A 115,343-nucleotide genomic window follows, 5' to 3' on the forward strand; every position below is an offset into this window, starting at 1 on the left:
GCTGCCACCGCCGATGTCCCTTCATCCACGCATGACGTGGATCTACTCAACGGCACCGGCTGCGGGCGCTGATCGACGCAGTTGAGCCACGCCACGCGTGGCTGCCACCGCCGATGTCCCTTCATCCACGCAGGGCGTGGATCTACTCGGGCGCATGCCAGATCCGCTGCCACATCGCCGCCAGCCGGCGCCCGGCATCAGCGCGCGCGGCCGGGCTGCTGTAGTCCGCCCGCACCTGCTCGGGCACGATCGCCCGCCATTGCCCGTCCGCCTGCTCGGCGACGACGAAGTTGAAGGTGTAGTCCGGTTCCAGCCCCATGCGCAGATCGCTCAGCACAAGCCTTCCGTCCACGACCTGCGCACGCATGAAGCCACGGTTGAACCATTGCAGCTGCTGCACCGCCGGGATGGCCCGCGCTTCGCGCAAGGCCTGCACGTTGGACGCATGACCTTCGAACCGCATCGGCCCATGGTCGGCCACCAGTGAGCGATCACCCACCACGTAGCCATTGGGCGTCATCGCCACCACCCGCCACAGCAGCGTATTGAACGGCATCGGCACCGAGAAGCGCGGCGCGCCACCCAGGCCCATCGCCGCCAGGCTCTGCTGGGCGGCCCGATCGACCTGCGCCTTGGCGATCAGCCCCCAGCCCAGGTAGCCACTGCTGAACAGCAACGCCGCGCCCAGCACCTTGCCCGCCCAGGGCCGCGCACGACCGAACCAGGCCAGCACGCAGCCCAGCAGCAGCCACACCGTGTAGCCAGGGTCGATGATGAAGACGCTGGAGCCCATGGTTGGGTGTGGCCGCAGCGGCCACCACAACTGGGTACCGTAGACGGTGAACGCATCCAGCACGGGATGGGTAACCAGCGCCAGCTGGATCGCCCAGAACCAGCGCAGCGGTGACTGCGCGACGCGACCATTGCCGAAGCGCTTGAGCAACCACCAGATCAGTGCGGCCACCCAGGGCAGCACCAGCAGCGAATGGCTGAAGCTGCGGTGTTCGGTCATGTTCGCCAACGGGTCGGCCGCAGTGAAGCCAAGCCACAGGGCGTCGAGGTCCGGCAGGGTGCCGAGCGCGGCACCGGCCAGCAGGGCCGCGCGGCGATGGCCGGGCGGAGCGATGGCAGCAGCGACGGCGCCACCGAGCACGATCTGGGTCAATGAATCCATGGGCCGATGCTAGCGGCTTGCGCGCGGTGTATGTAGAGCCGAGCCCATGCTCTGCTGCTCTTCGTTGCGCGTAACGACAGCCGAGCATGGACTCGGCTCTACAGCGGGACACACGCGGGCTATGCCGCCTGCGACAACCGCGCGCCCGGCAGCTCCACCAGCGTCTGGCCGTTGTGGTCCAGCAGGCGCAGCGCGCCGTCGTGGTCTTCGACCAGCGCGGTCAGGCTTTCCACCCAATCCCCATCGTTGGCATAGACCAGGCCATCGCGTTCGACCAGCGCGGCGCGGTGGATATGCCCGCAGACGATACCGTCCAGGCCGCGCCGGCGCACGTCGTCCAGGCCGGCCTGCACGAAGCGCTCGATGTAGCGTTCAGCCGCACCACTGCGCTTCTTCAGGAACTCCGATAGCGACCAGTAGCGCATGCCAAGCTGGCGGCGCACCGCGTTCAATGCCTGGTTGCCGGTGAGGATGCGGTAATACAGCCAGTCACCGAACTTTTCCTGCAGGCCGCCGAAGTGGGTCACGCCGTCGTAGTCGTCGCCGTGCGCGACCAGCAGCCGGCGGCCATCGGCGGTCACGTGGATGGCGCGGCGGCGCACCTGCATCGCCGGCAGCATCAGCCCGCACACCTGGCGCAGCGATGCATCGTGGTTGCCGGGGATGTAGATGATCTCGGTGCCAGCGCGACGCAATGCGTGCAGCGCCTGGATGACCTCGCTGTGCGACTGCCGCCAGTTGGCACGGCGGTGCGCCATCCACCACAGGTCGATGATGTCGCCGACCAGGTACAGCCGTTCACAGCGCAGTTGCGAGAGAAAGCGCGCCAGCTCGGTGGCATGGCAGTGACGTGATCCCAGGTGCACGTCGGAGACGAACACTGCGCGCCGGTGCGGCGACAGGTTCGCCAGCGTGCTCATGCCGGCGTCCCCGCGTCGCGCAGGTAACGTTTGCGCTTGTTCGGCCGGATCGCACACAGGTCCACCTCGATCAGGCCGTCGATCGAATCGCTGAAGTCCGGATCCACCCCGAAGGCGAGGAAGCGCGCGCCGCCCGGTTCGCACAGATCGGTGTACTGGCGATACAGCGTGGGTACGCCGGTACCGAGTGCAGCCAGGTTGGCCTTGAGCACGTCGAACGCGGCGCCTGCATCCAGCTCACCGAAACTGGGCGGTGCGGCAAAGTACTGGAACGGCCGGTTCGATTCGGCCATGCCGGCGGTGCCGCTGTAATAGCGCTGGTAGTACGCCACCAGCTGCTCGCGCGCATCGCGCGGCAGCGCCGCACTGATCGACACCGCGCCGAACAGGTAGCGGATCCCCGGCCGGCACTGCAGGTAGGCACCGATGCCCTGCCACAGGTAATCCAGGCTGCGGCTGCCCCAGTAGTCGGGCACCACGAAGCTGCGGCCCAGTTCCAGGCCTTCGGCGATGTGGCTGATGGCGTCGTCGGAATAGCGGAACAACGACGCACTGTAGAGGCCGGACAGGCCGTGCCGGGCCAACGCGTGGGCACCACGCATGATCCGGTACGCGCCAGCGATGCGCTGCGCGGCGGCGTCCCAGATCACGATGTGCTCGTACTGCGGGTCGTAGTTGTCGAGGTCACGGCTGCGGCCGGTGCCCTCACCCACCTGGCGGAAGGTCAGTTCGCGCAGGCGGCCCAGTTCCAGCAGCAGTGGCGAATCGGCAGTGCAGGTGGCCAGCAGGATCTGCTTGCCGTCGGCGGTCTGGCCCAGCTGGGTGGCGGCAGCGATTCCAGCGGCGACCTGCGAAGGTGGCACCGGGGCGGCCAGCGGCTCAGGGCCTGCGCACGCAGCGGCATTGCCGGCCGCGCCGTTGCGGCCCAGCGCGTACAGCGCGCGGCGTACCGCCAGCAGCTGTGCACCCGGGTCGCCGCCGTCGCCCAGCCGCATCGGCTCGCCGATGCTCAACCGCAGTGGGCGGCCACGACGGGTGAACATCTCGCGCGCCAGCAGCGCGGTACCGGCCGGCTTGAACAGGGTCGAGGCGCCATAGAACAGTGCCGAGTTGCGCGCTTCCACCCGCACCGGCAGCACCGGCGCGCCGGCCGCGCGGGCAAAGCGGACAAATCCCCGCTGCCAGCGGCCATCGCGGATGCCGCGCAGCGACAGGCGCGAGACCTCGCCAGCCGGGAACACGATCACGCACTGCTCGGCGGCCAACGCCTGCTCCACCGCATGCAGGCTGCCGCGCTGCGCCTTGCCGCCCAGGATGCGCACCGGCAACAGCAGATCCTGCAGCGGCGCGATCGCCCCCAGCAGGTCGTTGGCCACGATCCGCACATCGCGGCGGATACGGCCGACCGCGTCCAGCAGGGCCAATGCGTCCAGAGCCCCGGAAGGGTGGTTGGCGACGATCAGCAGGCGGCCGGTGGCCGGAATCTTCGCCAGCGCGGCCGGATCCACCTGGTACTGGCCGCCGATGAACTCCAGGCCGGCGGCGACGAAACCGAAGCCGCGCAGGCCTGAGCTGCGCTGCAGGAAGGCTTCGATCTGGTCCAGGCGCGACCAGCGGCCGACGCTGCGCAGCAACGGCCGCGCCAATTGGCCGCGACGGCCATGGAACCAATCGGGGAAACGTTGCTGGAGACGCTGTTCGAGTTCCTGCATGGCGGATCCACTGATGCCCGGCGGCCGGATTGGCCGACAGCCTGCGCCCGGCAGGCGGCAGCCAGATGGCGGTTTCGGGGCAGAACGATGACGGCCGGCTCCCTTGACGGCCGGGTCGCGGCCTGCGCGGTCGGGGGTTGGGCAGCCCCGTCTGTTGTTGTCACGCTGGTGGAACACTGGGCCTCGAGGCTGGCCCCCAATCCCGTCGTGACGGCCCCTGCCGGGCCTACGCGGGCTTAACCACCGGCAACCGGTACCGGTTCACAATGCACAGGCGGCGCACCCCGTGTATCATGCGCGCCCATCTTTCCATCCGAATCAAGGGATATTACGCCTGATGTCCAGCTATCTCTTCACCTCCGAGTCGGTCTCCGAAGGCCATCCGGACAAGGTTGCCGACCAGATCTCCGATGCGGTGCTGGACGCGATCCTGACCCAGGACCAGCGCGCCCGCGTGGCCTGCGAGACCATGGTCAAGACCGGCGTTGCCATCGTGGCCGGTGAAATCACCACCAGCGCCTGGATCGACCTGGAAGCGCTGACCCGCAAGGTCATCACGGACATCGGCTACGACAGCTCCGACGTCGGCTTCGACGGCGCCACCTGCGGCGTGCTGAACCTGATCGGCAAGCAGTCGCCGCACATCGCCCAGGGCGTGGACCGCAAGAAGCCGGAAGAAATGGGCGCTGGCGACCAGGGCCTGATGTTCGGCTATGCCACCAACGAGACCGACAGCTACATGCCGGCCGCGATCCACCTGTCGCACCGCCTGGTCGAGCAGCAGGCCAAGATCCGCAAGAAGAAGAACTCGCCGCTGTCGTGGCTGCGCCCGGACGCCAAGAGCCAGGTCACCCTGCGCTATGAAAACGGCGTGGTCTCGGCCATCGACGCCGTGGTCCTGTCGACCCAGCACGCCCCGGGCATCAAGCAGAAGGACCTCATCGAGGCCGTCCGCGAAGAGATCATCAAGCCGGTGCTGCCGGCCAAGTGGCTGCACAAGGGCACCAAGTTCCACATCAACCCGACCGGCAAGTTCGAGATCGGCGGCCCGGTGGGCGACTGCGGCCTGACCGGCCGCAAGATCATCGTCGACACCTACGGCGGCTGGGCCCGTCACGGTGGTGGCGCGTTCTCCGGCAAGGACCCGTCCAAGGTCGACCGCTCGGCCGCCTACGCGGCCCGCTACGTCGCCAAGAACGTGGTTGCCGCCGGCCTGGCCGACCGTTGCGAAGTGCAGGTCTCCTACGCCATCGGCGTGGCTGAGCCGACCTCGATCTCGGTCACCACCTTCGGCACCGGCAAGATCAGCGACGACAAGATCGAGAAGCTGATCCGCAAGCACTTCGACCTGCGCCCGTACGGCATCATCAAGATGCTGGACCTGATCCACCCGATGTACCAGCAGACCGCGGCCTATGGCCACTTCGGCCGCAAGCCGAAGGAGTTCAGCTACCTCAACGGCGAAGGCGAGACCGTCAACGCCACGGCCTTCTCCTGGGAGAAGACCGACCGCGCCGCCGCCCTGCGCGCCGATGCGAAGCTGAAGTAAGCAACACGAAGGGCCGCGCAAGCGGCCCTTCTGCTTCTGGTAGAGCCGGCCGCTGGCCGGCTTTTTCATGGCCTCCGGAAACAACCGCGTGGTCGCCGGCCAGCGGCCGGCACTACCGGTTGCCGATACAATCGCCGCATGTCGACCGAACTGAAAACCCACCAGCTGTCCATGACCGTGCTGATGTCGCCGGAAATGGCCAATTTCTCCGGCAAGGTCCATGGTGGCGCCATCCTGCGCCTGCTTGACCAGGTGGCCTACGCCTGCGCCAGCCGCTATGCCGGCAGCTACGTGGTCACCCTGTCGGTGGACCAGGTGATGTTCCGCCAGCCCATCGCGGTGGGCGAGCTGGTCACCTTCCTGGCCTCGGTGAACTACACCGGCACCTCATCGATGGAGATCGGCATCAAGGTGGTGGCCGAGGACATCCTCAAGCGCAGCGTGCGCCACGCCAACAGCTGCTTCTTCACGATGGTCGCAGTGGATGAAGAAGGCCGGCCGACGCCTGTCCCGCCCTTGCAGCCGGCAACGTCCGACGAAAAGCGCCGCCAGGCCGCAGCACAGATCCGCCGCCAGTTGCGCCAGGAAATGGAGCAGCGCCACCTGGAACTGCTGGCGTCGAACCCGCCGTCGCCGGAGGAATGAGGTAGTGCCGGCCGCTGGCCGGCAACCTCGCGCGTGCTGCCAAACATCATGAGGTTGCCGGCCAGCGGCCGGCACTACCCTTTCGAATTCGCCGGACCATGCCCGGTGGATGCGGATCAACCGGTGTTCTGCACACCCTGCGAAACGCCGTTCACGCACGCCACCAGCGCGCGCAGCAGATCGTCATCCTCGCGCCCGCTGGCCCGCCAGCGCTGCAGCAGTTCCACCTGCAGCACGCTGATCGGATCGACGTAGGGATTGCGCAGGCGGATCGACAGCGCCAGCCGCGCGTCGTGGTCCAGCAGCGTCTTCTGGTCCATCAACGCCAGCAGCCAGCGCCGGGTGAGCTCCAGTTCGCGCTGCACCTGCGGGAAGAAGCGCTCATGCAGTTCACCCGACAACAGCGAGAACTGCTCGGCGATGGTGATATCGCCCTTGGACAGCACCATCGCGATGTCATCCAGGAAGGTGCGGAAGAACGGCCAGTCCCGCGCCATATCGCGCAGGGTCTGTTCGTGGCCGGCATCGACCGCGGCCTGCAGGCCACTGCCCACGCCGTACCAGCCGGGAATCACCGCACGCGCCTGGCTCCAGGCGAACACCCAGGGAATCGCACGCAGGTTGCCCAGCGCTGCGTCCTGGCCGAGCCGGCGCGACGGCCGCGAGCCCAGCGTCATCCGCTCGATCACGTCGATCGGCGTGGCGGTACGGAAATAATCCATGAAACCGGCCTGGCCAACGAACCCGCGATACACCTCGCTGCTGGCCGCAGCCACCGCATCCATCACCGGCCGCCACGCATCCTCGCGCGGTTCGGCGGCACGCGGGCGCAGGCTGGCGCGCAGCACTGCACCGGTAGCCTGCTCCAGCGAGCGCAGGGCCAGCGCGCGGATGCCGTACTTGCGATGGATCACCTCGCCCTGCTCGGTCACCCGCAGGCGGCCATCGATGCTGCCGCGTGGCGACGCATCCACGGCGTGGGTGGTCTTGCCACCACCACGGCTGATCGAGCCGCCCCGGCCATGGAAGAAGGTCAGGCGGATGCCGGCCTCGGCCGCCACCTCCAGCAGTTCCACCTGCGCGCGCTGAAGGCCCCAACGCGAAGCAGCAATGCCACCATCCTTGCTGCTGTCCGAATAGCCCAGCATCACCATCTGAACATCATCGCGTGCACGCAGGTGCGCGCGGTACACCGGATCCTCCAGCAGGTCGCGCAGCGTGGCGGTGCCGCGCTTGAGGTCGTCCACAGTTTCAAACAGCGGCGCGATATCGAGCGGCACGCCGCCATCGGCATCGACCAGGCCACCACGCCGCGCCAGCGCCAGCACCGCCAGCACGTCGCTGCGGTCGTGCGCCATCGAAATGATGTAACTGCCCAGTGCATCGCCGCCATGCCGCGCACGGGCATCGGCCAATGCAGCGAACACGGCGTCCAGCCGCCGGTTGCCTTCGTCGTCGCCTTTCGGCAACGGCACCTCGCCACTGGCATGCGGTGCCAGCAGGCGCGCGCGGCCCAAGGCATCCAGGCCCTCCCACGCCGGGTCGCCGCCCAGCACCGCCGCCAGCGCGCGCGCATGCACGCTCGATTCCTGACGCACGTCCAACCGCGCCAGATGGAAGCCGAACGTCTTCACCCGCCACAACAGCCGCTGCACGGCGAAGCCGCCAGCGTGTTCGCCGCGATTGGCGCGCAAACTGTCGAGGATCAGCTGCAGGTCGTCGATCAGTTCATCCGGGCCGGCGTAAGCGCCCTCGCCGTCTTCCAGCGTGGCCTGCAGGCGCGCGCGCATGCGATCGTTGAGCAGGCGGTAGGGCATGTCGGCATGGCGCGGGCGCGACTGTACCTGCGGCAGCAGCTGCTGGTAGTGCGCCACGCGCGCATGCAGCGCATCGCTCACCCCCACCCGCTCGGTGGACTGGCTGAGCAGGCTGGCCAGCTGCAGCAGTTCCTTCTGATAGCGCGCCAGTACCGCCTGCCGCTGCGCATCCAGCGTAGTGCAGATGGTGTGGGCATCCACGTTCGGGTTGCCGTCCATGTCCCCGCCCACCCACGTACCGAAGCGCAGCAGGCGCGGCAGTGGCAGCTCTTCACCATAGGTATCGCGCAGCGCCTGCTGCAGCGATTCGTACAGCACCGGAATCACGCGGTACAGCACCTGCACCAGATAGAAGCCGACGTGCTCGCGCTCGTCATCGACGGTGGGCCGCACCGGCGAGGAATCGGTGGTCTGCCACGACGCGGTCAGCGCCATGCGGAAGCGCGCAGCATCGGCGGCCGCTTCCCCCGGCGTGCGCTGGCCGTCGAGGTTGTCGACCAGGCTGGCCACCATCAGCTGCTCTTTCTCCAGCAGCGCACGGCGCACCGCTTCGGTCGGGTGCGCGGTAAACACCGGTTCGATGTCGATGCGCGGCAGCCACTGCGCCAGCTCGTCCAGGCCCACGCCCTGCGCCTTCAGGTGCTGCAGCGCATCCTGCAGGCCGTCGGGCTGCGCCCCTGCGGTACCGGCACGCTGGTAGTCACGGCGGCGGCGGATGCGATGCACGCGCTCGGCAATGTTGACCACCTGGAAGTAGGTGCTGAAGGCCCGCACCATGGTCTCGGCCTGCTGCGGCGTGCGCCCGGCCAGCCCTTCGGCCAGCTCCGACAGCGGCGCCTGGTTCTCGCGACGGGCGATGGCGCGGGTGCGCACGTCCTCGACCTCGTCGAGGAAGGCCGCCGATACCTGCTCGACCAGCAGGTCACCGACCAGTGCGCCGAGCCGGCGCACGTCATCGCGAAGCGGAAGATCGGGGGAAGCAAACTCGATGCTGCTGCGGTACTCGTTCATCGGCGACGCACAGGCCTCGGTCAACGGATCCAGACCCCAAGCCTAAACCAGAACGGGCAGCGTGCTGCGATGCAAAAATGGTTTCATCTGCACGCATCCCTGGCGGACGCAGCCGAGCATGGGCTCGGCTCTACAAGCGTCGTGGCGCGTGACACCGTGTATCGCCCGAGCCCACGCTCGGGCGGCGGCGCAGCCGCACAGGCGGCCGCTGTTGCAGCGGCCGCCCTCATGCAGGTATCAGCGCTTCTTCTTCGCCTTGCCCTGCTCGGCCGGGCCGATGGTCTGCTCCAGCCAGCGCTCGCTTTCGGCCAGCATGGTCATGATCGATTCGCGTGCCCGGTAGGCATGCGATTCGTTGGGCAGCATCACCAGCCGCGCGGTGCCACCCAGGCCCTTCACCGCGGCGAACATGCGTTCGCTCTGGATCGGGAACGTGCCGGAGTTGTTGTCGTCCACGCCGTGGATGAACAGGATCGGATCCTTGATCCTGTCGGCGTAATTGAACGGCGCCATCTTCTGGTAGACGTCCTGCGCCTGCCAGTAGTTGCGCTCCTCGGCCTGGAAACCGAACGGAGTAAGCGTGCGGTTGTAGGCACCGCTGCGCGCGATGCCGGCCTTGAACAGGCGGGTGTGTGCCAGCAGGTTGGCCGTCATGAACGCACCATAGGAGTGGCCACCGATGGCGATGTGATCGCGATCGGTCACGCCTCGGCGCACCACTTCATCCACCGCCGCCTGCGCATTGGCCACCAGCTGTTCGATGTAGGTGTCGTTCGGCTCCTTGTCACCCTCGCCGATGATCGGCATCGACGGGCTGGCCAGCACCACATAGCCCTTGGCCAGGAACGCCTGCGGGCCCCAGTAGCTGACCGCGTTGAAGCGGTACGGCGAATCGGTCACCTGGCTGGCCGCGGCCGCGCTCTTGAACTCGCCCGGGTAGGCCCACATCAGCAGCGGGCGCGGGCCGTCGCGCTTGGGATCGTAGCCCGGCGGCAGCAGCAGTGTCGCGGTCAGGTCGACGCCATCCTTGCGCTGGTAACGGATCTGCTCCTTCTGCACACCCTTCAGCTGCGGCAGCGGATGGGCGAAACGGGTCAGCGCGCGCGGTGCGGCACCGGCATCGGCCAGCGACTGCACGTAGAAGTTGGCCGGTTCGTCCGGGCTCTCGCGGCTCAGCAGCAGCGAATTGCCCTGGTTGTCCAGCAATGCCACCGGCAGCGAATAGCTCGGCGCCTGCGAATGGAACAGGCGCGTCGCCTTGCCCGTGGCGATGTCGAAGCGGTCCACGAACGGGCGGTCGCCTTCCGGCGAAGCGCCGGCACCGGCCAGGTACAGGCTGCTGCCTTCCGGGCTGGTCTGCAGCAGCGAGCGACCACGTTCATCGCTGGCCAGCAGCGGCCGCCCCGGATCGGCATAACGGTCCTGCGCGTCACGATCCCACAGCAGGCGCGGCTCGGCACCGGCGTTGTCCGGGGCGATCAGCCAGGTCCTGGTCCTGCGGGTCTTCCACCACGACTCGGTCAGCAGGGCCAGGTCGCCACGGCCCCAGTTGATGCCGCTCAGGCGGCTGCCAAGCTGGGCCAGGGTCACCGGCGGCTTGTCGAACGGCGCAGCCTGCATCAGCACCGCATCGCGCACCTTGGCTTCCCGGTTCGGATCACCACCGTCCTGCGCTTCGGCCCAGACCAGGGTGGCATCGGCATCACCGCGCCAGCTGATGTCGCGCACGCCGGTCACTTCGGCATCGTTGCCGGTCGGCAGGCCTTCCACCAGCGGGCGCACCGCCACGGTATGCACCAGCTTGCCGGTGGCACGCTCGATCACTTCAATGCGGCGCGGAAAACTGCTTACCGGCACCACGTAGGAGTACGGACGCTGCACCGGCTGGCGCAGCACGAAGCGGCCGTCAGGCGACACCGAGAAGCCCATGAAGATGCCGGCCGCACCGATCGCGCGGGTACTGCCATCCAGGCCGACTTCCATCGGCTGGGTAGTCGCGTAGTAATCGAACTGGCGGGCGTCGGCTTCGTTCTTCAGCAGGTCCTGGTAGGTACGGATCGACACCACGCCGCCACCCTGGCTGGTCTGCTGCACGGCAGGGCCGGTCGGGACGCCGTCGGCGGCCGGGGCCGGCCCCAGGTTGGCCGGGCGGGTGAACACCACCAGCCCGCGGCTGTCCGGCAGCCACTGGTAGCCGCTGCCGATCACCGTGTTCAAGCCGGCAACCAGGCGGCGGGCGCTGCCACCGGCCACATCCACCAGCCACAGTTCATTGGCGCCGCTGGCGGCGTCGACCTGGTTGAAGGCCAGCCACTTCTGGTCCGGCGACCACATCACACTGGCGATCGACAGCGTGGCCGGCAGGCCACTGATCTGCCGCTCCTTGCCATCGGCCACGTTCATCAGCCACAGCTTCTCACCGAAGCTGAAGCGGCTGTCGGAGAACGTGCGCGGGTTGATGCGCAGGCCGGCCAGCTTCAGTTCCGGCTGCGCCACCACCTGGATCGACGGCAGCGACGGCATCTGCATCATCGCGGCCACGTCGCGGCGCGGCGACAGGAACAGCGACGGCGCGCGCGGGGCGTCGACCACTGCCTGCAGTGCGGCCGATGGCAGTTCGTAGCCGTTGACACCCTGCGCCTGCGCCGGAGCTGGCTGCGAGGCGGCCGCCCAGGCCAGCGGGGCCACCGCCAGCAGCCCCATCGACAGGACCAGGCCGGTCCAGCGCCGTGTGCGGCGCGCGTGCATGCTCATCGTTCCACCTGTGTGATGCGTGAAAACTCCGACCTTAACAGGCCGTGCACGTGGCCCCATCTGCCGATGGTTGGGTCATGCCGATGTCACGCTGGGGCCGCGATATAATGGGGGTTCTCCCCTGCCGAGGGGCGCTGCGACCGGATCCCACGAGGCCCGGCCAGGCTCGGTAAGGTGGCTTTGTAACAACGGCGCCCGGCTAGATGCGAGCATCCGCTCGCCCACAACCGGAGCACACGAATGAACGCTGTTGCCAAGACCTTCTCCACCGAAGGTGATTACAAGATCCGCGATATCACGCTGGCCGACTGGGGCCGCAAGGAACTGGACATCGCCGAGCACGAAATGCCGGGCCTGATGTCGATCCGCCGCAAGTACCAGGCCGAGCTGCCGCTGAAGGGCGTGCGCGTGACCGGCTCGCTGCACATGACCATCCAGACCGCAGTGCTGATCGAGACCCTGAAGGACATCGGCGCCGATGTGCGCTGGGCCTCGTGCAACATCTTCTCGACCCAGGACCACGCGGCTGCCGCCATCGCCGCCACCGGCACCCCGGTGTTCGCCTGGAAGGGCGAGACCCTGGAAGAGTACTGGGACTGCACCCTGGACGCGCTGACCTTCACCCTGGCCGACGGCACCCTGACCGGCCCGGAACTGGTGGTCGACGACGGCGGTGACGTGACCCTGCTGATCCACAAGGGCTACGAGCTGGAAAACGGCAGCGACTGGGTCAACACCGCGTCCGCCTCGCACGAAGAACAGGTCATCAAGAACCTGCTCAAGCGCGTGGCCAAGGAGCGCCCGGGTTACTGGGGCCGCGTGGTCAAGGACTGGAAGGGCGTCTCCGAAGAGACCACCACCGGCGTGCACCGCCTGTACCAGCTGGCCCAGGCCGGCACCCTGCTGATCCCAGCGATCAACGTCAACGACTCGGTCACCAAGAGCAAGTTCGACAACCTGTACGGCTGCCGCGAGTCGCTGGCCGACGGCCTGAAGCGCGCGATGGACGTGATGCTGGCCGGCAAGGTGGCCGTGGTCTGCGGCTACGGCGACGTCGGCAAGGGCTGCGCGGCCTCGCTGCGTGCCTACGGCGCGCGCGTGATCGTCACCGAGATCGACCCGATCTGCGCCCTGCAGGCGGCGATGGAAGGCTATGAAGTCAACACCATCGAATCGACCCTGGGCCGTGCCGACCTGTACGTCACCACCACCGGCAACCGCGACATCATCCGCATCGAGCACCTGAGCGCGATGAAGGACCAGGCCATCGTCTGCAACATCGGCCACTTCGACAACGAGATCCAGGTCGACGCACTGGTGTCCTACCCGGGCATCAAGCACGTCAACATCAAGCCGCAGGTGGACAAGTACATCTTCCCGAACGGCAACGCGATCTTCCTGCTGGCCGAAGGCCGCCTGGTGAACCTGGGCTGCGCCACCGGCCACCCGAGCTTCGTGATGTCCAACAGCTTCGCCAACCAGACCCTGGCACAGATCGACCTGTGGGCGAACAAGGACAGCTACGAGAAGAAGGTCTACCTGCTGCCGAAGAAGCTGGACGAAGAAGTGGCCCGCCTGCACCTGGAGAAGATCGGCGTGAAGCTGACCACCCTGAGCCAGGAACAGGCCGACTACATCGGCGTGCCGGTGGAAGGCCCGTTCAAGCCGGACCACTACCGCTACTGATGCCTGTGGGGTGCCGGCCAGCGGCCGGCACTACCGGCGTACGCCGGGTCGGATCCCTTTCCGCATGAAAGGGCTCTGCCCCCGGCAACGGATGCAGACAGGACGGGCGCCTTCGGGCGCCCGTTCTGCGTTGCGGCACCCGGCAACTGATCCGCGCACCCTGTCACGGAGCACTAAGAAGCTGCTTGCTAGGCTTTACGCCCGCGTGGGCTGCCAACGGCAGGCCATGCGCCGGGACGCAGACACCAAAGGACAGGACATGCCGCGCAACCGTGAACGACTGAACCGGGCCATGAAGCCCCTGATGACCCTGTGCTGGGTGGCCCTGCTGGCCGCCTGCACCCCACCTGCCGGCGACGCCGGCGCTACGGCTCCGGCTGCGGCCAGCGGACAGGCCAGCCCCGCAGGCAAGGCCGCCGACGCGCCCGCCACGGTTGCCGACACGAGCGCTGGTTGCGCCGATGCAGCGTCGCCGGCACAGACCCTGGTCTGCAAGGACCCGACCCTGACCGGCCTGGATGCGGACATGGGCAAGGCGGTCACTGCCGCACAGGCCACGCTCGATGCAGCAGGGCAGAGCAAGCTGCACGCCGAACAGCAGCGCTGGCAGGAGCACACCCGCGACCTGTGCACCGATGCACAGTGCCTGCGTCAGGTGTACGCCGATCGCCTCAAGGTGCTGTCCGCTACGCGTGACGGCCTGGTCGATCAGGATGCATGCGAAGCCCCTGACGGCCAGCAGCAGTGCGTGGACCTGCTGGTGTTGCGCGATCCCAACAGCCAGCTGGCTAACTTCAACACGCTGCTGGGTGAGAACGGCCAGGAAGGCCGCCTGCTGGGCTGCACGGCCGCCACGAACATGGGCGGCGGCGCCAACGCCCTGCTCGCAGCCAACTGCACCCAGGAAACCTCCGCCGGCAGGCGCACCGTACAGCTGTGCAGCAACCAGATGGTTGGCCAGTTCGCCCTCGAACCGGCGCCGGCTGCCTACGGCACCCAGGCTATCCGCCAGCTGCTCGGCTTCACCCAGCAGCACTGCGCCGGCTGACAATCGCCGGGCACGCCCGGCGCTTTTCTCTCATTGAAGGACGATGACCATGGCAACGGATTCCACCCTTACGCGCGAACAGCTGTCCACGCTGTTCCTCAACACCGAGCTGGGCGGCGACACCCGCCACCTGGACCACTTCTCATACGCACAGAAAGGCGCAAGCACCTATTCGTTCGGGCTGGTGCAGTTCGATGTCGGCGGCAATCCGCAGGCCAGGCGCTTCCTGCGCGACAACGGCTTCACCGATGGTGACATCGCACTGTTGTCCCAGCAGGGCGGATTGAGCACCCAGCAGCTGGCGGCGCTCGACGCCAAGTTGCAGGCCATTCCGCAGGCCAGGATGGACGAGCTCACCAACGCCAAGCTGGACAGCGCCATCGAGCGTGTCGATCAGGCCATCGCCAAGGTGCGTGCAACCAATCCGGCCGCGGCCGATGCCATCGCCGCCAACCCGGAGTTGCAGTTGGCCATGGCGGACTATGACAACCAGTTCGGCAGCATGGGCCCGCAGTTCATCAGCTATCTGGCCGGCAATGCGGAAAAGCTGCAGGGCGGCACGGTCCAGGCCGGCAATCCGCCGACGCGCGGCGACGTGCAGAACTTCGTCGATGCCACCAAATACGGCATCCAGTCGCAGGCCGCCGTAGCCAGCCGCGATGAGCGCTTCGACCGGGCCATGGTCCAGATCGGCATCACCCCAACCCATGCTCCCTCGCACGGGTCACCGGGCACGCCTGCGGGCAACGGCGTGCTGGTCAACGGCAGCAAGGGCGATGAGGTGCAGGCCATGCAGCAGAAGCTGTCCGACCTGGGCTATATGGGCAAGGACGGCAAGCCGCTGGTGGCCGATGGCGATTTCGGCCCCGGCACCCTGGAAGCGGTCAAGCAGTTCCAGCGGGATCGCCACCTCACCGTAGACGGCAAGGCTGGCGGCACTACCCTGGCCGCACTGGATGCGGCCACGCAGCAGCGCGCACCGGCTGCCGAACCGACCATGGCCACCCCGGGCCACGCCGACAACCCGCGTTACCAGCAGGTCGTGGAAAAGCTGGAAGCACTGGAAGAACAGCGGCGCCAGGGCGGCCTGTCGCCGCTGTTCAATGACCGCAGCCAGCTCGAGAACGCCGCAGGCCAGGTGGCTTACGAGTCAAAGTTGGCCGGCATGAGCCAGGTCGATACCGTGCTGGCGCGGCCGGACAACCAGGGCGTGTTCGCGGTGCAGGGCCAGCTCGGCGATCCCGCCATGCATCGCACCTACGTGGACCTGTCGCAGGCGGTGAACCACAATCTGCAGGACAGCACGCGGCAGAGCCAGGCCCTGGACAACGAACTGTCGCAGCGGCAGACCCAGGAACAGATGCAGACGCAGCAGTCGATGTCGCGCTGATGCTGGATGCAGCCGATCGCAGCCGGGACGGGCGCCTTCGGGCGCCCGTTCTGCGTTGACGCGCGAGTCTCGGTCAAGGCAACGCCCCTGCCCCGCGCTAGGATGCGTCCATGACCCCGGCCATCAACCTGCTCAAGCGCGAGAAGATCGCCCACACCGTGCGCAGCTATGTGCACGACGCCCACGCCGAATCGTATGGCGGCGAAGCCGTCGACAAGCTCGGCCTCGACCCGGCCCAGGTCTTCAAGACCCTGCTGGCCAGCACTGAAGCACATGAACTGCTGGTGGCGATCGTGCCGGTGGCCGGCCACCTGGACCTGAAGGCGCTGGCCGAAGCGGCCGGCTGCAAGAAGTGCGAGATGGCCGCCGCCGACGCCGCGCAGCGTGCGACCGGCTACCTGGTCGGCGGCATCAGCCCGCTGGGGCAGAAGAAGCGCCTGCGCACGTTCCTGGATGCCAGCGCGCAGGTGTTGCCCACGCTGCACGTCAGCGCCGGCCGCCGTGGCCTGGAAGTGGAACTGGCGCCGGCCGACCTGCTGCGCCTGACCGCCGGCCACTACGCTGCCATCGGCAAGGCACGCTGATGCGCTGGCCGTGGTCTGCGGCACCGCCGCCCAGGCTGGAAGACGCGCAGGCCGATGTGCTGCTGCAGGACCTGCTGTCGCGCGACGCGACGCGCATCACCGACGCCGCCCGCATCGTCGCACGACTGTTCAGTGCACCGTCGCTGGACGCATTGGCCGCGCATGTGGACCTGATTGAACGTAGCTGCCACGGCATCACCCTCGGCGGCATGCTGATCAGCAACCAGGCGCATCTGGAGGCGGCCCTGAAACGGCTGCGTCACTGGCAGGCGCACGCAGGCTGCCTGTGCGCGCTCAATCCCGGCTACCCGTTCTTCGATCCGCGCCTCCTGATCGAACAAGGGCAGATGCAGCTGCTCGCGTTGCAGGAGGCCGAGGATGGTTGGGGCGATTGCCACAACGTTGCCTGCATGCACTGCGGCCAGCATTGGCAGGCCATCGACCGCGAGTACCACTACCCGTGGTGGGAATGGAAAGCTGCCTGAAGGCCAGGCAGCCAAGCATGGCGTGGCTCTACTGCGGTCCGTACACTCACGCGATGCGTGGACGACCAATATCGCTCACGGCCGCCAGTTCGCGTTGCTCTCCCAGAACTCGACAGAACGCCGGTAGGCCTCGCGGTCCAACGGCACGCCGGAACCGCCCTCTTCCACGCCCAGCGCATTGCGCATCATCGTGATCGGCGCCATCGGCACCTCTGCCGGCTCGGCGGTATAGATACAGCCGACGATGCCCCAGTCGGCCTCGATCGGCGAGCCTTCCTTCGCCAGCTGCTCGGCGCTGTACAGGATCACCACCAGATAGTTCGCACGCGGCGACTCCACGCCCTCGAACCAGCGCACCAGCACCGGCAGTTCGTCGCGATTGCGTGCCTCGTAACCACTGCGCAGCAGATGGCGGTTGGCCTCGGTGATCGGCACGGTCAGGCAGCGCGTGCTGGTCCAGTTCTCGTAGACGAACAGTTTGCAGAACGGCGCATAGCCGTCCAGTACCTTCATCGGCGCGTGCGCGTTGAGGTGCGCTTCGAACTGTTCGGCAGTGCAGTCCTGGATCGTGTTGCCACGCGGTACGCGCGGGAACAGGCGGGGACGGGCGAAATCGGTGAGAACGATGGACATGGCGCGGCGTGATCAGGGAATCCGCTGCACAGGGTACCTGCCCACGCGGCATGGAGGGCGGGATGCCGATGGTCACTGGCATCGGCACCCATGTTGGCGCACCCTGCAGGCGACCCCATGCAAGGATTGCCGGTTCATGGATGCACTACCCCGCTCCGCCCGTCGTCGCCGCTGGCCGCGCGTGCTGGCCGTGCTCCTGCTGGTCCCCCCCCCTGTTGTTCACCGCCGCCCTGCTCTGGCCGCTGTCTGCACCACCGCTGCCCCACCCCGGCAACAGTCACGTGATCGTCAACGCACGCGTGGTGGACATCGCCCGCGGCCAGGCCAGCGAACCCACCACGGTGACCGTGCGCAACGGCACCATAACCGCCATCGGTGAAGACCCGCCGGAGACCACGTTGCCGGTTCTCGATGCGGGCGGACGCTGGCTGCTGCCCGGTTTCTGGGACATGCACACCCATGCACTGCAGCTGTCACCGCAACTGCAGTTCCCGTTGATGCTGGCCAACGGCATCACCGGTACCCGCGACATGATGGACTGCCCACAGGCCACCGATCCGCTGATCGCCTGCGTGGCCGACAAGCGCCGCTGGACCGCACAGGCCATTGCCGGGCAGCAGGTTGCACCGCGCTTCGTACAGATCGCCAGCTTCTATTTTGAAGACCCGGCGCTGACGCCGGATGCAGCGGGCGAACGTGCACACGCGTACCGCGCACGCGGCGTCGATGCGTTCAAGGTCTACAACCGCCTTCGCGCCGAGACCTACCAGCGGCTGGCCAGCGAAGCGCGGCAGCTGCATCTGCCCCTGGTCGGACACCTGCCCAGGGCGGTCCCGCTGGAAGCCGCATTGCACGCGGGCCAGCGCAGCTTCGAGCACGGCCATCTGTTCGTGCGCCATTGCGTGGACAGTGCCGCCGCCTGGCGCGAAGGCTCGCTCGATGACAGGAACCCGACCGCGCTCGCCGAAGCCATGGTGGGTGACTACCAGCCCGCCCTCTGCGCCCAGGCGTTCGACCTGATGCAGGCCAGCGGTGCAGCGTTCGTACCGACCCATGTCACCCGCGAAGAGGATGCACGCGCGCGCGATCCGGCGTTCGTCGACGACCCGCGCCTGGCCTACCTGGATCCGCTCTCGCGCTGGGCATGGCGCGACGATCTGAAGGCCACCGTGGCGCGCTATCCCGGCGCGCGCGGCGAACAGGCGCTGAAGGCCTACTTCACCCATGGCCTGGCGCTCACCGGCGCCGCCCATCGGGCTGGCGTGACCGTACTGGTCGGCACCGATACCGGACTGGGTGGACTGCGTTACCACGACGAACTGCAGTGGCTGCGGCAGGCGGGGCTGAGCCAGGCCGACGTGCTGCGTGCGGCCACGCTGCAGGCCGCGCGTCATCTGCAGCTGCAGGCATCGCATGGCAGCGTCGAGGTCGGCCGGGCCGCCGACCTGGTGTTGCTCGATGGCGATCCGCTGCTGGACACCGGCAACACGCGCCGCATCCACGCCGTGCTGTTGGCCGTGCTGTTGGCCGGGCACTTGTACGACCGCCCGCGCCTGGACGCACTGTGGGCGTACGCCCGTGCACAGGCACGCTCGCCGGCGGTGATGGCGCGCCTGCTGTGGGGCTTCATCACCAGCCCGGTCAGCGCTGAGCTGTAGCAGCCTGTCCCGCGCGAGCGCCCGGCAGCGGCCACGCTTCCACATATTCGCGCACATCCATCTTGATGAAGCGATATACTGATCCACACCCGCCGCCGCCGCCCGTGCCATGACTGCCATCAGCTTCGAGTTCTATCCGCCCAAGACCGACGAACAGCGCAGCCAGCTGGATCGCGCCGCAGCCAAGCTGAAGGACTACGGCCCCGAGTACGTGTCCTGTACCTTCGGCGCTGGTGGCTCGACGCTGAGCTATACCTCCGAGACCGTGCGCCATCTCAACCAGCACCATGGCTTCGAGGCCGCACCGCATCTGTCGTGTGTCGGTGGCACCCGCCAGGAAATCCGCGAACTGCTCAAGCTGTACCGCGCCATCGGCTGCCATCGCCTGGTCGCGCTGCGCGGCGACCTGCCCTCCGGCATGGGCTTCCCCGGCGACATGCGCTATGCCGCCGAGCTGATCGAGTTCATCCGCGCCGAACACGGCGATGCGTTCCGCATCGAGGTAGGTGCCTACCCGGAGACCCACCCACAGGCCTCCGATGCATTGGCCGACCTGAAGCACTTCAAGGCCAAGATCGATGCCGGCGCCGACGCGGCGATCACCCAGTATTTCTACAACCCGGATGCGTACTTCCACTTCGTCGATGCCGTGCGCCGGCTCGGCGTACAGGTACCGATCACGCCCGGCATCATGCCGATCGCCAACTTCAGCCAGCTGCGCCGTTTCTCCGAGCAGTGCGGTGCGGAGATCCCGCGCTGGATCAGCCGCAAGATGCAGGCCTATGGCGATGACGCCGAATCGGTGCGGGCGTTCGGTACCGAAGTGGTCGCCAGGCTGTGCCAGCGCCTGGTCGAGGGCGGCGCGCCGGGCCTGCACTTCTACACCCTGAACCTGGCCAAGCCGACCACGTCGGTGCTGAAGCTGCTGCACGGCTGAAAGCACGCCATGCCACCGCGATCGGCGCTACCCTGCGTCGATGAACCGGCTTTCCTTCCTGCTGTTGCTGCTGTCATTGTGCTCGGCATCGAGCGTTGTCCATGCGCAGTCCACGCGCTTGAACCGCTGCACCGATGCGCAGGGCCAGAGCGTGTATACCGACCGGCCCTGCGACAGCGTCGGCGCCCGATCACGATTGCCACCGCCCGCGCCCACCGGCAGCACCCTGCGGCGAGACACCCTGGGGGCGCGCTGCCCACGGCGCCTTAGCGAGCTGGTGGACGCGCTGCGCATCGGCATCCTCAGCAACGATGTGAACCGGTTGTCGTCGCTGTACCTGTGGGGCGCGGTCTCCGATGCCGGTGCGCAGCGCATCCTCGGTCAACTGGAATCGCTGGCGCGGCGGCCGCTGGTAGACGTGGTACCGGTGTATCCCTCGCAGGCGCTGCCGCAATCGCAGGATGAGGATCAGAGCCCTGCGGCGCAGGTATCCGACCCGGAGCCGTCGGCCGTGCGGCATCCGGTCGGCCTGCGCCTGGAACAGACCCTGCCCGGCAGCGTGTCGCGCGCTTCGACGGTGCTGGGGTTGCGGCGTCAATACGGGTGTTTCTGGATCACGTTGTGACCGGGAGGGCTCACGCCGGCCACAACCCGCCAATCGCAGCGATACCCTGCCCACCGTGGCGACGGGCTTCGGCGATATGGCCGGCGACCATCCCACCCAACGCGTAGATCGGCAGCGACACCTGCGCGCGCAGCGCGGCGAAGGCCTCCCAGCCCAGCGGCACTGCCCCGGGGTGGCTGGCCGTGGCCTGCACCGGGCCGAGCACCACGAAGTCGCAGCCCAGCCGCTGCGCCGCCTGCAGCTGCTCCAGGTCGTGGCAGGACGCGGCGACAAGCTGCCCTTCCGGCAAGGGCCGTTCCTGCAGGTCCTGCAGCTGCTCGCTGCCCAGGTGCACACCCACGCCCAGTGCGCGTGCCAGCGCGACATCGCGGTTGACCAGCCATTGCACGCCGCGACGATGCGCGCGCACGGCCTGTTCGATCATTGCCTGCCGTTGCGGGTGTTCCGGTGGCAGGCGCAGCTGGATGCGCTGCTGGCCCGCCGCGACCGCGCGCTGCAGGCAGTCATGCCAGTGCTGCACGCCGCTGGCATCGTCAGCCGGCGCCGGCGTGATCAGGTAGCGGTCCGGTTGGCGCAGTGCGGCCACCACCGGCAGGTCGGCCGGCGGCATCGAATAGCGGCCCAGCTTGTCCTGCGCCACCCAGGTGATCGCCTGGCCTTCGCGGCCGCGCGGGGTGCCCTTCCAGCTGCGCACATGGCGCACTTCCAGGGTCAGGTGCTTGTCCGGATAGCGCTGCGGCACGTCCATCAGCCAGGGCCCGACATCGGCCTCGATGCCCAGCTCTTCGCGCAGTTCACGCGCCAGCGCCTGTTCGGAGGTCTCGCCGGATTCGCGCTTGCCGCCGGGGAACTCCCACAGGCCGGCCATGTCGCGGTTCTCGGTACGGCGGTTGAGCAGCACGCGGCCACGGGCGTCGGTGATGACGGCGGCCACGACGTGGATCGATCGGGTGGGGGAAGGCATGGGGGAAGCATGCCCAGAACAGTGCGGCCGGCGCAATCACGGATCCGGTGCAACTCCCCCGCAACAAACGAAAAGCCCCGCTTTCGCGGGGCTCTTCGGGATCAGCTCAGCTGGCCGTGGCAGTGCTTGTACTTCTTGCCACTGCCGCACGGGCACGGATCGTTGCGGCCGATCTTCGGCTCGTCGCGCTGCATCTGCGCGACGCCCTGCTGCGCAGCCTGCACCTGCGCAGCTTCCTCGTCGGCACTGTAGCCGCCCGCATCCTGGTGCTGGAACTGCGACTGGCTCAGGCGAGCCTGCGCCTGCTGCCGCTCGGCGGCCTCCAGGGCCTGCACTTCCTCGTCGCTGCGGATACGCACGCGGGCCAGCAGGGTCACCACTTCGCGCTTGACGTTCTCCAGCATGTCCGAGAACAGCTCGAAGGCTTCCTTCTTGTATTCCTGCTTGGGCTGCTTCTGCGCGTAACCACGCAGGTAGATGCCCTGGCGCAGGTAATCCATGCGCGCCAGGTGCTCCTTCCAGCTCTGGTCCAGCACGGTCAGCATCACGTGCTTCTCCAGCGCGCGCATGGTCTCTTCGCCCAGGCTGGCTTCCTTCTCGGCGAAGTGCTGGTTGACGCGCTCCTGGACCTTGCTGGCGATGGCCTCGGCGTCCAGTTCCTCATGCTGCTTGACCAGGTCGGTCAGCGACATCTGCAGGCCGAAGTCCGACTCCAGGGTCGCTTCCAGGCCACGCAGGTCCCACTGCTCGTCGATCGAGTTCGGCGGCACGAAGCGCGCAACGATGTCGAAGATCACGTCGTCACGGATGCCGTCGACGTTGTCCTTCACCGATTCGGCGTCCAGCAGCTCGTCGCGCTGGGCGTAGATCACCTTGCGCTGATCGTTGTTGACGTCGTCGAAGTCCAGCAGGTTCTTGCGGATGTCGAAGTTGTGGGCCTCGACCTTGCGCTGCGCCTTTTCGATCTGGCGGCTGACCAGGCGGTCCTCGATGACGTCGTCTTCCTTCATGCCCATCATGCGCATGGCCTTCTGCACCCAGTCGGAGGCGAAGATGCGCATCAGGTTGTCTTCCAGCGACAGGTAGAAACGGGACGAACCCGGGTCACCCTGGCGGCCCGAACGGCCGCGCAGCTGGTTGTCGATACGACGCGACTCGTGGCGCTCGGTGCCGACGATATGCAGGCCGCCAGCGGCCTTCACTGCGTCGTGGCGCTTCTGCCATTCGGCCTTGACCGCCGCCTTCTGCTCGTCGGTTGCGTCCTCGCCCAGAGCGTGGATCTCGGCTTCCAGCGAGCCGCCCAGCACGATGTCGGTACCACGACCGGCCATGTTGGTGGCGATGGTCACCGCCGCCGGGCGGCCCGCGTTGGCGACGATGGTCGCTTCGCGGTCATGCTGCTTGGCGTTGAGCACTTCGTGCTTCACGCCGGCCTTGCTCAGGTGCTCGGACAGCATTTCCGAGGTTTCGATCGAGGTGGTACCCACCAGCACCGGCTGGCCGCGCTTGGCGCACTCTTCGATGTCGGCCAGCACCGCATTGAACTTGCCCTTGCGGTTGAGGAACACCTGGTCCGGGCTGTCCTTGCGGATGGTCGGGCGGTTGGTCGGGATCACCACCACTTCCAGGCCATAGATGCTCTGGAACTCGAACGCTTCGGTATCGGCCGTACCGGTCATGCCGGACAGCTTCTTGTACATGCGGAACAGGTTCTGGAAGGTGATGCTCGCCAGCGTCTGGTTCTCGCGCTGCACCGGCACGCCTTCCTTCGCTTCCACCGCCTGGTGCAGGCCATCGGACCAGCGGCGGCCGGCCAGGGTACGGCCGGTGAATTCGTCGACGATGACCACTTCGCCATCGCGCACGATGTAGTCCACGTCACGCTGGTAGATCGCGTGCGCGCGCAGGGCGGCGTTGAGGTGGTGCACCACGGTCAGGTTCTGCGCCGCGTACAGGCCTTCGGTCTCGCCATCGAGGATGCCGGCCTCGACCAGCAGCTGCTCGGCGTGCTCCATGCCCGCTTCGGACAGGTGCACCTGCTTGCCCTTCTCGTCGACCCAGAAATCGCCTTCGCCGTCTTCCGCTTCCTGCTTGACCAGGTGCGGCACGACACGGTTGACGCGGATGTACAGCTCCGGGGAATCATCGGCCGGACCGGAGATGATCAGCGGGGTGCGCGCTTCGTCGATCAGGATGGAGTCGACTTCGTCGACGATGGCGTAGTGCAGGCCGCGCTGGTAGCGGTCGGCCTTGGACAGCGCCATGTTGTCGCGCAGGTAGTCGAAACCGAATTCGTTGTTGGTGCCGTAGGTGATGTCCGCAGCGTAGGCTTCGCGCTTGTCGCTGTGCGGCATGCCCGGGTACACCACGCCCACGCTCAGGCCCAGCCAGTTGTACAGCTTGCCCATCTGCGCGGCGTCGCGGCGGGCCAGGTAGTCGTTCACGGTGACCACGTGCACGCCCTTGCCTTCCAGCGCGTTGAGGTACACCGGCAGGGTCGCCACCAGGGTCTTGCCTTCACCGGTGCGCATTTCTGCGATCTTGCCCAGGTGAAGCACCATGCCGCCGATCAGCTGCACGTCGTAGTGGCGCATGCCCAGCACGCGGCGACCGGCTTCGCGGCAGACCGCGAACGCTTCCGGCAGCACCTTGTCCAGGGCTTCACCGCCAGCAATGCGCTGCTTGAACTCCGGCGTCTTGGCCTGAAGCTGCTCGTCGGACAGCTTCTCGATCTCCGGCTCCAGCGCATTGATCTTGGCGACGATGCGGTTGAGCTGGCGCAGCTGTCGTTCGTTACGACTGCCAAATACGCGGGTAAGCAGGCTGTTGATCATTGAAGGAACCGGGTTGGATGGACACGACGCCCGGCCTCCCCCTGGGGATCCGTCCGCCGCAAACGAAACAGGGCGCCTGGCGCCCTGTCGATGGCAACACCCATTGTAGCTTGGGACGGCCCCAAGGGGTTTCAACCCTTTGGCGGCAATGGCATCCGAACATTCCCGGTAGTGCCGGCCGCTGGCCGGCAATCTGCGATGCTGCCGAAGATCATGAGGTTGCCGGCCAGCGGCCGGCACTACCAGATCAACCACATCGGGTCAGAGCCCTTCCGCAGCGCGGAAGGGATCCGACCCGGGGATCAACCGCGGCTGACCCGCCCGACCGGCGTGTTGCCGCCGTCGCCGAGGAACTTGCGCGGGTTGACCACGTTGCCGTTCTCCCACACCTCGAAGTGCACGTGGGCACCGGTCGAACGGCCGGTGGAACCGGCCTTGGCCACTTCCTGGCCGGCACGGACCAGGTCGCCGGCCTTCACCACCAGGCGCGAATTGTGCGCGTAGCGGGTGACATAGCCATTGCCATGGTCGACATCGACGACATTTCCGTAGCCGCCCTTCACGCCGGCGAAGCTGACCACGCCCTCGGCCACGGCCATCACCGGGTCACCGACCTTTGCGTGGAAGTCCATGCCCTTGTGGGTGGCGGCGCCGCGGCCGAACGGGTCGGCACGGGTGCCGAAGCCGGAGGTCACGTAGCTGTTGCGGATCGGCATGCGCGACGGCACGGCGTTCTGCTGCAGCTGGTGGTCGAACATCAGCGATTCCATCACCGACAGCTGGCGGCCTGAAGCAGCGAAGCGCTGCTCCAGCACCTGTAAGTCGGCGTTGACGTCCTTGACCGGGATGTCGCTGGTCGGGCCGCCTGCGTCACCGTCACCGAGGCCGGGGGTCTCGTTGAAGTCGAACTCGCCGTCCTCCAGCTTGCCCATCTGGGTCAGCCGTTCGCCGAGGGCGTTGAGGCGGGTCGCCTGGGCCTGCAGCTCGCCGAGGCGGGCCGCCAGCGCATTGACCTGGGTCTGCGCATCGCGCTTGACCTTGGCCAGCTCCGCATCCTGGCGCTCGACCTTGGCCTGTAGCCGGGAATCATTCAGCGCGCTGGCGCCAATGCCGCCAGCAAGGCCGATAATGCAGCCTACCCCGAGCACGCTGCCCAGCAGGGCGCGGGGGCGGTCCTCGAAATAGAACCGCAAACGCGTGATCGGCGACGATTTGGCCTGTCCTTCACGCGTTTTGATTACGATCTTTTTGAATGCCATCAGTGAGTTTTCATGTCTGAGCCGAAATCCAGCGTTCGCCCCGCGTCGGCACCGAAACCGGCGCTGGATGCGGTAATGGCGGACAAAAGCGGGAACCCGCTGCGGCGTGCCCTGTGGCTCGACGCGCTGGACCGTCAGTTGCGCCCCCAGTTGCCGCCACCTCTGCGCAGCCGTTGCCGGCTGGCCAATGTGGACGGGGAACACCTCGTTTTTCTCGTCGAGTCCCCGGTCTGGCATGCCAAGTTGCGGCTTGCCGAAGCCCAGCTGCTCGACGCGGCCCGTTCCATCGGGCTGAAGGCCACCAGGGTGACCATCAAGACTGCGTCTCCCACTCCCACGCGCTCCCCAGCGCTCGACAACCGGAATGGACCCCACGCAGTTTCAGCCGCCACGCACAAAGGGCTACGCGACGCCTTGGCTTGCCTGCAGGACGTTCCCTCGAAGCCGAAGAAACGGTCCTGATGGCAACGGAGCATCCGGCTCCGCTCCCCGTCGCGCGTGTCACCACGGCGTGAAACATTTCGGGGGCCGGGTCGCATCCTAGCGGCCATCCGGGGGCCTGTCGTTAGATTGTTGTTAAAACTGCGTTAAATTCAGGCTTCTGATCCAAGAGGTTCACAAAACCGTGACCTTGAACCAGCCTTGACGTCTTTCAAGCACGCTGAATGCGTCGCCAACGCCGGAAACAAGAACGCCGCCCAGGAAGGCGGCGTTTTTATCTTTAAATTCAACAACCTATGGAATCAGGCGTACGCCGGGGTGGCGTATTCCACCGGATCCGGGGTGGCCGGCGAGTCGAAGCTGACCCATTCCCAGGCACTGGCATCGGCCATCAGGGCCCGCACCAGCTTGTTGTTGAGCGCGTGGCCGGACTTGAAGCCTTCGTAGGCACCCAACACCTGGCCACCGGCCAGATAGAGGTCGCCGATGGCGTCAAGGATCTTGTGGCGCACGAATTCGTCGGCGTAGCGCAAGCCGTCTTCGTTGAGCACGCGGAACTCGTCCAGCACGATGGCGTTGTCCATCGAACCGCCCAGGCCCAGGTTGCGCTCGCGCATGTACTCCAGGTCGCGCATGAAACCAAAGGTGCGCGCGCGGGAGATTTCCTTGGTGTAGGCCAGCGTCGAGAACTCGATTTCCTGGCGCGACTGCTTGGCCGGAATCATCGGGTGGTTGAACTGGATGGTGAAACCCAGCTTGTAACCCTCGTACGGGGTGAAGCGGGCCACCTTGTCGCCCTCGGTCACTTCCACGGTCTTCAGCACGCGGATGAAGCGCTTGGGCGCATCCTGTTCCACGATGCCTGCCGACTGCAGCAGGAACACGAACGGACCGGCCGAACCGTCCATGATCGGCAGCTCGGCCGAGGACAGCTCGACGATGATGTTGTCCACACCCAGGCCGGCCAGCGCCGACATCAGGTGTTCGACGGTCTGGATCTTGGCGTCGTTGCAGGTCAGGCCGGTGCACAGGGTCACTTCGGTGACCAGTTCGGCCTTGGCCGGCACTTCCACCACCGGGTCCAGGTCCACGCGGCGGAACACGATGCCATGGTTGACCGGTGCCGGGCGCAGGGTCATGTAGACCTTGTCACCACTATGCAGGCCAACGCCGGTGGCGCGGATCGTGTTCTTGAGGGTGCGTTGCTGGATCATGGGGATGGACCGGAAGTGACACATTAGATTAACACGCGCACTCCCCTACCCTGGCTGAAACGCCAGTGACAGCCACCGGCAGGACACACCGGCACGCCGCTGGGAAAGCGCGTGAAGCAGGGCGGCCGGGCCCATCCTGGCCCGGCGCCCGCATTTTCAGGACATGGTGGCGCAACCCGGGGAGGACAACCCCGGGCCGCCCCGCTTAGTCCGCCTGGCGGCGCAGGAAGGCCGGGATGTCCAGGTAGTCGTTCGGCAGTTCCGCCGCTGCCGGGGCCGAAGCCGCCGGGGCCGACGGGGCCGACGCCGCCGCGGTATCGCTGCTGGCGCGACGCAGGCCCAGGCCCATGCCGCCCACGGCCTTGGACACGGCGTCGCCGCCGTTGTCGAACTCGCCGAACTCCGGCTGGCCGGTGGTGGCGTTGCGGACCAGCTTGATCGGTGCACGCTCGCCCGGACGCTGGGTCTTGCTGGCCGAGACGCGGTTCAGGCCAGTGGCCACCACGGTCACGCGCACTTCGTCCTGCATGTCCGGGTCCAGCACGGTGCCGACCACGACGGTGGCGTCTTCCGAAGCGAAGCCGTCGATGGTGCGGCCGATCTCGTCGAACTCGGCCATGGTGAAGTCGGCGCCGGCGGTGATGTTGACCAGGATGCCGTTGGCACCGGCCAGGTTCACATCGTCCAGCAGCGGGTTCTGGATCGCCGATTCGGCAGCGGCCTGGGCGCGGTCATCGCCCCGTGCGGTGCCGGTACCCATCATCGCCAGGCCCATTTCGGACATGACGGTGCGCACGTCGGCGAAGTCGACGTTGATCAGGCCCGGACGCACGATCAGGTCGGCGATGCCCTGCACGGCGCCCTGCAGCACGTCGTTGGCGGCGCGGAAGGCCTGGATCATGGTCGCGTTGCGACCCAGCACGGTGATCAGCTTCTCGTTCGGGATCGTGATCAGCGAGTCGCAGTGCTGGCTCAGTTCCTCGATGCCCTTCAGCGCCACCTGCATGCGGCGACGGCCTTCGAACGGGAACGGCTTGGTGACCACGGCCACGGTCAGGATGCCCATTTCCTTGGCCAGCTGCGCCACCACCGGCGCAGCGCCGGTGCCGGTGCCGCCGCCCATGCCGGCGGTGATGAACACCATGTCCGCGCCCTGCAGCGCGTCCATGATGCGCTCACGGTCTTCCAGCGCGGCCTGGCGGCCGACTTCCGGGTTCGCGCCTGCGCCCAGGCCCTTGGTCACGTTGGTACCCAGCTGCAGCTGCAGCTTGGCACCACAATTCTTGATGGCCTGCGAGTCGGTGTTGGCGGTGATGAACTCCACGCCGTCCACCGCCGAGTTGACCATGTGCGCCACGGCATTGCCGCCGCCGCCGCCCACGCCAACCACCTTGATCACCGCATTGGGTGCCATCTTTTCGATCAGTTCAAAATGCGCCATGTCCGTGTCCTCGTTGTATCCGCTTGTCGGTGGCATGGACGGTCGGGCCTCCTGCCTTCGCGTGTCATGTTGCCGTTGCGGCTGTGTGGGTTGTGTAGTGCGTTGTTGCGTTGTGATGCGGGTACTGCGGGTGTTGCGCCGGGCCGGGCCCGGAGTCACGGGTTCCGCGTCAGAACTCGCCGCGGAACCAGGTCTTGAGTTTCTTGAACATGCTTCCAGCGCGCCCGGTCGGCAGCGACGGCCGCCGCGGGTGCTCGATCTGGCTGCCCATCAGCAGCAGGCCCACGCCGGTGGCGTGCACCGGGTTGCCGACCACTTCGCCCAGGCCGGTGACGTGCTGCGGGATGCCCACGCGCACCGGCATCTGCAGCATTTCCTCGGCCAGTTCGACCACGCCCTCCATCTTCGACGCGCCACCGGTCAGCACCATGCCGGCGCGCACCAGTTCCTCGAAGCCGGAGCGGCGCAGTTCGGCCTGCACCATCTCGAAGATCTCCTCGTAACGGCCCTGCACGGCCTGCGCCAGCGAGTGGCGCGGCATGCGGCGCGGCGGCCGGTCGCCGACCGACGGCACCTGGATGCTCTCCTCGGCCGTGGCCAGCTGGGCCAGGGCGCAGGCATAGCGCACCTTGATCTGCTCGGCTTCCGGGGTCGGCGTGCGCAGCATGTGCGCGATGTCGTTGGTCACGTGGTCGCCGGCGATCGGCAGCGAGGCGGTGTGGCAGATCGCGCCCTGCACGAACACCGCGATGTCGGTGGTACCGGCGCCCATGTCGACCAGCACCACGCCCAGCTCGCGCTCGTCGGCGGTCAGCACCGCCACGCTGGAGGCCAGCGAGGACAGCACCAGGTCGTCCACCTGCAGGCCGCAGCGCTGCACGCACTTGCTGATGTTGGCCGCCGCCGACTGCGCGCACACCACCAGGTGCGCATGTACCTCCAGGCGCACGCCGGTCATGCCGACCGGGTTGCGGATGCCCTCCTGCGAATCGTCCAGCACGTACTCGCGCGGAATCGCGTGCAGGATCTTCTGGTCGGCCGGGATCGCCACCGCCTTGGCTGCGTCGAGCACGCGATCCAGGTCGCCCCAGGTCACTTCACCGTCGCGGATCGGCACGATGCCCGGCGAGTTCTTGCACTGCACGTGGTTGCCGGAGATCGAGGCGTACACCGAACGGATCTCGCAGCCGGCCATCAGCTCGGCTTCTTCCACCGCACGTTGGATCGACTGCACGGTCGATTCGATGTCCACCACCACGCCACGCTTCAGCCCGCGCGATTCGTGCGAGCCGATGCCGATCACTTCGATCGGGTTGCCCGGCGAATACTCGCCCACCAGCGCCACCACCTTGGAGGTGCCGATGTCCAGGCCAACGATCAGCGATTTGTCACCCTTGCGATTCATGTCCTTTCCTGCGTGCTTCTGGCCGGGGTCGCCGGCGTTTTCGCCGGCGTGGCCGGGGTACCCCAGCTCAGCGTAAAACCATTGGTGTAACGGAGGTCGGCGCGCTCGATCGGCGCGTCCTGGCGGTTGAGCTGCGGCAGCACCTTGACGAAGCGCTGCATGCGCGAGCGCGCGTCGTCACGGCCGACCACCACTTCGGTGCCGTTGCTCAGCACCAGCGACCAGCTGCCGCGTGCATCCATCGTCACCCGGCGCACGTCGACGCCGGCCGGTGCGAACAAGGCACGCGAGTCGCTGTACAGCTTCATCACTTCCTGGGTCTGGCTGTCCGGGCCATCCAGCTCCGGCAGTTCCAGGTCGGACAGCTTCTTCGGCGTGGGGAACAGCTTGCCCTGCTCGGAGACCAGGCGGTCGTTGCCCCAGCGTGCGAACGGCTTGTGCTCGACCAGGGTCACTTCCAGCACGTCCGGCCACTGCTTGCGTACCTGCGCGCTTTCCACCCACGGCAGCTTTTCCAGCGCGTCCTGCGCATCCTGCAGCTTGACCGCGAAGAACCCGGCGCGCGCGTACGGCAGCAGCACCTGCTGCAGCTGCTCGGCCGGTACCCGCTTGAACTCGCCATGCACGCGCAGCTTCGCCAGCGGCCAGCGCTCGGCGCCGACCCAGCCATTGACCACGGCCACCACCGGCAGTGCAACCACCGACAGTGCCAACAGCCAGACGAAGATGCGCAGCAGCGCGTTCATGCGTGCGTGGCCTCCAGGGTCTGTTCCAGCACGCGCCACACCAGTTCCTCGAAACCGATGCCGGCCTGGCGGGCCGCCTTGGGTACCAGCGAATGGCTGGTCATGCCCGGCGCGGTGTTCACTTCCAGCAGGAAGAAACGGCCGCTGGCGCGGTCACGCATCACGTCCACGCGGCCCCAGCCACGGCAGCCGGCGGCGCGGAATGCGGCCAGCGCGATGCGGCGGATCTCGTCTTCGTCGCTACCGTCCAGGCCCGGGCACAGGTACTGGGTGTCCTCGGCGATGTACTTGGCGTTGTAGTCGTACCACTGGCCCTTGGGCACGATGCGGATCGACGGCAGGGCAACGTCGCCAAGGATGGCCACGGTCAGCTCATCGCCCACCACCATCTGCTCCATCAGCAACTGGCCGTCGTAGCGCGCGGCCAGGGCCACGGCCTCGTCCAGGCCGGCCTCGTCGGTGACCCGGCTGATGCCCACGCTGGAGCCTTCGTTGGCCGGCTTCACCACCACCGGCAGGCCCAGCTCTGCCGCCAGTGCATGCACCGTGGACGCGTCGACCTTCCGGTACTGCGGCGTTGGCAGGCCCAGCGACAGCCACACCTGCTTGGTGCGGATCTTGTCCATGCTCAGCGCCGAACCCAGCACGTCCGAGCCGGTGTACGGCACGCCGAAGGCGTCCATCAGGCCCTGCACGATGCCGTCCTCACCGCCACCGTTGTGGCCATGCAGGATGTTGAACACGCGGTCGATGCCACCGGCGGCGAGCGCGCTGGCCAGCGCCGGAATGCCATCGACGGCGAACGCATCGACGCCGCGCGACTGCAGGGCTTCGAGCACGTTGCGGCCCGAATCCAGCGACACCTCGCGTTCGCTGGAACTGCCGCCGAGCAGCACGGCGACGCGGCCGAACACGGCCGGGTCGGTCACGCGCAGCGGCGGGAAAGTCAGCGCGCTCACGCCTGGCCCTCCCCCTGGAAGCCTTCCACCGCGATATGGGCGGCCACGGCACCGATATCGCCGGCCCCCATCATCAGCAGCAGGTCACCGTCCTGCAGCACGTCCGGCAGCACGCTTGCCAGCTCGGCGGCCTTGCCCACCACCACCGGCTCGCTGCGGCCACGCGCGCGGATGGCGCGGGCCAGCGCATGCGAGTCGGCACCGGCAATGGGTTCCTCACCGGCCGGATAGACCTCGCTCAGCACCAGCGCGTCGACGCTGGACAGCACCGCGGCAAACTTGTCGAACTGGTCACGGGTGCGGCTGTAGCGGTGCGGCTGGAAGGCCACCACCAGGCGCTTGTCAGCCCAGCCGCCGCGGGCGGCGGCGAACACCGCCTCCAGCTCGCTCGGGTGATGGCCGTAGTCGTCGATGATGCGCACCTTGGCACCGCTGGCGGTGGTCACTTCGCCCAGGTCATTGAAGCGGCGGCCGACACCGGCGAAGCCTTCCAGCGCGCGCGCGATGGCGTCCGGTGCCACGCCCAGCTGCCAGCCCACCGCGGCGGCGGCCAGCGCGTTGAGTACGTTGTGCCTGCCCGGCAGCGCCAGCACCACTTCCTGGCTGGTGCCCTGCGGCAGGCGCAGCGTGAAGCGCATGCGCGATCCTTCCTGCACCACGTTCTCGGCGCGCACGTCGGCCTGCGGGCTCATGCCGTAGCTCATCACGTGGCGCGGGGTCCTGGCAGCCAGCGCGGCCACTTCCGGATCGTCGATGCACAGCACCGCCAGGCCGTAGAACGGCAGGCGCTGCAGGAATTCGGCGAACGCCGCCTGCACGCGGGCAAAGTCGTTGCCGTAGTTCTCCAGGTGGTCCGCATCGATGTTGGTGATGATCGACATCAGCGGGTTCAGGCGCAGGAAGCTGCCATCGCTTTCGTCGGCCTCGGCCACCAGCCACTGCCCACCGCCCAGCTTGGCGTTGGCACCGGCAGCCAGCAGCTGGCCACCGATCACGAACGTCGGGTCCAGGCCACCTTCGCTCAGCACCGCTGCGGTCAGGCTGGTGGTGGTGGTCTTGCCATGGGTACCGGCCACGGCGATGCCGCGGCGGAAGCGCATCAGCTCGGCCAGCATCGCCGCGCGCGGCATGATCGGAATGCGCTGGCTTCGCGCTTCCATCAGTTCCGGGTTGTCTTCGCGGATGGCACTGGAGACCACCACGCAGTCGGTGCCCAGCACGTTGGCTGCCGAGTGGCCGCGCATGATGCGCGCTCCCAGGCTGGCCAGGCGGCGGGTTGCCACGTTGTCGGCGTTGTCCGAGCCGGACACTTCGTAGCCCAGCGTCAGCATCACTTCGGCGATGCCACTCATGCCGGTGCCACCGATGCCGACGAAATGCACGCGCGGGAACGCGCGCACCAGGTCGTTGGTGTCGTGCAGGCGACGGATCATGCGCGGCCTCGCGCAGGGCAGGCGCGGTGGCATGCCTTCTTCATACAGCTTCCTCGAGAATGATATCGGCGATGCGCTCGGCGGCATCGACCTTGGCCAGGGCACGCGCGGCTTGCGCCATCTGCATGCGGCGGGCGGGATTTTCGGACAGATCGCGCAGCAGTGCGGCAATGCCGTCGGCCAGCGTTCCGTCCTGCTTCAGCAACACCGCCGCGCCGCGCTCGACCAGGTACTCCGCATTGCGGGTCTGGTGATCGTCGACGGCAGCGGGGAATGGCACCAGCACGCTGCCGACGCCGGCCGCGCACAGCTCGGCCAGGGTCGACGCACCGGAGCGGCACACGACCAGATCGGCCCAGGCGAAGGCCTCGGCCATGTCCGCGATGAACGGGGTGATTTCAGCCTGCACGCCGGCCTTGGCATACGCCTCGACCGCCTCGGCATGCATTTTCTCGCCGCTCTGGTGGCGCACCTGGACCGGCACGCCGGCACCCAGCGCGGCAATCGCCTGCGGCACGCCGGCATTGAGTGCGCGCGCACCCTGGCTGCCGCCCACCACCAGCACGCGCAGCGGGCCGTTGCGGTCGGCGAAGCGCTGTTCCGGCGGAGCGATGGCGGCGATCTCCGCACGCACCGGGTTGCCGACGAACTCCTCGCGCTGGGCGAAGGTGCCCGGGAAGCCGGTCAGCAGCCGGCGCGCATAGCGCGACAGGATGCGGTTGGTCAGGCCCGGTGCACGGTTCTGCTCATGCACGATCAGCGGCAGGCCATGCAGGCGCGTGGCCATGCCACCCGGGCCGGAGGCGAAGCCACCGAAGGCCACCACCGCACGCGGCTGGCGCTTGCGGATGATCATGCCGGCCGCGCGCAGCGCGCGCATCAGCCGCCATGGCGCCGCCAGCAGCGCCAGCTTGCCCTTGCCGCGCAGGCCGGTGATCGCCAGCGTGTCGATGGCGATGTCGTGCTGCGGCACCAGGCGGGTTTCCATCGCGCCTTCGGCGCCCATCCAGGTGACCGGCACGCCACGCTCGCGCAGCACGCGGGCCACGGCCAGGCCGGGGAAGATGTGACCGCCGGTACCACCGGCCAGGATCATCACCGAGCGCACCTTCTCGTTGGCTGCACTCATGACAGCCTCCCGAAGGTCGGTTCGATGCGCGACTGCAGGCGGCTGGTGCCGCGCGCTGCGTTCGCCGCAGCGGCAGCCGTCGGCTCGGCGCTCGCCGGCACGCTGGCGGCCACCGGCGTGGCGGCGGCGTCCATCGGCTCGGCAGCCGTTTCTTCGGCGCCACCGATGCGCACGGCCTGGCGACGCTCGGCGCGCTTGAGCTCATAGGACACGCGCAGCAGCAGGCCCATCGCCACGCAGGTCATCAGCACCGACGAGCCGCCGGAGGAGATCAGCGGCAGAGTCAGGCCCTTGGTCGGCAGGATACCCAGGTTCACGCCGATCGAAACGAAGGTCTGCATGCTGATCCACAGGCCGATGCCGAAGGCGATGTAGCCGGAGAAATGGCGCTTCATTTCCACGCAGCGCATGCCCAGCCAGAAGGTACGGCCGACCAGCAGCGCGTACAGCGCCACGATCACGCAGGTACCCAGGAAACCGAATTCCTCAGCGGTGACCGAGAAGATGAAGTCGGTATGCGCTTCCGGCAGGTAGTAGAGCTTCTGCACCGAATTGCCCAGGCCGACGCCGGTCCACTCGCCACGGCCCACCGCCATCAGCGCGTTGGACAGCTGGTAGCCGTCGCCCTGCTGGTCGGCCCACGGGTCCAGGAACGAGGTGATGCGGCGCATGCGGTACGGCTCGATGATCGCCAGCGCGCTCATGCCGACCAGGCCGATGACCACCGGCATCGACATGCGCGGCATGTTCACCCCGCCCAGCACCAGCATGCCGGCAGTGATCGCCAGCAGCAGGGTCGAAGAACCAAAGTCCGGCTGCAGCAGCAGCAGCACCACCAGCGCACCGGCCACGCCCAGCGGCTTGAGCATCGCCGGCCAGGTCGCATTGACCTCGTCGCGGAAGCGCACCAGGTAGCTGGACAGCCAGACGATGTACAGCACCTTCACCGCCTCGACCGTCTGGAACTTGGAGATGCCCAGGTTGATCCAGCGGCGTGCGCCGTTGACCGTGCTGCCCAGGCCCGGCGCGAACACCGCCAGCAGCAGCACGAAGCAGCCCAGCAGCAGCATCTGGTTGTACTGCTCGATGGACTTCAGCTCGGTGCGGGCGGCGATGACCGCCAGCACGATACCCACCGCCAGGAAGATCAGGTGGCGGTTGAGGTAGTAGAACGGGCTGCTCATCAAGGCGATCGAGCTGGACGCCACCATCACCACGCCCACGCCGGTGAGCGCGATGATCGCGCCCAGCAGCCACTTGTCGTAGCTGCCTTCGATGGCTTCAAGGCGTGTTGCCTGGCGGGACAGGTCGTTCATCTCAGCGCACCTTCAACGTGGCCAGGCCGATCAGCACGAGCACGACGGAGATGATCCAGAAGCGCACGATCACGCGCGGCTCCGGCCAGCCCTTCAGTTCGAAATGGTGGTGGATCGGCGCCATGCGGAACACGCGCTTGCCGGTCAGCTTGAACGAGGCGACCTGGATCATCACCGACAGGGTTTCGATGACGAACACGCCGCCCATGATCACCAGCACCAGTTCCTGGCGGGTGATCACCGCGATGGTGCCCAGCACCGCACCCAGCGCCAGCGCGCCGATGTCACCCATGAAGACCATGGCCGGATAGGTGTTGAACCACAGGAAGCCCAGGCCGGCTCCGGCGATGGCCGCGCAGATGATGACCAGCTCGCCGGCGCCCGGGATCTGCGGGATCTGCAGGTAGTTGGCGAACACCACGTTGCCCGAGGCATAGGCGAACACGCCCAGCGCGCAGGCCACCAGCACGGTCGGCATGATTGCCAGGCCGTCCAGGCCGTCGGTCAGGTTCACCGCGTTGGAGAAGCCGACGATCCAGAAGTAGGCGATGGCCACGAAGCCGATGCCGGCCAGCGGCAGCGCGACCGACTTGAACATCGGGATGTAGAAGGTCAGCGCTGCCGGCACGTCGGCCGTGTAGAACAGGAACAGGCCCGCGGCCAGGCCGAAGATCGACTGCAGCAGGTACTTCCAGCGCGACTTCAGGCCGTTCGGGTCACGGCGGACGATCTTGATCCAATCGTCATACCAGCCGATGGCGCCGAAGCACAGCATCACCGCCAGCACCAGCCACACGTAGCGGTTGCGCAGGTCGGCCCACATCAGCACCGACAGGGTGATGGTGAGCAGGATCAGCGAACCGCCCATGGTCGGCGTGCCGGCCTTGGAGAAATGGGTCTGCGGGCCGTCCTGGCGGATCGGCTGGCCGCCCTTGAACTGGGCGAGCTTGCGGATCATCGCCGGGCCAAGCCACAGCGACAGGAACAGGGCCGTCAGCGCGGCAAGGATGGCGCGGAACGTCTGGTAGTTGAACAGCCCGAACAGGCTCTCCAACTGCTGCAACCATCGAGCCAGTTCATACAACATGCGGGGATTCCTCTCCTTGCGCCAGCAGCGCTTTGACAATCGTGTCCATGGCGCTGCCACGGGAACCCTTGACCAGGCAGCGCACGCCGGCGTGCAGCTCGTCCTTCAGCGCCTGCGACAGCGCGTCGTGGGTGGCGAAATGACGGCCGCCGTCGCCGAAGGCGGTGGCGGCGGCGGCACTGAGCGGGCCCAGCGCGTACAGGCGCTTCAGGCCGGCGGCGCGTGCGCGGATGCCGGCCTGCGCATGCAGCGCCTCGGCGTCCGGGCCCAGCTCGCGCATGTCACCCAGCACCAGCCAGCCCTCTTCCGGGGCAGCGGCCAGGGCATCGATGGCCGCAGCCAGCGAGCCGGGATTGGCGTTGTAGCTGTCGTCCACCAGCACCGCGCCGTTGCGCAGCTGATGGGCAATCTGGCGTCCCGGTACCGGCTGCGCCTCGGCCAGACCGGCCGCAATCAGCGCCAGATCGACACCGGCCGCCAGCGCCAGGCTGGCGGCGGCCAGCGCATTGCTGACGTTGTGGCGACCCGGCAGGCCCAGCACCACGCGGGCTTCGCCGGTCGGGGCGACCAGGGTGAACTGGCTGCCCTGTGCACCGGCGCGGATGTCGCGCGCGGTCACGTCCGCCGAGTGTTCCAGCCCATAGCGCAGCACGCGGCAACGCTGCGGGCGACTGACAAAGTGCTGCTCGAACCAGCGGCCGTAGGCATCGTCGGCGTTGATCACCGCCACGCCATCGGCCGGCAGCGCGGCATAGATCGCGCCCTTGGTCACCGCCACGCCGAGCAGGCTGCCCATGCGTTCCAGGTGTGCCGGGGCAATGTTGTTGACCAGCGCATAGCGCGGGCGGGCGATGTCGGTCAGGTAGGCGATATCGCCAGGCTTGCCAGCGCCCATCTCGTAGACGGCGTAGTCGGCATCTTCCGGCGCGTCGATCACCGCCAGCGGCAGGCCGATCTCGTTGTTGCGGTTACCCGGGTTGGCGTAGACCACCTTGTGTGCGTGCTGGGCCACCTGCTGCAGGATCGACAGCAGCAGGCTCTTCACGCTGGTCTTGCCATTGCTGCCGGTGATCGCGAACACCTCGGTGCCACGGTCACGCTGCATGCCGGTGGCGATCTTCGCCAGTGCCAGCTCGCTGTCGGCCACCAGTACCTGCGGCAGCTCGATCGGCAGCAGCCGCTCGACCAGCAGCGCACTGGCACCGCGCGCCTGCGCGTCGGCAGCGAAGTCATGGCCGTCGAAACGCTCGCCGCGCAGCGCCACATACAGGCTGCCCGGGCCCAGGCTGCGGGTGTCATTGCTGACTGCATCGATGGCCACGTCGTCGCCATGGATCTCGCCGCCGGCCCAGTGTGCGATCAGCGAAAGCAGGGTGCGCTTCATGCGGCGCCCTCCCCGGCCTTTGCCTGCAGAACACCGGCCTTGGCCGCCAGTGCAGCCGCAGCCACTTCGGTGTCGTCGAAGTCATGGCGCACGCCATTCACTTCCTGGTACGGCTCATGGCCCTTGCCGGCAATCAGGATGATGTCGCCGGCACCGGCACGCTTCACCGCCAGGCCGATCGCACGCGCGCGGTTGCGCTGCACGGTCACGGCATCGGCGTGCTGGAAGCCGGCCAGGATGTCGGCCACGATCACGTCGCCATCCTCGCCGCGCGGGTTGTCGTCGGTGACGATGACCTGGTTGGCCAGGCGCTCGGCAATCGCCGCCATCTGTGGACGCTTGCCGGTATCGCGCTCGCCACCGCAGCCGAACACGCAGAACAGCGTGCCCTGCAGATGGCCGTGCAGGCTGTCCAGCGCCTGCTCCAGCGCGTCCGGGGTATGGGCGTAATCGACCACCACGGTCGGCAGACCGTCTTCACCACCCAGGCGGTTCATGCGGCCACGGATCGGCTGCAGCGCCGACAGCACTTCGGCGATGCGCGGCAGCGGCTGGCCCTGCGCATGCAGAGTACCGGCCACGGCCAGCAGGTTGTCCACGTTGAAGCGGCCCAGCAGCGGCGACTGCACCGCAGCACGCTGGCCGTCGATGACCAGCTCGAAGGCAATGCCGCGTCCATCCAGTTGCAGCGCCTCGGCGCGCACGCTGGCGTCAGCGGCAGCGCGCGAGCTCAGGCCGATCGGTTGCACGCCAGCAGGCAGGCCAGCGAACAGCTGGCGACCGAAGGCGTCGTCCAGGTTGACCACCGCCGCCTTCAGGCCCGGGCGATGGAACAGCCGCGCCTTGGCCGCGCCGTAGCTGGCCATGTCGCCGTGGTAGTCCAGATGATCGCGGGTGAGGTTGGTGAACACCGCCACGTCGTAGTGCACGGCATCCACGCGGCCCTGGTCCAGCGCGTGCGAGCTGACTTCCATCGCCACCGCGCGCGCACCGGCGTCGCGCAGCTGTGCCAGCAGCGCATGCATCTGCAGCACCAGCGGCGTGGTGAAACCAGTCGGCTCGACCGCACCATAAAGTCCGGCGCCCAACGTGCCGATACTGCCACTGGGCGTTCCGAGCAGGTGCCAGGCCTGGGCCAGCAGCTGCACGGTGGAGGTTTTGCCGTTGGTACCGGTCACGCCAACCATCGCCATCGCCCGCGACGGCGCGCCATGGAACTGGTCGGCCATCGCCCCCATGCGCGCCCGCAGGCCCGGCACGGCGATCGCATCGGCCGGCGCCGGCAGCTCGGCCGGTGCCGGTGGCTCGAACAGGATGACGCTGGCACCGGCCGCACGGGCCTGCTCGACAAAGCCCAGCCCATGCGCGCCGAAGCCGGCGATCGCGACGAAGGCATTGCCGGGGCGCACGGCGCGGCTGTCCAGCACCAGGCCGGTCAGAACGGGATCATGGCCCGCCAGGGCCACGTCCGGAAGCAACTGCGAAAGCAACATCGAAGGACTCATTGCGTGCCTCCCGTAACGGGCGGCGTCTGGGCTTGCGCGCTCGGCAGCGCAGCATCGAATTCAGCGGCGGCATCGACCGGCAGCGCGGTCTCGGCCGGCGGTGCGGGCAGGATCGAGGCCGAATGGCCGACCTTGCCCGACTGCTGTGCGGCCAGCCACGACTGCAGGTCATCCAGCGGCACGTCCATCAGGCGCAGGGTGCCTTCCATCACGTTGTGATAGACCGGCGCCGACACCAGGCCGCCGTAGAACTTGCCGGCCTGCGGATCGTTGATGACGATGACGGTGGCGAAGCGCGGGTTGGTGGCCGGCACCACGCCGGCGAACAGCGCGTTGTAATGCCCGCGCTCGTAACCGCCCGGGCCAGCCTTGCGTGCAGTGCCGGTCTTGCCGGCCACGCGGTAGCCCAGCACCGCCGCCTGCTTGGCGCCGCCCTGGGTGACCACCGTTTCCATCATCGCCACCACCTGCCTGGCGACGTTCTCGTCGATGATCTGCTGGCCTTCGTTGCGCTGGCCCTTGACGAAGGTCGGCGCGATCAGGCGCCCGCCGTTGGCCAGCGCCGAGTAGGCGGTGGCAATCTGCAGTGGCGTGACCGACAGGCCGTAGCCGTAGGACATGGTGGTCTTGGTGGTCCCCGACCAGCGCGCCGGACGCATCACCACACCAGCCGATTCACCGGGGAAACCGCTGTGCGGCGCCGAGCCATAGCCGAAGCGGCGCACGCCGTCATAGAAGGTCTGGTCCGGCATCTTCGCCGCAACCTTGGCTGCACCCACGTTCGAACTGCGGGTGATCACGCCGGTCACGTTCAGCACGCCGTTGTTGCGTGGCACGTCGCGGATGGTGAAGCGACCCAGCGTCATGTAGCCCGGGTTGGTGTCGATGATGGTGTCCTTGGTCACCGCACCGGCCTGCAGCGCGGTGGCGATGGTCAGCGGCTTCATCGTCGAACCCGGCTCGACCAGGTCGGTCACCGCACGGTTGCGGCGCGTATCAGGGATCGCGCCGGTCAACGAATTCGGGTTGTAGGTCGGCAGGTTGACCATGGCCAGGATCTCGCCGGTGGTCACGTCCATGATCACCATCGAGCCGCCGGCCGCCTTGTTGGCCACCAGCGCGTTGCGCAGTTCCTTGAACGCCAGGTACTGGATGCGGCGGTCGATGCTGAGGGTCAGGTCCTTGCCCGGCTCAGCGGCACGCAGCAGATCGCTTTCGACGGTTTCCCCCTTGCGGTTGCGGATCACCCGCTTCGCACCGGGCTTGCCGCGCAGCCATTCGTCGAAGGCCAGTTCCAGGCCTTCCTGGCCGCGATCATCGATGTTGGTGAAGCCCAGCACGTGCGCCATCGCCTCACCCTGCGGGTAGAAGCGGCGGAACTCGCGCTGAGCCGCCACGCCCGGAATCTTCAGCGCGACCACCTTCTCTGCCTCGTCCGGATTGATCCGGCGACGCAGATACATGAATTCCTTGTCCGACTTCTGCGACAGGCGGCTGCTCAGCTCATCCACCGACATGCCGACCGCCTGGGCCAGCTCGGGGATGCGCTCGGGCGAACGCAGCAGGTCCTGCGGGTTGACCCAGATCGAGGCAACCGGCGTGGACACCGCCAGCGGCTCGCCGTTGCGGTCGGTGATCATGCCGCGCGAAGTCTTGATCGGCAGCTCGCGCAGATAGCGGGCCTCGCCCTGGCGCTGGTAGAAGTCGCTGTTGATGATCTGCACGTAGGCCGCGCGGCCGACCAGCGACACCGAGCACAGGCCGAGCGCCAGCGCGACCCAGCGCAGGCGCTGGCGCAGGTTGAAGGCATTGCGTGGACGGTTGCGACCGGCCTTGCTCATGGGCGCACCACCACGATGTCGGCGGCCTCGGGGAACTTCATGCCGAGCTTTTCGCGGGCGATGCGATCGACACGGTTGGCTTCGGCCAACGTGGCCTGCTCCAGCTGCAGGCGGCCGAATTCCAGGTTGATGTCATCGCGCTTGCGCTCGGCGCGCGACAGCTCGATGAACGTCTGCCGATGACGGTGACGCACGAACACGACGCCGATCGCCGAGGCCACGGTGCAGGCCAACAGGATGATCAGCAGCAACCGGCTCATGCGTCGGCCTCCCGCTTCTGGGCCACGCGCAGCACGGCGCTGCGGGCGCGCGGGTTGGCGGCCAGCTCTTCGTCGGTGGCCTTGATGGCCCCACCGATCAGGTCCAGCGTCGGCACGAACGCAACGGCCTCGGGCAGGCGGCGGTTGGCCGGTGGCGCCTTGGCCAGGCGGTTCATGTACTGCTTGACGATGCGGTCTTCCAGCGAATGGAAGCTGATCACCGCCAGACGGCCACCGGGCTTGAGCCGTTCCACCGCCGCATCGAGCCCCGCTTCCAGGTCTGCCAGCTCGCGGTTGATGTGGATGCGGATGGCCTGGAAGCTGCGCGTGGCGGGATGGATCTTGTCCTTTCCACGCGGCATCACCGAGGCGATCAGCTCGGCCAGTTCGGCGGTGCGGGAGAACGGCTGCTTCTCGCGGCGGGCCACGATGGCGCGGGCGATGCGCCGGCTCTGCCGCTCTTCGCCGTAGGTCCACAGCACATCGGCGATCTCGCGCTCTTCCACGCGGTTGATCCACTGCGCGGCGCTTTCACCGCTGTCCGGGTCCATGCGCATGTCCAGCGGGCCGTCCTTGCCGAAGCTGAAGCCACGTTCGGCCACATCCAGCTGCGGCGACGACACGCCCAGGTCGAACAGCACGCCGTCCAGGCCTTCGGCCGTGGCATCCCACTGCAGCAGCTGGGCGAAGCTGCCACGGAAGATGGACACGCGCGGGTCCGGCGCGAAATCGCGCTCGGCAACGGCGATGGCTTCCGGATCCTTGTCCATGACCAGCAGGCGCCCCTCGGGACCGAGCTGGGTAAGCACGCCACGTGCATGACCGCCACGACCGAACGTGCCATCCAGATAACGTCCGTTTTCGATCACCCTCAGGCCTTCAAGGACCTGGGTGTACAGGACCGGCAGGTGCACCGCCGGCGACTGCGACACCGGAAGGTGACCGGTCTGCGCTTCTGGGCGCATCCGGGCACCCCGGCTCACAACTTCAGGTCGAGCAACCCATCACCCAGATCCTCGTCAGACAACGTCTGCTGGATCAGGGCCCGATGCGCCTGCTCGCTCCACAATTCGAACTTGTCGCCCATGCCGAGCAATACCGCCTTCTTCTCAATGCCCACCGCACCGCGGTGGCTGGCGGGGATGCTGATGCGACCGTTGCCGTCCAGTTCCAGATGGGCGGCCGAGCCGACCAGCTTCTGCTGCAACAGGCGCACGACGCGCTGGGTGTTGGGCTTGGACATCACATCGTCGCGGACCCGCTCCCATTCCGACTCTGCGTACAGCCACAGGCAGCCGGCTTCGAACGGGTTGTAGGTCAGCACGAGACGGTTGTTACTGGCGCGCGCGACGAGGTCGCGGTAAGCGGTGGGAACCGCCATGCGCCCCTTGTCGTCAACTGTGATGGCCGTCTCGCCCTGGAACACGACGCCTGCACCTTGTCCTTCGCCCGGTGAAACATTGAACCACGAAAACCCACAAAACACCCGGATTTCCCTCTGATGCCCACCTTAGCAGCGGGCCGAGGGTTGTCAACAACTTTTCAGCAGGGAAATCGCCAGCCGCATCAATGGCTTGCAACAACCTTTAGAGAATTGTTCAAGGCTTATCCACAAGTTGCTGATCCGTCTCAATTTTTGAGATTGAACGGAAGTTCAGGGGCGTGGACGGGGCGTGAAACATCGGCCGCGCATTCATCCCGGCCTGGCCGGAAACGGCGCCGTAATGCGCAAACGGTGCACAATGAGGCCATGTGCCTGCTTGCTCTTGGCTGGATGCACCACCCGCGCTGGCGGCTGGTGATGACCGGCAACCGTGATGAGTTCCACGCCCGCCCCACCGCGGCGCTGGCCCCCTGGCAGGATGAGACCTCCGTCATCGGGGGACGCGACCTGCGCTCCGGCGGTGGCTGGGCCGGGGTCGGCGCCTCGGGCCGGATGGCGGTGGTCACCAACGTCCGCGACCCGCTGGCGGCCCAGACCGGACCGTCGCGGGGCGCGCTGGTGGCCGACTTCCTGCGCGGCCGCGACCCGGCCGCCGTGCATATCGAGCGGCTGGCAACCGTGGCGGGTGCCTACGCCCCATTCAATCTGTTGCTGGCCGATGGCGACAGCCTGGAGTACCTGGGCAACCATCCCGCCGAACGGCAGACGCTTGGCCCGGGCGTCCACGGCATGTCCAACGGCGCGCTGGACGCGCCCTGGCCGAAGACCCGACGGCTGATGGCCGCGCTGTCGGCATGGCTGGAAGCAGACGGGGTCAGATCCCTTTCGCAGCGCGAAAGGGATCTGACCCCGAACCTGACCCCGCTCTGGAATGCGCTGGCCAACGAACACCGCCCTGCCGACAGCGACCTGCCCGACACCGGCATTGGCCTGGAACGCGAGCGCTGGTTGAGCCCGCCCTTCATCCGCGGCGACGACTACGGCACCCGCGCCAGCACCGTGCTGCTGATCGACGCCGACGGCCACGGCGAGATCCACGAACGCCGCTTCGGCCCGCAGGGTGCACCGAGCGGACAAAGCCACGTCATTTTCTGACCAGGCCGTCCCGGCCACTGGGCGGATTCTCTTGCCAGCGGGGTAGTGCCGGCCGCTGGCCGGCAACCTTTGGATGCTCGGATTCGCCATGAAGCTGCCGGCCAGCGGAGGGCACTACCCGCAGCTTGCTGTCGCGATCCACGTGACAGCCGTCGCCATCGCAGCGGGCCTGAAACGCCATTCAGCTTCCAGCCGCGACCACGATCCGTCCGCACCCCAGGGGTTTCAGCATCGCCGCCACCCGACTGTGCCCTTTTCGCAATCGGCACTGTGTCTATAAATGTCGCCCTCGACCTCCCAGGGTGGTCGCGCCCGGCACCGCGCCGCGCAAATCGACCGCAACCCCAAGGAGGCCCCATGCGCCGCATCCTCATCCTGCTCGCCACCCATCTGCTCACCCTCGGCCTGGGCTTCGGCCTGGGCGTCTATCTGCTGCCGATCCTGATCGCCCCCGATGACCCGCCGGTCGCCCAGGTACAGGCCGCAATGAAAGACGCCACCTACCGCACCACCTTCCGCCGCGACCTCAAAGGCAGCGATGCGGTGCACTGGGCCGAAGGCAAGGTCAGCGTCAGCGCCACCCAGGTCGCCTTCGACGGGAAGATGGGACCGGGCCCGGATTACAAGGTCTATCTGGTTCGCGATTTCGTCGACAACAAGGCCGACTTCCTGAAGATCAAGGCGCAGGCCCAGCGCATCGGCGAGGTAAAGACCTTCAACCGCTTCCTGGTCGAGGTGCCCGCGAACGTGGACGTGGACGACTACACCACGGTGGTGGTGTGGTGCGAGCGCTTCTCGCAGTTCATTTCCGCCGGGCAGTACCGCACGCCGGGCTGAACAACATCCCGAGCGTCTGGACGGAAAGCAGCCGAGCATGGCTCGGCTGTACTGTAGAGCCGAGCCGTGCTCGGCTTACCGGAAAAAGAGGCGGAGCCGGCCGATAAGCCGGGTTCTGTCGTGGACAGTCATTCCTCTAGGCGTTACGTCACCGCAACGCTCAAGCAACCTACCCGGATCCAACGCGGGCCGCGCCAAAGGATCCCTATTTGGTCTTGCTCCAGGTGGGGTTTGCCGTGCCGGTCTGTTGCCAGACTCGCGGTGCGCTCTTACCGCACCATTTCACCCTTACCGGCCTTCCGAAGAAGACGTAGGCGGTATCTTTCTGTTGCACTTTCCGTCGGCTTGCGCCGCCCAGGCGTTACCTGGCACCTTGCCCTATGGAGCCCGGACTTTCCTCGGCACCCCCGAAGGGATGACGCGACTGTCTGGCCGGCTCCGCCAGCGCGTATTCTAGCGTACGCACGCCCTTCCTGCCGTGCCGATCGCGGCGGCCGGTTCATCCACGCGTGGCGTGGCTCTAGCGGCCCTTCGCCCTCGCCATCACCACCGCCCGCGACTCCAGCACCACACCTACGATCAATTCCCGCACCTGCGGTTGCGAACCGTCCCATTCAATGCGGCGAACGCGCACGTCCACGCGATCGCCCGGCGCGTAGGCTTTCAACGCTTGGCCGACACCGAAGACGGTCTTCACTCGGGTACCCGCCACGGCCAGCACCTCATCCCCCTTGCGCAGGCCGGCGCGATGGGCCGGACCCTCGTCAGGCTCGGATTCGATCACGGTCGCGCCCCCCATCTGAACGCCGAGGACCGGGCGCAGCGCATCGCTACGCGAATCCCCTTCCCCGGCCTGCTCGCGCGCCAATTCGGTGGCGCCCAGCAGTGCATCGTCCAACCCCGCATCGAAATAGGGCGCGTTGTCCACGAATGCGGCGCATTGCCACGACGCGCGCTCGGGCACCGGCTCGCGCCTCGCACGCAGGGCCTGCCGCAGGTCGCGCCATTGCGCCGCGCTGACGTACCGCTGCTGGCTGTTCACCAACTGCTGGTAGGCCGCCTCGATCTGTGCGTGGTTGTCGGCCCCCACCTGCAGACATGCCTCGTAGCTCTCCAACGCGTCACGTGCCGCGCGGTAGGTCAGGTAATTGCCGTAATCGCGAACCGACTGCAGCCGATTGAACTCGACCAACCCCGGATCGAACAGCAGGTAGCCGACATAGTCCGGGCCCAGATCGGCTTCGGTAATGGCTGCAGGTGGCGGCGCTTCAGCTGCAGGAGCTGGCACATCGGCCAGTGCGAACAGCAGGAACAGTCCCTTTTCAAACATCTGTCTTTCCTCCCTGAAGGAAATTTGAGAGCTTCGCCCCTTAGCCCCCCGGAGTTCGGCCGCTGCCGTGTTCCAGCGTCCCAGTCTGTGAACGAGCCATGCAGGTCTGCACGCCTTTCAGGACTTTTCGCCCAGCTCCCGGCGAGGATCGTCGACCAACCGCTTTCTACTGCTACGGTCATACTCGGTCGGCGAGAACGGCATCGACGCACGCGCATAGATGGTGCCTTCCTCGCAGGTGCAGGTGGGCTCCGGCACCGCGCGCACTGCAATCAGGCGACTTAGCCATTCTTCTGACACATTGCAGAATGCGGCGAACACATCCTTTGGCAGGAAATGAGCCTGAAGGTAGGCTGTCAATGCCATCTCGAACACTTGCTCCCAAGTGGGGAATGAAGAGGCGTGTGCCGGAGCGTCTTCGCCCAGGACAGGCATTTGAAGACATCCCGAGCACCGGTCCTCACGCGTCAGAGGCCTCGGAAATGGGGTCACACTACGGACACCCTTCCGCATCGGGAGTATCCGCGCGGGCTCGACTGATCTCAATGTCGCCCTGCAGGACGTCCCGCAATACCCAAGGCTGCTGGGTTCGTACGATCATCAGTGGGTCGGTCATTGATGCTCATCACGACATTCCCTAGCCCCGGATTCGTCCCTCAGCCGCGCACGTGAGCACATTCACGCGCCAGAGATCGGCGACCCTCCGGCGGATCCGAACCGTTTTGCATTTCGCGCCGCGCGCTGCCCGGGCATGGCCCGGAGCGAGCGATCAACTGCCGTACAACGCCTTGCGCGGCGCACCGGTCAGTTCCGCGGCCAGCTTGGCGGCGGTCGACGGCGGCAGGTGCTCGCTCAGCTTCGCGTAGACGCGGCGGCCGTGTGCCAGCTGCGCTTCCTCGTCATCGCCGGCGCCCTGCACCATCACCACGAACTCGCCCTTGCGCTGGTTCTCGTCGGCCTCGACCCTGGCCAGCAGGCCGGCCAGGTCACCATCAAGGACGGTCTCGAACAGCTTGGTCAGCTCGCGGGCCAGAACCGCCGGGCGCTCGCCGCCGAAGATCGCCGCCATGTCGGCCAGCGACTCGGCGATACGGTGCGAGGATTCGTAGAACACCATCGTGCGCACTTCGCCGGCCAGCGCCTGCAGGCGGTCGCGGCGACCGCTGGCCTTGGCCGGCAGGAAACCTTCGAAGCTGAATCGATCGCTGGGCAGGCCGGCCACGCTCAGCGCGGCAATGGCGGCGCAGGCGCCGGGCACCGGGCTGACCTTGATGCCCGCCGCGCGCGCGGCACGCACCAGGCGGAAACCGGGGTCACTGACCAGCGGGGTACCGGCATCGCTGACCAGCGCCAGCGACTCGCCGGCCTGCAATCGCGAAACCAGGCGCTGCGCCAGGGCCTCTTCATTGTGTTCGTGCAGGGCCACCAGCGGCTGCTGGATGCCGAAATGGGACAGCAGCTGGCCGCTGCGGCGGGTGTCCTCGGCACAGATGGCCGCCACCGAACGCAGCACCTCCTGCGCGCGCGGGCTCAGATCGGCCAGGTTGCCGATCGGGGTGGCGACGACGTACAGGGTTGGCACACTCATTTCAGCGGTACTCACGGGGCAAGGGTAGAATCGTAGCGTGTACCCGGCCAAGGCCGCTGCCCTCATCGCATGGACCCGATCATGAACAAGCCCGCCGCACGGATCTCCGCCCTGTCGTTGTCGCTGATGCTGCTGGCCGGTTGTGCCACCACCAGCCTGACCAGCACCCCCGATTCGCCGGCCCAGAGCCAGGCGCTGGCGCTGATCGAACAGGGCAAGCCGCGCGATGCCGCGCTGCAGCTGGAAGGCCTGGCCTCCACCCTGCGCGGCGGCGCCCGCAGCAACGCACTGGCCGATGCGGCCTGGGCCTGGCACCTCGCCGGCGACAGTGCCCGCGCGCGCAGCGTGCTCGGCCAGCTCACCGCACGCCAGCTGTCCGGCGCCAGCCTGCAGCGCTACCAGCTGACCAGTGCCGAGCTGGCCCTGGCCGACAAGCAGCCGGCGCAGGCGCTGGCCCTGCTGAAGGACCACGGCGACAACGTGCTGCCGGCCCTGCGCACACGCTGGTACCTGGCCCGTGCCAGTGCCCTGCAGGGCACCGGCGATGCCTTCGGTGCCGCCACCGAACGGGCCCGCGCCCATTCCAGCCTGACCGGCAGCGCGCGCAGCGAGAACCAGGCCGCCATTGCCGGCCTGCTCGGCACCCTCGACAACGCCACCCTGCGCAGCCGTGCCGCCGCCCTGCCGGCCAACGACCCGCTCTACAACTTCGCCGGCCGTGCACTGATCGCGCGCGGCCTGCCGCTGCCGCGCCCGTTCGACCGCGATGGCGCGGCCCAGTTCGACACCAGCAAGCGCCCGCCGGCGATGAGCGACGGTTACCGCCCGCCGGCCAAGCTGGCCGTGCTGCTGCCGCTCAGCGGCCGCCTGGCCACTGCCGCACAGCCGGTGCGCGATGGCCTGTTGAGCGCCTACTACGGTGAAAGCCGGCGCCGCCCGGACATCAACTTCTTCGACACCGCCGGCACCCCGGCCGGTGCCCTGGCCGCCTATGACAAGGCCGTCGCCTCCGGTGCCGACTTCGTGGTCGGCCCGCTGGGCCGCGACGAAGTGGACGCGGTGTACGGCCGCCAGCAGCTGCAGGTGCCGGTGCTGGCCTTGAACCGCGGCAAGGACGCACCGCCGGCTGGCAGTGCCGGCTTCTCGCTGGCACCGGAAGACGATGGCATCGTCGCCGCCGAGTACCTGCGTGGCCGCGAGCGCGGCAAGGCGCTGGTGATCAACAGCGCTGACGACACCGGCCGCCGTGCCGCCGCCGCCTTTGCCCAGCGCTTCGCGCAGCGCGGTGGCCAGGTGGTGGCCACGATCGGCGTCACCGATGCCGTCGGCGATGTCGGCGCGCAGGTGCGCAACGCCGGCCAGGTCGATGCCGTGTTCCTCGCCGTGCGTGCGCCGCAGGCGCGCCTGCTGGCGCCGCAGCTGGCGCTGGCCGGTGCAGGCGGCGCGACCCGCGTCGGCACCTCGCAGCTGACCGTTGGCAGCGGCAAGGTGGAAGAAGACGTGGCGCTGGACGGCATTGTCTACCCGAACGAAGCCTGGAACGTGCGCAGCGTGTCCGGCCTGCCGTCGGCCAGCCAGGTGGCCAGCACCCTGCCGAGCGCACGCGGTGCGGCCGGCCGCCTGTTCGCCTTCGGTGCCGACGCCTGGAAGATCACCGCCTACCTGGACAAGCTGTCCAACGAAGGCGGCCTGGACGGTGCCACCGGCACCCTGTTCCTGGACAGCAACGGCAACATCCTGCGCCAGCCGGCCTGGTCGACCTTCAATGGCGGCCGGCCGATGCCGATCGTCGGTGGTCGCTGAACGCAGCCAACGGGGCTCGGCGGTGGAAGCCGCCGCCGAGCAGCATCTGCAACAGGCCGGACTGCAGCCGCGTGCGCGCAATGTGCGCTATCGCGGCGGTGAACTGGACCTGGTGATGGACGATGCCGGCACCGTGGTGTTCGTGGAAGTGCGTTACCGCGCGCGATCCGATTTCGGTGGCGGCGCCGCGTCAGTGGATGCGCGCAAGTGCCGGCGCCTGGCCCATGCCGCGCAACTGTACCTGCAGGACAACCCGGCGCTGGCCAATGCACCCTGCCGCTTCGATGTGGTGGAAGCCACCGGCGAACCGCCGCAGCTGCACTGGCTGCGGGATGCGTTCCGATTGGATGACTGCTGATGGCTACTCTTTGCCGGCCAGCGGCCGGCACTACCCGTCGGACCTGCAGCCGGCCCTCGGCCGGTACGACCATGGCGCGTGACTGATGCCGTCGATCATCACCCATGCCGCTGTGCCGCTGGCGCTGTGGTGCGCCGCGGATCGTGGCCGCATCCCACCGCGCCTGCTGGCCGCCGGCGTGATCGCCGCCATGCTGCCCGATGCCGATGTACTGGCCTTTGCGCTGCATATTCCCTACGCCGATGCGTTCGGCCATCGTGGCGCCAGTCATTCACTGCTGTTTGCCGGCGTGCTGGCAGCATTGGCTGCGGTGTTGGCGTTCTTTGGTAGTCGCCGACCTTGGTCGGCGGGTGTGTGCCAACCAAGGTTGGCATCTACCGTGCAAGCGGCGGTATTTGTCTTCGTCTGCGCCGCCAGCCATCCGCTGCTGGATGCGATGACCTCCGGTGGCCTGGGCGTTGCGCTGGCCTGGCCGTGGAGCGAACACCGCTTCTTCGCGCCGTGGCGCCCCATCCGCGTGTCACCGTTCGCGCCACAGTTCTTCAGCGCACGCGGCGTGGCTACCCTGCTCTCCGAACTGCGCTGGGTGTGGCTGCCACTGGCCGGCGCCGTTGTCGCCTGGAAACTGATCCAACCCGCTCCTGCTGCCCCACGAGATCCGTCATGAGTCCTGCCCTGCCCACCGCATTGGTTACTGAACTGTCCACCCTGCTGGGCGCGGAGGGCTGGCGCATGGATGACGGCGCGCTGGAGGCCAACGCACAGGACAACTCATGGCGCCATCAGCGGCCGGCTGCAGTGGCGTTTCCGGCGGACATCGAGCAGGTGCAGGCGCTGGTGCGTGCATGCCGCGTGCATGGCGTGGCGCTGGTCGCGCGCGGTGCCGGCACCGGTACCACCGGTGCCGCGGTCCCGCAGCCGGGCAGCATCGTACTCTCGTTCACCCGCATGGACCGCATCGTCGAGATCCGCGCCGGTGATCGCTGCGCGGTCGTGCAGCCGGGCGTGTTGAACGGCACGCTGCAGCAGGCGCTGGCGTCGCACAGCCTGTTCTGGGCGCCGGACCCGTCCAGCGCCGAAATCTGCAGCATCGGCGGCAACCTGGCCTGCAATGCGGGCGGCCCGCGCGCGGTGAAGTACGGCACCAGCCGCGACAACGTGCTGGGCCTGGTGGCGGTGACCGGAACCGGCGACGTGATCCGTTGCGGTGGCGCCTACACCAAGGATGCCACCGGCTACGACCTCACCCACCTGCTGGTAGGCAGCGAAGGCACGCTGGCACTGATCGTGGAAGCCACGCTGAAACTGACCCCGCTGCCGGTCAGCCAGGCCGGCCTGCGCGTGCTGTACCGCGATGCCGATGCTGCTGCGGCCGCCGTGTCGCGGTTGATGTCGCAGCCGGTGGTACCCACCCGCCTGGAATTCATGGATGCGCGCAGCCTGGAACTGCTGCGGCTGAATGGTGCCGATGTGCCGGAAGCAGGGGCGATGCTGCTGGTCGAGGCCGATGGTGACCACGACACCCTGCCCTATCTGTTGCAGGCATTGGCCAGCGCCGCCGAAGGCGACGGCATGATCGAGCTGGACGTGGCGATGGAAGGCCGCGCGCGCGACCAGCTGTGGGCGGCGCGCAAGGCGCTGTCGCCTGCGCTGCGCAGCGTCGCGCCGGGCAAGATCAATGAAGACGTGGTGGTTCCGGTGTCGCGCATTCCGGAACTGGTGGCCGGCGTGCAGGCCCTGGCACGGGACTACGCGCTCACCATCGTCACCTTCGGCCACGCCGGCAACGGCAACCTGCACGTCAACATCCTCTATCACCCGGAGGATGCAGATGAAAACACGCGCGCGCATGCCGCGCTGCCGAAGATCTTCGAGCTGACGCTGGCACTGGGTGGCACGTTGTCGGGCGAACACGGCATCGGCCTGGCCAAGCGCGATTTCATGGCACGGGCGTTCACACCGGCTACGCTGGCGACGATGCGCGCGATCAAAGCCGCGCTTGACCCGGACGGTATCCTCAACCCGGGCAAGGTACTGCCGCCGGCATAGACCGCGCACACTCCTTCGCACTCCTGTAGAGCCGAGCCCATGCTCGGCTGCGCTTCGACCAGATCGCGATGAAGCCCGCACCGCGTGGCAAGCCGAGCGTGAGCTCGGTTCTACACCGGCGTGTCGCCTGCAATATCGATCAGGGTCTGCCGGAAACTGGGCAACAGCACGCGGTTGCCATGCCCGCTCAGGTGGTCGTTGTCGAAGAACAGCGGCTCCCCGTCTTCCACCGCCGAACAGGTTGTTGGCCCGCACAGCAGCGGCAGCGGATCCCACACCGTGAGCGATGGATAGCGCGCTGCCAGCTCGGCCAGCAACGCCATCTGCGGCGCACGCAGCCTCTCCAGATCATCGCGCGGCATGCTCAGGCCACCGGCACAGGCCGGGTTGCGGCGGTTGAACCAGTCCGAACAGCGGTACGCACCGGCCTTGAACAACGGCAGCGGTGCATCCAGAACCACTTGCACGCCCAGCTTCTGCAGACGTCCAAGAACATGATCAGCCTCATCACGCGCGGCCTGCGCATCGGTCGGGGTGCGCTCGGCGAGCAGTTGACGGTAGATTTCCTGCGCATCCTGACGCTGCCAGTCGAATCCACGCAGCTCCGGCATGCGCAAGGCCGCCAGCAGCACGATGTCACCCGGGCGTGCCTCGCGCTCGATGGTCGACAGCGTGTGCTCAATGAAGTCCTGGCAATCGGCTGGACTGGCCCGCAGCAGATTGACGAAGCTGCAGCCGCCGCGATCCTGCTGGCGCACCTCCATGCCGGTCTGGCGCGCGACCATGCTGGTCATGGTGCGATACGCCGCCGCGTGCGAATCGCCGGACACGAACAGGCGCCGCCCTTCAAGCGCCGGCGCACTCACCGGCTCCAATGGGCGCCACGCGGGGTAGCGACGCGCCTGCCATGCATAGCCGTCGCGGGTCACGCTCAGCGAGACCTGCTCGTGGTACTCCACGGTGGCCCACGCACCCGCACCACACAGCGCCACCACCGGCAACGCCATCGCCAGCACCTTGGCCGGTGCCAGGCGCAGCAGCGGCAACGCACTGCGCAGCGGACGCTCGATGAAGTGATACGACACAGCCGATAGCGCCAGCAGCAGTACCAGATACAGCCACAGCGCGGCGCCGTGCAGGCCGTAGGTCCAGCGCAGCAGCACCAGCAGCGGCCAATGCCACAGGTACAGCGAATAGGACAGGCGCCCCAGGTAGGCGAGCGGTGCGCAGCCCAGCGCGCGGGCGAGGCGTGATGTCCCCGGCATCGACACGCTTGCCAACAGCAGCAGGGTACCGGCCACGGTGGCCAGCACGCCGGGAACCGGCATCGCCAGCTGCGGTGCGATCACCACGCCTGCACCCAGCAGTGCCAGACCGACCACTGCAACCGCATCACCGTTCTGGCCCGGCGTGCGCGTGCGCATCCACTGGTACAGCAGCGCGCCCGCAGCCAGCTCCCAGAACCGCGCCGGCAGCAGGTAGAACGCTGCCGCCGGTGCCGTCTGCGCCTGCCAGCCCGCCCACGCCAGCGACAGCACGGTGAGCCCCGGCAACAGCCAACGCGACCACGGCCAGCGCTCACGCCCGCGCAGCCAGACGAAGAACAGCAGCGGGAAGACCAGGTAGAACTGCTCCTCCACCCCCAGCGTCCACGTGTGCAGGAACGGGTTCAGTTCCGCGCCGGGTGAGAAGTAATCGTCCTGCTGGCCAGCCAGCACGATGTTGCTGAAGCCGACCAGCGCGGCCCAGCCGGTCTGGTCGAACTGCTCATTGCGCCACGCGCGGGGAATGAACAGCGCAGACAGTATGAAAGTGGTCACCAGCATCACCAGCAGCGCCGGCAACAGGCGCAGCACACGGCGCCGGTAGAAATCGAGCAGCATCGCGCCCAGCGACGCATGGGCGCGCGAAGCCAACGACTGGCTGATCACGAAGCCGGACACCACGAAGAACAGATCCACACCGGTGAAGCCACCGGGCAACCATGCCGCGTTGGCATGGAACAGGATGACGGCCAGCACCGCCAATGCACGAAGGCCATCAATGGCAGCGTTGTGGGAACGTTCGGGAGACGACATGCAGGTGACCAGCAGCAAGTGATCCGGCAGCATCGCCATCGATGGCGCAGTCATTCAATGGACAGTCGCGACAGCGCAGGCGTGTGTTTAGGCCCGATGCAGCCGATGGCCACTGTAGGGCCGAGCCATGCTCGGCCGCTTTTCGATCAGATTGCGATGATCCGAGCGTGGGCTCTACAGGACTGTCGCGATTGCCATGCCGAGGCGCGCGCCACGCGTCTGCACCTTCTTTGAACTTTCAAATCTTTCTCATTGGCAGTGCTGGCGCTTCCCGCAAATGATGTGGCGCCACCGACAACGGGTGGCACGGGCTTCCAATCCCGTTTGGTTAATGTCGTTTACGCTTGCCTGCCGGCGTCGCCCTTTCCTTGTTGGGTGGCGTCGGCAGGCAATCTGTCCGCGCACCTATGGCGGGCGGTGCGTGGGGGCCTCGTGCCCGCCGGCGTTTGACGACGTTAGCCACCGGTATTGGAACCACGCACCGTCCGCCACCCTGGCTGTTAAGCGGGGTGGCCCCTTGCCGCTTGTAAAAGGACGCCGCCATGACCACTTCCCCCTACCCGCACCTGTCCGCCACCCTGGGCGAGGCCGCCACGCGCCTGCCCGATGACCTGGCCCGCACGCTGGAAGACACCTTCGTTGCGCTGCAGAGCGGCAACAGTGCCGGGGCCATCACCCTGCAAGCCTGCCTGCAGTACATCCGCCAGGGCGATGCCGCCGATGGCCAGCCGTGGCCCGGCAAGAACCGTTCACCCGGCCAGCGCCTGGCGTTGGCGCGCATCGACCGCGCCAATGCGGGGCTGAGTTTCCTGCTGGAGCTGCTGCACGCCACCGAACGCGTCCGCGTGGACGGGGATATTGATCAGCAGATAGGCGATGGCGCGCGCGAGGGCCTGCTGCTGGCCTGCCGTGGACTGGCCGAGTATGTGGATGTGCAGCTGCGGGCGGCTTAGTGGCTTCTGTAGGGCCGAGCCCATGCTCGGCTTGCCTGGAGCCTGATCGAAGAGCAGCCGAGCATAGGCTCGGCTCTACAGAGCCGTACCGGTTTTCAGTCGTAGGCGGCGGTGACCACGATCTCGGTGGAGATATTGCCGGCGTTGATACCACTGGTGTTGGGAATGAAGTAACCCGCGCGCAGTGGATAGGACGCCGTCGCGCCAGAGACAGCCACCGGAATATCAGTGTCGCCCTTCTTCAGGTAGGTATTGCCGGTCGCGCCGGCCAGCAGCGCGACCGTCACACCCGTTGCTGGCGTGGTGGCGGCAGTGTTCTTCCAGCGCTCCGGGTCGCCGTCGGCGGCTGTGCCATCGAAGGACAGGCGCGCGCGGCTGACGCCCACGCAGCCAGTGAAGTTCAGTGCACCGGTCTTCACGCTGCTGGCGGCACCTGGCGTCATTTCATCGGCCTTCACCGGGTCCAGCGCGATCGCCGGGGCCGCCAGCGTGCAGGTACCCGGCAGCACACGGCCGCTGATGGTGAGAGTGGCCTGGGCATGCGCGGCTGAAGCCATCAGGCACAGCATCGGCACTGCAATCAGCTGAAATCGGGTAGGGAACATGGAGTTGCTCCTGCAGGTTGATTTGAGGAAACGAGGGATCACGGTGCGGTGATGTCCATTGGATCGGATCCACGTACTTGCAGACCTTCCGGCGGCAACGGCTGCGGCACACACACGACCTGGCTCCACGACAGCCCGTAGGCGTCCGGCGCATTGGGCATGCGGTAGTCGATGCGGCAGCGCCGCCTGCCATCGGGGTCGACGATCAACGCGCCGCTGTCCTGCGCACCCCGCAGCTGGATCACCCCGCCCTGCCCCACCGCACCGGCCGGCGTGCCGTCTTCGCCCTGCACCACCGCCGCAAACGGCAGCGGCTGGCCCAGCGCGTCGGTGGCGTCGATGAACAGCGTGCGCTCGCGGCGCACCTGGAACGGCACGCGCACGATGCCACCGGCGGTGGGCGCTACACGCTGTGAGGTCTGCAGCAGCTCCACCTCGATCGGCAGGCCGGACGGATCCAGGTCAATGGTGTTCCAGCGATAGGGGCTGATATGCGGCAGCAGCGCGTAGCCATTGCGCGCTACGCGCAGGTCAGTGCTGCTGCCGATGCGTGCGCCCTGCGCACCCGGCGCCTGCACCAGCACGAAGCCGTCGCCCACGGGAGCGCCCAGGTTCAGGCCACCGCTGTGCAGCACCACGCTGCCCGATGCGCCAAGCGACAGGCTGCGGTAGTCGCCACTGCGGCTGTAGCCGGCATTGAGATTGCCACGGCTGCCTTGCCACGCGGCATACGCACTATGGCTGTTCTGTCCATTGCCTTGTGCGCTGGACAGGCTGTAGCTCAGCGCACGTGACTCACCCAGGCTGCCGGTGATGCCCAGCTGCGACTGCCTGCCACTATCGGCGTGGCTGAGCTGGGTGCTGGCACGCGGTGCGTTGGCGCTACGGCCCAGCGGCACGCTGAGGGTGAACGCGTAGCGGGTGTCCTGGCGGCCATCGTCCACGCGGAAGCGCAGCGCGGACACACCGTAGTTGACCCGCCCCAGCGTGCTCTGGAAGCCCACCTGAAAATCGTTGCGGCGTCGGGCGCTGTCCCAGTAAGACACATGGCCGCCGCTGAGATAGAGGTTGCTGCGCTGGCCGACCTTCTGCGAGAAGTTCACCTGGTAGCGCTGGCGGGCGCGCTGGCCGTAACCCCAGTCGTCGCTCTGCGCGCGTGCCACATCGCTGAGGCTGAGGAAGCCGCGCGTACTGTAGCGATACGCAGCCAGGCCGAAGTTGGTACCGGTGCGCGCCACGTAACGTTGGTAATTCACGCGGAAGCTGTTGCCGGTGGCGGTGTCGTTGCCGCGCAGGCGGGCGCGCGAATGGGTGACATCGGCACCGAATGCACCGATGGCCGTGTTGACCGCAGCACCGGCGAGCAGCGCGCGATAATCCTCACCCAGCTGGGCGCCACCCAGCACGGTAAGCCGGTTGCTCAGGCCGCGCGCATAGGTGCCCTCGGTGAAGCGCAGCGCCTGCAGCGTGTTGCCGGTGTCGCGCAGCTCGCCCGCGGTGACCGCAAAGCGCGACGACCCGGCACGCAACGCCTGCGGCACGGCGGAGAAATTGACACTGAAGCGCTGCACGCGGCCATCGGCTTCGGTGACGCTGACGTCCAGATCGCCGCCGAAGTTGGTGGGATACAGATCCTCGATGGTGAATGGACCGGGCGCCACATTGCTTTCGTGGATGATGCTGCCGTTCTGGCGGATGGTGACCACCGCATTGCCTTCGGCAATGCCCTGCACCACCGGTGCATAACCGCGCAGCGAGTCGGGCAGCATGCGCTCGTCGCTGGCCACGCGGATACCTGTGAAAGGCACACTCTCGAACAGCTCGCCACCGGTGTTGCCCTGGCCCAGCAGCAGCTGGCTGTTCCAGCGCGGAATGTCGCGCTGCAGGTGGCTGCTGATGACCTGGTGACGGGTACCCTGGCTGCCATGCGTGAACGACGCGCGGTGGCGCAGGCGCCAAGCACCCAGGTTCAGGCCCGCCTGAAGGCCGAGGTAGCTGCTGTCGCTGCCCTGGCTGCGGTAGTGGTTGGCGCTGTAGTCGATGAAGGCGGCGGTGATGCCGTCGTCGCGCAGTTCCGGTGCCACGAAGCCACGCGCGGCGATGGCTTGGGCCGCTTGCGGAATACTCAGGGACAACTGCAACTCGCCGCTGTCAAAGGTGGTACTGGCGCCCTCCACCAGCGCGGGCAGATCCACACAGGTGCTTTCCTCGGACGGCAGGGCCTCCAGGAACGCAGGCTTCAACGGCAGCCCGCGCACGAGCGCCGGTGTCAGGCATGGCACCGCAATCTGCGGATCGTCTTCGATGACGAAACGGATGTCCTGGCTGCGCAGGAACTGGCCGTTCACATGCACGTCCACCGCGTAGTCGCCAGCCGGCAACGGATTGCCGTTGGCGTATCGCGCCATGTCGATGGCTTCGCCGCCAATCAGGAAGCCTTCGCTGAACTCCACCGGCGCGGCGGCGGCATCGAACCCCAGCCCCGTCGACAACACCGCACCGATGGCGGCGCAGAGCGATCGCGTGACGGCACGGGCGTGGCCAGCAGCAATCATCGGTAGTCGGCGGTCAGCACCGCCTCGCCTTTGACGTCGCCGGGCACCAGCGGGTCGGCCGTACGCAGATAGCGCGCACTGAACGGAATGGCCTGCTGGCCCTTGCTGGACCAGCCATGCGACCACGCCTGGCCGAACTGCACCGGCTGGCCACCGCGCAGCAGCTGCACCTGCACCCCGCCAGCGGTGGCGCCCGGCGCGGGTGCAAGCTGGCCGTTGCTGCTGCCAGGGTCATTGGCGTCGGTGAGCGACAGCTGCACGTCGATGTTGCCCATCGGGCAGTTCATCGCGACGTCAAAGCTGGATTCCTTCGCGTTGCTGCCGCTGGCGGCGAGTTCGTTGGCGACAACGTCGTCGAGGGTGTGGGAAGCGTTGGCGAGGGTGCAGGTAACGGGGGGCATGGAGATCTCCACCGACAGGTGGTGCTGCATCCTCTGGCTCGGATCACCCTCGGGCCAAGATGTAATGGTGCCCAGGTAGCTCATCGGCACCGGCTCCATGGCGCCCCCGCGGAAGAACACAATCACATAGACAGCGACGGTAACCGGTCCAGCAGCTGCAATCGGTATGCCGGGGTGTCGATTGATCGCTCCTACAGCCAAGGCGGGACCACCAAAATTCGAGGGAGCCCCCTCTCTCACACTGTAGCCAAAGCCGATGAGTGGTGAGCGCGAGCTGAAGCTATAGGCCTTGTAGGTGACGCCACCGTAGGTGACATCGCGCTCGTAGGTGAGGCCGGTCAGTGGCGCATCCACGACGAAGGCTGTTTGCCCGGCAGCGCACTCGAACCCCAGGGCGACGGTTCCCGCCGCGCTGGTTCCCAGCCGTTGATCCGGCCGATCCAGATTGGCCCCCCGCAGGGCGAGGCTCAGATCTTGATCTCCCGGACTCAGCCGCGCGCAGCTGGCCCCGGCCTCCAGAATGCACAGGAAAGCGATGACCATCGCACCTACCCGCGCACGCGCCACGCCACGCGGCACATGCGTGCAGACAGGCAGAAGAGCGCGGAACTGCAATGAAAACCGCACGGCGATTCCTCCGGCAACCAATCGAGGCCGCGCAGTCTAGGCAGCGACACTGCCGCTTCCTATCGGATTAATTGCAGTTCGCGAACGTCAACGCGCTTTTACAACTTGTTGCATACCGCAGCCTGACGCGCGCATCGAAACTACCCGGGCTGACTGCCATGGGCGGTCACCGCGTGCCTCCATTCCACTACAGAGAACTGTCATGCCACTCACACTCCGCCTCCTGTCGCTTTCTGCCCTCGCCGTCGTCGCGCCGTCGGTATCTGCCGAAACGCTGGAAATCACGGGCGAACTGATGACCTCCACCTGCTCGGTGGGCTCCACCGGCGGCACCATCACCGTGCCGATGGGCAAGGTCGATCTGGCCTCGGTCAACGCCAGCACCCGTGCCGGCCAGAAGAACTTCACCATCGCGCTGGACTGCTCCGGTTCGGGTGCGTCGCAGGATGTGGGTGTGCGCTTCGGCGGCACGCCCGATGGCAGCACCGGTAACCTGGCACTGACGGCGGCGTCTTCTGCAGCCAATGTTGGCGTGGCCCTGTACGACGCTGCGGGCAACCAGCAGAAGATCGGTGAGGACCCGGCCGTGTGGGTGACCATCGCCGCCGGTGGCAGCGGCCAGCTGGACTACAGCGCGTGGTACGCCTCGCCGGCGCAGAACGCGCAGGCAGGCACCGCTAACGCTTCGGGCGACTTCGTGGTGCTCTACAAGTAATCCGCTTCCGGCAGGCCAGCGCCACGCTGTGCTGGCCTGTCCCCTTGAATGAGGTTGACCATGAAAATCCGCGCCAGGACGTGGATGTACGCACTGCTTGCCGTGTCGGTGGCGCTGCCGGCATCGGCCGCGGTGACACTTCAGGGCACGCGCATCGTGCACGACGCCAGCAAGGGCCGAGACGTAACGGTCAAGGCCAGCAACGTGGGCGAACTGCCGGCGATGACGCAGGTCTGGATCGACGACGGCGACAGCCAGTCGCGTCCGGAGAACGTACGCACGCCGTTCCGGCTGACACCGGCCGAGCCGCGGCTGCTGCAACCCAAGCAGGGCCAGGCATATCGCGTCACCTACGCACCGCGCCCATCGGAGGCGCCGCTGCCGACCGATCGCGAATCGGTGTTCTATTTCAACCTGCTGGATATTCCACCCAAGCCCAGCGATGCCAGCGGCAGGAACCTGCTGCAGTTCGCGGTGCGTACGCGGGTGAAGCTGTTCCATCGCCCCGCCGGGTTGCCGGGCAATGCACGCGACGCCGCAGCCGCACTGCAGTGGACTGCCGATGGCGATGCGCTGCAGGTGCGCAATCCGAGCGCGTACCACGTGACGTTGAGTGCGCTGACCCTTGCCGATGGGCGCAGCGTGGACGTGGACATGATCGCGCCGGGAGCACAGGTGCGTTATGCGCTGCCGGAGGGTGTCACGATGCCAGCGACGGTGGCGTTCAAGTGGCTGGATGATTACGGCACGCCGCGCGAAGCCGAAGCGCGCGTTGCACGGTAGGCGCAAACTGCGCTTACGCACTGCATCGGCGACTGCTTGCATTGAGGGCGGCCCGCGCGGCAGGCTGTAGTCCACACCCGCACGTCGCAGGTTCGCACCATGGCGTCACCCTCGGGCTACGTGCTTGCCACCCTGCAACGATTGCAGCGCCGGCTGCTGTTCGGCGGCGGCGCCATCCTGACCGTGCTGCTGCTGGCTGCCGGCTGCGCGGCGTTGTGGCTGCGGATGGAAACCGTGCATATCAACGAGCGCGAAGCACTACGACGCGGCCAGCAGACGGTGGATCGCTACATTGGCGAGCGCAGGCGGGCCTACGTGGCCAGCTTGAACACCAACGCCATGCTGTGGGCTACCCAGCAAACCGCACTGGTGGCCGGTGGCCTGCCTGTTGCGGCCCGCTTTTCAGCACAGGATGGCCAGGCCGGCGTGGTGGCACCCGGCGCCCTGTCGGTCCCCTGGCTGGCGCTGTCCCCGCGCGAGGGCCGTCTTCCGCCACAGGCGGAGGCGGCGTACCTGGGCATGGTGCAGACCTATTCGGCGTACATGGCCGCCACCGTCGCGGCGCAGGATTCGCCCACTTCCTTGATCTCCTTCGCCTTCGAACCAGAAGGGCGCCTGTTTGCGATCGCCGGGCTGCATGATGAAGCGCAGCTGCTGCAACTCATGAAGGTGCCTACCCGTGAACAGGCACTGGCCGCGCTGGCACAGACCGCCGATGCCGGCTGGCAGTCGGCGGGTGCGGACTCCGAGCTTCAACTGGACAGTGGCCGGCTGCGCGCCTACTTCGGCCGCAATCCGTTCACCGGCGAGGATGCACTGGTCACCCAGATGCGCCTGCGCAGCAATGGCACCCCCTTCATCAACCGGCTGACGTTTGAACCGCTTCAAGGCCTGCGCGAGCGGTTGGAGGAGGCCGGCCCGGGAATGTGGGTGGTGCTGGACCGGCAGGGAAACGATGTTCTGCGCAGTGCTGCGGACGCTGCGATTTCCGGGCCTGCGCTGCGCGCCGCGCCATCGCCCCGGCCTACGCTGTTGGCACTGCCTGCCGGCCGTGCCTTCGTGATGTCCGCACCCTTGCAGGGCATCGACTGGACGCTGCTGCGGCTCTACCGCTGGACCGACATCTGGACGGCGCAGCAGACCTATCTGCTCGGGGGCGGGCTGGCCCTGACCGCCCTGCTGGCCGCGCTGTGGACGCTGTTGCTGCTGGTGGACCGGCGCGTGCTGCGGCCGGCGCTGGAAGAAGCCGCACGGGTGCATGAAAGCGAAGCGTTGAGCCGCACCTTGATCGAAACGTCGCCGGTCGGCCTGTGCCTGCTCGACCAGCAGAGCGGGCAGTTGATCCTGCACAACCAGGCACTGGAGCAGCTGATCGGCGACACCACCGGCAACCTGTTGGACGCACTGGTCGGCCGCCTGGTGCAACGCGTTGACGGCCAGGTACACGGGCAGCTGTTCGAGGCGCCGTCCGCGGACGAGCACGGTCCATCGCGCTACCTGCAATCCATCGTGGCCGCCGCGCGCTACCAGCGGCGGGCGATCTGGGTCTGCGCGGTGACCGATGTGACCGCACAGACCGAAACCCAGCAGCGCCTGCTGGATGCACGGCGTCATGCCGAACAGGCCCAGCACGATGCCGAGGCCGCGGACCAGGCCAAGACCGCCTTCGTGGCAATGATCAGCCATGAAATACGTACCCCTTTGAGCGGCGTGCTCGGCCACCTTGAACTGCTTGCCCGCCAGACCATGCCGGCGGCGGCGCACGCGCATGTCACGCGCGCGCGCAGCGCCGCCGATGTGCTGCAGGGGCTGGTGAACGACACCCTGGATCTTTCCCGTATCGAAGCCGGACTGATGACGCTGGAACCGGCGCCTTTCGACCCGCGTGCGTTGCTGCAGCAGACCGCGACACTGTTCGAGCCACAGGCCAGCGCAAAAGGCCTGCGCCTGGAGCTGCACACCGGCGATGCGCTGGGGCCGGCCTATGTGGCCGACGCAGGCCGCGTGGCGCAGGTGATCAACAACCTGGTGGGCAACGCGGTGAAGTTCACGGCATCGGGAACGGTGGCGGTCAGCATTGATGCCTCGGTGCAGCCCGATGGCAGCGAGTGGCTGCACGTGGAGGTGCGCGATACCGGCCCGGGCATCGATGCCGAAGCACAGGCCGTGTTGTTCAAACCGTTCGTGCAGGTCGGTGCCGGCTCGGCACGGCAGCACGGCGGCAGCGGCCTGGGGCTGGCCTTGTGCCAACGCTTCGCCGAACTGCTCGGCGGCACCCTCGGCGTGCGCAGCACCCCGGGCACCGGCAGCGTTTTCCGCCTGGACATTCCGGCACGCCGGACCACCGCCGTGGCAGGCACACCGCCACGGCCAGCGCCTGTAGAGCGCGCGCATTCCCCGCGTGGCCACGCCTTGCTGGTGGATGACAGCGTGATCAGCCGTGACGTGACGCTGGGGCAACTGCATGCGCTGGGTTGGCAGGTCACCCTCGCGGCCGACGGCGAGGAGGCGTGGCAACGCTGGCGCGCGGGCCGGTTCGACATCGTGCTGACCGATCTGAACATGCCGTACCTGGACGGATACGGGCTGGCCCGGAAACTGCATGCGGATGACCCCTCCATCCCCATCGTCGCACTCACCGCCAATGCGATGCCCGAGGACGCGCAGCGCGTACGCGAGGCCGGCATGTCCACGCTGCTGCTGAAGCCGCTCGACCTGCCGTCGCTGGAGGCCGCGCTGCATGGATTCGACCTCGATCGCTCGGCACAGCCACCCTTACCTCCGGTGGTGAGCGAGGCGGTTCAGCGGCAGATGCGCGAGGCATTCCTGCAGACCGCGCATCGCGACTACGCGGCGCTGACCCAGGCGCTGGACTGTGCCGATGCACCGGCCATGATCGATCAGCTGCACAGCTTCGCCGGCGCGCTGGTATTTCTGGGAGAGGCCCAGGCAGCGCGCAGCTGCCAGCAGGCCGAGCAGGCCTTGCGCAGCACCGGTGCGACAGATGCGACGTCGAAGGCAATCGTCATTGAGGCCATCGCGTTGATCGCGGCTAGCATCGAACGTCAGGTTGCCGCGCAGCAGGCTTGAGCCCGCACCCTCAACCGGCGAAGTGCTGGTAGCCGCCGTCGGCGGCTTCGCCATCCACGTGTACGCCCTGCCCTTCGGCGATACGACCAATACGGGTAAGCGGCACGTCCAGCGATTCGGCCAGGTAGTGCAGCGCGTCGCGCTGATCGGCGGCGGCGGTGAAGCACAGTTCGTAGTCGTCGCCACCGCGCAATGCGCAGTCGCGCGCACCGTCGCGGCCAAGCAGCTCACGCAGCGCGTGCGAGATCGGCAGCGAATCGGCCTCGACATGCGCAGCCACGTTGCTGCGCGTGGCGATGTGGCCCAGATCGGCCAGCAGGCCGTCGGAGACATCCACCGCCGCATGCGCGAAGGCACGCAGGCGCAGGCCGAGGGTCACGCGCGGCGTCGGCCGCAGCAGGCGCAGGCGCAGGCTTTCGTAGTCGGCCAGCAGGGTAGCGGTGGTCACGCTCAGCGCGCCCTGCTGCCACAGGCGCAGCGCACCGGCGGCATCGCCCAGCGTGCCGCTGACCCAGAGGTCGTCGCCCACCTGTGCGCGGTCGCGGCGCAGTGCCTGGCCACGCCCGACCTGGCCCATTGCGGTCACCGACAGCGACAGCGGACCGCGCGTGGTGTCGCCACCGACCAGCGCGATGTCGTGCTGGTCGGCCAGGGCGAAGAAGCCATCGGCAAAGGCCTCGATCCAGTCTTCAGACGCTTCCGGCAGCGACAGCGCCAGCGTGCACCACGCCGGGCGCGCACCCATCGCGGCAAGGTCCGACAGGTTGACCGCCAGGGTCTTCCAGCCGATATCAAAGGCCGGGGTTTCCACCGGGAAGTGCACGCCACTGTTGAGCGTGTCGGCGGTGACCACCAGTTGCTCATTGGCACGCGGCTGCAGCAGCGCGGCGTCGTCACCGATGCCGAGCAGGATGTCGTCGCGCTCGAGGGTGCGGGCGCGGATGCGGTCGATGAGGGCGAATTCGGCCAGGGACATGGGGCGTTCCCGCTGTTGTACGTGCCGCGCAAGGCGCGGTGGGCGGTAGTGCCGGCCGCTGGCCGGCAACCTCAGGATCCCTGCAGCTGCCGGCCAGCGGCCGGCACTACCACAGGCGGGTCAGTGACCCGATTCGACCTTGCGCCATTCCACGGCGGCACGATCCAGCACGCCGTTGACGTAGGTATGGCCATGTTCGGAACCGAAGCGCTTGGCCGATTCGATGGCCTCGTTGATCACCACGCGGTACGGCACGTCCAGGCGGTAGCGAAGCTCGTAGGCGGCCAAGCGCAGCACCGCGCGTTCGATCGCGTCCACTTCCTCGATGCCACGGTCCAGGTACGGGCCGAGCGCTTCGTCGATGTCGCGACGGTTGTCGAGCACGCCATGCACCAGCGCTTCGAAGTACGCCAGGTCGGCGATTTCGCGGGCCTGCTCGTGGGCGAACTGGGCAATCAGCGACTGCGCGTTGCCGCCGGAGATCTGCCAGGCGTAGATGGCCTGCACGGCACGACGACGGGCGCGCGAGCGCAGCACCGGATCGACGCCATCGCGGCGGATGGGTTTACCGGAGGGCTTGCCCTGGGTGTTCTTGTTCATGGCAGCTGCTCCAGAAGATTGACCATTTCCAATGCGGCGAGTGCGACTTCCTCGCCCTTGTTGCCGTGGCTGCCGCCTGCGCGGGCCTCGGCGTCTTCAACGCGTTCCACCGCCAGCACGCCGTTCAGCACCGGCACGCCGAAATCCAGCTGCACGCGCATCAGGCCTTCGGCACAGCGGTCGGCCACGTGTTCGTAGTGGCGGGTGTCGCCACGGATCACGCAGCCCAGGGTGAGGATGGCGGCGTGTTCATGCGCGGCGGCCAGGCGTGCAGCCACCAGCGGCAGTTCCCAGGCACCCGGCACGCGGATCACGTCGATGTTGGCTTCGGTGATGCCGTTGCCGGCCAGACTCAGGCGGGCGCCTGCGACCAGCGCGTCGGTGATGCGGGCGTTCCAGCGGCTGGCCAGGATGGCGAAGCGCGCCGACTCGGGAGTGCGAAGATCGCCTTCGTAGTGGCTCATATGCGGCTTGGGGGACTCGATAAGGGGGTAATTCTAGCGTGGATGGGCCCCGGCCGTGGCTGGCGGGGGCCTGCAGGGTGTGCCGACCAAGGGTCGGCCCCCACCGGTAGTGCCGGCCGCTGGCCGGCAATCCCGGGGATGCGGTTGCCGACCAGCGGCCGGCACTACTCATTACAGGGTCACCGTCTCCACCACTTCCAGGCCGTACCCGGCCAAGCCGATCTGGCGGCGCGGGGTGCCCAGTACGCGCAGCTTGCCCAGGCCCAGGTCGGACAGGATCTGCGCGCCGGCACCGTTGCGGCGCCACTGGCCCACGTCCTTGTCCTTGCCCGGCACCACCGGCGCCGGCTGCTGGCGCAGGCGGGCCAGCAGGGCTTCGCCATCGCGTGGGGCCGACAGCACCACCATCACGCCCGTGCCCTGGGCATCGATCGCACGCAGGGCATCGGTGGCGGCCACGCCGAAGTCGTCGCGGCGCCAATGCAGCAGGTCGGCCAGCGGGTTTTCCACCTGCACGCGCACCAAAGTCGGGGTCTCCGCATCCGGGGTACCCCGGACCAGCGCGAAATGCAGGTCGTGGGCGATGCGGTCGCGGTAGGTCACCAGCTTGAACGGGCCGAATTCGGTGTCGATCTCGCGCTCGTCCACGCGTTCAACGGTCTTTTCGGTGGCCAGGCGGTAGGCGATCAGGTCGGCGATGGAGCCCATCTTCAGGCCGTGCTCGCGGGCGAACACTTCCAGCTCCGGGCGGCGCGCCATGCTGCCATCCGGGTTCAGGATCTCCACCAGCACGCCGGCCGGTTCCAGCCCGGCCAGCATGGCCAGGTCGACGCCGGCTTCGGTATGGCCGGCGCGGGTCAGCACGCCGCCCGGCTGGGCGATCAGCGGGAAGATGTGGCCCGGCTGATGCAGGTCCGACGGCTTGGCGTTGGGCTTGACCGCGGTGCGGATGGTGTGGGCGCGGTCGTGGGCCGAGATGCCGGTGGTAACGCCCTCGGCGGCCTCGATGCTGACCGTGAAGTTGGTCTGGAACTGCGCGGTATTGGCCTGCACCATCGGCGCCAGGCCGAGGTCGGCGGCGCGGGTGCGGGTGAGCGGCAGGCACACCAGGCCACGGCCATGGGTGACCATGAAGTTGATGTCCGACGGCTTGACCAGCTCGGCGGCCATGATCAGGTCGCCTTCGTTCTCTCGGTCTTCGTCATCGACGATGACCACCATGCGGCCCAGGCGGATGTCTTCCAGGATTTCCGGAATCGGGGCGAAATTCATGCGGCATCTCCGTGTGGGTGCTGACCGTTGGTCGGCACACTGATCAACCGCTCCACATAGCGGGCGACCAGATCGATTTCCAGATTGACCGCACTGCCCACGCCGGTGGCAGAGAAGGCGGTGTTGGCCACGGTGTGCGGAATGAGGGCGACTTCAAAGCCTTCATCGTCCACTTCGTTGACGGTGAGGCTGACGCCATCCACGCAGATCGAACCCTTCTTGGCGATGTAGCGGCGCAGCGAGGCCGGCGCGGCGAAGCGCCAGCGCCGGGCACGTGCATCTTCATGGATGGACAGCACCTGGCCGAGGCCGTCGACGTGGCCGCTGACCAGATGGCCGCCGAGGCGGTCGGTCGGGCGCATGGCCCGTTCCAGGTTGATGACCGCACCCTCGCCCAGCTGGCCCAGCGTGGTCAGGCCCAGAGTCTCGGTGGAGGCATCGGCCTGGAAGCTGCGGGCGTCGAACGCGATGACGGTGAGGCAGACGCCGTTGATGGCAATGCTCTCGCCCATCTGCACGTTGTCGAACGGCAGATTCCCGACATTGAAGGTGAAGCGGACATCGCCGCCGATGGATTCGCGTGCGGCCAGACGGCCGACGCCTTCGATGATTCCAGTAAACAAGTAACGTTCTCCGCGAAAAGTGAGCGAAAAACGCCGCAAGGCAAACAGGTGCACGCAGGGCAAGAGCCCTGTGGCACCGTCTTCTTTCATCCGGACTATGACCGTCGGCTCCGGCATTGGACCGGATCTGCTGACCCCCGGCCGTGGGCCGGGGCGCTCGCGGGCTCGTGCTTGCGCACCTACCGCCGGTGGGGAATTGCACCCCGCCCTGAAGACGTTTGTGTACCGGCGAACCGGCCCGCGCAGTGTACCAGCCCGTGCTGAACGGGGTCGGATCCCTTTCCGCAGGAAAGGGCTCTGACCCCATGGACCGGTGGCGCAGCAGCACTGGGGTCAGGGCCGTTTCCCGATGGCAAACGGATCCGACCCCCAACCCCGGTCCGCCCCAGCCTGTGACGGCCGTCTCTCGCATTTTGTAAAACTTTCATTAAAATCCGCAGCGGACGACATGAGGTCGCCACGGGCAGCCGCGAGGGCAGGCCCGCCAATGGACTGAAACTCACAGGAATTCCCATGCGCAAGATCCTGATCGTGGCCGCCCTGCTGGCCGCCGCCCCGTTCTCGGCTTCGGCCGAGGCCCTGAGCTACACCTACGTTGAAGGCGGCTGGACCCAGGTCCAGGTTGACGACAACCTGCTGGACGACCCGAAGGTCGACGGTGGCTACCTGCGCGGTTCGGTCGCGCTGGCCGAGCAGGTCTACGTGTTCGGTGGCTGGTCGCGCACCAGCAAGACCCGCCACTACGGCGAAGATTCGCTGAAGCTGGAACTGAACCAGCCGGAGCTGGGTATCGGCTACCACATGCCGTGGACCGACCGCCTGGACTTCACCGCCGATGCCGCCTGGGTGCGCCAGAACGCCGAATCGACCCTGCGTTATGACGGTGCGCGTTACCACGGCAAGGACCACACCAACCTGGGCCGCGTCACCATGGGCATCCGCGGCAAGCCGTCGCGCATGACCGAAGCCTGGGCCAAGGCCGGCTACATGGATGGCGGCAACAACTACAAGGGCACCTGGGTCGGCACTGTTGGCGGCCAGATCAACTTCACCAAGACCTGGGGTCTGGTGGGCGAGATCTCCGGCTACCGCGACGTCACCCAGTACTCGGCCGGCGTCCGCGCCAGCTTCTGATCCAACGGTCGCTCCTCGTCGTGCGATCGAACGGGCCCCGCAAGGGGCCCGTTTTTTTTGCCCCGCGCGTCGGCACGTGATCACAGGGCGCCGTGGGGCCTGCGCAAAGATGCGCTAGGCTTGCGCGCCTCTGGAACAGGAAACACCGTCATGAAGACCCCCTTGCGTACCCTGCTGGCCAGCGCCCTGCTGGCTGCCCCGCTGCTGGCCAGCGCCGCCCCGGCCACACTGACGCCCGAACAGGCCTTCGATCTGTATGCCCGCGTCCTGCTGGAAGACGACGCCGCCGCGACCCGCACCCTCAACGATGCGCTGAAGCCCGCCTTCGACGGCCAGGACGCGGTAACCCCGAACCCGGGCGCATTGGCCAAGGCGCTGGCCGAACCGTGGCAGGTCGTGCTTGCCAGCACCGGCGCCAAGGCCGACGCGGCCACCAGCGAAGCGCTGTATGCCAAGGCCCTGCGTGATTCGAAGTGCCGCGCCAGCAAGAGCGTGATTGAAGACAACGAATACGTGGACGACCAGAAGCTGGCGCGCATCACCTTCAGCTGCCAGGTGCCCGACCTGGGCAAGGTACGTCCGCTGTTCGCCGCCAGCCTTGCCGCCGACGCCAGCCCGGCCTCGCGCAAGCAGTTCACCGACGCGTACACCCAGGCGCTGCAGAGCGGCGCGCGCGTGCCGGTCAGCGGCACCTTCACCCTGTACCCGGCCAAGGACAACGGCTACTGGTACAGCGGCAACTTCGATGATCTGGTGGGCACCGTGACCGGGGCGCTGGCACCGTTCGAGGAATGGATGCAGGACGTGCAGGCGGCCAGCGCACCGAAGGTGACCGGCGTACCCGGCTGCGACCTGCTGCTGCAGCAGCACCGCAGCTGCGTGGCGAAGATCGCACCCGACCAGATCAGCGGCGTGGATGCGATGGCCGAGGAACTGAAGGCCAAGGCACAGGTCAAGTCAGCCGATGAGATGACGCAGGAGTGCAAGGCACTGCGCCCGATCGCCGAGATGATGTGGACCGACGAGTGCACATAAGCACGATGTAGCGCCGGGGCGTGCCCGGCGATTCCCTGCGGCCCTCAGCCGTCGTCATCATCGTCCGGATGTTCACCGAACTCCGGACGGTTCTGCTGGTATTCGCAGCCGTGCAGGGTCTTGCCGGGCGCCCACGCGCGTACGATGCGCGCGCGATCTTCCAGCCAGCCATCGGCCGCCGTGTCGGTGTCGTGGAAGCCGACGTAGGCGACGTCGTCCCAGCCGTCGTAGGGAGGAAGATCCCAGTCTTCAGCCAGGGCCTGCGCGATGTCTCCATCGAGCTCGGCATAGAGGGTCTGACCGAGCTTCACGAAACGCGAAACGGGCTTGCCGGCGATCATCAGCGGCGACGGCGGCGCCCACCAGGAATAGCCCTCTTCGTCCTCCCCAGTCTTCCAATCCCTGAAGCGCGGGTCAGCCGTGTGGGCTGACATGCCCACCGCCCAACCCGCCGTATAGGCGCGGAGCGCATCGGCCCTGCAGCTCAGCACATCGTCCAGCTCTGCAGCCACATCAATGCCTGGCGCGAACATGGTATCTGGCTCTTTGCCACGCCTGCGCAGCTGCGACATCCGGTCGCCATAGCGATCCTCGCAACCCATCAGCACGGCACCGGTATGGCTGGAGATACGCGATGCAGTCAGCGAGCGCACCTGGAAACCGAAGGCTCCTCTGTTTCGAAGTGAAAGCTCCCGAACGTGGATATGAGGGGCGACCGTTTCACTCAATGGCCGCATCTGCAACTGACTCGAAATCTCGTCCAGCGATACACCGTCGATGATCGCCATCACCGTTTCGGAAAGCACTGCAATGCGCTGCGTCGGATGGCCGAACACCGTGATTGACGACGGTAGAACGACTTCGCGCAGGGACGCATTGGGCTGCTCGGCGACGACCCACGAATCGAACGGATGCGCAACCTCGTCGCCCAGCGCGACCGCCCACAGGTGGCGCGACAACGGTTTCTGCACCGAAGCAGGAGCCCGGCACTCAATGACGGCGGTCAGATCCTGCAGCGCCTGTTCGCTTGTGATGGTACGCACGGCACCGGGCTCATCGCCATCTGCGAATGCGGCAGGTGAAACAACCATCCCAAGCGCAACGAGCGCAGGAAGCATACGGATCCGGAAGGATTGCGCCACGATGGTCACCGCTGTGGGAAACCCAGCACTCTGCATTCGCGTCACGAAGGCAGCTATGAAGAAAGTTTCAAATTCTCCCGAGGTTGCTGCCACAGACAGCAATCCGTAGATTTTCAGAGAAGTTGCATGGACCGATGCATGGAACGCCGCTGATCCTCAGCGAATCTTCCCGCTTCCGCCCACGCCATGTTGAGAGCTCTTTTCGCCCTGCTGCTGTGCGCGCCGCTGGCCGCAGATGCTGCTGCGCTGTCACTGGAAGACACCTTCGATGCCTATGCGCGCGTCATCACCCAGAATGACGAGGACGCCAAGGCCGCCTTGCGCAACAGCCTGCGCACGGCAGGCACGGACGACTACCCGGACATCGGAGACATCGTTGATGCGCTGTATGCCTTCGGAAATCTTGCCGCTGGGTTCGAAGAACCCACGGCCAGTGCCATCACCGCGCGCCGGAAAACCATCCACTGCCGTGCAGTCACGATCGAAGAGGACAGTTTCTCCCGTCGCGGCGTTGTGGACTATCAGTGCACGCTCCCCGATGTTTCTGGCGCCTTTGACGCCTATCGGGAGAATCTGGCTCGCTCACGCGCCGGGGACCCGGATGGCGATGCGTTCAGGGATTTTCTTGGGACCTATGCGAGAACCCTGCGCGACGCGCCTGACACCACGTACATGGCGAGGGCGGAGTTCTCGCGTGTTGGCGACAAGGGTCCATGGAGCAGTGCGGACATGCTGTTCCTTGGCTTGAATCTACTGAAGGAGCTGATGCCGTTCTCCGCTTGGAACGAGCGTATTGAAGCTGAGGAAGACACTGATCAGGTCCGGGCAGAATAGAGGGCTTTCGAGATGCTCACCCACTTCCACAGTATCGCGCGCTCGGCCCTGCTTTTCCTGCAGGCCGTGCTGCTCGCGGGCTGCTCACAGGCCTCACAACCGCCAATGGCCGTACCCGGCTCGGTCGTCAGCCTGTCGCCACCTCCCGGGTTCACCCTCGCCCCCAACTTCTCCGGCTTTGTCAGTGAAGATGGACGAGCCAGTATCCTGATCGCCGAACTGCCCGCCGAGGCCAGCAGCGCAGTCGGAGCACTCTTCGTGGATGAGCCCGCTGCGCGAAACCGCTTTGCCAGCCAGGGCGTCCACGTCGATCGACTGGAATCGCTCAGCATCGAAGGGCGAACGGTTCCCGTAGTCATTGGCAGCCAGGTGGCCCACGGTTACAGCTTCGAGAAGTGGACGGCGCTTTTCCGCGGCTCCCCCACTGTCATGATCACGGTGCAAGCTCCACGCGACCATGCACTGACGCACAGCCAAGCGATGCAGGCCCTTTCCTCGGTAACGATCGGCGCACAGGCCACACGCGAACAGAAGATTGCGGCTTTGCCTTTCACCCTCACGCCGGAGCCGCCGTTCCGGCTGATCGATACGCTCTCAAGCTCGGCAATGCTGCTCACGGCTGGCGAACTGGATACGGATCCCGAAGGCCGCCAACCCTCGGTGATTGTCGCATCCCAGCTTTCTCTCCCGTTTGCCTCGAACGATCTACAGAAGGTGTCCGATCAGCTGATTGCAGGAACTGTCAGGATTCAGGGCGGAACGATTACCTCAAGAAAGGACATGCCGTTCGGTGGTATCACCGGGCATCGGGTTGATGGGATAACACCGGACGGACGCCGCTACCGCCACTATCTCGCCCTCTGGCCGGGTGAGCGATTCGTGCGGTTGGTCGCCATCCTGCCGGCAGACAGTTCCAAGGCAGTGGAAGACGCGGTTGATGCCATGGCCGCTTCGGTCCGATTCCGCGAGCCATGACAACACTGGTGCCGTCCGCCAGGCTCGCGCGATTCTGTAGCGCCGGGTCAAGCGCGGCACCTTTCCCAACGCCGCACATTTTCAGACACGTTGCATGGACCCTGCATGAAGTTCCCCTGATCCTCATGGCCGTCCCGGATCGCCCGTGTGCCCCATGCTGAAACCCATCCTCCTGCTGGGAGCGCCGCTCACTGCTGCCGCCGCGCCCCCTGCTGCGCTCTCACTGGAAGAGACCTTCGAGACCTATGTGCAGGTCATCGTTCGCGGCGACACGCCGTCGAAAGAGAAGCTGCGGCACCATCTGCGTGCATTCGCGAACAGCGACAGAATTGATGTGACCGTCGACGCCATCGATGCGCTTCAGCTGCCCAAGGCCGCCTTCAACGGTACGGCAATGGAACCGGTTGCCAGCGCTCTGGAGATGCGGCAGAAGGCCCTGTCCTGCACCATCACTGACATCACCCGGGAGACGGTGCATTCAACGCCACAGGCAACCGTGGCGTATCGCTGCGCTTTCCCCGACCTCTCGGGCTTCTTTCCGACCTACCGCGACGCGCAGAAGCGACGTGCCGACGTCGGCCGTGATGATCCCGAACACGCCAAGGCCCTCTTCGTGGCATTCGCCAACGCCCTGCGCGACGCGCCGGATCGCTCACATGAGGGCAGCGCCGTGTTCCTGCAGGCCCGAGGCAAAGGTCACTGGATGCCCCTCGACCTGCCGTCGCTGGGTAACACGCTGCTGCAGCAGGTACTGCCCTTCGACGCATGGAACACGCGGATCGCAGCGGAATCCGTACCTGTGGTTACCAGCATTCCCACCTGCGACCTGATGATGGCCGACCAGCTGAGGTTCTTTGCCCGGCATCACCCGCAGAGTCCCTTTCTGAGCAACGGCGTACTGCAACGCAATCTGCTCAAGCGCGTGGAGGGAATGAGCGATGCGGAGGCGACGCGCGACTGCCAGATCGTCCATGAGCGCAACCGGGAGCTGTGGAACAGCGAGAAGACCGACTGAGGTCGGGGCGTCATGATCCGGCATCTGGTGATCCCGCTGCTGGGCCTGCCGCTCTGGGATGCGCCGCGCCGGGCATCGAGCGTCAAGCGCGTATCGAAACACTGCTCCAGCACTGGGCCATCGAGCTGTGCGATCTCACATAGCATCCTCCTGGTGTGACGTGCTGGCCGGATAGGGCGGCGAAACGTGCAGCTCATCCGTGCCCGGCGCATCGTCACCGACGACCAGGGCGACTGCATTTTCAGAACCGTTGCATGGCCGTGCGCACACTGCGTGATCAATGCTGTTGTCCTCTTCCACGAGGGCAACAGCATGAAACACCGCACAACCTCGACCACGGCCCAGCTTGTCGCGCTGATGGCGTGCTGGCACGCCGAAGCGTCCAGACCCAGGACCTTCTTCGTGCAACCTTCGGTTGCGTTCGAGTCGACCCAGCTGCGCGACCGCGACATCGACGCGCAACTGAGCGAGAACGACGATTGCCGGGCGTTCCTGCAGTACCACGATCAGTGCGCACCGTCGGTACTGCCGGACGAGTACGACCAGGGCATCAGCCGGCGCAGGCTGCGGTGGAAGTCAACGCAACTGACGGGAGAAGCACTCGGTGCCTACTGCCGTGACCTGCATCTGCTGTGGAAGCAGCAATGGAAAGAGCAGTGCCCCGCCCACGAGGACGAGGGCACCTGACAGCGCCGGAACGGGGCCAGTGCCCCGCGATTGACTCACGGGCGCAACAGCAGCCGGATGTCCTCGCCGACCTGGCGCTGGTCAACCACGCGCAGGCGGCGCTGCTGGCCCATTGCCTCGATGCCCAGGCCCGCCAGCAACGGACGACCGTTGTCGCCCAGCAGCGTGGGCGCCTGGTACAGCAGCAGTTCGTCCACCCAGCCAGCGCGCAGCAGCGCACCGGCCAGTGTCGCGCCGGCTTCGGTATGCACCTCGTTGATGCCACGCTCGGCCAGCAGCGCCAGCACCGCACCCAGGTCCAACCGCCCCTCTGCGCTGGGCACGCTGGCAAATTCGGCGTCGGCCGCATCCGGTGCGCTCACCGCCGCATCGTGCAGGTACAGCGTCGGCGCACCGCCCTCGCGCACACGGCTGCATTCGAGCGAACGCAGGCGCGAATCGAGCACCACGCGCAGTGGCGGCATCACTTCGGCACCGGCCAGGCGCACGGTCAACATCGGGTCGTCGGCCAGCACGGTATCGGCGCCAGTCAGGATCGCACCGGCGCGAGCGCGCCAGTGCTGCACGTCCTCGCGCGCAGCCGGCCCGGTGATCCACTTGGAGCTGCCGTCGGCCATCGCGGTGCGGCCATCGAGGCTGGCGGCCAGCTTCACCCGCAGCCACGGGCGGTTGCGCTCCACGCGTGACAGGAAGCCCTTGTTGAGCTCGCGCGCCGGCGCCGCCATCAGTCCTTCGGCAACCTCGATACCTGCATTGCGCAGCAGATCGAAGCCACCGCCATCAACCTTCGGGAAGGGATCGCGCATCGCCGCCACCACGCGCGTCACGCCCGCTTCGATCAGCGCCAGTGCGCACGGCGGCGTGCGCCCGTAGTGGGCGCAGGGCTCCAGGGTGACATAAGCGGTGGCACCGCGGGCCTCGCTGCCGGCTTCGCGCAGTGCGAATACTTCAGCGTGCGGCCCCCCTGCGCGCTGGTGCCAGCCCTGCCCGACCACGCGTGCGCCGTGGGCGATCACGCAGCCGACCATCGGGTTGGGCCGGGTGGTATAGGCAGCGCGCTCGGCCAGGCGCAGCGCGTTGGCCATGTGCAGGTGGTCGAGGACGGAGAACGAGGGTGTCATGCGACCATGGTAACGCTGCCGGTGTTGATCCATGCCATCGGTGCCAATCCAGGTTGGCACCCACCCAGGCAGAGGCGGTCAGCCCTTCTTCTTCTTGGTCAGGGCGATCACATCGCCCAGCAGCTGCAGCTGTTCGGTGCTGGACGGCAGGTCGCGCTCGAGCTTCTCGATCTCCTCGCGGAAATCGGCCACGTCCTCGAAGCTGCGGTACACCGAAGCGAAGCGCACGTAGCCCACATGGTCGAGCTTGCGCAGTTCGTTCATGACGAACTCGCCAACCTTGATCGAGGGCACTTCGCGCTCGCCGCTGATGCGCAGCTGGTGCACCACCGCACGTACCGCCGCCTCGATCTTGTCTTCGGGCACCGCGCGCTTCTGCAGCGCGCGGTCGAACCCCGCGCGGACCTTGCGCTGGTCGAACGCTTCGCGGGTGCCATCGCTCTTGACGATGGCCGGCAGCTTCAGCTCGACCGTTTCCAGAGTGCTGAAGCGCTCGCCGCAGGCTTCGCATTCCCGCCGACGGCGAATCGTCGCGCCGTCTTCAGAGACGCGCGAGTCGATGACCCGGGTATCGGCATGTTGGCAGAAGGGGCAATGCATGGAACGCCTGGCTCAGGGAGCAATTGCCACGATCATGGCAGCGTCGCAAAGGTACCTGAGAAAGGGCGCCGCAGCAAATGCTGCCTGCGCGGAAGCGCCTGCATTCTGGCCACCCAAGGTGTGCGGCGAGTTCGTGATGTCCGGCTCAACCCGGTGCGGGCGGCGGCGATGCCACGCGTGACCAGCGCAGCCACGCCAGGTGCCCGGCCATCACCAACAGCGGTGGGCCAAAGCCGAGGAAGGCCAATGTCGAGATCTCCCCGTACTTGAAGGTGAAGTACAACGCGGCGGCGACCACGCCCAACGCAGCCAGCACGCCCAGCGCCAGGCCGGCCCAGGCGGCAACCGGTGATTGGCGCAGGCCGGCAACACCGCGCCACAGGAACAGCCCGCTCAGCCACAACCACGACAGCAGGCCGATGATCCCGGCCGACGACCACAGCAGCAACAGCGTGTGCTCGTCGCCCGTCAGGTACTTGCCGTCCCATACGACCATCAGCCCCAGCACGGCACCCGTACCGCCTGCTGCCACGGTGGGCAGGCCCACCAGCAGGCCGGCAATGGCCATCCCGCGCTTGTGCAGGCGCTCATCCATGCGTTCGGTGTCCTTCCATGGGCCACGTCATGCGCGGCGCTTGATCCACACCAGCATCGCCGCCGGCACCAGCATCGATGGGCCCAACAGCAACAGGGCGATGCCTTCGGCGTGGACCGTGATGCTCCACCACAGCGCCAGCCCCAGCGGGGGCACAGCGGCAAGACCGCCGGCCAGCAGCATCCACCACCAGAGGCGATGCACCTGCAGCCCGGCACGCCCCTGCAGCAGATACCCGGCGCTGAGCCACAACCAGGCCAGGCAGCCGGCAATGCCGGCCAGGCCCCACAGCGGCATCACCGTCACCGCGGCCAGCGTGCCATGGCCGAACTGGCCCAGCCCCGTCAGCAGCAGCATCGTCGCCGCGACACCGCCCACTGCCAGGCTGGGCAGGCCAAATGCCACCGCCAGGACGGCATACAGGTACTTGAGGCGGCGCTCATCCATGCGCGGGATTCCTGGTGACGGGGTCAGAGCCCTTCCCTGCGGGAAGGGATCCGACCCCGGCGGCGATCAGCCGTAAACCGGGTACTTGCGGCACTGCGCGCTGACGGCATCACGCACGCGGGCGATGACGGCATCATCGTTCGGCGCGTCCAGCACGTCGGCGATCCAGTTGGCCAGGTCCACGCAGTCCTGCTCGACGTAGCCACGGGTGGTCACGGCCGGGGTGCCAAGGCGCAGGCCCGAGGTCACGAACGGAGAACGCGGATCGTTCGGCACCGAGTTCTTGTTGACGGTGATGTGAGCCTTGCCCAGCGCAGCTTCCGCATCCTTGCCGGACACGTCCTTGCCGATCATGTCGACCAGCATCAGGTGGTTCTGAGTGCCACCGGAAACGATCTTGTAGCCGCGCGAGATCAGCGTGTTGGCCATCGCCTGGGCGTTCTTCACCACCTGCTGCTGGTAGGCCTTGAAGCCCGGTTCCAGCGCTTCCTTGAAGGCCACGGCCTTGCCGGCGATGACGTGCATCAGCGGACCGCCCTGGATGCCCGGGAACACGATCGACTGCAGCTTCTTGACCAGGTCTTCGTCGGCGCCCTTGGCGATGATGATGCCGCCACGCGGGCCGCGCAGGGTCTTGTGGGTGGTGGAGGTAACGACGTGGGCATGCTCCAGCGGGCTCGGGTAGACGCCAGCGGCGACCAGGCCGGCCACGTGGGCCATGTCCACGAACAGGTAGGCACCGACCTTGTCGGCGATGGCGCGGAAGCGCGCCCAGTCGATCACCTGCGAGTACGCCGAGAAGCCGGCGACGACCATCTTCGGCTTGTGCTCCAGGGCCAGGCGCTCGACTTCGTCGTAATCGATCAGGCCCTGGTCGTTGACGCCGTACTGCACGGCGTTGAACAGCTTGCCCGAGGCATTGACCTTGGCACCGTGGGTGAGGTGGCCGCCGTGGGCCAGGCTCATGCCGAGGATGGTGTCACCCGGCTGCAGCAGGGCGAAGTACACGGCCTGGTTGGCCTGCGAGCCGCTGTGCGGCTGCACGTTGGCGTAGTCCGCACCGAACAGCTGCTTGAGGCGGTCGATCGCCAGCTGCTCGGCGATGTCCACGTATTCGCAGCCACCGTAGTAGCGCTTGCCCGGGTAGCCTTCGGCGTACTTGTTGGTCAGCTGGCTGCCCTGGGCTTCCATCACCGCCGGGCTGGTGTAGTTCTCGCTGGCGATCAGCTCGACGTGGTCTTCCTGGCGCTGGGTCTCAGCGGCAATGGCCTTGGCCAGTTCGGGATCGTAGGTTTCGATGCGGACGTCACGCGGGAACATCGGGTACTCCAGCAGGCAGGGAAAGGGGTACGGCTCAGCCCCTGATTGTAGCCCCGCACCGGCCTGCCGGGGCCGAAAAGGCCGGGGCCGGCACTCCCGAAGGAATCCGGCCCCGTATGGTTTCCAGGGATGTTGTGGGATCAGGGCCCTTTCCGTTGGAAAGGGATCCGACCCCGGCCGCGATCCTCAGCGACTGTTGATGATGTAGTCGGCGATGATGCCGGTCGCCACCGCCACCAGCAGCATGTTGCCGCGGTCGTCGCGGATCCAGTGGTGCCCATACGGCGGGCGGCGCAGGTGGTAGCGCGGGTAGTCGTTCACCACATAGATCGGGCCGCGGTAGTAATCGCGGTAGCGGTGGCCGACCTTCCAGCCGTAGCCCGGGCCGTAGGCCGGGCGGTAGACCACGCGCGGCGGCGGCGGGGCCGGGCGGTAGTAGCGGTCGTGGTCGCGGTGCCAGTCGCGGCGGTCGCGCTCCCAGTCGCGGCGTGCCTCGCGGCGGTCGCGTTCCCAGTCACGGCGGTCCTGTCGCCATTCGCGGCGGTCCTCGCGCCACTCGCGGCGGTCATGGCCGCGACGGTGGTCGTTGTCGGCAAAGGCCGGGGCCACCGCGCCGAACGCCAGCACAGAGGCCACGGCGCCGGCCATTACTCGATTGATGCGCATGTCAGACCTCTGCTTGGGTGGTGGTGAGCCCATATTGCGCAACCGATCTGAACCGTTTCCGGCTGGAAACGCTTCCCGCTGCAGGACTGTGACGCAGTATTCAGCCCACGGCCAGCCCGACGGCGCCTGCCCGGCGCGGCCCGGAACCGGTTCCGGCTATAATTGGCGGTATTCCTTTCCAGTCTGTGCCCGCTGCCACAACGGGATGTTCCCGTGATGGGCCGGGCGCAGGGCCGCGCCTACGGAGACCTCATGTCCTCGCAATACATCTACACCATGAACCGCGTGTCCAAGGTGGTCCCGCCCAAGCGGCAGATCATCAAGGACATCTCGCTGTCCTTCTTCCCGGGCGCCAAGATCGGCCTGCTGGGCCTGAACGGCGCCGGCAAGTCCACCGTGCTGAAGATCATGGCCGGCGTGGACACCGATTTCGAGGGTGAAGCCCGCCCGCAGCCGGGCATCAAGGTCGGCTACCTGGCCCAGGAACCGGAACTGGACCCGAACAAGACCGTGCGCGAGTCGGTCGAGGAAGGCGTGGGTGAAGTGCTGCAGGCCCAGGCCGCGCTGGAGGCGGTGTACGCCGCCTACGCCGAAGAAGGTGCCGACTTCGACGCATTGGCCAAGGAGCAGGAGCGCCTGGAGGCGATCCTGGCCGCCGGTGATGCGCACACCCTGGAAAACCAGCTGGACGTGGCTGCCGATGCGCTGCGCCTGCCGCCCTGGGATGCCAAGATCGCCAACCTGTCCGGTGGTGAAAAGCGCCGCGTGGCACTGTGCCGCCTGCTGCTGCAGAAGCCGGACATGCTGCTGCTGGACGAACCGACCAACCACCTCGACGCCGAGTCGGTTGAATGGCTGGAGCAGTTCCTGGCGCGTTACACCGGCACCGTGGTGGCCGTCACCCATGATCGCTACTTCCTGGACAACGCCGCCGAGTGGATCCTGGAACTGGACCGCGGCCGCGGCATTCCGTGGAAGGGCAACTACACCGAATGGCTGGTGCAGAAGGATGAACGCCTGAAGCAGGAAGAAAACCAGGAAAAGGCCCGCCAGAAGGCGATCCAGAAGGAACTGGAGTGGTCGCGCCAGAACGCCAAGGGCGGCCGTTCCAAGGGCAAGGCCCGTCTGGCCCGCCTGGAAGAGCTGCAGTCGCAGGACTACCAGAAGCGCAACGAGACCAACGAAATCTTCATCCCGCCGGGCGAGCGCCTGGGCAACATGGTGATGGAGTTCAAGAACGTCTCCAAGAAGTTCGGCGACCGCCTGCTGATCGACAACCTGTCGATGCTGATTCCGCCGGGCGCGATCGTCGGCATCATCGGCCCGAACGGCGCCGGCAAGTCGACCCTGTTCAAGATGATCACCGGCCAGGAAAAGCCGGATTCGGGCGAGATCGTGATCGGTCCGACCGTGCAGCTGTCCTACGTGGACCAGAGCCGCGACAAGCTGGAAGGCAACCACAACGTCTTCCAGGAAATCGCCGGCGGCCTGGACATCCTCAACATCAACGGCATCGAGATCCAGTCGCGCGCCTACATCGGCCGCTTCAACTTCAAGGGCCAGGACCAGCAGAAGATGGTCGGTTCGCTGTCCGGTGGTGAGCGTGGCCGCCTGCACATGGCCAAGACCCTGCTGCAGGGTGGCAACGTGCTGCTGCTCGACGAACCGTCCAACGACCTGGACATCGAAACCCTGCGTGCACTGGAAGACGCGCTGCTGGAGTTCCCGGGCAACACCTTCGTGATCTCGCACGACCGCTGGTTCCTGGACCGCATCGCCACGCACATCATCGCTTTCGAAGGCGACTCGCACGTGGAGTTCTTCCAGGGCAACTACCGCGAGTACGAGGAAGACAAGAAGCGCCGGATGGGCGATGACGCTGCGCCGAAGCGCCTGCGCTTCAAGGCGCTGAAGTAAGGCAACCGGAAAGGCCGCGCTCGCGCGGCCTTTCTCCTTTCGGCAGGTCACCACCGTTGGTGGTGACGCTTTGAAGCGTACCGACCAACGGTCGGTACCCACCACCAACGGTCGGTACCCACGTTCTGCATTCGGGTAGGTCACGACCGTTGGTCGTGACACCTTATCGTCGCGAGAATCCCCATGTCCCTGTTCGAGCGCATGTTCCAGCTGCAGCAGCACGGCACCACCGTGCGTACCGAGCTGCTGGCCGGCATCACCACCTTCCTGACGATGTCCTACATCGTCTTCGTCAACCCGGAGATCCTCGGCACCACCGGCATGGATGCGGGTGCGGTGTTCGTGGCCACCTGCCTGGCCGCCGCGCTGGGTTCGGCGGTAATGGCGCTGGCGGCCAACTTCCCGGTCGGCATGGCACCGGGCATGGGCCTGAACGCGTTCTTCGCGTTCACCGTGGTCGGCGCTGCCGGCCTGCCGTGGCAGCAGGCGCTAGGGGCGGTGTTCATCTCCGGCCTGATGTTCCTGGTGCTGTCGCTGACCGGTGTGCGGGCATGGCTGGTGTCGGGCATTCCTTCGTCGCTGCGCTCGGCGATCGTGGCCGGCATCGGCCTGTTCCTGGCGATCATCGCACTGCAGAAATCCGGCGTGATCGTCGGCAACGAAGACACGCTGGTGGCGCTGGGCCCGTTGAACACGGCGCCGCCACTGCTGGCGCTGGCCGGTTTCCTGTTGATCGCAGTGCTGGAAGCACGCCGGATCCGCGGCGCGATCCTGATCGGCATCCTGGCGGTGACCGGTGCGGGCTGGGCATTGGGCGACGTGCAGTACCAGGGCCTGGTCTCGCTGCCGCCGAGCCTGGCCCCCACCTTCCTGCAGCTGGACCTGCCGGGCCTGCTGCACCATGACGGCGGTGCGCCGATCGCGGTGTTGCTGCAGGTAGTGCTGGTGTTCGTGCTGGTGGAAGTGTTCGATGCCACCGGCACCCTGTATGGCGTGGTCGGTCGCGCCGGACTGCTGAAGCTGCCGGGCGCGCAGAAGCGCTTCGGCCGCGCGTTGCTGGCCGACAGCACCGCCATCGTGGCCGGTTCGGTGCTCGGCACCAGCAGCACCACCGCTTTCGCTGAAAGCGCCTCGGGCGTGCAGGTGGGTGGCCGTACCGGCCTGACTGCGCTGGTCGTATCGGCGCTGTTCGTGGCCGCGCTGCTGTTCTCGCCGCTGGCGGCGATGGTGCCCAGCTATGCCACCGCACCGGCGCTGCTGTTCGTGGCCGGCCTGATGCTGCGCGAACTGGTGGAAGTGGACTGGAGCGACCTGACCGAATCGGTGCCGGCCGCACTGTGCGCGCTGGCGATGCCGTTCACCTACTCCATCGCGAATGGCCTGGCGTTTGGCTTCATCGCGTATGCGGCACTGAAGGCCGGCACCGGCCGCTGGCGCGAAGTGCATCCAGCGGTATGGCTGGTGGCGGTGCTGTTCACCCTGCGCTACGCGTTGGAGTAAGCACACGGTGGTGCCGGCCAGCGGCCGGCACCACCGGTCGCTGGGTTCACCTGCTGCGCACGGTGCTCTGGGATGATGCGGGCATGGTTGCGCCCGTTCTTCCCGCAGATCCGTCTTCGCCGTTGCGCCGCCGCCTGCTGCGCGCGGCCGTGCTGGCGCCGTTGGCCGGTACGCTCGCCACCCTGCCCGGCTGCTCGCTGCCGGTGCAGGTCGACGGCACCTTCCTGCAGCCCTGGCGCAGCCACCTGCAGTGGGGACTGGCCGACTGGCAGCGCTCGTTGAAGCTTGCACATACGCTGGGCTGCCGTCAGCTGGTGCTGCAATGGACCGGCATCGTCGGCGGCAGTGACGGCGACTGGTCACTGCCCGACGGCAGCCTGCAGCAGCTGTTCACCGCCGCCAGCGAGAACGACATCCGCATCCGCGTCGGACTGCCCTTCCAGCAACGCTGGTGGCAGGCGATCGGGGCCGACGATGCCACGCTGCAGGCGTTCCTCGCCGACAGCCTGGCGCATGCACGCCGCTGGTTGGCACAGGCGCCCTGGGCGCAGGTACCCGCCTTCGAGGGCTGGTACCTGCCCTACGAGCTGGAGCAGTACCACTGGGCCGATCCGGCCCGCCAGCAGTGGCTGGCGCAATGGCTGCACGGGCTGGCAGACGCCGCCCGCGCGCGCGGCGGTGACTGCGCGATCTCCTGCTACTTCAGCCGCCTGCAGACCGACGGCAACCTGGTCACGCTGTGGCAGGCGGTGCTGGCACAGGCCACGCTGCGGCCGATGGTGCAGGACGGCGTGGGCGTTGCCGGCGCCGGCAACGTGCAGCAGCTTCAGCCGTTGCTCGATCACTTCCACGCGCACGACATCGGCTTCGATGCGATCGTCGAGCTGTTCCGCGAACTGCCCGGCAGCGCCGCTGATGGCAGCGGGTTCAAGGGCGAGACTGCCGATGCCGCGCGGATCCAACGGCAGCTGGCGTGGGCACGCGACAGCGGCGCACAGCACGTGCTGGTCTATGCGCTGGAGCCGTGGCTGACCCAGGACACGCCGCAGGCGGCGGCGCTGCGGCGGCGGTGGGGGTTGCCTCAGTAATAGAGGATGGCGGTGGCGAACAGGCCCTTGGCGCGCTGCGTATCACCGCCACCGATCGCAAAGCGGTACTGCACGGTCAGGTCGAGGTAGGAACGCGGCGTGTTGTAGCGGTCCTCGCGGAACCAGTAGCGCACGCCCAGGCCCGGCCCCGCGCCAAGTGACCAGCTGCGCTGCGTATCGTTGAGCGCGAACGACTGCGACGGGAACAGCGGGTAACGGATGTCGCGCACGCGCGAGCGCTGGTCCAGCCAGTCCGCCCCCACCACCAGATACGGCGTGACCACCCAGTGGGCCTGCCCGGCGCCAAAGCGGAAGCTGCGTCCGGCGCGCAGTTCACCGGCCGCGAACCACTGTTCGCGATGCAGGCGCCCGCTGGCATCGCCGATCCGCCGCACCGGTATGCCGTTGGCATCGAGTGCATCGAGCGTGAAATGCGCGCTGTTGTCATCCCACGTGTAACCGCCCTGCGCGTAGCCGCTGACCATCCACCACTGGTTCACGTCGGTGCGCAGGTCGGTACCGTGGTAATAGCCGTAGGTCAGGTAGGACATCCAGCCACCGGAACCGCTGGCCAGGCGGTAGCGGGCCAGCGTGCTGGCTTCCAGTGGCGGGTTCAGGACCAGCTGCAGGCTGCACTGCACGGCCGCGGACGCGGGATAGACATCGCCCGTGCGGGTGGCGCTACCGAGAAACTGGCGGCGCTCGATGCCGGCGCTCAGGCCGGTCTGGCCGAAGGCGTAGCGCATGCCGAACGAGGCGATGGTGGACGGCCAGCCGGTGGTGGAACGCGAGCGGCTGAGACGGTCGGCGCGAGCACGTGCGTCGGGTGTCGATTCGCCGGTGCACGGGTCCACTGCGCGGATCGATTCGTAGGTGCCGCCCTCGTCGTACAGCGTGTTGAGCAGCCGGGTGTAGAGCTCCAGCGTGCCATGCTGGTCATTGAACGCCGGGGGCCGCCAGAACGCTTCCAGCGTGCTGAACACCGAATCGCCCGGCGTACTGATCGCCGCGCCGCCGACATTGGTCGCGGCCTGGCGCGCGCCGCGGAAGCCGGCCGAGGCGATCACGCCCCACTCGCGCGAATAGTTGGCGATGGCATTGCGCACGTTGTAGCGCTGATGCGCATCCAGAGGCAGCTCACCGGCGTCGGCGCGATCAATGGCGCTGCGCAGCAGCGACACCGCCTGCGGATGATCGCCGTTGGCCGCACTCGCGTACGCCTGGTCGATCACCACGCTCTTGGGTGCCTTGCCGGTGGCCTCAGCGGCACGGAAGTCGGCCAGTGCGCGCGCCGGTTCACGGGCCTTCTGGTTGAGGTAGCCGCGTTGCATCAGCGCCACCGCGTCATCAGGGTGTTGTGCCAGCGTCGCATCCAGGCGCAGCCGCGCTTCGTCCTGCTGGCTGCGGTTGCCTGCCGCCAGCGTGGTGGTCAGCAGGCCTTGCAGGTCTGCATCGTCCGGTGCGAGTTGCACTGCCTGCCTTGCCTCACCGATGGCCTCGGCAAAGTCCTGCCGTGCGTAGGCTGCATATGCGCGCTGTGCGGCACCACCGTCGCCCTGCAGGTCAGCCGGCATCAGCTCGCAGACAGTGCCGGTGCCATCCGACTGGCAATGCTGGAACGGCGCCGGATAGGCCTGCGCACTCATGCGCGGACGCTCGCGACTGGATCCGGTCGCCCTGGCGCGCTGCTCGATGCCCTGCTGCAGCAACTGCTGCGCGCGAGCATCGCCCACATCCGTGGGCAACGCCGCCTGCAGCGGCGCCAGCAGTGCAGCCGCACGTATGCGGTCCCCAGCGGCCAAGGCCGCATCCACGGCCAGCAGGCGCACGTTGCGCTGTTGCGTTGTGGACCCCGGCATGGCAAGCGCGGTGTCGAAGTCCTCATTGGCAAGCACGGTCTTGCCCTGGCGCTGGCGCAGATAACCGCGCATCACCCGGGCATTGAGATCGCCGCCGTCGGCCTGCAGTGCCTGGTCGGCGCTGCGCTCGGCGTCGGCCAGCTGCCCCTGCTGCAGCTGCGCGGTGATCAACAGCAACCGGTACGAAGCAACATCCGGCGCAAGCTCGACGGCGGCCCGCGCCTGCGCGACGGCCGCCGCATCGTTCTGCGTGGACAGCGACTGGTAGGCCTGCTGGGCCTGCAGCAGCGCGCGCTGGCGGGCCAGCGCCACGCGCCGCGCGTGCAGTTCCTCGACGTTCGGTGCGCCCAGCTGCAGCGCCGTGCCGATGGCCGCGTCGGCCAGTTCGGCCTGTTGCTGTGCCTCCAGCGCCGCCACCCACAGCATCGCCCAGGCGCCCTGCTTCGGCTGCTGGCGGAAGGCCTGCTCGGCCTTGCTGGCTGCTTCCCGCATGCGTCCGGCGTCATAGGCAGCATAGGCCTCGGTGGCCAGCGTGTAGGCCTGCTGCCTGGCGCGGTCTGCGCCGCTGCCGGCCGCGCGCGGTGGGGAGGGGGCGCGCCCGCCCCTGGCATCCGGGGGCGTGCTGCGCGCAGCGGTGGCAGCGGCCAGTGCCGGCAAGGCCGGATCCTTCAACCCGGCATCCAGTGCACGGCGCGCCTGCTGCTGCGCCTCCGCCGACCGGCCCAGTTTCTGCAACGCATAGATCTGCAGCAGGCGCAGCCGCACCACGTCCGGGCGCAACCGGACAGCTTCGCTGGACTGCTGGTAAGCCGCTTGATAGTCGCCGCGCTCGTAAGCGGCGAAGGCCTGCTCGGCGATGCGGTATGCAGCGCCGGACAACGGCAGCGGCGCATCGGCCTGCGCCAGCACCGGCGCGGCGGGCGTGGCCAGTGCCACGGCAATGACGGTGGACAGCAGCGTGGTCTTCATGCGGGCAAGGCTCCGGGAGGCGGCGACTGCAGCGCGGCCGCACGCCGGCGCTGCTCCTGCATGGCCTGGGCCACGGCCTCTTCGGTAGTGATGCCCTGCTTGACCAGGTAATCGCCAATGCGGCCATCGCGCTGCGGCTTGTACGCATCCAGTGCGATCTCGAAGCGCGCGTGGTCGATCAGGCGCATCTCCACCAGCAGGTCGCCCAGCAAGGGCACGTTGTCCAGCTGCCAGTGCTGGTCGCCGCCGATCAGGCGCAGGCCTGCGTTGATTTCGCTTTCGCGGGCGATGCTCTGTTCGATGTGCGCGCTGCGGGTTTCCTGCTTCAGCAACGCCAGCGCGTCTTCGGGCAATGGGCTGGCCACGGCCAGCCGCAGTGTCTGCTGCTGCCGCGGCGGTAGCGGCAGCATGCGCCACTGCACGCAGGCATCGGCGCTGACCGGGAATGAGCCCGCGCGCAGGTAGTCGACGTCGATGACCGCACGCGGCAGGTCGCCCTGGAAGGCGATGGCTTCGGCCAGGGTTTCATCATCCAGCCAGCCCTGGGTTAGCAGGATGCGGCCCAGCGGCTGCCGCCGGCCGGCATGCTGCTGCGCCAGCGCCTGCTGCAGCCGCTCCGGTTCCACCGCCTGCCAGGTGGTCAACAGCTCACCGAGCTGCTTGCGGGTCTGCACCAGCTGTGCCGCATCGGGGAAGTCGTGCATGGTCTTGTCCCAGACCATGCGCTTGCCGAACAGCAGGTAGGCCAGGAACACCTTCCATGCGCGGGCGGTGGCCATGAAGTTGATCATGTTGCCGACCACCATGCGCGGGATCGACATCAGCGCATGCTCCCAGCCGTACAAGCGGTTGACGAAGTAGAAGCGCTGCACGACGCGGGTCGCCAGCGCCGCCGTGGTCAGCAGCGCGACATTCATCTGCCAGGTACCGGCCTGGAACACGCTGGGGAACTGCATCGTCCACACCCCGGTCGCCTTCAACAGCCAGAACAGCAGCAACTGCAGGAAGATGAGGTAGGCGATGATGCTGACGAACGAGGTGATGATGCCCTTGCGATCGCGCGCCAACAGGTACTTGGTAGCCAGCGAACCGCGCCAGCCCAGCGACTCCCAGCTCTGCAGGCCGATGCCCAGCACCCAGCGCGCCTTCTGCCGGTACGAGGCGCGGAAGTTGTCGGGGAAGTACTCACGCACGCACAGTGCCATCTGCTGGGTGCGCTCGCGCACCGGCCCCCAGCCGAACCAAGACGGCCGGCGCACGCGGAACTGCACCGGGAAGCGGGCGAAGATCGACTGCATGCCCATGGCTGCCAGCCGCGCACCGACGTCGTAATCTTCGGTGAGGCTGTCGGTGTTGAAAGGCTGGTTGTCGGTCTGCGCGCTCAACGCCAGCAGCGCACGCCGCGAAAAGCAGGTGCCGACGCCGGCCGACGGCACCATGCCGGACACGCTCTCGCGCACCACCAGGTCCTTGGCGTGCCATTCGGCGAACTCGTCCATGTAGACACCGGCCACCAGTTCGTACCATTCGCGGTCCAGCGAGGTGACCGGCAGCTGGATCATGTCCTTGCGCGGCAGCAGGTAGTTGTAGAAGCGCAGTTCCATCGGGTGCAGCACGTCTTCGCTGTCGTGCAGGATCACCCCGGCGAACTCGATGTCGTGGCGCTTCTCGTAGTCGAAGATCGCCAGGATCAGCCAGTTCAGGCAGTCGGCCTTGCTGGTCGGTCCGTCATGCGGCACCTCCACGCGACGCAGGCGCTTGTAGCGACGGCGCATGCGCTCGACTTCGTCGATGGTCTGCTGGTCGTTGGGATAGGTGCCGACGAACACGACGTACTCGCGGTAGTCGAGCACGTTGATCATGTTCTCGACCATCTGCGCGATGACGTCGTACTCCATCCACGCCGGCACCATGATCGCCAGCGGCTGTTCCGGCCGCTGCAGCAGGTCTTCCTGGGTCAGCGGCCGGTACGCGTCGCGGCGCTTGACGGTCAGCGCGCGCCAGCTCTCGCGCACCCAGTACCAGACATCGATGAACAGATCATCGAGGCTGGAGATCAGGATCAGCACGGCCACCGCCGCCGCCGTGGTTTCGAGGGCGGCGTAGTAGTTGGCCAGCTGGATGTTCCAGAACAGACCGTCCACGGTGGATCAATGTCCTGCGTTGGCGGACTTGCGGCGGCGCACCTGAGTGACGCGGGCGGCCAGCAGCGCGAATACGATCACGCCGACCAGCAGCAGCAACCAGACCATGTGCCGTTCCCACTTCGATTGCGGATTGCCATCGTGCGCGAGGCGCGTGCCATAGGGATCCTGGCGGTCGAACTCGCGCACGACGTCAGTGCCGTCAAGCACGGCAAGATCGCCGCGCAGCAACCGGAACGGTGCGCTGATCGACGGTGCCTGTGCACCGAGGTCGCTGTAGAGAACGCCCAACTGGCCGCCGGACGATCCCACCTGCACCACCGCGGCGTGATCCAGGCCGCTGACATCCAGCAGCGGTTGCGACGTGCCACCGACCCGCAGGTGGCCGTCCTTCTGGCCGGCCACATCGACACCGCCCGGTGCAACGCCGAAGGCCAGCCATGGCGCGCCCGGGCTGACCGCGGCACCGGCATCGACCACCTTCAGTTCCGACGCCTCCGGCGAGGCGCCCACTGCACTGGCCACCGCGATGACCTTGCCCAGCGAGGCCGGTGCATCCTGCAGCCAGGCGCCGGGCACGAACACCTGGTTGCCGCGTGACAGCTGGCTGCTGGCACCGACGAAATCACTGCCCAGCGAGCGCCTGGCCAGGGTCAGGTGGCTGCTGGGCAGGATCGAGACTGGATAGCCGGTCGCCGGATCGTGGCAGTAGGGGCGTGCCGGTTGGCGCAGGAAGCTGACACGGATCTCGTTGCGCGCCGACAGCGCGTAGGCCGGTACCTTGGCCACCAGCCGTTGCGGTTGGCCGTTGGCCGACAGCACCTTGCCGCCCAGCAGGTAGTCGTTGAGGTAGATCGTGGCCACCGCGCCCTGACCCGCCGCATTGGGGGCCGCCGAGACATCGATCACCACTTGCTCGGGCAGGCGGCCATCGGCCGACAGCGTGCCCAGATCGAAGCTGGCGCTGCGGTCGGCGCGGGTCACCACATCCATGGTTCCGGCGATGTTTCCGAGCCGGCTCAGCAGTACCTGGTCACCGTCCAGTTTGGGCGTTCCTGCTGCGCTGACCTGCAGGCTGCGGCCCAGCGCATAGCTGCGCCACTGTTCGGCGAACAGTCCGGCCACCTTGCCCGCTGCCGCCGGGTCGACCACCAGCGTCGGACGGCCCGCAACGGCCACCACGCTGACCGAAGCGTTGGCGGCGGGCTTCTCCAGGCCGCTCATGTCAGTACCGCGCCACGCAGCAAACGCTGCGCCCGCATCGGTGCCCGCCGCGCCGACCTGTGCGGCCAGCGCATCCAGCGCCGCGCGTACGCCGGCGCGCAATGCCTCGCTGCCGATCATCACATCGGCGGCAAGCGGCCCGCTGTCACGCAACGACAGCAGCGCCCCCACTTCGGCCAGATCCTTGATCGCGTGCACGCGTTCGCCCGTAGCCAGCGCTGCATAGGCCGGCACGCCCTGCAGGCTGGCCGGGACGCTGATGCCGGCCAGGTCGACGCTGTCGCCGACCTTGGGCAGCGCCACCACCTGCACCTGCTTGCCGCCGGCCTGCAACGCGGTACCAATGCGCCAGGCGGCATCATAGGTTGGCGCCTGCAGCGCCTTGCCCTCCACCAGCAGGCGCACCCGCGGTGGCAGCGCGCCCCAGGCCTTGGCGACGGTATCCACGGCACGCCCATCGAAGCGGTAGCTGAAGCGCGAATCCGGCGACAACCGCAGCACATTGGCCGGCGCGCTCTGGTCGGCACATTGATAGTCGGACACGATCGACCACCAGCCGACACCGACCCGCACGAAGCCGTTCTGGCGGGGTTCGCCATCGATGGCCAGCAGCTGGCTGGCATCGCCCTGGGCATCGGTGATCGAACGCGCGGCGACCGGATCGCCATCCACCGACCACAGGCCTGAAGTGCGCCCGGCGTGGCCACGCACATAGCGCCCATCGAGCTGCAGCTGCGCATCGCGGGTGGCAACGCCGGCCGGCACCGGCAGGTAGACCTCGCGCTGGCTCTCCTGCCCACTGAGTACCAGCGGTTGGCGGAAGCCGAGTTCGCGCAGGGTCATCTGCCGGCTCACCGTGCTGTCGCCGCTCCATTCTGCGAACTGGCCGGCGACGCTGTCGGCGGCGTGGGCACTGCCAACCGCGCACGACAGGACGAACGCGGCGGCGGAAACAAACAGGGGACAGCGGCCGGTGTGGCTCATGGCGTCACTTCATGGAGAGGGTGGTAGGCGGCACCGCCGCTGCGGAGACCGGGCGAGAACTCGGGAAGAGGAGCGCCACGCAGGGCGGCGACGATGCGGGCGCTGGCGCGGCCATCGCCATAGGGACTGCCATCGGGGTCGAAACGGGTCGGCTGCGGTGGCTGTGCCAAGGCCGCATTGACCCCCTCGACGATGCGCGAGGGCGTGGTCCCGACCAGCGTCACCACACCGGCCTCGACCGCCTCCGGGCGCTCGGTGACGTCGCGCATCACCAGCACCGGCTTGGCCAATGCCGGCGCTTCTTCCTGCACGCCACCGGAGTCGGTGAGGATGACGTCGGCGCGCTGCATCAGGCGCACGAAGCGCAGGTAGTCCTGCGGCGGCACCAGGTGCACGTTGTCGAGGTTGCCCAGGTGTGCGTTGACCGGTGCCTGGACGTTCGGATTGAGGTGCACCGGGTACAGCACCTGCAGGTCCGGCCGCTGGGCCAGTTCGGCCAGCGCACGGCAGATGTCCTCGAAGCCCTGGCCGAAGCTCTCGCGGCGATGGCCGGTGACCAGCAGCAGGCGGCGCCCGGGGTCGAGCATGTGGAAGGGTTCGTCGGCCTGGGCACGCAGTGCCGGATCGGCATCCAGGCGCTGCACGGTCTGCTGCAGGGCATCGATGACGGTGTTGCCGGTGACCAGGATCTGACCGCCCAGATGCTCACGGGCCAGGTTGGCGCGCGAGCCGGGAGTGGGTGCATACAGCTGATGACCGACCACGTCGATCACCCGCCGGTTCATCTCCTCCGGCCATGGCCGGTTGATGTCGCCGGTGCGCAGGCCGGCCTCGACATGGCCGATCGGAATGCGGTGGTGGAACGCGGCCAGGGCGGCGGTCATCGCCGTGGTGGTATCGCCGTGCACCAGCACGCGATCCGGGCGGACCTGCGTGTAGAGCGCGTCAAGCCGCTCGAACAGCCTGGAGCACAGGCCATTGAGGGTCTGGTTGGGCACCATGACATCCAGGTCATGGTCGGCGGTGATCTCGAACAGCGACATCACCTGGTCGAGCATCGCCCGGTGCTGGCCGGTGATGCAGACCACCGATTCGATGTCCGCAGCCTCGGCCAGGGCGCGCACCAGCGGCCCCATCTTGATCGCTTCCGGTCGGGTGCCGAACACCGACAGGACCTTCACCGGGGTGCTCCGGAAGGACCGTACTGGAGAATGCCAGTAGCTGTAGCCACGTCTGGATCCTTTCGGCGTTCCCGCCCAATGCCCGCAGGCAGGAGACGGTCACCTCATGAGGAAACTCCAAATTCGCGACGTCCATCACATTAGATTGATGGTACGTGCGTCGTGGCACTGATCTTCATCGTTGGAAGATCAAGACGCAGTCAACGCCGCCCGTGGGACGGGCGACGTTGCGGCGGAACGCAGCAGGGACAGCCGCCCGGGCGGCCTTACTCGTACTGGATGGTGAAGGTGGCCTGGCCGTTCGCGACACCCGCACCCACCGTACCGGCCTGGGTCTGCACATAGCGCGCGCGCAGCGGCAGCGCCATGACGCTGGTCCCCGGCGCGGTGGTGCCGACGTTGATGGTCTGGCCGAAGCGCACTTCGCGCTCGGTGGTGCCAACGCGCTGGACCATCTGGATGCCGATGCGGGTGGCGCTGTTGCTGGCTGCGCTGAGCTTCAGCACACCCGGCATGTTCGAGCTGTCCTGGTCGGCATCGAGGCGGATGCCGATCTTGCTCTGGTAGGCGGCAACATTGCTGCCCTGGCAGTTCAGGCGGATCTCGAAATCACGATCGACCGCGCGCGAACCGACACCGGTGAAGGTGGTGTTGGGCACGCTGCCGAAGTCGACAGCGATGTTGCGGCTGCCGGCCTGCACTTCGCAGGTCGGGCTGACCACGGTGGTGCCCGAGCCCTTGAAGGTGGAGGTCAGCACCGGTCGGCCGGCGCCATCACCGTCGAAGTAATACGTGGTGAAGCGACCATTCGGTGCGATCACGCCCGAGCCTGTCTGTGCCGCAGTCTTGATCAGCTGGATGCGGAACGTGCCTCCGACCAGCGAGATGGTGCTGTTGCTGGCGAAGTTGATGGTGTGCGGATAGTAGGTCTGGATCGCGCCGGAGTCGCGGTACAGGCGGATGCCCACGCCCGCCACATCGGTTTCATAGACGTTCGAGAAGCCGGCCACCGGACGCTTCTGCGCGGCGTTGACGTACTCGCCGATGGAACGGCCACCGGACCAGTCGCAGCGTGCCACGCTGTTCTGCTGGTTGATCGGTTCGCTGATCTCCTTGATCACGCCACCGACCGGCGTGCTGGGCAGGATCACGATCTGGCCCATGTCCATGGTCACGTCCTGCGCGGTGAACCAGCTGGACTGGATGCGGCACGACGCGCTGGCCTGCTGTGCCAGCAGTGCGCCACCCAGCAGTACAAGGGCCGTCAGCGCCTTGCGGCCACGGGAAGAAATCATCGGCATGCTGCCTCCAGCGGAATGAAGCCGGTCTTGGACGCATCGGCGCCCGCCGGAACCTGGTAATCGATGGTGCAGCGCTGGTTGGCACCGGCGCCCCACTCCACCAGCAGGCGGCCCTGGTTCTTTTCACTGCGCACGTACAGGCGGCCGCCCTGGCTGACCATGCCGACCGGCTGGCCCTGCTCATCCTTGACCTGTGCACCGAACGGCATGCTGCGGCCATCCGGGTTGCGTACCTGGATCAGCAACGCGTTGCCCTTGCGGGTATCGAAGCGCAGGTAGCTGATGGCACCGGCGAACGGTGCGATCGACTGGCTGGTGCTTTCCAGCTCGACGTCGTGGGCCATGCCCTGCGGATCGAGGGTGACGGTGTTGAGGCGGTACGGCGACACGTACGGCACCACGGCGTAGCCGCGGCCATCGACGCGCAGGCCCGGGGCGTTGCTGACGATCGCATCGCGCGCGCCCGGTGCCTCGACCAGCACCATGGTGTCGCCACGCTGCGGGGTGAAAGTGAAGCCGCCCGGATGCACCACCACGCTGCCGTTGGCACCGACGGAGGCCTGGCGGAAATCACGCGAGTGGCTGTAGGTGGCATTCAACGCGGAGTAGCGGCTGCGGTATTCGGCATTGCCGACCGCCGTGGTGCCACCCTCGCGGGAATCGGACAGGGCCACGCCGTAGCTGAAGTTGTTTTCGACGCCGGCCGAACCGGTGATGCCGACGCGGCTGTTGTCGTAGCCACCGCGGTCGCGCACGCCCAGATCGGCACTGAACGACACCGGGTGGGTACCACGGCCCAGCGGCACGCTCATCGACAGCAGGTACTGGGTGTCGGAACGGCCGAGCACGCCTTCTTCGGTGCGCAGCGCCGAGAAGCCGTAGTTCACCGAACGCCAGGCGTTGTTGTAGCCCACCTGGTACTGCTTGGAGGTGCCGGAGCGGTCATAGAAGTCACGCACCGAACCGGTCACGTACAGCGCACCGCCACGACGGCCCAGCGGCTGGTTCAAGGTCACCTGGAACTGGCTGCGCTGGCGACCACGGGTGGTCGGATCGATGCCGCGCTTGTCCGAGTCACGGCCATACAGCGCGTCCTGCAGGCTGTAGAAACCTTCGGTCGAGTAACGGTAGGCGGCCAGGGTCAGGTTGGTGCCGGTCTCACCGATCATGTTGCTGTAGCTCAAGCGCACGCTGGCGCCGGTGTGGCTGCCGTAGTGGTCGAACGAGGTGCGTGCATGGGTGACGTCTGCCGCGAAGGCACCGACCCGCGTGGACAGGCCGACACCGTACAGCAGCGACAGGTAGCCATCGCTCAGCGCGCTGCCGCCGTACAGGGTCAGCTGGTTGCCGATGCCGCGCTGGTAGGTGCCCTGCACCAGCCAGGGTTCGTCGGCCAGCAGCTTGTTGCGCACTTGGCCGGCGGTCAGCGAGTAACGCGACACGCCTTCGCGCAGCATCTGCGGCACCGAGCCGAACGGCACCTTGAATTCGCGGCGGCGGCCATCGGCCTCGATCACGCTCACTTCCAGGTCTCCGCCGTAGCCGGTCGGGTACAGGTCATCGATGACGAAGTTGCCCGGCGAAACGGTGGAGGAGTAGATCAGCTGCTGGTTCTGGCGCACTTCGATGCGTGCGTTGGTCTCGGCGATGCCGCGCACCACCGGCGCGTAACCGCGCAGCGAATCGGGCAGCATGCGATCGTCGCTGGCCAGGCTGGCACCGCGGTAGCCGATCGAGTCGAACAGCTCGCCGGTGGTGTAGGCCTCACCGATGGTGAGCATGCCGCGCACCTGCGGGATGCCGCGCTGTGCGTAGGTGGCGATGCTCTGCCAATGGCGGCCGTCACCCTCGGACCAGGTCAGGTTGGAGTCGTGGCGGAACTGCCAGCCACCCAGGTTCAGGCCGGCATTGAGGCCGAGATAGGCACTGCGGTTGCGCTGGCCACCTTCGACACGGCTGTTGCTGTCGATGGCATTGAAGCTGTAGCCGACGAAACCGGCATTGATGCCGCGGTCCCACAGCGCCGGGTTGACGTAGCCGCGTGCCTCACGGCGCAGGAACACCTGCGGGATGCTGAGGTCGTAGCGCAGGTTGCCGCTGTCGTAGACACCATAGGCGTTGGCCATGCGCTGCTGCACCGGCACGCAGCTGGTCGTGTCGGTCGGCAGCGTCGGGTCCTGCTGCAGCAGCACGGCCTCGCTGTCCACGCCCATTTCTTCCAGCATCGGCAGCGGCAGGCAGGCGCCGACACGGCCCTGTGCATCGGCCTTGAACTGCAGGTCACGACGGCCCTGCCAGGCACCGTTGACGTAGACATCGACACGGTAACTGCCGGCCACCATCGGGTTGCCGTTGCTGAAGGCAGCCAGGTCGACCTGCTTGGCCTGGCCGGACAGGAAGCTCGAATTGAACTGGGCCGATTCCGGTGCACGCGCGTTGGCCGCACCACTCTGCGCCATCAGCGCCTGTTCGCCGAGATTGGCCGGTGCAGCCAGCGCCCATCCTGGGCAGGCCGCGCCAACAACCAGCAGGCAAAGCGCCTGATGGATCGACAATGTCAATCTGTTTCCGATCACACTGACATTCCTTCAATTCGCCGCACGGCGGCGGTGGCGGGATGCGCAGGCCCTTGGCCGGCGCGGCGCGTTCAGCTCCCGGTGCTGTCGAGGCGGACGGTGTGCTCGACCCGGCCGCCGTAATCGTTGATGGTGATGAAGCGCACCTGGTTGGTGCCCGCCGGCGCGGCGAACTCCAGGCTCTGCTTCGGCGCGACCATCGCGCCCTTGTCCTCGACGGCCTTTTCGCCGCTGCCGGTCACGGCATGCACTTCGGCCAGAGTGACGTGGAAGGGGCTCGGGTTTTCCACCCGCAGGCGGTCGCCATTGCGGGTCCAGCGCAGCGCTGCCGGTGCGTCGTTGGCGACGCCCTTCAGGCCCTGCGGCCGGTAGAAAAGCTTCAGGCGCGAACGGAACGCAACCTGCAGGTAATTCTGGTCACCACTGTCGGCGTTGTCCGGCGACGGCGGTACGTCCAGCACATTGAGCCAGAACACCGTCTCGTGATCGGTCGGCAGCTGCGCGCCGGAGAAGATCAGGCGCAGCGCCTGGCTGCGGCCCGGCTCGACGCGCGCGATCGGCGGCGTCAGCACGAACGGAGCATCGCTGGTATCGGCGGTCTGGTTGGCGTCGCCACTGTCGATCCAGGCCTGGACCAGTGCGGGCGAGTCGCCCACGTTGTCGACCTGCACGGTGACTTCGCGTGCCTGTGCCGGGTAGATCACCCGCGTGCCATTGACCACCACGCCGGCCAGTGCGTTCTGGCAGAGGGGCAGCGTGAACGCTGCCAGCAGCAGCGCCCGGGGAAAGAGTGCTTTCATCGGAAGTACTACGCTCGAGGGGTGTGGCCAAGGGCCGCGGAGCACTGGCCGGCGCGTACGCCGGCCAATGCGGGTACGGCTACGATCAGTTGTAGATGATCGTGTACTTGACGCTGCTGGTGACGTCGCCCGGGGTGGCGGCGGCAGTGGCGTAGTACTCAGCGTAGTAGTTCAGGTCGGCCGAGCCGTCGGTGCCGACGGTGACCCACTGCGAGTTGGTCTGGGCCAGGCCAGCGCCAGCCGCCTTGATCGGCAGGAACTGGTTGTTCGAGCCCAGCAGCTGCAGCTGCACGTTGGTGGCAGCGTTGGCCGAGGCCTGGTTGACCAGGCGGCCGCTGTTGAAGTCGACGGTCGAACCCGGCTCGAAGTAGGTGGCGACGTTGCCGGCGCTGCACTTGGTCAGGTTGATGGCGAACGGGGTACGGCCCGCAACGGCACCGGCGGTAGCCAGAGTGTTCTTCGACACGGTCGGCAGGGTCACGGCGAAGTCCTTGCCGCCCGGGGTCGAGATGGTGCAGGTCTTGTCGGTCACCTTGCCATTGAAGGTGATGGTGCCGTCGGCGGCGTTAGCGGCCAGCGGAGCGGCGGCCAGCATCAGAGCGGCAATGAGGTTGATCTTGTGCATTCGCTTTTACCTAACCCTACTGAAGAGATGAGAAGTAGAGGAGGAAGCAAGGAGCACTGCCGGGCTAACAAGACCCATCCTTGCGTCTCACCTGTGGCCGGACTCGGACATACCTTCCCCTGAATCCGTGACGCAAGTATATGCATAAATGTGATGAAAGTCTCATTATTTTTCTGAACGCCAATTCATTGACGCTCTAAATGTGACGTGATAGGCGGAATCTGCGCCTGGGAGGCGTGAAAGATTTGACGACGGGGCCGCCAGGTCGCGGCCGACCGTGGATGACGCGTTGAGAGGCGCGTTCGGCAGGCGCGGAAACAGGCCTTTTTCAGCCGGAAATCGCCTTATTTGATGCGCATCACTCTTTCTTGGTGATGGCCCTAGCAGATTCGGATTTGTCCTATTAAAGGCGGATCGAACCTGTCGCTAACTAGGACACACCGAACCAGAGAACGTGTCATGAGGAATTCCATTCTGCTGTGTGTGGCCCTGATGTCCGTCAGTGCGCTGGCCCAGGCCAGCAGCGGCAGCATCCGTTTCAGCGGCCGCATCGCCGAGCCGGGCTGCACGACGAACCTGTCCCAGGGTGAGCTGAGCCTGGCGGCCTGCCCGCCGTCGGCCAAGGGCTCGACGGTGGAAGTGACGGCACTGGCCGATGGCCAGGCCGCGACGCTGCGCGATAGCAAGCGCCAGGGCCAGAAGCTGTCGGTGTCGGCCAGCGCGATGCGCGCCGGCGATATCGCCTTCTCCGAGCGTTACAGCGTGCAGGCTTCGAAGCAGCAGCCGCTGCAGGGCGCCTACCTGGTGGTGGTCGACTACCTGTAAGCCGACGTATTTACGCCGGCGGCAGCTCGAAGACCTGGCGCAGGTAGGCCAGGTAACCCGGGTCGTCGCACATGCTCTTGCCCGGCGAATCGCTGAGCTTGGCCACCGGCTGGCCGTTGCAGCGGACCATCTTGATGACGATGTTGAGCGGTGTCGGGCCCAGGTCATTGGTCAGGTGGGTGCCGACACCGAACGCGACCTGGCAGCGACCGCGGAAGTAGTCGTACAGGCGCATGACCTTGGCGATGTCGAGCCCATCGCTGAACACCAGCACCTTGCTGCGCGGATCGACCCGGCGCTGCTGGAAGTGCGCCAGCATGCGGTCACCCCAGTCGAACGGATCGCCTGAGTCATGGCGCACACCGTCGAACAGCTTGCAGAAATACATGTCGAAGTCGCGCAGGAACGCGTCCAGGCCGACCACATCGGACAACGCGATGCCGAGGTCGCCGCGGTACTCGCGCGCCCAGGATTCCAGTGCCGCCACCTGCGAATCACGCAGGCGCGGGCCGAGCGCCTGGAACGCCTGCAGGTACTCGTGGGCCATGGTGCCGTGCGGGGTCATGCCGTACAGGCGCGCGAAGTGGACGTTGCTGGTGCCGACCAGCTGCGGGCCGAGCGCGTCGCGCAGCAGCGGCAGCAGCCGGGCATGCCAGTCACGCGAGTAGCGGCGACGGCTGCCATAGTCGGCGATGCGGCATTGTTCGAAGCCGGGGGTATCGCGCAGCAGCGCGGCCTTGGCCTGCAGGCGGCGCTCGCCTTCGGCGAAGTCGGCCGTGGTGGTGTTGCGGAACCAGACTTCGTTGATGATCGCCAGCAGCGGCACTTCAAACAGGATGGTGTGCAGCCACGGGCCGGTAATGTCCAGTTCGATCTCGCCGGGCACGGCCGTCGACGCGCGCAGCTGGATGTACTTGCGGTCGAGGTGGAACAGGCCGAGGAAATCGGCGAAATCCGGCTTCACGAAGCGCAGGCCACGCATGTAGTCCAGCTCCGCGTCGCTGAAGCGCAGGCTGCACAGGTGGTCGATTTCTTCGTCGATCTGGTCGATGTAGCGGGCCAGGTCAATGCCGGGCGTACGGCACTTGAACCGGTACTGCACCTGGGCGCCGGGGTGCTGGTGCAGCACCGCCTGCATCATGGTGAACTTGTACAGGTCGGTGTCGAGCAGGGACTGGATGATAGGCATGGAGCGGATTATGCGCCCGGCAGGGTGAACCGGGGTGCCTGCGGCCACGCTCGGCTCACGGGGAACAGCATTGGTAGATCCACGCCATGCGTGGATGCTCCTGCGGCGCTACAGCGACCTGCGCAGCAGCCTCGGCACCAGCATCAGCGCATGCGCCCAGATCGCGGCCCACACCGCAACGCGTACCGGCAGCGACCGCTGCTTCGCCTCGAACTTCTGGAAGTAGCGCCACAAGCCCTTGTGCTTGTGCCATTCCACGAAGAATGGCCGCGAGCGGCTGGAGACGCCGCGCACATGGGTAACCTGCAGGTCGTTGGCGATCGCCACCACCGCGCCGGCCTCGCGTGCGCGGCGGCACAGGTCCAGGTCCTCGGCATGCAGGCGGTAACCCGCATCCCAGCCACCGATGCGCTCGAACAGGGTACGCGGCATCATCAGCAGCGCACCGGACAACGCCGGCACCGGCTGCACGGCCTGGTGCGGATCGCGCGGAACCGCCAGCTTCGAACCCTTGCCCGGCGAGCGCAGCATCAGCAGGAAATCCGGATCGCGACGGCGCACCGCTTCATCGGCGTGGCCGTGCTCGTCCACCTGCTCCACGCCCAGCAGGCAATCGCCCAGCGCCTCACCACGGCTGCGCAGTTCGGTCAGGGTGTCCGGCTCAATCATCAGGTCCGGGTTGATGAAGGCCAGCCAGGGGCTGTGCGAGTCGGTCACGCCCTGGTTGTTGGCGGCGGCAAAGCCGGGATTGTCCGGATTGCCGACGAAGCGCACGCGCGGGTCATGGCTGGCGTGCCGCTGCACGATGTCCAGCGTGCCATCCAGCGAACCATTGTCGATCACCCGGATCTCGGCGATGTCCTGCGCCTGGCGCAGGCGCGACAGGCAGGCATCGATGGTGCTGCCACTCTGGTAGGTGACGACGATGGCGGCAATGGCTGCATTCAAACGGGAGGCTCCGGCGCGGGCGGGACGAACAGGTCGCCCTGTTCCTTCGGCATTATCGCCTGCCGCATGCGCTGCTGCAGGTCGGCACGCAGACCGTGCAGTGGATCGTGCATCAGGAAATCGGCCAGCCGCGGCACCCAGGCCGGCCAGCGCGCGGCCAGGGCCTCCAGATCGCCATCGCGGCTGACCGCCTCTCCTGCCCGGCCGACGAACGCGGTCTCGCACAACACGTTGCGCCACCCCAGGCCCGCCATGCGCAGGCTCAGGTCGACCAGCGCGGCATTCCAGCCGGCATAGCTGTCCACGTCCAGGCCACCGGCACGGCGGCGCGCGTTGCCACGTACCAGCACCGCGTGGGTGACCGCCGATGGCAGCTCCGGGTGCAGCGTCGGCAATGTAGCGCAGGTATGCGCCAGCAAGGCCGGGTCATGGGGTTCGGGATTGATCTCGCCCAGCCGTGGCCACGCCGCGGTCTCGCCGGCATTGCACCAGGGGGTCGCGGTGGCAATGGCGGCATCGCGGGCGAATGCATCCTGCAACTGCTGCAACCAACCGGGCGACGGCACGCTGTCCGGCGCCAGCACGGCCACGTCCAGGCCATCGCAGGCGCGCAGCATCTCGTCCAGATGGGCAACCTCGCCCAGTGGGCGCGCGCGCCGGGTGTACTCGGCCTGCAGCGGCGTATGCGCCAACCAGTGCTCGACCACGGCCTGCGCACGCGGCCCTGCCTGCGCGTCATCGGCCAGCCAGACCGCGGTGCCCGGCGCGGTGCCGGCATCCAGTGCGGCCAGGCAGCGGTCGAGCGCGGCATCGTCCACGCACAGCGGCAACAACACGATCGCCCCCATCCCGCCTCCGTGGTTGTCGGTGGCCACAGCGTAGCACCGGGAGGGTATCGGCCGGGTTGCACCCGGCACCCGCGGTAGTGCCGGCCGCTGGCCGGCAGCAGCCGAAGCAGAAGCTGGGTTCCTGCGGGATGGCGGGGTGGGTCCGGTCGCGGGGGGGGGCCGCGGCATCCATGCCGCGGCCCCCCCCCCGCCGCCGGACCCACCCCCCCTTCGACAGATTTCTGCGATCTGTTGGACGTGCTGATGGGGGTGAGATCCGTTTTCCAGCGGAAAACGGATCTGACCCCATTTCCTGATTTCGAAATCTGACAGACAGTCATCCACGCATGGCGTGGATCTACCGTGTCGACCAAGGTCGACACCTGCCAACAGCCGCGGGAATCTGTCAGAGGTGGGGCGGGGTGGGTGGGCAGGACCGTTGGCGCCATGGATGGCGCCATCGAGCCCCCAGCGGTGAGGGCGCTTTGCTTGCGAAGCACTGCTTCGCAAGCGCCCGAACGCCCAGCCGCCAGCGGCTGGGCCGGTCTGGGGGTTTACGGCGTGTCCTGCCCACCCACACCGCCCCGCCATCCCACGGAATGCCCGCTGTTGCTGTGGCTTTGGCTGTTGCCGCTGCTGTTGCCGGCCAGCGGCCGGCACTACCGCGGGTGCCGGGCGCCGCCCGGCCGTAAACCCCTTACTTCTTCGCGCGCGGCTGGTTCAGCGGCTCCATCGCGCGGAAGCGCTTGCTGTACTCATCGGTCAGGTTGCGCGATTCCTGGTTGTTGCGGACGATGGTCGGGGTCAGCAGCACGATCACCTCCGAACGACGGCTGGTGCGGGTCTTCTGCCCGAACAACGCACCGACCACCGGGATCCTGCTCAGGCCCGGAATGCCGCTGCTGCCATCGGTGGCCGAGTCGGTGATCAGGCCCGCCAGCATGATGGTGTCGCCGCTCTGTACCGCCGCTTCGGTGGACAGCTTCTTGGTCGAGATGCGCGGGTTGCAGTTGCGCTCGTTCGGGTTGCAGGCGTCCGGCACGTCGGAGGCGCTGCTGACCTCCTGCACGATATCCAGGAACACAGTGCCATCGCGGGTCACGCGCGGGCGTACCTTGAGGATCACGCCCGTGTCGATGTACTGCACCGAGCTGTAGGTGCTGGTGCCCACGCCGGTATTCACCGTGGTGGTGTTGATCGGCACCTTGTCGCCAACGTTGAGCGTGGCCTCGGCGTTGTTGCGCACGAACACCGACGGTGTCTGCAGCAGGCGCAGGTCGGTGACCTTGTCCAGCGCGCTGACCACGGCGGCCGCGTTGTGGCCGGTGAACGCCCAGCCCACGCCGTCGTTGCCGGTGACACCGCCGGCGAAGGTATTCCACGAACCGCCCGCTGCCGGCGGCAGGGTCAGGCCTGCCAGTGCGCCGGTCAGCGCGCGACCAGCCACGGCGTTGTCGAAGAACCAGTTCACGCCATACTTCAGGTCACCGGTCAGCGCGACTTCGGCCACCTGTGCCTCGATGTGCACCTGCAGCGGCATCACGTCCAGCTTCTCGATCACCTCGCGGATCGAGCGCCAGGCCTGCGGCGTCGAGCGAACCAGCAGGGTGTTGGTCTCCTCCACCGCCGACACGCCGACGCGGTCGCCCTCCACTTCCAGGCTGACACTGACGTTGCCGGGCTGGCGCTGCGGCAGGTTCAGGCTGCCGTTGCTGCTGCTACTGCCACTGCTCCCGCCCAGCGTCGAGCCGAGGGTGCTGCTGTTGTTGTCCATGCCACGATCGCCGTCACCGCCCAGCTGCGACGGGATGGCGCCCGGTGCCAGCGAGGCCGGGCCGGAGCCGCCGCGGTTGCCACTGCTGGCGAAGGCCTCGCTGAGGCGCTCGGCCAGGTCGCGTGCCTTGATGTAGCGCAGCTCGTAGGAGAACAGGCGGGCGCTGCCACCTGCGGTGTCGATGCGATCCAGCCACTGCTGGATCTGGTCCAGGTAACGTACCTGCGGCGTGATCACCAGCACGGCGTTGGCGTTCTCCAGCGGCAGGAAACGGAACATGCCAGCACTGGGCGTCTTGCTCTCTTCGCCGAATACCTTTTCCAGGTCGGCCGCGACCTGCTCAGCCTTGCCCGACTGGATCGGGAACACGCCCACCGACATGCCCGACAACCAGTCGACGTCGAAGATCTCGACGGTGCGCAGGTAGTTTTCCAGTTCTGCGCGCGTACCACCGAGGGTGATCACGTTGCGGCCGCTGTCCACATTGACGATGGCGTTGGGACGCGCATACGGCTCCAGCACCTTCTTCATCTCGGTGGCGGAGATGAACTGCAGCGGGACCACGCGGACCTCGAAGCCGCGTGCGCTGGCCGCCGGCGCGGTGCTCGGCGCGACCGTGCCGGCCAGCGCCTGGTCGGCGGCGACGATGTTGTAGCGGCCGCCGCTGTAGACCATGCGCGCGTTGTTCCAGCCCAGCACCATCTCCAGCAGGTTCAGCGCCTGCGCCGGCGAGACCGGCTTGGGCGTGGCCAGGGTCACCGTGCCCTGCACGCCCGGTGCGATCACGTAGTTCTGGCCAAGCATGTCGCCAAGGATGGCCTTGACCACCGCATGCAGCGATTCGCCTTCAAAGTTGAAGGTGGCCTCGCCGGTGCTGGCGCCATGCAGCGCCGGGGCCGGTGCGCGCGCGGCCTCACGGTTGATCATGGTGCCGGTGCCGCGACGGATCACCGCCTGCGGTGCGCCCTGGCTCTCGCGGGCGGCATCGGCGGCGACGTCGGCCACTTGGCCGGCAGCGGCGCTGGGCGACAGGTTGCCGTTGCGCTGCACGTGCGGCGCGGACACCGTACTGCAGCCGACCAGCAGCGCGAGGGCAAAGGACCAGGGAAGAAAACGCAGGTTCATGCATTCACTCTATCGGTTGGTGCCATCGCCCGGGGGCGGCGACGGTTGTTGCTGCTGTTGCTGCAGCTGGCGGCGGCGGGCCTGGATGCGTTCGCGGATGGCCTGCATCTGCGCTTCGCTGGGACCGTTGTTGTTGGCCGGTGGTGTTTTTGCAGCTGACGCCGCAGGTGTGGGGGCATTGCCGGCGGGCGGCGTCGGTGGGGTTGCCGCGACCGGGGACGGCGCCGGCGGAGCGCCCGCCGAGGGCGGCACGACGATCGCGCCTGCAGGCGGTGCACCATTTGCTCCGCGCAGTACCGTCGGCGGCTCACCGCCCTGGCCGTTGAACACCGCCAGTTCGAGGACCTGGTTGCCACCGGGGCCGATCACCGTGGCTTGGCGCGGCTGCAGCGCCACCAGCTGCCAGCCATCCACGGCTTCGCCGTTCAGGCGCAGGCGCAGCGAGCGGTTCTGTTCGGTGGTGAACGTGGCCATGCCGAAATCCCCGGTCAGCAGCACACCGGTCAGGCGCAACGCGGCGCTGGCCGCCGGTTCGCTGCCCCCCAGCAGATAGGGCCGCGGTCTGCGGTCTTCGGCGAACAGCGGGCGCTCACCGATCGCGCTGTAGCTGTCGGCGCTGGCCATGCGCTCGGCCGCCAGCGGCGGCAACGATGGCAGCGATGGCGCGGCGTCGGCATCACCGTCGGCGCCCGGCAGCTGGCTGCCCAGCCCGAACACGGTTGACAGCCAGACCGCCGCCGCCCAGCCGGCCAGTGCCAGCAGGAAGCCGGTACGCAGGCTGATCTGCTCAAGCTTCATCGGCCACCTCCGGCCCTTCGGACGGGGGCGCCGGCTGGGGCGCAGGCGTGGCCTCGGCCGGCGACGTGGACGGTGCCGCAGCGGGTGCCGGTACCGTGCCGTCGGCGGCGGCGCCTGGCAGCAGATAGCCGGCCAGCTCGAAGGACACATCCAGGCCCAGCCCGGATTCGTTCGGCGATTGCTGGAAGCGCTGCGCGATCAGATTGAGGTTGTCGACGAACAGGCGGGGGCTGCCGGTTTCGAGGCTGTGCAGCACGGTGGCCAGTTCGGCCACGCCGCAGCGCAGGCGCACCTGCATGGCGACGCGCACGAACTCGGCATCGCGCCGGTTGTCGGTCAGCGGCGTGCGGTTGCTGATGGTGCAGCTGCGGTTGCCCGGGCTGGCCATCGCCACCGCATCCTGCAGCCGGGCGCCCAATGCAGCGGCGGCAGCTTCGGCAGTGGCTTCGCGCAGGAAGCCTGGCCGCTGCTGCAGTGCCTCGCGGGTAGCGCGAAGGCGCTGTTCGATCTGCGGCTGCTGCTGCAGCTGCGCCTGCACGCGCGACTCGCGTTCGCGCAGGGCGGCGACATCGGCATCGATCGCACGCAGCGGCTGGGTGAACCAGGGGTGCACCAGCAGCAGATAAGCCAGGCCCAGCACTGCCAGCAGCAGTGCCAGCGCCAACCAGCGATCACGGCGTGCGCTTGGCATCGGCATCGGCCGCCTCCGGGGTCGGTGCTGCGGCCGGCAACGGCTGCAGTTCGGCGGTCATGGTGAAGCGGTCGCGGCCACTGGCCGCGCCATCGGCCTGCAGCACCCCGGTCAGGTTGACCTTGCGCCACTGCGGTGCGTCCTGCAGCAGCTGCACCAGCTGCGATGCTTCGCGGCTCAGGCCGATCAGCTGCAGGTTGTTGTTCTCGATCGCCAGCTTTTCCAGGTAGGTGCCTTCCGGCAGGCGCCGGGTCAGTTCGTTCCAGATCTCCACCGTACCGGCGCGCTGGCTGCGCTGCTTCTCCAGGAATGCGGCGCCATCGATCAGCGCCTGCAGCTGTGCGCGTTCGCTGGCCACGCCACGTGCACTGCGCGCGCTGCGCTCGACCTGCGCACGCAGTTCGTCGGCAGCGGCCTGGCGGTTGTCCAACAGCTGCGCCGCGGCCAATACCAGCATCACGACGGCCGCCACTGCCAACAGCAGGTTCCAGCGCCGCATCGGGTCTGGCCGCAATTGGCGCTGCGCGGGCGGCAGCAGGTTCACCTGCAACACGTTGCCCTGCGCATCGATGGCATCGACGCCGGCCAGCGCATCGGCCCATTGGCCCACCCGCGTGCGCCATGCTTCCAGCTGCCGCAGTGGCCACGCCACCAGTTCGACCTGCAACTGCCCTTCGCCGCCCGCGCCGAGTTCACGCACGTCATAGCTGACCTGGGACGCTTCGAACGGGGTCTGCCGGTCGATTTCGAAACCGACCACGGCACGCAGGCGGTCAGCCGCCGCGGCGGGCAGGCGCAGCGTGCGCCGCAGCACATCCGCCGCGGGCAGCAGCCACACCCGGGGCAGGCTGCGCAGGCGCGGCTCGAGTACCCGGTCCAGTTCCACCGGCGACAGCGGCCACGGCAGGCGCGCCACCACTTCGCGGCGTTCACCGGCCTCACGCCAGACCTGCAGCTGGTCGCTCTCAGGCTGCAGCAACAGGCGGGCCTGGCCCCAGCCCAACGCCCATTGCCAGCGCACCGGTACCCAGGCCAGCAGCGACTGCCGCCACCAGCGCAGGAAGCGGCCAGCACCCGGGCCGATCCGGCCCTGCACTTGCCGCAGACTGTCCTGCCACGCCGTCATCTTGCTGTCATTCCCTGCTCCCAGCGAAGCACTGTGTAGGTCCGCCCGGGAACCCCGCCCGAGCCACTGCGTACCACTGCCTGCAACACCGACCTGCGTCCACTGCTGTCGATGGCAGCGGACTCGATACTATAGGTGCCGCTGCTGCTGGCAAGCGTTGTCGTACCACCAGCGGAATCTGCATCACGCTCCTGCTGTGCGCGCTGCGCCATCACCCTGTCCGCATCCAGCCCCAGCGCGGTCAGCACCGGCGCACTGGCGAACTGCGGATCCGGCCGGGCCTGGCGGCTGTACAGGGTCAGGTGCGGCAACATCGCCCGGTACAGCGTGCCGCGCATGCCCAGCACGCGCTGCAGCTCGCCCAGGGTCTCGAAGCGCTTGTTGCGTGGGCCATAGGGCAACCCGGCTGCGGCGTAGTCCTGCGCTTCAGCACCACCGCCCGGCTGCAGCAGGCTGTCCTCGTCACGCCAGTCGATGATGGCCGCCGCCAGCTGCCGGGCCTGGGCATCGTCTTCACCCAGCGCCTTGAGGAAGGCGGCCAGCAGCGCGGCGTCGGCCAGGTTCAGGTTGATCTTGCCGTTCTCGTCCAGCACCTTGATCTCGATGCTGGCGTCGTCGAACTGCCAGCGATAGGTCCGGCCATCGGCACGCCAGGGCGCGCGCTGCGGATCGGCCGACAGGCGCAGCAGGGCATATTCGAGGCCGGCACGCGCACGTTCCTGCCCGCGTGCATCGTCATCCAGCACGCGCTGCTGCAGGTGTTCGACCCGTGCGCTCAGCGCGAATGCGCCGACCAGCGCGGTCATCAACGCGATCAGCCACAGCACCAGCACCAATGCCGCCCCAGCCTGACGCCTCATCGCGCGCCTCCGCTGCCACCGGCGCGCAGCGCCACCACCAGCGGTGGCCACGGCGCTCCACGGGCCGGCACGATCTGGATCTCCACCAGCATCGGCAGGCGGCGGGTGTCGTCCCAGCGCGGCATCCAGTCGGTCACCTGCCCAGTGCTGGCATCGATACCCCGATAGCGCAGCTGCACCGACTTCAGGTTCTCCACCAGCACCTCGGGCGGGCGCGGTGGATTCTCGGCGATGCGCTCGCCTTCCTGCAGCAGCACCAGGTCCAGCAGCAGGCGCTGTTGGCCATCGCGTCCGTCGACCTGCAGCGCGTGCAGGTAGGGGCCGCCACGGCCGAGGTATCCGGGCAGGTCGGCGGCGAACAACATGCGTTGCTCCTCCCCCTGGAAGAAGATCGGTTCGCGGGTGGGGTCCGGAACCTCAAGCGGGGTGCGCAACGCGCCCGCCAGCTGCCTGCGAAGCAAGGACTCGACCGCGCGCATGCGTTCGCTCTCGGCGGCGATCTGCTCGCCACGCTGGCTGACCGCCATCGCCGAGCGCACGCTGGCAAAGGCCAACGCCAGGCCGCCGGCCAGCAGCACGGTGGCCAGCATCACTTCGACCAGGGTGAAACCTGCGGCGCGGCGCCTCACCGCGCATTCTCCAGGTCGGGCGGCAACAGGCGCAGGCTGCGCCAGCGCAGCTGCTCGCGCTCGCTGTCACCCCAACGCACCTGCAATTGCAGCTCTGCCAGCCATGGGGTCCCCGGTGACGTGGCATGCACGACATTGCCAGCGCGTGGTTCCACCCACGGCTGAACCTGCAGTTCCCAGTGATAGCGCCCCTGTTCCCAGTCACCCTGCTGGCTGCCCACCTGCAGCGGTGCGTCGACGCCGGCCTCGGCCAGCAACGACTGTGCATGCAGCACCGCGCGCGTGCGCAGCTCGGCATCGCGCACCTGTTTTGCGCCGCCGGACAGGCTGCCCAGCAGCAGGGTCAACGCCAGGCCCAGCAGGGCGAAGGCGATGATCACTTCCAGCAGGGTGAAGCCACGCGCGCGCCGCTTCATTGCGCCCGCCAGGGGCCGGAGCGGACCTCACCGGTGAGCCAGCCGACGTCGACGCGCCATTCGGCGCCGTCGCGCTGCAACCGGATGCGGCCGCCGCTGGAGCCACCATCGGGATGAAATTCGATCACGCCCTGCCCCGGCGCGGTGGCCAGCTGCGCGGCGCCTTCGAACTGCACCTGCAGCTGTGCGGGCACCTCACCGTGGCGCTGGTTGGCGCCCTCCCAGCGCCGCCGCGCCGGCTCGATGACGAAGCGCTGCGGTTCGCCGCGGGCGATTGCCTGCGCGCGCACCATGCGCAGCTGGTTGGCGATGTCCTTGCCGGCGCTGCGCAGCTGCATGCCGGCGAAACCGCGCGACAGGCCAGCGGCGGTGATCAGGCCGATCGCCGCGATCAGTGCGATCACCAGCAGCATTTCCAGCAGCGACAGTCCCGCCGCGCGCCTGCCGTGCAGGCGCGGGTGGGGCAACCGGCGCGGCAGGAAATACGTCATGCGCGGTTACGGCTGGTAGCGGATGTCAGCGTCGACGCTGCTACCGCCGGCCTTGCCATCCTTGCCCAGGCTGACCAGCTCATACGGCTGGCCTTCGCCCGGTGCGCGGTATTCCAGGGCGTGGCCCCATGGGTCGTTCAGGTCGGCCGGCTTGGCGTACGGGCCGAGCCAGCCGCCAACACCGGCCGGTGCGGTCACCAGGTCATTGAGCGAGCCGGGCAGCTTGCCGGTGTCGATCTGGTAGTTGTCGATCTTGGACGCCACGGTCTGCACCTGCGCCTTGGCGATGTTGGCCTTGCCACGGTCGGCACCGCCCAGTACGCGGCTGGCGACCAGGGTCAGCACCGCGCCGATCAGCACGATGACGATGATGATTTCCAGCAGGCTCATGCCCGACTGGTTGCGCGCGGCGGTGAAGGAAAGGCGGATCGGTCGGCGACGGGCAATCATGGACGGTCCTTTCAGTTGCGGAGTGTCGGGGTTGCAGGGAGTGCCATCGTCAACCGATGGCATTGGTCAGGTCGTACAGCGGCACCAGCACGGCCACGATCACCGCGCCCACCACCGAGGCCAGCACCAGGGTGATCGCCGGCACCATCGCCGCCAGCAGGCGGTCGATGCGCCGGGCACTATCCTGTTCGAAGGTGTCGGCGGCCTTCAGCAGCATGGTATCGAGGGCGCCGGATTCCTCGCCGACCTGGATCATCTGCAGGGCCAGGCGCGGGAAGCGCTTGCCGCGCGACAGTGCCAGCGACAGGCCGGCACCATTTTTCACTTCATCGGCGGCCGCTTCCACATCGGCGGCCAGCGCGCGGTTGCCCAGTACGTTGCGCGCGATGCCCAGTGCGCCCAGCAGGGGCACGCCGTTGCGCAGCAGGGTGCCCAGCGTGCGCGCCAGGCGCGCGGTCTCCAGTTCACCGACGAGACGGCCGATGCCACGGCGCTGCAGCAGCCAGCCATCCAGCGCCAGCCGGAACGCCGGTTGCCGCGCCTTGCGCTCGAAGAACAGCGCCAGCAGCGCCGGCACCACCAGCAGCAGCACCCACCAGTCGCGCACGAACAGGCCCAGCTGCAGCACCGCATTGGTGAACCACGGCAGCGCCACGTCCAGGCTCTCGTACATCTGCGCGAACTGCGGCACCACGTAGCCAAGCAGGAACAGCAGCGCACCGCCCACCACCACCAGCAGGATCGCCGGGTAGACCAGCGCGTTGATGACCTTGCCCTGCAGCGCGCGGCTGCGCTCCAGGTAGTCGGCCAGGCGTTGCAGGGTTTCATGCAGGCTGCCGCCGGCTTCGCCGGCGCGCACCATGTTCACGTAAAGGCGCGAGAACAGCCCATGCTGGCGTTCCAGCGCGGTGGACAGCGGTGCACCGCCGCGCACCACGTCGCGGATGTCGGTGATCGCGCGGCGCGATCGTTCGTCCTCGGGCAACCCCAGCAGGATCGACAGCGCGCGGTCCAGCGGCTGGCCGGCACCGAGCAGGGTCGCCAGCTGCTGGGTGAACTGCAGCAATGCAGCGCCCTGCAACGGGCGCTGCTGCAGCAGGTTGCGCCAGCTGCGGCCGCCGATCGCGCCGGCGTCGGCCAGCTGCGTCTCCATCGGCAGGTGGCCCTGGTCCTGCAGGCGCGCGATCAGCTCGGCCTCGCTGGCCGCTTCCATCTGCCCGTCGAAGACCTCACCGTGCGGATTGAGCGCCTTGTAGCGGTAGTTCGGCATGTCAGCCCCGGCGTCCTGCGCGCATCAGCTTTCCTCGGTCACGCGCAGCACTTCCTCGATGGTGGTCTGTCCGCTCAGCGCCTTGGACAGGCCATCCTCGTACATGGTGCGCATGCCGGCTTCGCGGGCGATGCGCTCGATCTCGCCCATGCCATCGCGACGCATCACCGCACGCCGCAGCGCATCGTTCATCACCAGGAATTCCATGATGGTGGTACGCCCCAGGTAGCCGGTCGGCGCCAGCGCCGAGGGCTTCGGGCGGTAAAGGTGGATCGGTCCCTCCGGCTGCAGGCGGCGCAGCTCGAAGCGTTCGATCTCCTCTGGCGAGGCTGCGTAGCGTTCGGCATGGGTGGGCTCCAGCCGGCGCACCAGGCGCTGGGCCAGGATGCCGTTGATGGTCGAGGTGAGCAGGTAATCCTCCACGCCCATGTCGAGCAGGCGGGTGATGCCACCGGCCGCATTGTTGGTGTGCAGGGTGGACAGCACCAGGTGGCCGGTCAGTGCCGACTGGATGGCGATGCGCGCGGTTTCCAGGTCGCGCATTTCACCGATCATGATGATGTCCGGATCCTGGCGGACGATGCTGCGCAGCGCGTTGGCGAAATCCAGGCCGATCTGCGGCTTGGCCTGGATCTGGTTGATGCCCTCGATCTGGTATTCGACCGGATCTTCCACCGTGATGATCTTGACGTCGGCGGTGTTGAGCTGGCTCAGCGCGGTGTACAGCGTGGTGGTCTTGCCCGAGCCGGTCGGGCCGGTCACCAGCAGGATGCCGTGCGGCTGTTCCAGCACCTTGCGGAACTGCGGCAGGAAGGCGTCGGTGAAGCCGAGCCGGTGGAAATCGAAGACCACCGTTTCGCGGTCCAGCAGGCGCATCACCACGCTTTCGCCATGCGCGGTAGGCACGGTACTCACGCGCAGGTCCAGCTCCTTGCCCTGCACGCGCAGCATGATGCGGCCGTCCTGCGGCAGGCGGCGCTCGGCGATGTTGAGCCGGGCCATGATCTTGATGCGGCTGATCACCGCGGCGGTGAGATTGGCCGGCGGGCTCTCGCCCTCCACCAGCACGCCATCAACCCGGTAGCGGACTTTCAACCGGCTCTCGAACGGTTCGACATGGATATCCGAAGCGCGCAGTTCCACCGCACGCTGGATCACCAGGTTGACCAGACGGATCACCGGCGCTTCCGAAGCGAGGTCGCGCAGGTGCTCGATATCGTCGACCGCGCCGCCCTCGCCATCGGCGGTTTCCACGATCGCGCCCATCGCGCTGCGGCCCTGGCCGAACCAGCGCTCGACCAGGTCATCGATCTCCGCGCGCATGCCCAGCACCGGTGTCACCGGAACCCCCAGCGCCAACTGCACGGCCTGCTGCGGATAGGCATCGTGGGCATCGGCCAGCCACAGACGCACCCCGTGTTCATTCAACTCCAGCGGGCACACATGGAACTGCTTCAGGAAACGCAGCGACAGCGGTAGCCCTTCGGCCAGCGCCTGCGGCGGGGCCTCCGGCACCTGCTTGCCCTCCAGCAGCGGCAGGCCCAGCACCTCGGCGCTGGCCTGTGCCTGGTCGCGTTCAGACACCAGGCCCAGGCGCACCAGCAGGCCCAGCAGGCTGCCGCCGGCCTCGGCGTGCAGCGGCCGCGCGCGCGCCAGGTCTCCTTCCTTGAGCCGGCCGCGTGCCAGCAGCGCATCCAGGATGCGGCCTTCGGCATCGTCGGTAACGGTTGCAGCGAGCGCGTTCACGTGACTCTCCTGTCAATCGGACCGACTTTAGCAGTTAAGCCATGATTTCCGCCGCCCTGCCGCCAGCTTTCGTAAAAAGACGAAGCCCGTCACACAGGATGACGGGCCTCGGCCGTTCAACTACGACACGACAGGTTTACTGCGTGGCGAGGATGCTGACGCCGTTGTAGGCCGCTTCGCCCACCACCTTGATGTAGTAGGTGCCTGCCACCGGCTTGTTCACCCGTACCGTTTCGGACGTGCCGGGACGGGTCGACTTGCCATCGTTGTCGCTGGCGCTCGGCTCGCGTCCCTGGGCGATGTAGACCGACACGTTGCCGGTGCCACCGTAGGTGATCACGCTGAACTGCTTGCCAGCGGCTGCCTCGAAGCTGTACAGGCGGCTGCTGCCGGCCGTACCGTTCAGGCCCCCCACCGCGGCCTTGTTGGTCAGCGGCGTCGCCACCGGCCCGCAGTTCTCGGTGCACGGCTCTTCCAGTGCCTTGGCCAGCGCCGCCTTGGCATCGACGATGCCGGTGCCGATCGGGGTGGCGGTCGGGATGCTGACCGGGAACGGGCGCGCGGTTTCCTTCAGCAGCGCGCGCATCGCGGCGGGGGCCAGCGGATCCTTGCCCTTGGCGATCAGCGCGCTCTGCACCAGTGCAGCGACGGCAGCCACGTGCGGCGAGGCCATCGACGTGCCGCCCATGCCCATGTAGCTGTAGCTGCCCGACTCCGGCGTGGTGGCCGCATCGGAACCGGACTGCCAGACGTAGCCGCCGGGATTGCCATCGACGCTGCCACCACCACCCGGACCGGACAGGTCCACGCGGGTGCCGTAGTTGGAGTAGTAGGTGATGCCGCCGGTGATGCGGGTGGCACCGACGGTCACCACGCCGTCGCAACTGGCCGGACGGTACTTGGAAGCGTTGTCGGTCTCGTTGCCGGCCGCCACGACCACGGTGGTGCCACGCGAGATCGCGCCATTGATCGCATCCTGGTAGGTTCCGTCACAGCTGCCGCTTCCACCCAGGCTCATGTTGATGATCTCGGCCGGGTTGGCATTGGCGGGCACGCCCGCCACGGTGCCGCCGGAGGCCCAGGTGATGGCGTCGGCGATATCGGAGAGGTAGCCACCGCACTTGCCGAGCACGCGGACCGGCAGCACCTTGGCCTTGTGCGCGACACCGGCCATGCCGACGCCGTTGTTGGTCTGCTCGGCCACGGTGCCGGCCACATGGGTACCGTGCCAGGAGCTGTCCTCCGCGACGGAGCCGGTGTAGCACTCGTTGTCGTTCTCGACCCAATCGCCATAGTCCTGCGCGCCCGGCACGCGATCGTTGGTGGCACGGCGTGACGTCTCGGCATCGCTGATGAAGTCGTAGCCTTCCAGCAGGTTGCCGACCAGGTCCGGGTGCTGCGGCAGGATGCCGGTGTCGAGCACGGCCACCACCACGCCCTCGCCCTGCGATACATCCCACGCCGACGGTGCGTTGATGCCACCGGTGGCGTTGTGCAGGTGCCACTGGTACTGCTGGTAGTACGGATCGTTCGGCGCCAGCGCCGGCTGCACGTCACCGGCGCGCAGCTCGGTGCGGCGCAGCTTCACGTCGGCTTCGGCGTACTGCACGGCCGGGTCGGCCTTCAGTTCCTTCAGCACGCGCTGCAGTTCCGCAGGCGCCAGGCGGCCCTGCAGGCGGATCAGGTCGGCACCGACGCCGAGCCTGCGCACGACCTGCGGGCCAAGCGTGCTGGCGCGGGCGGTGCCACCGGACAGGCTGGCGCGGGTCAGCGCGGACTGCACGGCGGACAGCTTGGCCGAACGGTCGCCCGCCGCAGCGGTTCCGGCACGATACTTGACGATGATGCGCTCGGCGCCCGGCTCGGCGCTGCTGGCCTGGCGCACCGGTTCACGGGTCGGCAACCCGGCGGCGTGGACGGCACCCACCGCGGTCATCGACAGCACGGCGGCGGCAAGCACATTGATGCGAAGGTTCTGCTTCTTGATCACGTCGAAATTCCTCTTCTGGGTCATGGATCGAACCAACACTGCGGCCATCATTCCTTGACGACTCCCGGCCGGCCCAGCCGGGATTGCCGTGACCTCCCCCCAGGCCCTGATTGCAGGTTTGGCGCCGGCGTGGGTGGCCGCCGGCGCAGTGGTTTGGCTTACCAGCCGAAGCCGGCACCAACGCCGACCGAGCTGTCGTCACTGCTGAAGGCACCGCCGAAGGTGACCGTGGCGCGATCGCTGATCGCACGCTGGTAGCCCAGCGACAACGCCGACTCGCCGCCCTGGAAACCGATGCCGACGCCGACCCGGTTCTGGGTGCGGATGCCGGCGGCACTGGTGGCCATGTTGAGCATC

At 67.4% G+C, this 115,343-nt stretch carries 97 protein-coding genes, 1 other RNA gene, 1 pseudogene and 2 riboswitches (1 of these 101 running past the window's edge); of the genes and pseudogenes, 31 read left to right on the forward strand and 68 right to left on the reverse strand.

Annotated features, from left to right (window positions below; genetic code table 11):
- Nucleotides 1-142: 142 nt before the first annotated feature.
- The 3 genes from AC5P7S_RS07890 to olsF form a co-directional block, all read right to left on the reverse strand.
- Nucleotides 143-1,174, reverse strand: coding sequence for a metal-dependent hydrolase (locus tag AC5P7S_RS07890; protein ID WP_095379328.1), 1,032 nt, complete (start codon nt 1,172-1,174; stop codon nt 143-145).
- Between the two features lie 119 nt (nt 1,175-1,293).
- The gene (locus tag AC5P7S_RS07895; RefSeq protein ID WP_005415316.1) at nt 1,294-2,094 is read right to left on the reverse strand and encodes a UDP-2,3-diacylglucosamine diphosphatase; all 801 of its coding nucleotides are present in this window, start codon (nt 2,092-2,094) and stop codon (nt 1,294-1,296) included.
- Complete coding sequence (gene olsF, locus AC5P7S_RS07900) at nt 2,091-3,806, reverse strand: bifunctional ornithine lipid synthase OlsF (RefSeq protein WP_065178748.1); 1,716 nt, start codon at nt 3,804-3,806, stop codon at nt 2,091-2,093. Before olsF ends, AC5P7S_RS07895 begins: the two co-directional genes overlap by 4 nt.
- Before the next feature lie 337 nt (nt 3,807-4,143).
- Here olsF and metK point away from each other — a divergent pair, with 337 nt between their 5' ends.
- Both metK and AC5P7S_RS07910 read left to right on the forward strand, forming a co-directional pair.
- Nucleotides 4,144-5,355, forward strand: coding sequence for a methionine adenosyltransferase (metK, locus tag AC5P7S_RS07905; protein WP_005408103.1), 1,212 nt, complete (start codon nt 4,144-4,146; stop codon nt 5,353-5,355).
- A gap of 138 nt (nt 5,356-5,493) precedes the next feature.
- The gene (locus AC5P7S_RS07910) at nt 5,494-6,000 is read left to right on the forward strand and encodes an acyl-CoA thioesterase (protein WP_005415314.1); all 507 of its coding nucleotides are present in this window, start codon (nt 5,494-5,496) and stop codon (nt 5,998-6,000) included.
- A gap of 116 nt (nt 6,001-6,116) precedes the next feature.
- On the opposite strand, the gene ppc is transcribed toward AC5P7S_RS07910, so the two are convergent.
- On the reverse strand, nt 6,117-8,828 hold the full coding sequence (ppc, locus tag AC5P7S_RS07915) for a phosphoenolpyruvate carboxylase (RefSeq protein ID WP_095378049.1): 2,712 nt from the start codon (nt 8,826-8,828) through the stop codon (nt 6,117-6,119).
- Nucleotides 8,829-9,065: 237 nt separating this feature from the next.
- Nucleotides 9,066-11,582, reverse strand: coding sequence for a S9 family peptidase (locus AC5P7S_RS07920; RefSeq protein WP_032953936.1), 2,517 nt, complete (start codon nt 11,580-11,582; stop codon nt 9,066-9,068).
- A gap of 120 nt (nt 11,583-11,702) precedes the next feature.
- Nucleotides 11,703-11,786: riboswitch (S-adenosyl-L-homocysteine riboswitch) on the forward strand.
- A 36-nt stretch (nt 11,787-11,822) separates the two neighbouring features.
- Between AC5P7S_RS07920 and ahcY the strand changes: the two genes are divergently transcribed.
- The 5 genes from ahcY (at nt 11,823) to AC5P7S_RS07945 (ending at nt 16,775) form a co-directional block, all read left to right on the forward strand.
- Nucleotides 11,823-13,268 carry an adenosylhomocysteinase gene (gene ahcY / locus AC5P7S_RS07925; RefSeq protein ID WP_033834449.1) on the forward strand — a complete coding sequence of 482 codons (1,446 nt, stop codon included), beginning with the start codon at nt 11,823-11,825 and terminating at the stop codon, nt 13,266-13,268.
- Between the two features lie 259 nt (nt 13,269-13,527).
- Nucleotides 13,528-14,316, forward strand: a complete 789-nt coding sequence (locus AC5P7S_RS07930; protein WP_005415310.1) for a lysozyme inhibitor LprI family protein — start codon at nt 13,528-13,530, stop codon at nt 14,314-14,316.
- Nucleotides 14,317-14,365: 49 nt separating this feature from the next.
- Nucleotides 14,366-15,706, forward strand: a complete 1,341-nt coding sequence (locus tag AC5P7S_RS07935) for a peptidoglycan-binding domain-containing protein (protein WP_242441356.1) — start codon at nt 14,366-14,368, stop codon at nt 15,704-15,706.
- A 110-nt stretch (nt 15,707-15,816) separates the two neighbouring features.
- Entirely contained in the window at nt 15,817-16,290 is a 474-nt protein-coding gene (gene ybaK / locus AC5P7S_RS07940; RefSeq protein ID WP_005415308.1) for a Cys-tRNA(Pro) deacylase, read from the forward strand.
- Nucleotides 16,290-16,775 (forward strand): hypothetical protein, encoded by a 486-nt coding sequence (locus AC5P7S_RS07945; protein ID WP_095378051.1) that lies wholly within the window; start codon nt 16,290-16,292, stop codon nt 16,773-16,775. The genes ybaK and AC5P7S_RS07945 overlap by 1 nt, the downstream gene beginning before the upstream one ends.
- Before the next feature lie 75 nt (nt 16,776-16,850).
- Here the strand turns inward: AC5P7S_RS07945 and AC5P7S_RS07950 are convergent, their stop codons facing one another.
- Nucleotides 16,851-17,408: a DUF3228 family protein gene (locus AC5P7S_RS07950; RefSeq protein ID WP_005415306.1), complete on the reverse strand. Its 558-nt coding sequence runs from the start codon at nt 17,406-17,408 to the stop codon at nt 16,851-16,853.
- A 215-nt stretch (nt 17,409-17,623) separates the two neighbouring features.
- Here AC5P7S_RS07950 and AC5P7S_RS07955 point away from each other — a divergent pair, with 215 nt between their 5' ends.
- From AC5P7S_RS07955 to AC5P7S_RS07965, 3 genes are all read left to right on the forward strand, one after another.
- Entirely contained in the window at nt 17,624-19,066 is a 1,443-nt protein-coding gene (locus tag AC5P7S_RS07955) for an amidohydrolase family protein (RefSeq protein WP_242441357.1), read from the forward strand.
- 109 nt (nt 19,067-19,175) lie between these two features.
- Nucleotides 19,176-20,003 (forward strand): methylenetetrahydrofolate reductase [NAD(P)H], encoded by an 828-nt coding sequence (gene metF, locus AC5P7S_RS07960; RefSeq protein WP_005415304.1) that lies wholly within the window; start codon nt 19,176-19,178, stop codon nt 20,001-20,003.
- 40 nt (nt 20,004-20,043) lie between these two features.
- Entirely contained in the window at nt 20,044-20,628 is a 585-nt protein-coding gene (locus AC5P7S_RS07965; protein WP_053498830.1) for a DUF4124 domain-containing protein, read from the forward strand.
- 10 nt (nt 20,629-20,638) lie between these two features.
- Here the strand turns inward: AC5P7S_RS07965 and AC5P7S_RS07970 are convergent, their stop codons facing one another.
- From AC5P7S_RS07970 to AC5P7S_RS07980, 3 genes are all read right to left on the reverse strand, one after another.
- A complete protein-coding gene (locus AC5P7S_RS07970) occupies nt 20,639-21,592 on the reverse strand; it encodes a Nudix family hydrolase (RefSeq protein WP_065178756.1) in 954 nt (317 codons plus the stop codon).
- A gap of 101 nt (nt 21,593-21,693) precedes the next feature.
- Entirely contained in the window at nt 21,694-24,426 is a 2,733-nt protein-coding gene (secA, locus tag AC5P7S_RS07975) for a preprotein translocase subunit SecA (protein WP_005415301.1), read from the reverse strand.
- A gap of 302 nt (nt 24,427-24,728) precedes the next feature.
- Nucleotides 24,729-25,685, reverse strand: coding sequence for a M23 family metallopeptidase (locus AC5P7S_RS07980; protein ID WP_053498833.1), 957 nt, complete (start codon nt 25,683-25,685; stop codon nt 24,729-24,731).
- Between the two features lie 12 nt (nt 25,686-25,697).
- Between AC5P7S_RS07980 and AC5P7S_RS07985 the strand changes: the two genes are divergently transcribed.
- A complete protein-coding gene (locus tag AC5P7S_RS07985; RefSeq protein ID WP_049413132.1) occupies nt 25,698-26,147 on the forward strand; it encodes a DciA family protein in 450 nt (149 codons plus the stop codon).
- Nucleotides 26,148-26,428: 281 nt separating this feature from the next.
- Here the strand turns inward: AC5P7S_RS07985 and lpxC are convergent, their stop codons facing one another.
- The 15 genes and pseudogenes from lpxC to mraZ all read right to left on the reverse strand — a co-directional run bounded on the left by lpxC (nt 26,429) and on the right by mraZ (nt 43,272).
- Entirely contained in the window at nt 26,429-27,340 is a 912-nt protein-coding gene (gene lpxC, locus AC5P7S_RS07990; RefSeq protein WP_005415298.1) for a UDP-3-O-acyl-N-acetylglucosamine deacetylase, read from the reverse strand.
- A 205-nt stretch (nt 27,341-27,545) separates the two neighbouring features.
- On the reverse strand, nt 27,546-28,781 hold the full coding sequence (gene ftsZ, locus AC5P7S_RS07995) for a cell division protein FtsZ (RefSeq protein WP_005415297.1): 1,236 nt from the start codon (nt 28,779-28,781) through the stop codon (nt 27,546-27,548).
- Between the two features lie 169 nt (nt 28,782-28,950).
- Nucleotides 28,951-30,186, reverse strand: a complete 1,236-nt coding sequence (ftsA, locus tag AC5P7S_RS08000; RefSeq protein WP_005408083.1) for a cell division protein FtsA — start codon at nt 30,184-30,186, stop codon at nt 28,951-28,953.
- Nucleotides 30,187-30,254: 68 nt separating this feature from the next.
- A pseudogene (locus tag AC5P7S_RS08005) lies at nt 30,255-30,932 on the reverse strand (cell division protein FtsQ/DivIB); the annotation flags it as partial.
- Nucleotides 30,929-31,891 (reverse strand): D-alanine--D-alanine ligase, encoded by a 963-nt coding sequence (locus tag AC5P7S_RS08010; protein WP_005415295.1) that lies wholly within the window; start codon nt 31,889-31,891, stop codon nt 30,929-30,931. The pseudogene AC5P7S_RS08005 and the gene AC5P7S_RS08010, both read right to left, overlap by 4 nt.
- Entirely contained in the window at nt 31,888-33,324 is a 1,437-nt protein-coding gene (gene murC, locus AC5P7S_RS08015) for a UDP-N-acetylmuramate--L-alanine ligase (protein WP_005415294.1), read from the reverse strand. Before murC ends, AC5P7S_RS08010 begins: the two co-directional genes overlap by 4 nt.
- A gap of 40 nt (nt 33,325-33,364) precedes the next feature.
- Nucleotides 33,365-34,453: an undecaprenyldiphospho-muramoylpentapeptide beta-N-acetylglucosaminyltransferase gene (gene murG / locus AC5P7S_RS08020; RefSeq protein WP_095378052.1), complete on the reverse strand. Its 1,089-nt coding sequence runs from the start codon at nt 34,451-34,453 to the stop codon at nt 33,365-33,367.
- Nucleotides 34,450-35,769: a putative lipid II flippase FtsW gene (ftsW, locus tag AC5P7S_RS08025; RefSeq protein WP_005415292.1), complete on the reverse strand. Its 1,320-nt coding sequence runs from the start codon at nt 35,767-35,769 to the stop codon at nt 34,450-34,452. Before ftsW ends, murG begins: the two co-directional genes overlap by 4 nt.
- A 1-nt stretch (nt 35,770) precedes the next feature.
- Nucleotides 35,771-36,856 (reverse strand): phospho-N-acetylmuramoyl-pentapeptide-transferase, encoded by a 1,086-nt coding sequence (gene mraY, locus AC5P7S_RS08030; RefSeq protein ID WP_005415291.1) that lies wholly within the window; start codon nt 36,854-36,856, stop codon nt 35,771-35,773.
- Entirely contained in the window at nt 36,846-38,240 is a 1,395-nt protein-coding gene (locus AC5P7S_RS08035; protein WP_095378053.1) for a UDP-N-acetylmuramoyl-tripeptide--D-alanyl-D-alanine ligase, read from the reverse strand. The genes mraY and AC5P7S_RS08035 overlap by 11 nt, the downstream gene beginning before the upstream one ends.
- Entirely contained in the window at nt 38,237-39,745 is a 1,509-nt protein-coding gene (locus AC5P7S_RS08040) for a UDP-N-acetylmuramoyl-L-alanyl-D-glutamate--2,6-diaminopimelate ligase (RefSeq protein WP_065178759.1), read from the reverse strand. Before AC5P7S_RS08040 ends, AC5P7S_RS08035 begins: the two co-directional genes overlap by 4 nt.
- A complete protein-coding gene (locus AC5P7S_RS08045; RefSeq protein ID WP_005415287.1) occupies nt 39,742-41,586 on the reverse strand; it encodes a peptidoglycan D,D-transpeptidase FtsI family protein in 1,845 nt (614 codons plus the stop codon). Before AC5P7S_RS08045 ends, AC5P7S_RS08040 begins: the two co-directional genes overlap by 4 nt.
- On the reverse strand, nt 41,583-41,846 hold the full coding sequence (ftsL, locus tag AC5P7S_RS08050) for a cell division protein FtsL (protein WP_005415286.1): 264 nt from the start codon (nt 41,844-41,846) through the stop codon (nt 41,583-41,585). The genes AC5P7S_RS08045 and ftsL overlap by 4 nt, the downstream gene beginning before the upstream one ends.
- Entirely contained in the window at nt 41,843-42,811 is a 969-nt protein-coding gene (gene rsmH / locus AC5P7S_RS08055; RefSeq protein ID WP_012479154.1) for a 16S rRNA (cytosine(1402)-N(4))-methyltransferase RsmH, read from the reverse strand. The genes ftsL and rsmH overlap by 4 nt, the downstream gene beginning before the upstream one ends.
- 14 nt (nt 42,812-42,825) lie before the next feature.
- A complete protein-coding gene (mraZ, locus tag AC5P7S_RS08060; RefSeq protein ID WP_004143635.1) occupies nt 42,826-43,272 on the reverse strand; it encodes a division/cell wall cluster transcriptional repressor MraZ in 447 nt (148 codons plus the stop codon).
- Nucleotides 43,273-43,596: 324 nt separating this feature from the next.
- On the opposite strand from mraZ, the gene AC5P7S_RS08065 reads away from it, so the two are divergent.
- Entirely contained in the window at nt 43,597-44,385 is a 789-nt protein-coding gene (locus AC5P7S_RS08065; protein WP_095378054.1) for an NRDE family protein, read from the forward strand.
- 357 nt (nt 44,386-44,742) lie between these two features.
- The gene (locus AC5P7S_RS08070) at nt 44,743-45,222 is read left to right on the forward strand and encodes a DM13 domain-containing protein (protein WP_005415283.1); all 480 of its coding nucleotides are present in this window, start codon (nt 44,743-44,745) and stop codon (nt 45,220-45,222) included.
- An 88-nt stretch (nt 45,223-45,310) separates the two neighbouring features.
- Here AC5P7S_RS08070 and rnpB read toward each other — a convergent pair.
- The 4 genes from rnpB to rsmI form a co-directional block, all read right to left on the reverse strand.
- Nucleotides 45,311-45,662: RNase P RNA component class A (rnpB, locus tag AC5P7S_RS08075), an RNA gene on the reverse strand.
- A gap of 80 nt (nt 45,663-45,742) precedes the next feature.
- Nucleotides 45,743-46,552, reverse strand: coding sequence for a PDZ domain-containing protein (locus tag AC5P7S_RS08080; RefSeq protein WP_005415282.1), 810 nt, complete (start codon nt 46,550-46,552; stop codon nt 45,743-45,745).
- 117 nt (nt 46,553-46,669) lie between these two features.
- The gene (locus tag AC5P7S_RS08085; RefSeq protein WP_095378055.1) at nt 46,670-46,987 is read right to left on the reverse strand and encodes a hypothetical protein; all 318 of its coding nucleotides are present in this window, start codon (nt 46,985-46,987) and stop codon (nt 46,670-46,672) included.
- Nucleotides 46,988-47,321: 334 nt separating this feature from the next.
- Nucleotides 47,322-48,140 (reverse strand): 16S rRNA (cytidine(1402)-2'-O)-methyltransferase, encoded by an 819-nt coding sequence (rsmI, locus tag AC5P7S_RS08090; protein ID WP_061478399.1) that lies wholly within the window; start codon nt 48,138-48,140, stop codon nt 47,322-47,324.
- Between the two features lie 81 nt (nt 48,141-48,221).
- Here rsmI and AC5P7S_RS08095 point away from each other — a divergent pair, with 81 nt between their 5' ends.
- The 4 genes from AC5P7S_RS08095 (at nt 48,222) to AC5P7S_RS08110 (ending at nt 52,350) form a co-directional block, all read left to right on the forward strand.
- On the forward strand, nt 48,222-49,943 hold the full coding sequence (locus tag AC5P7S_RS08095; RefSeq protein WP_095378093.1) for a penicillin-binding protein activator: 1,722 nt from the start codon (nt 48,222-48,224) through the stop codon (nt 49,941-49,943).
- Nucleotides 49,933-50,301, forward strand: coding sequence for a YraN family protein (locus tag AC5P7S_RS08100; RefSeq protein WP_170944933.1), 369 nt, complete (start codon nt 49,933-49,935; stop codon nt 50,299-50,301). The genes AC5P7S_RS08095 and AC5P7S_RS08100 overlap by 11 nt, the downstream gene beginning before the upstream one ends.
- 85 nt (nt 50,302-50,386) lie before the next feature.
- Nucleotides 50,387-50,968, forward strand: a complete 582-nt coding sequence (locus AC5P7S_RS08105; RefSeq protein ID WP_053498116.1) for a metal-dependent hydrolase — start codon at nt 50,387-50,389, stop codon at nt 50,966-50,968.
- Entirely contained in the window at nt 50,965-52,350 is a 1,386-nt protein-coding gene (locus tag AC5P7S_RS08110; RefSeq protein WP_095378056.1) for an FAD-binding oxidoreductase, read from the forward strand. Before AC5P7S_RS08105 ends, AC5P7S_RS08110 begins: the two co-directional genes overlap by 4 nt.
- A gap of 110 nt (nt 52,351-52,460) precedes the next feature.
- On the opposite strand, the gene AC5P7S_RS08115 is transcribed toward AC5P7S_RS08110, so the two are convergent.
- On the reverse strand, nt 52,461-54,482 hold the full coding sequence (locus AC5P7S_RS08115) for an acyltransferase family protein (RefSeq protein WP_095378057.1): 2,022 nt from the start codon (nt 54,480-54,482) through the stop codon (nt 52,461-52,463).
- 488 nt (nt 54,483-54,970) lie between these two features.
- Here AC5P7S_RS08115 and AC5P7S_RS08120 point away from each other — a divergent pair, with 488 nt between their 5' ends.
- Nucleotides 54,971-55,381, forward strand: coding sequence for a hypothetical protein (locus AC5P7S_RS08120; RefSeq protein WP_095378058.1), 411 nt, complete (start codon nt 54,971-54,973; stop codon nt 55,379-55,381).
- Nucleotides 55,382-55,476: 95 nt separating this feature from the next.
- On the opposite strand, the gene AC5P7S_RS08125 is transcribed toward AC5P7S_RS08120, so the two are convergent.
- From AC5P7S_RS08125 to AC5P7S_RS08135, 3 genes are read right to left on the reverse strand one after another with little or no spacing between them, the layout of a single operon-like run.
- Nucleotides 55,477-55,986: a fimbrial protein gene (locus AC5P7S_RS08125; protein ID WP_242441359.1), complete on the reverse strand. Its 510-nt coding sequence runs from the start codon at nt 55,984-55,986 to the stop codon at nt 55,477-55,479.
- A 38-nt stretch (nt 55,987-56,024) separates the two neighbouring features.
- Nucleotides 56,025-58,541 (reverse strand): fimbria/pilus outer membrane usher protein, encoded by a 2,517-nt coding sequence (locus tag AC5P7S_RS08130; RefSeq protein WP_095378059.1) that lies wholly within the window; start codon nt 58,539-58,541, stop codon nt 56,025-56,027.
- Complete coding sequence (locus tag AC5P7S_RS08135; protein ID WP_242441360.1) at nt 58,538-59,485, reverse strand: fimbrial protein; 948 nt, start codon at nt 59,483-59,485, stop codon at nt 58,538-58,540. Before AC5P7S_RS08135 ends, AC5P7S_RS08130 begins: the two co-directional genes overlap by 4 nt.
- 286 nt (nt 59,486-59,771) lie before the next feature.
- On the opposite strand from AC5P7S_RS08135, the gene AC5P7S_RS08140 reads away from it, so the two are divergent.
- The 3 genes from AC5P7S_RS08140 to AC5P7S_RS08150 all read left to right on the forward strand — a co-directional run bounded on the left by AC5P7S_RS08140 (nt 59,772) and on the right by AC5P7S_RS08150 (nt 64,157).
- Complete coding sequence (locus tag AC5P7S_RS08140; RefSeq protein WP_095378060.1) at nt 59,772-60,284, forward strand: fimbrial protein; 513 nt, start codon at nt 59,772-59,774, stop codon at nt 60,282-60,284.
- A 60-nt stretch (nt 60,285-60,344) separates the two neighbouring features.
- Nucleotides 60,345-61,067, forward strand: a complete 723-nt coding sequence (locus tag AC5P7S_RS08145) for a fimbrial biogenesis chaperone (RefSeq protein ID WP_095378061.1) — start codon at nt 60,345-60,347, stop codon at nt 61,065-61,067.
- A 99-nt stretch (nt 61,068-61,166) separates the two neighbouring features.
- Nucleotides 61,167-64,157, forward strand: a complete 2,991-nt coding sequence (locus tag AC5P7S_RS08150; RefSeq protein WP_095378062.1) for an ATP-binding protein — start codon at nt 61,167-61,169, stop codon at nt 64,155-64,157.
- A gap of 10 nt (nt 64,158-64,167) precedes the next feature.
- Here the strand turns inward: AC5P7S_RS08150 and thiL are convergent, their stop codons facing one another.
- The 5 genes from thiL to AC5P7S_RS08175 form a co-directional block, all read right to left on the reverse strand.
- A complete protein-coding gene (thiL, locus tag AC5P7S_RS08155) occupies nt 64,168-65,133 on the reverse strand; it encodes a thiamine-phosphate kinase (RefSeq protein ID WP_095378063.1) in 966 nt (321 codons plus the stop codon).
- Between the two features lie 120 nt (nt 65,134-65,253).
- Nucleotides 65,254-65,733 (reverse strand): transcription antitermination factor NusB, encoded by a 480-nt coding sequence (gene nusB, locus AC5P7S_RS08160; RefSeq protein WP_072167837.1) that lies wholly within the window; start codon nt 65,731-65,733, stop codon nt 65,254-65,256.
- Nucleotides 65,730-66,197, reverse strand: a complete 468-nt coding sequence (ribH, locus tag AC5P7S_RS08165; RefSeq protein ID WP_005415267.1) for a 6,7-dimethyl-8-ribityllumazine synthase — start codon at nt 66,195-66,197, stop codon at nt 65,730-65,732. Before ribH ends, nusB begins: the two co-directional genes overlap by 4 nt.
- Nucleotides 66,198-66,368: 171 nt before the next feature.
- Nucleotides 66,369-67,469: a 3,4-dihydroxy-2-butanone-4-phosphate synthase gene (gene ribB, locus AC5P7S_RS08170; protein ID WP_095378064.1), complete on the reverse strand. Its 1,101-nt coding sequence runs from the start codon at nt 67,467-67,469 to the stop codon at nt 66,369-66,371.
- A complete protein-coding gene (locus AC5P7S_RS08175; protein ID WP_095378065.1) occupies nt 67,466-68,092 on the reverse strand; it encodes a riboflavin synthase in 627 nt (208 codons plus the stop codon). Before AC5P7S_RS08175 ends, ribB begins: the two co-directional genes overlap by 4 nt.
- Before the next feature lie 74 nt (nt 68,093-68,166).
- A riboswitch (FMN riboswitch) is annotated at nt 68,167-68,312 on the reverse strand.
- Between the two features lie 293 nt (nt 68,313-68,605).
- Here AC5P7S_RS08175 and AC5P7S_RS08180 point away from each other — a divergent pair.
- Together AC5P7S_RS08180 and AC5P7S_RS08185 are read left to right on the forward strand one after the other, a co-directional pair.
- Nucleotides 68,606-69,226, forward strand: a complete 621-nt coding sequence (locus tag AC5P7S_RS08180; protein ID WP_095378066.1) for a hypothetical protein — start codon at nt 68,606-68,608, stop codon at nt 69,224-69,226.
- Between the two features lie 150 nt (nt 69,227-69,376).
- Complete coding sequence (locus AC5P7S_RS08185; protein WP_065178778.1) at nt 69,377-70,261, forward strand: hypothetical protein; 885 nt, start codon at nt 69,377-69,379, stop codon at nt 70,259-70,261.
- 44 nt (nt 70,262-70,305) lie between these two features.
- On the opposite strand, the gene AC5P7S_RS08190 is transcribed toward AC5P7S_RS08185, so the two are convergent.
- On the reverse strand, nt 70,306-71,496 hold the full coding sequence (locus tag AC5P7S_RS08190; RefSeq protein ID WP_242441361.1) for a hypothetical protein: 1,191 nt from the start codon (nt 71,494-71,496) through the stop codon (nt 70,306-70,308).
- Between the two features lie 93 nt (nt 71,497-71,589).
- Here AC5P7S_RS08190 and AC5P7S_RS08195 point away from each other — a divergent pair, with 93 nt between their 5' ends.
- The 4 genes from AC5P7S_RS08195 to AC5P7S_RS08210 all read left to right on the forward strand — a co-directional run bounded on the left by AC5P7S_RS08195 (nt 71,590) and on the right by AC5P7S_RS08210 (nt 74,914).
- Nucleotides 71,590-72,237, forward strand: a complete 648-nt coding sequence (locus AC5P7S_RS08195) for a hypothetical protein (RefSeq protein WP_095378068.1) — start codon at nt 71,590-71,592, stop codon at nt 72,235-72,237.
- 12 nt (nt 72,238-72,249) lie between these two features.
- Complete coding sequence (locus AC5P7S_RS08200) at nt 72,250-73,212, forward strand: hypothetical protein (protein ID WP_095378069.1); 963 nt, start codon at nt 72,250-72,252, stop codon at nt 73,210-73,212.
- Nucleotides 73,213-73,366: 154 nt separating this feature from the next.
- Complete coding sequence (locus AC5P7S_RS08205) at nt 73,367-74,227, forward strand: hypothetical protein (RefSeq protein ID WP_095378070.1); 861 nt, start codon at nt 73,367-73,369, stop codon at nt 74,225-74,227.
- Nucleotides 74,228-74,413: 186 nt separating this feature from the next.
- Nucleotides 74,414-74,914 carry a hypothetical protein gene (locus tag AC5P7S_RS08210; RefSeq protein WP_242441362.1) on the forward strand — a complete coding sequence of 167 codons (501 nt, stop codon included), beginning with the start codon at nt 74,414-74,416 and terminating at the stop codon, nt 74,912-74,914.
- Between the two features lie 35 nt (nt 74,915-74,949).
- Here AC5P7S_RS08210 and ribD read toward each other — a convergent pair whose 3' ends face one another.
- From ribD to AC5P7S_RS08240, 6 genes are all read right to left on the reverse strand, one after another.
- A complete protein-coding gene (gene ribD / locus AC5P7S_RS08215) occupies nt 74,950-76,035 on the reverse strand; it encodes a bifunctional diaminohydroxyphosphoribosylaminopyrimidine deaminase/5-amino-6-(5-phosphoribosylamino)uracil reductase RibD (protein ID WP_170944934.1) in 1,086 nt (361 codons plus the stop codon).
- 78 nt (nt 76,036-76,113) lie between these two features.
- Nucleotides 76,114-76,635 (reverse strand): transcriptional regulator NrdR, encoded by a 522-nt coding sequence (gene nrdR / locus AC5P7S_RS08220; protein WP_005415256.1) that lies wholly within the window; start codon nt 76,633-76,635, stop codon nt 76,114-76,116.
- Between the two features lie 145 nt (nt 76,636-76,780).
- Nucleotides 76,781-77,230 carry a hypothetical protein gene (locus tag AC5P7S_RS08225; protein WP_095378072.1) on the reverse strand — a complete coding sequence of 150 codons (450 nt, stop codon included), beginning with the start codon at nt 77,228-77,230 and terminating at the stop codon, nt 76,781-76,783.
- Nucleotides 77,231-77,257: 27 nt separating this feature from the next.
- Nucleotides 77,258-77,677: a hypothetical protein gene (locus AC5P7S_RS08230; protein ID WP_053498101.1), complete on the reverse strand. Its 420-nt coding sequence runs from the start codon at nt 77,675-77,677 to the stop codon at nt 77,258-77,260.
- 66 nt (nt 77,678-77,743) lie between these two features.
- Entirely contained in the window at nt 77,744-78,997 is a 1,254-nt protein-coding gene (gene glyA / locus AC5P7S_RS08235) for a serine hydroxymethyltransferase (protein WP_005415251.1), read from the reverse strand.
- A 186-nt stretch (nt 78,998-79,183) separates the two neighbouring features.
- Nucleotides 79,184-79,663, reverse strand: coding sequence for an RcnB family protein (locus AC5P7S_RS08240; RefSeq protein ID WP_095378073.1), 480 nt, complete (start codon nt 79,661-79,663; stop codon nt 79,184-79,186).
- Nucleotides 79,664-79,915: 252 nt separating this feature from the next.
- Here AC5P7S_RS08240 and ettA point away from each other — a divergent pair, with 252 nt between their 5' ends.
- The 3 genes from ettA to AC5P7S_RS08255 all read left to right on the forward strand — a co-directional run bounded on the left by ettA (nt 79,916) and on the right by AC5P7S_RS08255 (nt 84,168).
- The gene (gene ettA, locus AC5P7S_RS08245; RefSeq protein WP_005415249.1) at nt 79,916-81,580 is read left to right on the forward strand and encodes an energy-dependent translational throttle protein EttA; all 1,665 of its coding nucleotides are present in this window, start codon (nt 79,916-79,918) and stop codon (nt 81,578-81,580) included.
- A 183-nt stretch (nt 81,581-81,763) separates the two neighbouring features.
- Nucleotides 81,764-83,080, forward strand: a complete 1,317-nt coding sequence (locus AC5P7S_RS08250; protein ID WP_095378074.1) for an NCS2 family permease — start codon at nt 81,764-81,766, stop codon at nt 83,078-83,080.
- An 83-nt stretch (nt 83,081-83,163) separates the two neighbouring features.
- Nucleotides 83,164-84,168: a DUF4434 domain-containing protein gene (locus AC5P7S_RS08255; protein WP_170944935.1), complete on the forward strand. Its 1,005-nt coding sequence runs from the start codon at nt 83,164-83,166 to the stop codon at nt 84,166-84,168.
- Here AC5P7S_RS08255 and AC5P7S_RS08260 read toward each other — a convergent pair.
- The 8 genes from AC5P7S_RS08260 to AC5P7S_RS08295 all read right to left on the reverse strand — a co-directional run bounded on the left by AC5P7S_RS08260 (nt 84,162) and on the right by AC5P7S_RS08295 (nt 97,831).
- Nucleotides 84,162-86,996 carry an NfrA family protein gene (locus tag AC5P7S_RS08260; RefSeq protein ID WP_495213620.1) on the reverse strand — a complete coding sequence of 945 codons (2,835 nt, stop codon included), beginning with the start codon at nt 86,994-86,996 and terminating at the stop codon, nt 84,162-84,164. The genes AC5P7S_RS08255 and AC5P7S_RS08260 overlap by 7 nt on opposite strands.
- A complete protein-coding gene (locus AC5P7S_RS08265; RefSeq protein WP_053498095.1) occupies nt 86,993-89,140 on the reverse strand; it encodes a glycosyl transferase family protein in 2,148 nt (715 codons plus the stop codon). The genes AC5P7S_RS08260 and AC5P7S_RS08265 overlap by 4 nt, the downstream gene beginning before the upstream one ends.
- Nucleotides 89,141-89,146: 6 nt before the next feature.
- Nucleotides 89,147-91,348: a hypothetical protein gene (locus AC5P7S_RS08270; protein WP_095378078.1), complete on the reverse strand. Its 2,202-nt coding sequence runs from the start codon at nt 91,346-91,348 to the stop codon at nt 89,147-89,149.
- Nucleotides 91,345-92,529, reverse strand: a complete 1,185-nt coding sequence (gene wecB / locus AC5P7S_RS08275; protein WP_095378079.1) for a non-hydrolyzing UDP-N-acetylglucosamine 2-epimerase — start codon at nt 92,527-92,529, stop codon at nt 91,345-91,347. Before wecB ends, AC5P7S_RS08270 begins: the two co-directional genes overlap by 4 nt.
- Nucleotides 92,530-92,795: 266 nt before the next feature.
- A complete protein-coding gene (locus tag AC5P7S_RS08280; RefSeq protein ID WP_053498090.1) occupies nt 92,796-93,830 on the reverse strand; it encodes a fimbrial protein in 1,035 nt (344 codons plus the stop codon).
- On the reverse strand, nt 93,821-96,385 hold the full coding sequence (locus tag AC5P7S_RS08285) for a fimbria/pilus outer membrane usher protein (RefSeq protein WP_095378080.1): 2,565 nt from the start codon (nt 96,383-96,385) through the stop codon (nt 93,821-93,823). Before AC5P7S_RS08285 ends, AC5P7S_RS08280 begins: the two co-directional genes overlap by 10 nt.
- Before the next feature lie 92 nt (nt 96,386-96,477).
- Nucleotides 96,478-97,206 (reverse strand): fimbrial biogenesis chaperone, encoded by a 729-nt coding sequence (locus AC5P7S_RS08290; RefSeq protein WP_065186240.1) that lies wholly within the window; start codon nt 97,204-97,206, stop codon nt 96,478-96,480.
- An 85-nt stretch (nt 97,207-97,291) separates the two neighbouring features.
- A complete protein-coding gene (locus tag AC5P7S_RS08295; RefSeq protein WP_005415238.1) occupies nt 97,292-97,831 on the reverse strand; it encodes a fimbrial protein in 540 nt (179 codons plus the stop codon).
- A 459-nt stretch (nt 97,832-98,290) separates the two neighbouring features.
- Between AC5P7S_RS08295 and AC5P7S_RS08300 the strand changes: the two genes are divergently transcribed.
- Nucleotides 98,291-98,656: a DUF397 domain-containing protein gene (locus AC5P7S_RS08300; protein ID WP_095378081.1), complete on the forward strand. Its 366-nt coding sequence runs from the start codon at nt 98,291-98,293 to the stop codon at nt 98,654-98,656.
- Nucleotides 98,657-98,666: 10 nt separating this feature from the next.
- Here the strand turns inward: AC5P7S_RS08300 and pncB are convergent, their stop codons facing one another.
- From pncB to AC5P7S_RS08380, 16 genes are all read right to left on the reverse strand, one after another.
- Entirely contained in the window at nt 98,667-99,845 is a 1,179-nt protein-coding gene (pncB, locus tag AC5P7S_RS08305) for a nicotinate phosphoribosyltransferase (RefSeq protein WP_005415236.1), read from the reverse strand.
- Nucleotides 99,846-99,953: 108 nt separating this feature from the next.
- Nucleotides 99,954-100,793: a glycosyltransferase family 2 protein gene (locus AC5P7S_RS08310; RefSeq protein WP_095378082.1), complete on the reverse strand. Its 840-nt coding sequence runs from the start codon at nt 100,791-100,793 to the stop codon at nt 99,954-99,956.
- On the reverse strand, nt 100,790-101,641 hold the full coding sequence (locus AC5P7S_RS08315) for a glycosyltransferase family 2 protein (protein WP_065196237.1): 852 nt from the start codon (nt 101,639-101,641) through the stop codon (nt 100,790-100,792). The genes AC5P7S_RS08310 and AC5P7S_RS08315 overlap by 4 nt, the downstream gene beginning before the upstream one ends.
- 676 nt (nt 101,642-102,317) lie before the next feature.
- Nucleotides 102,318-104,519: a type II secretion system secretin GspD gene (gspD, locus tag AC5P7S_RS08320; RefSeq protein ID WP_095378083.1), complete on the reverse strand. Its 2,202-nt coding sequence runs from the start codon at nt 104,517-104,519 to the stop codon at nt 102,318-102,320.
- A gap of 9 nt (nt 104,520-104,528) precedes the next feature.
- The gene (locus AC5P7S_RS08325) at nt 104,529-105,317 is read right to left on the reverse strand and encodes a type II secretion system protein, XpsN-like (protein ID WP_095378084.1); all 789 of its coding nucleotides are present in this window, start codon (nt 105,315-105,317) and stop codon (nt 104,529-104,531) included.
- Nucleotides 105,307-106,014 carry a type II secretion system protein GspM gene (gspM, locus tag AC5P7S_RS08330; protein WP_065186245.1) on the reverse strand — a complete coding sequence of 236 codons (708 nt, stop codon included), beginning with the start codon at nt 106,012-106,014 and terminating at the stop codon, nt 105,307-105,309. Before gspM ends, AC5P7S_RS08325 begins: the two co-directional genes overlap by 11 nt.
- Nucleotides 105,989-107,134, reverse strand: a complete 1,146-nt coding sequence (locus AC5P7S_RS08335; protein ID WP_095378085.1) for a PilN domain-containing protein — start codon at nt 107,132-107,134, stop codon at nt 105,989-105,991. The genes gspM and AC5P7S_RS08335 overlap by 26 nt, the downstream gene beginning before the upstream one ends.
- Complete coding sequence (locus tag AC5P7S_RS08340; RefSeq protein ID WP_070489722.1) at nt 107,131-107,994, reverse strand: type II secretion system minor pseudopilin; 864 nt, start codon at nt 107,992-107,994, stop codon at nt 107,131-107,133. Before AC5P7S_RS08340 ends, AC5P7S_RS08335 begins: the two co-directional genes overlap by 4 nt.
- Nucleotides 107,991-108,623: a type II secretion system protein J gene (locus AC5P7S_RS08345; protein ID WP_053499709.1), complete on the reverse strand. Its 633-nt coding sequence runs from the start codon at nt 108,621-108,623 to the stop codon at nt 107,991-107,993. The genes AC5P7S_RS08340 and AC5P7S_RS08345 overlap by 4 nt, the downstream gene beginning before the upstream one ends.
- Complete coding sequence (xpsI, locus tag AC5P7S_RS08350) at nt 108,620-109,039, reverse strand: type II secretion system protein XpsI (RefSeq protein ID WP_095378086.1); 420 nt, start codon at nt 109,037-109,039, stop codon at nt 108,620-108,622. Before xpsI ends, AC5P7S_RS08345 begins: the two co-directional genes overlap by 4 nt.
- Nucleotides 109,036-109,530: a type II secretion system protein XpsH gene (gene xpsH, locus AC5P7S_RS08355; RefSeq protein ID WP_005415226.1), complete on the reverse strand. Its 495-nt coding sequence runs from the start codon at nt 109,528-109,530 to the stop codon at nt 109,036-109,038. The genes xpsI and xpsH overlap by 4 nt, the downstream gene beginning before the upstream one ends.
- A 6-nt stretch (nt 109,531-109,536) precedes the next feature.
- Entirely contained in the window at nt 109,537-109,980 is a 444-nt protein-coding gene (gene gspG, locus AC5P7S_RS08360) for a type II secretion system major pseudopilin GspG (RefSeq protein ID WP_005415225.1), read from the reverse strand.
- A 49-nt stretch (nt 109,981-110,029) separates the two neighbouring features.
- Nucleotides 110,030-111,250, reverse strand: a complete 1,221-nt coding sequence (gene xpsF / locus AC5P7S_RS08365) for a type II secretion system protein XpsF (RefSeq protein WP_005415224.1) — start codon at nt 111,248-111,250, stop codon at nt 110,030-110,032.
- 24 nt (nt 111,251-111,274) lie between these two features.
- On the reverse strand, nt 111,275-112,996 hold the full coding sequence (gspE, locus tag AC5P7S_RS08370) for a type II secretion system ATPase GspE (protein ID WP_053499707.1): 1,722 nt from the start codon (nt 112,994-112,996) through the stop codon (nt 111,275-111,277).
- A gap of 136 nt (nt 112,997-113,132) precedes the next feature.
- Entirely contained in the window at nt 113,133-114,986 is a 1,854-nt protein-coding gene (locus tag AC5P7S_RS08375) for a S8 family peptidase (protein WP_095378097.1), read from the reverse strand.
- 158 nt (nt 114,987-115,144) lie between these two features.
- Nucleotides 115,145-115,343, reverse strand: the 3' portion of a protein-coding gene (locus tag AC5P7S_RS08380; protein ID WP_095378087.1) for an ESPR-type extended signal peptide-containing protein. It continues 7,709 nt past the right edge of the window; the window shows 199 of its 7,908 coding nt (coding positions 7,710-7,908); its start codon lies beyond the right edge, outside the window — the gene reads right to left on this strand; its stop codon occupies nt 115,145-115,147.

It is taken from the genome of Stenotrophomonas sp. YJH_SMC_32 (assembly GCF_059369975.1).

Bases quoted from the DNA above. Each gene is read 5' to 3' on its own strand.
- ahcY (WP_033834449.1), top strand. From the start codon at position 11,823: ATGAACGCTGTTGCCAAGACCTTCTCCACCGAAGGTGATTACAAGATC.
- ybaK (WP_005415308.1), top strand. From the start codon at position 15,817: ATGACCCCGGCCATCAACCTGCTCAAGCGCGAGAAGATCGCCCACACC.
- AC5P7S_RS08120 (WP_095378058.1), top strand. From the start codon at position 54,971: ATGACCACTTCCCCCTACCCGCACCTGTCCGCCACCCTGGGCGAGGCC.
- AC5P7S_RS08325 (WP_095378084.1), bottom strand. From the start codon at position 105,317: ATGAAGCTTGAGCAGATCAGCCTGCGTACCGGCTTCCTGCTGGCACTG.
- olsF (WP_065178748.1), bottom strand. From the start codon at position 3,806: ATGCAGGAACTCGAACAGCGTCTCCAGCAACGTTTCCCCGATTGGTTC.
- AC5P7S_RS08035 (WP_095378053.1), bottom strand. From the start codon at position 38,240: ATGAAGCGCACCCTGCTTTCGCTGATCGCACACTGGGCCGGCGGCGAG.
- ribD (WP_170944934.1), bottom strand. From the start codon at position 76,035: ATGACACCCTCGTTCTCCGTCCTCGACCACCTGCACATGGCCAACGCG.
- AC5P7S_RS08280 (WP_053498090.1), bottom strand. From the start codon at position 93,830: ATGCCGATGATTTCTTCCCGTGGCCGCAAGGCGCTGACGGCCCTTGTA.
- AC5P7S_RS08065 (WP_095378054.1), top strand. From the start codon at position 43,597: ATGTGCCTGCTTGCTCTTGGCTGGATGCACCACCCGCGCTGGCGGCTG.
- rsmH (WP_012479154.1), bottom strand. From the start codon at position 42,811: ATGCGCCCAGAAGCGCAGACCGGTCACCTTCCGGTGTCGCAGTCGCCG.
- lpxC (WP_005415298.1), bottom strand. From the start codon at position 27,340: ATGATCCAGCAACGCACCCTCAAGAACACGATCCGCGCCACCGGCGTT.
- AC5P7S_RS08125 (WP_242441359.1), bottom strand. From the start codon at position 55,986: ATGTTCCCTACCCGATTTCAGCTGATTGCAGTGCCGATGCTGTGCCTG.
- AC5P7S_RS07890 (WP_095379328.1), bottom strand. From the start codon at position 1,174: ATGGATTCATTGACCCAGATCGTGCTCGGTGGCGCCGTCGCTGCTGCC.
- AC5P7S_RS08130 (WP_095378059.1), bottom strand. From the start codon at position 58,541: ATGATTGCTGCTGGCCACGCCCGTGCCGTCACGCGATCGCTCTGCGCC.
- gspM (WP_065186245.1), bottom strand. From the start codon at position 106,014: ATGCCGATGCCAAGCGCACGCCGTGATCGCTGGTTGGCGCTGGCACTG.
- AC5P7S_RS08260 (WP_495213620.1), bottom strand. From the start codon at position 86,996: ATGAAGACCACGCTGCTGTCCACCGTCATTGCCGTGGCACTGGCCACG.
- AC5P7S_RS08230 (WP_053498101.1), bottom strand. From the start codon at position 77,677: ATGGATGAGCGCCGCCTCAAGTACCTGTATGCCGTCCTGGCGGTGGCA.
- AC5P7S_RS08295 (WP_005415238.1), bottom strand. From the start codon at position 97,831: ATGCACAAGATCAACCTCATTGCCGCTCTGATGCTGGCCGCCGCTCCG.
- AC5P7S_RS08140 (WP_095378060.1), top strand. From the start codon at position 59,772: ATGCCACTCACACTCCGCCTCCTGTCGCTTTCTGCCCTCGCCGTCGTC.
- AC5P7S_RS08255 (WP_170944935.1), top strand. From the start codon at position 83,164: ATGGTTGCGCCCGTTCTTCCCGCAGATCCGTCTTCGCCGTTGCGCCGC.
- ettA (WP_005415249.1), top strand. From the start codon at position 79,916: ATGTCCTCGCAATACATCTACACCATGAACCGCGTGTCCAAGGTGGTC.
- AC5P7S_RS08335 (WP_095378085.1), bottom strand. From the start codon at position 107,134: ATGACGGCGTGGCAGGACAGTCTGCGGCAAGTGCAGGGCCGGATCGGC.
- nrdR (WP_005415256.1), bottom strand. From the start codon at position 76,635: ATGCATTGCCCCTTCTGCCAACATGCCGATACCCGGGTCATCGACTCG.
- ftsZ (WP_005415297.1), bottom strand. From the start codon at position 28,781: ATGGCGCATTTTGAACTGATCGAAAAGATGGCACCCAATGCGGTGATC.
- nusB (WP_072167837.1), bottom strand. From the start codon at position 65,733: ATGAACAAGAACACCCAGGGCAAGCCCTCCGGTAAACCCATCCGCCGC.
- ftsL (WP_005415286.1), bottom strand. From the start codon at position 41,846: ATGAGCCGGTTGCTGCTGATCATCCTGTTGGCCTGCACCGTGGCCTCG.
- AC5P7S_RS07980 (WP_053498833.1), bottom strand. From the start codon at position 25,685: ATGGCATTCAAAAAGATCGTAATCAAAACGCGTGAAGGACAGGCCAAA.
- AC5P7S_RS08240 (WP_095378073.1), bottom strand. From the start codon at position 79,663: ATGCGCATCAATCGAGTAATGGCCGGCGCCGTGGCCTCTGTGCTGGCG.
- AC5P7S_RS07910 (WP_005415314.1), top strand. From the start codon at position 5,494: ATGTCGACCGAACTGAAAACCCACCAGCTGTCCATGACCGTGCTGATG.
- AC5P7S_RS07945 (WP_095378051.1), top strand. From the start codon at position 16,290: ATGCGCTGGCCGTGGTCTGCGGCACCGCCGCCCAGGCTGGAAGACGCG.
- gspD (WP_095378083.1), bottom strand. From the start codon at position 104,519: ATGAACCTGCGTTTTCTTCCCTGGTCCTTTGCCCTCGCGCTGCTGGTC.
- xpsI (WP_095378086.1), bottom strand. From the start codon at position 109,039: ATGAAGCGGCGCGCGCGTGGCTTCACCCTGCTGGAAGTGATCATCGCC.
- AC5P7S_RS07895 (WP_005415316.1), bottom strand. From the start codon at position 2,094: ATGAGCACGCTGGCGAACCTGTCGCCGCACCGGCGCGCAGTGTTCGTC.
- AC5P7S_RS08145 (WP_095378061.1), top strand. From the start codon at position 60,345: ATGAAAATCCGCGCCAGGACGTGGATGTACGCACTGCTTGCCGTGTCG.
- AC5P7S_RS07935 (WP_242441356.1), top strand. From the start codon at position 14,366: ATGGCAACGGATTCCACCCTTACGCGCGAACAGCTGTCCACGCTGTTC.
- AC5P7S_RS08290 (WP_065186240.1), bottom strand. From the start codon at position 97,206: ATGAAAGCACTCTTTCCCCGGGCGCTGCTGCTGGCAGCGTTCACGCTG.
- mraY (WP_005415291.1), bottom strand. From the start codon at position 36,856: ATGTTGTATGAACTGGCTCGATGGTTGCAGCAGTTGGAGAGCCTGTTC.
- AC5P7S_RS08150 (WP_095378062.1), top strand. From the start codon at position 61,167: ATGGCGTCACCCTCGGGCTACGTGCTTGCCACCCTGCAACGATTGCAG.
- AC5P7S_RS08070 (WP_005415283.1), top strand. From the start codon at position 44,743: ATGCGCCGCATCCTCATCCTGCTCGCCACCCATCTGCTCACCCTCGGC.
- secA (WP_005415301.1), bottom strand. From the start codon at position 24,426: ATGATCAACAGCCTGCTTACCCGCGTATTTGGCAGTCGTAACGAACGA.
- AC5P7S_RS08085 (WP_095378055.1), bottom strand. From the start codon at position 46,987: ATGCCTGTCCTGGGCGAAGACGCTCCGGCACACGCCTCTTCATTCCCC.
- AC5P7S_RS08205 (WP_095378070.1), top strand. From the start codon at position 73,367: ATGCTGAAACCCATCCTCCTGCTGGGAGCGCCGCTCACTGCTGCCGCC.
- AC5P7S_RS07920 (WP_032953936.1), bottom strand. From the start codon at position 11,582: ATGAGCATGCACGCGCGCCGCACACGGCGCTGGACCGGCCTGGTCCTG.
- AC5P7S_RS08115 (WP_095378057.1), bottom strand. From the start codon at position 54,482: ATGACTGCGCCATCGATGGCGATGCTGCCGGATCACTTGCTGCTGGTC.
- AC5P7S_RS08315 (WP_065196237.1), bottom strand. From the start codon at position 101,641: ATGGGGGCGATCGTGTTGTTGCCGCTGTGCGTGGACGATGCCGCGCTC.
- AC5P7S_RS08040 (WP_065178759.1), bottom strand. From the start codon at position 39,745: ATGAGTCCTTCGATGTTGCTTTCGCAGTTGCTTCCGGACGTGGCCCTG.
- AC5P7S_RS08095 (WP_095378093.1), top strand. From the start codon at position 48,222: ATGAACAAGCCCGCCGCACGGATCTCCGCCCTGTCGTTGTCGCTGATG.
- AC5P7S_RS07930 (WP_005415310.1), top strand. From the start codon at position 13,528: ATGCCGCGCAACCGTGAACGACTGAACCGGGCCATGAAGCCCCTGATG.
- ribH (WP_005415267.1), bottom strand. From the start codon at position 66,197: ATGAGCCACTACGAAGGCGATCTTCGCACTCCCGAGTCGGCGCGCTTC.
- ppc (WP_095378049.1), bottom strand. From the start codon at position 8,828: ATGAACGAGTACCGCAGCAGCATCGAGTTTGCTTCCCCCGATCTTCCG.
- metF (WP_005415304.1), top strand. From the start codon at position 19,176: ATGACTGCCATCAGCTTCGAGTTCTATCCGCCCAAGACCGACGAACAG.
- murC (WP_005415294.1), bottom strand. From the start codon at position 33,324: ATGATCCGTCGCCTGCACGACACCAACGACCTGGTGCGCGCGTTCCCG.
- AC5P7S_RS08340 (WP_070489722.1), bottom strand. From the start codon at position 107,994: ATGAGGCGTCAGGCTGGGGCGGCATTGGTGCTGGTGCTGTGGCTGATC.
- AC5P7S_RS08195 (WP_095378068.1), top strand. From the start codon at position 71,590: ATGTTGAGAGCTCTTTTCGCCCTGCTGCTGTGCGCGCCGCTGGCCGCA.
- AC5P7S_RS08270 (WP_095378078.1), bottom strand. From the start codon at position 91,348: ATGAGCCACACCGGCCGCTGTCCCCTGTTTGTTTCCGCCGCCGCGTTC.
- thiL (WP_095378063.1), bottom strand. From the start codon at position 65,133: ATGTCCCTGGCCGAATTCGCCCTCATCGACCGCATCCGCGCCCGCACC.
- AC5P7S_RS08135 (WP_242441360.1), bottom strand. From the start codon at position 59,485: ATGGTCATCGCTTTCCTGTGCATTCTGGAGGCCGGGGCCAGCTGCGCG.
- murG (WP_095378052.1), bottom strand. From the start codon at position 34,453: ATGAGTGCAGCCAACGAGAAGGTGCGCTCGGTGATGATCCTGGCCGGT.
- AC5P7S_RS07970 (WP_065178756.1), bottom strand. From the start codon at position 21,592: ATGCCTTCCCCCACCCGATCGATCCACGTCGTGGCCGCCGTCATCACC.
- rsmI (WP_061478399.1), bottom strand. From the start codon at position 48,140: ATGAGTGTGCCAACCCTGTACGTCGTCGCCACCCCGATCGGCAACCTG.
- AC5P7S_RS08080 (WP_005415282.1), bottom strand. From the start codon at position 46,552: ATGTTTGAAAAGGGACTGTTCCTGCTGTTCGCACTGGCCGATGTGCCA.
- xpsH (WP_005415226.1), bottom strand. From the start codon at position 109,530: ATGACGTATTTCCTGCCGCGCCGGTTGCCCCACCCGCGCCTGCACGGC.
- AC5P7S_RS08200 (WP_095378069.1), top strand. From the start codon at position 72,250: ATGCTCACCCACTTCCACAGTATCGCGCGCTCGGCCCTGCTTTTCCTG.
- AC5P7S_RS08185 (WP_065178778.1), top strand. From the start codon at position 69,377: ATGAAGACCCCCTTGCGTACCCTGCTGGCCAGCGCCCTGCTGGCTGCC.
- AC5P7S_RS08105 (WP_053498116.1), top strand. From the start codon at position 50,387: ATGCCGTCGATCATCACCCATGCCGCTGTGCCGCTGGCGCTGTGGTGC.
- glyA (WP_005415251.1), bottom strand. From the start codon at position 78,997: ATGTTCCCGCGTGACGTCCGCATCGAAACCTACGATCCCGAACTGGCC.
- AC5P7S_RS07985 (WP_049413132.1), top strand. From the start codon at position 25,698: ATGTCTGAGCCGAAATCCAGCGTTCGCCCCGCGTCGGCACCGAAACCG.
- AC5P7S_RS08300 (WP_095378081.1), top strand. From the start codon at position 98,291: ATGAGGAATTCCATTCTGCTGTGTGTGGCCCTGATGTCCGTCAGTGCG.
- xpsF (WP_005415224.1), bottom strand. From the start codon at position 111,250: ATGCCGAACTACCGCTACAAGGCGCTCAATCCGCACGGTGAGGTCTTC.
- AC5P7S_RS08045 (WP_005415287.1), bottom strand. From the start codon at position 41,586: ATGAGCAAGGCCGGTCGCAACCGTCCACGCAATGCCTTCAACCTGCGC.
- pncB (WP_005415236.1), bottom strand. From the start codon at position 99,845: ATGCCTATCATCCAGTCCCTGCTCGACACCGACCTGTACAAGTTCACC.
- AC5P7S_RS08110 (WP_095378056.1), top strand. From the start codon at position 50,965: ATGAGTCCTGCCCTGCCCACCGCATTGGTTACTGAACTGTCCACCCTG.
- AC5P7S_RS08180 (WP_095378066.1), top strand. From the start codon at position 68,606: ATGCGCAAGATCCTGATCGTGGCCGCCCTGCTGGCCGCCGCCCCGTTC.
- gspG (WP_005415225.1), bottom strand. From the start codon at position 109,980: ATGATTGCCCGTCGCCGACCGATCCGCCTTTCCTTCACCGCCGCGCGC.
- AC5P7S_RS07965 (WP_053498830.1), top strand. From the start codon at position 20,044: ATGAACCGGCTTTCCTTCCTGCTGTTGCTGCTGTCATTGTGCTCGGCA.
- ribB (WP_095378064.1), bottom strand. From the start codon at position 67,469: ATGAATTTCGCCCCGATTCCGGAAATCCTGGAAGACATCCGCCTGGGC.
- ftsA (WP_005408083.1), bottom strand. From the start codon at position 30,186: ATGAATCGCAAGGGTGACAAATCGCTGATCGTTGGCCTGGACATCGGC.
- AC5P7S_RS08250 (WP_095378074.1), top strand. From the start codon at position 81,764: ATGTCCCTGTTCGAGCGCATGTTCCAGCTGCAGCAGCACGGCACCACC.
- AC5P7S_RS07950 (WP_005415306.1), bottom strand. From the start codon at position 17,408: ATGTCCATCGTTCTCACCGATTTCGCCCGTCCCCGCCTGTTCCCGCGC.
- metK (WP_005408103.1), top strand. From the start codon at position 4,144: ATGTCCAGCTATCTCTTCACCTCCGAGTCGGTCTCCGAAGGCCATCCG.
- AC5P7S_RS08225 (WP_095378072.1), bottom strand. From the start codon at position 77,230: ATGGATGAGCGCCTGCACAAGCGCGGGATGGCCATTGCCGGCCTGCTG.
- ftsW (WP_005415292.1), bottom strand. From the start codon at position 35,769: ATGAACGACCTGTCCCGCCAGGCAACACGCCTTGAAGCCATCGAAGGC.